Source organism: Variovorax sp. efr-133-TYG-130 (genome assembly GCF_030208835.1).
Lineage (GTDB): Bacteria > Pseudomonadota > Gammaproteobacteria > Burkholderiales > Burkholderiaceae_C > Variovorax.
Genome location: NZ_JARVTD010000027.1, coordinates 57,672 through 170,616, shown reverse-complemented (window position 1 = coordinate 170,616; position 112,945 = coordinate 57,672). Strand labels below are relative to the sequence as shown.

Annotated in this window: 101 protein-coding genes and 2 riboswitches (2 of these 103 only partly in view); of the genes, 57 read left to right on the top strand and 44 right to left on the bottom strand. The window is 66.0% G+C overall.

Annotation, left to right across the window (positions count from 1 at the left end; all coding sequences use genetic code 11):
- The 13 genes from QRN67_RS21840 to QRN67_RS21780 all read left to right on the top strand — a co-directional run.
- A protein-coding gene (locus tag QRN67_RS21840; protein ID WP_081270839.1) for an acyl-CoA dehydrogenase family protein crosses the window boundary here: on the top strand, positions 1–206 show its final stretch. The gene continues 1,003 nt to the left of window position 1, outside the view; the window shows 206 of its 1,209 coding nt (coding positions 1,004–1,209); its start codon lies beyond the left edge, outside the window; its stop codon occupies positions 204–206.
- Between the two features lie 12 nt (positions 207–218).
- Positions 219–1,373, top strand: a complete 1,155-nt coding sequence (locus tag QRN67_RS21835) for an acyl-CoA dehydrogenase family protein (protein WP_285413565.1) — start codon at positions 219–221, stop codon at positions 1,371–1,373.
- Entirely contained in the window at positions 1,370–2,197 is an 828-nt protein-coding gene (locus tag QRN67_RS21830; protein ID WP_285413564.1) for an oxepin-CoA hydrolase, alternative type, read from the top strand. Before QRN67_RS21835 ends, QRN67_RS21830 begins: the two co-directional genes overlap by 4 nt.
- A 61-nt stretch (positions 2,198–2,258) precedes the next feature.
- A complete protein-coding gene (locus tag QRN67_RS21825; protein WP_285413563.1) occupies positions 2,259–3,467 on the top strand; it encodes a CaiB/BaiF CoA transferase family protein in 1,209 nt (402 codons plus the stop codon).
- A 40-nt stretch (positions 3,468–3,507) separates the two neighbouring features.
- Positions 3,508–4,497: a Bug family tripartite tricarboxylate transporter substrate binding protein gene (locus QRN67_RS21820; protein WP_285413562.1), complete on the top strand. Its 990-nt coding sequence runs from the start codon at positions 3,508–3,510 to the stop codon at positions 4,495–4,497.
- Between the two features lie 55 nt (positions 4,498–4,552).
- On the top strand, positions 4,553–6,505 hold the full coding sequence (locus tag QRN67_RS21815) for an acyl-CoA synthetase (RefSeq protein WP_285413560.1): 1,953 nt from the start codon (positions 4,553–4,555) through the stop codon (positions 6,503–6,505).
- A 35-nt stretch (positions 6,506–6,540) separates the two neighbouring features.
- On the top strand, positions 6,541–7,542 hold the full coding sequence (locus QRN67_RS21810) for a Bug family tripartite tricarboxylate transporter substrate binding protein (RefSeq protein WP_285413559.1): 1,002 nt from the start codon (positions 6,541–6,543) through the stop codon (positions 7,540–7,542).
- A 50-nt stretch (positions 7,543–7,592) separates the two neighbouring features.
- Complete coding sequence (locus QRN67_RS21805; RefSeq protein ID WP_106935764.1) at positions 7,593–8,342, top strand: electron transfer flavoprotein subunit beta/FixA family protein; 750 nt, start codon at positions 7,593–7,595, stop codon at positions 8,340–8,342.
- 147 nt (positions 8,343–8,489) lie between these two features.
- Complete coding sequence (locus QRN67_RS21800; RefSeq protein WP_106935765.1) at positions 8,490–9,422, top strand: electron transfer flavoprotein subunit alpha/FixB family protein; 933 nt, start codon at positions 8,490–8,492, stop codon at positions 9,420–9,422.
- Positions 9,423–9,440: 18 nt separating this feature from the next.
- Complete coding sequence (locus QRN67_RS21795) at positions 9,441–10,412, top strand: NAD(P)H-dependent flavin oxidoreductase (RefSeq protein WP_081270846.1); 972 nt, start codon at positions 9,441–9,443, stop codon at positions 10,410–10,412.
- A 417-nt stretch (positions 10,413–10,829) separates the two neighbouring features.
- On the top strand, positions 10,830–11,099 hold the full coding sequence (locus QRN67_RS21790) for a hypothetical protein (RefSeq protein WP_285413547.1): 270 nt from the start codon (positions 10,830–10,832) through the stop codon (positions 11,097–11,099).
- A gap of 365 nt (positions 11,100–11,464) precedes the next feature.
- Positions 11,465–11,959, top strand: a complete 495-nt coding sequence (locus QRN67_RS21785) for a toll/interleukin-1 receptor domain-containing protein (RefSeq protein ID WP_285413546.1) — start codon at positions 11,465–11,467, stop codon at positions 11,957–11,959.
- 37 nt (positions 11,960–11,996) lie between these two features.
- Positions 11,997–12,527: a hypothetical protein gene (locus tag QRN67_RS21780; RefSeq protein WP_285413544.1), complete on the top strand. Its 531-nt coding sequence runs from the start codon at positions 11,997–11,999 to the stop codon at positions 12,525–12,527.
- 50 nt (positions 12,528–12,577) lie between these two features.
- Here the strand turns inward: QRN67_RS21780 and QRN67_RS21775 are convergent, their stop codons facing one another.
- Complete coding sequence (locus QRN67_RS21775; protein WP_285413542.1) at positions 12,578–15,535, bottom strand: KAP family NTPase; 2,958 nt, start codon at positions 15,533–15,535, stop codon at positions 12,578–12,580.
- Between the two features lie 636 nt (positions 15,536–16,171).
- On the opposite strand from QRN67_RS21775, the gene QRN67_RS21770 reads away from it, so the two are divergent.
- From QRN67_RS21770 to QRN67_RS21760, 3 genes are all read left to right on the top strand, one after another.
- Complete coding sequence (locus QRN67_RS21770; RefSeq protein ID WP_081268393.1) at positions 16,172–16,735, top strand: TRAP transporter small permease; 564 nt, start codon at positions 16,172–16,174, stop codon at positions 16,733–16,735.
- Entirely contained in the window at positions 16,732–18,030 is a 1,299-nt protein-coding gene (locus QRN67_RS21765) for a TRAP transporter large permease (protein WP_106935776.1), read from the top strand. The genes QRN67_RS21770 and QRN67_RS21765 overlap by 4 nt, the downstream gene beginning before the upstream one ends.
- Before the next feature lie 332 nt (positions 18,031–18,362).
- Positions 18,363–19,400, top strand: coding sequence for a DctP family TRAP transporter solute-binding subunit (locus QRN67_RS21760; protein WP_081268391.1), 1,038 nt, complete (start codon positions 18,363–18,365; stop codon positions 19,398–19,400).
- A gap of 32 nt (positions 19,401–19,432) precedes the next feature.
- Here the strand turns inward: QRN67_RS21760 and QRN67_RS21755 are convergent, their stop codons facing one another.
- Positions 19,433–20,398, bottom strand: coding sequence for a GlxA family transcriptional regulator (locus tag QRN67_RS21755; RefSeq protein WP_285413539.1), 966 nt, complete (start codon positions 20,396–20,398; stop codon positions 19,433–19,435).
- An 80-nt stretch (positions 20,399–20,478) separates the two neighbouring features.
- On the opposite strand from QRN67_RS21755, the gene QRN67_RS21750 reads away from it, so the two are divergent.
- The 3 genes from QRN67_RS21750 (at position 20,479) to QRN67_RS21740 (ending at position 22,823) form a co-directional block, all read left to right on the top strand.
- Positions 20,479–20,940 (top strand): tautomerase family protein, encoded by a 462-nt coding sequence (locus tag QRN67_RS21750; RefSeq protein ID WP_285413538.1) that lies wholly within the window; start codon positions 20,479–20,481, stop codon positions 20,938–20,940.
- Positions 20,941–20,957: 17 nt separating this feature from the next.
- A complete protein-coding gene (locus QRN67_RS21745; RefSeq protein WP_285413536.1) occupies positions 20,958–21,785 on the top strand; it encodes a dienelactone hydrolase family protein in 828 nt (275 codons plus the stop codon).
- A gap of 69 nt (positions 21,786–21,854) precedes the next feature.
- A complete protein-coding gene (locus QRN67_RS21740; protein ID WP_285413534.1) occupies positions 21,855–22,823 on the top strand; it encodes a nucleoside hydrolase in 969 nt (322 codons plus the stop codon).
- Between the two features lie 6 nt (positions 22,824–22,829).
- Here the strand turns inward: QRN67_RS21740 and QRN67_RS21735 are convergent, their stop codons facing one another.
- From QRN67_RS21735 to QRN67_RS21690, 10 genes are all read right to left on the bottom strand, one after another.
- The gene (locus tag QRN67_RS21735) at positions 22,830–23,804 is read right to left on the bottom strand and encodes a Bug family tripartite tricarboxylate transporter substrate binding protein (RefSeq protein WP_285413533.1); all 975 of its coding nucleotides are present in this window, start codon (positions 23,802–23,804) and stop codon (positions 22,830–22,832) included.
- Positions 23,805–23,851: 47 nt separating this feature from the next.
- Positions 23,852–25,036 carry a tricarballylate utilization 4Fe-4S protein TcuB gene (tcuB, locus tag QRN67_RS21730; RefSeq protein WP_285413532.1) on the bottom strand — a complete coding sequence of 395 codons (1,185 nt, stop codon included), beginning with the start codon at positions 25,034–25,036 and terminating at the stop codon, positions 23,852–23,854.
- Positions 25,023–26,447: an FAD-dependent tricarballylate dehydrogenase TcuA gene (gene tcuA / locus QRN67_RS21725; protein ID WP_285413531.1), complete on the bottom strand. Its 1,425-nt coding sequence runs from the start codon at positions 26,445–26,447 to the stop codon at positions 25,023–25,025. Before tcuA ends, tcuB begins: the two co-directional genes overlap by 14 nt.
- Positions 26,448–26,523: 76 nt before the next feature.
- The gene (locus QRN67_RS21720; protein WP_285413530.1) at positions 26,524–27,450 is read right to left on the bottom strand and encodes a LysR substrate-binding domain-containing protein; all 927 of its coding nucleotides are present in this window, start codon (positions 27,448–27,450) and stop codon (positions 26,524–26,526) included.
- Between the two features lie 102 nt (positions 27,451–27,552).
- Positions 27,553–28,290 (bottom strand): amino acid ABC transporter ATP-binding protein, encoded by a 738-nt coding sequence (locus QRN67_RS21715; protein WP_081268420.1) that lies wholly within the window; start codon positions 28,288–28,290, stop codon positions 27,553–27,555.
- Positions 28,291–28,438: 148 nt separating this feature from the next.
- Positions 28,439–29,107: an amino acid ABC transporter permease gene (locus QRN67_RS21710; protein WP_172839857.1), complete on the bottom strand. Its 669-nt coding sequence runs from the start codon at positions 29,105–29,107 to the stop codon at positions 28,439–28,441.
- A gap of 1 nt (position 29,108) precedes the next feature.
- Entirely contained in the window at positions 29,109–29,867 is a 759-nt protein-coding gene (locus tag QRN67_RS21705; RefSeq protein ID WP_409194846.1) for an amino acid ABC transporter permease, read from the bottom strand.
- Positions 29,868–29,966: 99 nt separating this feature from the next.
- Positions 29,967–30,863: a transporter substrate-binding domain-containing protein gene (locus QRN67_RS21700; protein WP_106935785.1), complete on the bottom strand. Its 897-nt coding sequence runs from the start codon at positions 30,861–30,863 to the stop codon at positions 29,967–29,969.
- A 153-nt stretch (positions 30,864–31,016) separates the two neighbouring features.
- Positions 31,017–32,489: an aspartate ammonia-lyase gene (locus QRN67_RS21695; protein ID WP_081268382.1), complete on the bottom strand. Its 1,473-nt coding sequence runs from the start codon at positions 32,487–32,489 to the stop codon at positions 31,017–31,019.
- 175 nt (positions 32,490–32,664) lie between these two features.
- Positions 32,665–33,651 carry a LysR substrate-binding domain-containing protein gene (locus tag QRN67_RS21690; RefSeq protein ID WP_285413529.1) on the bottom strand — a complete coding sequence of 329 codons (987 nt, stop codon included), beginning with the start codon at positions 33,649–33,651 and terminating at the stop codon, positions 32,665–32,667.
- 61 nt (positions 33,652–33,712) lie between these two features.
- Here QRN67_RS21690 and QRN67_RS21685 point away from each other — a divergent pair, with 61 nt between their 5' ends.
- Positions 33,713–35,155: an amidase gene (locus tag QRN67_RS21685; RefSeq protein ID WP_285413528.1), complete on the top strand. Its 1,443-nt coding sequence runs from the start codon at positions 33,713–33,715 to the stop codon at positions 35,153–35,155.
- Positions 35,156–35,264: 109 nt separating this feature from the next.
- Here QRN67_RS21685 and QRN67_RS21680 read toward each other — a convergent pair whose 3' ends face one another.
- Together QRN67_RS21680 and QRN67_RS21675 are read right to left on the bottom strand one after the other, a co-directional pair.
- Positions 35,265–36,203: a 2-hydroxyacid dehydrogenase gene (locus QRN67_RS21680; RefSeq protein ID WP_081268379.1), complete on the bottom strand. Its 939-nt coding sequence runs from the start codon at positions 36,201–36,203 to the stop codon at positions 35,265–35,267.
- A gap of 43 nt (positions 36,204–36,246) precedes the next feature.
- A complete protein-coding gene (locus QRN67_RS21675) occupies positions 36,247–38,079 on the bottom strand; it encodes an ABCB family ABC transporter ATP-binding protein/permease (protein WP_081268378.1) in 1,833 nt (610 codons plus the stop codon).
- A 41-nt stretch (positions 38,080–38,120) separates the two neighbouring features.
- On the opposite strand from QRN67_RS21675, the gene QRN67_RS21670 reads away from it, so the two are divergent.
- Positions 38,121–38,546 (top strand): acyl-CoA thioesterase, encoded by a 426-nt coding sequence (locus QRN67_RS21670; RefSeq protein ID WP_081268377.1) that lies wholly within the window; start codon positions 38,121–38,123, stop codon positions 38,544–38,546.
- A gap of 10 nt (positions 38,547–38,556) precedes the next feature.
- Here the strand turns inward: QRN67_RS21670 and QRN67_RS21665 are convergent, their stop codons facing one another.
- The 12 genes from QRN67_RS21665 to QRN67_RS21610 all read right to left on the bottom strand — a co-directional run bounded on the left by QRN67_RS21665 (position 38,557) and on the right by QRN67_RS21610 (position 51,083).
- A complete protein-coding gene (locus QRN67_RS21665; protein ID WP_285413527.1) occupies positions 38,557–39,714 on the bottom strand; it encodes an ABC transporter substrate-binding protein in 1,158 nt (385 codons plus the stop codon).
- Positions 39,715–39,846: 132 nt separating this feature from the next.
- The gene (locus QRN67_RS21660) at positions 39,847–40,611 is read right to left on the bottom strand and encodes an enoyl-CoA hydratase (RefSeq protein ID WP_081268376.1); all 765 of its coding nucleotides are present in this window, start codon (positions 40,609–40,611) and stop codon (positions 39,847–39,849) included.
- A gap of 34 nt (positions 40,612–40,645) precedes the next feature.
- Positions 40,646–41,242 (bottom strand): 2-hydroxychromene-2-carboxylate isomerase, encoded by a 597-nt coding sequence (locus tag QRN67_RS21655; RefSeq protein WP_285413526.1) that lies wholly within the window; start codon positions 41,240–41,242, stop codon positions 40,646–40,648.
- A 26-nt stretch (positions 41,243–41,268) separates the two neighbouring features.
- Complete coding sequence (locus QRN67_RS21650; RefSeq protein ID WP_285413524.1) at positions 41,269–42,018, bottom strand: SDR family oxidoreductase; 750 nt, start codon at positions 42,016–42,018, stop codon at positions 41,269–41,271.
- A 6-nt stretch (positions 42,019–42,024) separates the two neighbouring features.
- Positions 42,025–42,861 (bottom strand): acyl-CoA thioesterase, encoded by an 837-nt coding sequence (locus QRN67_RS21645; protein WP_106935791.1) that lies wholly within the window; start codon positions 42,859–42,861, stop codon positions 42,025–42,027.
- 88 nt (positions 42,862–42,949) lie between these two features.
- Positions 42,950–44,146 (bottom strand): acetyl-CoA C-acyltransferase, encoded by a 1,197-nt coding sequence (locus tag QRN67_RS21640; RefSeq protein WP_285413523.1) that lies wholly within the window; start codon positions 44,144–44,146, stop codon positions 42,950–42,952.
- Positions 44,143–44,559 carry an endonuclease domain-containing protein gene (locus QRN67_RS21635; protein ID WP_285413522.1) on the bottom strand — a complete coding sequence of 139 codons (417 nt, stop codon included), beginning with the start codon at positions 44,557–44,559 and terminating at the stop codon, positions 44,143–44,145. Before QRN67_RS21635 ends, QRN67_RS21640 begins: the two co-directional genes overlap by 4 nt.
- 62 nt (positions 44,560–44,621) lie before the next feature.
- Positions 44,622–47,021 (bottom strand): 3-hydroxyacyl-CoA dehydrogenase/enoyl-CoA hydratase family protein, encoded by a 2,400-nt coding sequence (locus QRN67_RS21630; RefSeq protein WP_285413521.1) that lies wholly within the window; start codon positions 47,019–47,021, stop codon positions 44,622–44,624.
- A gap of 121 nt (positions 47,022–47,142) precedes the next feature.
- The gene (locus QRN67_RS21625) at positions 47,143–47,577 is read right to left on the bottom strand and encodes a DUF2147 domain-containing protein (protein WP_285413520.1); all 435 of its coding nucleotides are present in this window, start codon (positions 47,575–47,577) and stop codon (positions 47,143–47,145) included.
- A 47-nt stretch (positions 47,578–47,624) separates the two neighbouring features.
- On the bottom strand, positions 47,625–49,421 hold the full coding sequence (locus QRN67_RS21620) for an acyl-CoA dehydrogenase C-terminal domain-containing protein (protein ID WP_285413519.1): 1,797 nt from the start codon (positions 49,419–49,421) through the stop codon (positions 47,625–47,627).
- 75 nt (positions 49,422–49,496) lie between these two features.
- Positions 49,497–50,186 (bottom strand): TetR/AcrR family transcriptional regulator, encoded by a 690-nt coding sequence (locus QRN67_RS21615; protein WP_081268369.1) that lies wholly within the window; start codon positions 50,184–50,186, stop codon positions 49,497–49,499.
- Between the two features lie 138 nt (positions 50,187–50,324).
- On the bottom strand, positions 50,325–51,083 hold the full coding sequence (locus tag QRN67_RS21610) for an SDR family oxidoreductase (RefSeq protein WP_285413518.1): 759 nt from the start codon (positions 51,081–51,083) through the stop codon (positions 50,325–50,327).
- Between the two features lie 118 nt (positions 51,084–51,201).
- Here QRN67_RS21610 and QRN67_RS21605 point away from each other — a divergent pair, with 118 nt between their 5' ends.
- Positions 51,202–52,089, top strand: coding sequence for a LysR family transcriptional regulator (locus QRN67_RS21605; RefSeq protein ID WP_285413517.1), 888 nt, complete (start codon positions 51,202–51,204; stop codon positions 52,087–52,089).
- Positions 52,090–52,093: 4 nt separating this feature from the next.
- On the opposite strand, the gene QRN67_RS21600 is transcribed toward QRN67_RS21605, so the two are convergent.
- Entirely contained in the window at positions 52,094–52,942 is an 849-nt protein-coding gene (locus QRN67_RS21600; RefSeq protein WP_081268366.1) for a fumarylacetoacetate hydrolase family protein, read from the bottom strand.
- A 26-nt stretch (positions 52,943–52,968) separates the two neighbouring features.
- On the bottom strand, positions 52,969–53,724 hold the full coding sequence (locus QRN67_RS21595) for an SDR family NAD(P)-dependent oxidoreductase (protein WP_285413516.1): 756 nt from the start codon (positions 53,722–53,724) through the stop codon (positions 52,969–52,971).
- 129 nt (positions 53,725–53,853) lie between these two features.
- Here QRN67_RS21595 and QRN67_RS21590 point away from each other — a divergent pair, with 129 nt between their 5' ends.
- From QRN67_RS21590 to QRN67_RS21575, 4 genes are read left to right on the top strand one after another with little or no spacing between them, the layout of a single operon-like run.
- Positions 53,854–54,561 (top strand): FadR/GntR family transcriptional regulator, encoded by a 708-nt coding sequence (locus tag QRN67_RS21590; protein WP_081268364.1) that lies wholly within the window; start codon positions 53,854–53,856, stop codon positions 54,559–54,561.
- A 30-nt stretch (positions 54,562–54,591) separates the two neighbouring features.
- The gene (locus QRN67_RS21585) at positions 54,592–56,118 is read left to right on the top strand and encodes a UxaA family hydrolase (protein ID WP_285413514.1); all 1,527 of its coding nucleotides are present in this window, start codon (positions 54,592–54,594) and stop codon (positions 56,116–56,118) included.
- A 24-nt stretch (positions 56,119–56,142) separates the two neighbouring features.
- Positions 56,143–57,075: an SMP-30/gluconolactonase/LRE family protein gene (locus QRN67_RS21580; protein WP_285413512.1), complete on the top strand. Its 933-nt coding sequence runs from the start codon at positions 56,143–56,145 to the stop codon at positions 57,073–57,075.
- A gap of 3 nt (positions 57,076–57,078) precedes the next feature.
- Positions 57,079–58,140 carry a malate/lactate/ureidoglycolate dehydrogenase gene (locus QRN67_RS21575; RefSeq protein ID WP_285413510.1) on the top strand — a complete coding sequence of 354 codons (1,062 nt, stop codon included), beginning with the start codon at positions 57,079–57,081 and terminating at the stop codon, positions 58,138–58,140.
- Positions 58,141–58,167: 27 nt separating this feature from the next.
- Here QRN67_RS21575 and slmA read toward each other — a convergent pair whose 3' ends face one another.
- From slmA to QRN67_RS21560, 3 genes are all read right to left on the bottom strand, one after another.
- Complete coding sequence (gene slmA / locus QRN67_RS21570) at positions 58,168–58,818, bottom strand: nucleoid occlusion factor SlmA (protein WP_081268360.1); 651 nt, start codon at positions 58,816–58,818, stop codon at positions 58,168–58,170.
- A gap of 77 nt (positions 58,819–58,895) precedes the next feature.
- Entirely contained in the window at positions 58,896–59,789 is an 894-nt protein-coding gene (argB, locus tag QRN67_RS21565) for an acetylglutamate kinase (protein ID WP_081268359.1), read from the bottom strand.
- Between the two features lie 188 nt (positions 59,790–59,977).
- Complete coding sequence (locus tag QRN67_RS21560; protein ID WP_285413509.1) at positions 59,978–61,075, bottom strand: glycosyltransferase family 4 protein; 1,098 nt, start codon at positions 61,073–61,075, stop codon at positions 59,978–59,980.
- A gap of 45 nt (positions 61,076–61,120) precedes the next feature.
- Here QRN67_RS21560 and QRN67_RS21555 point away from each other — a divergent pair, with 45 nt between their 5' ends.
- Entirely contained in the window at positions 61,121–61,894 is a 774-nt protein-coding gene (locus QRN67_RS21555; RefSeq protein WP_285413508.1) for a galactosyltransferase-related protein, read from the top strand.
- Between the two features lie 8 nt (positions 61,895–61,902).
- Here the strand turns inward: QRN67_RS21555 and QRN67_RS21550 are convergent, their stop codons facing one another.
- Positions 61,903–62,886 carry a glycosyltransferase family 2 protein gene (locus tag QRN67_RS21550; RefSeq protein ID WP_285413507.1) on the bottom strand — a complete coding sequence of 328 codons (984 nt, stop codon included), beginning with the start codon at positions 62,884–62,886 and terminating at the stop codon, positions 61,903–61,905.
- Positions 62,886–64,748, bottom strand: a complete 1,863-nt coding sequence (locus QRN67_RS21545) for a glycosyltransferase family 2 protein (RefSeq protein ID WP_285413506.1) — start codon at positions 64,746–64,748, stop codon at positions 62,886–62,888. Before QRN67_RS21545 ends, QRN67_RS21550 begins: the two co-directional genes overlap by 1 nt.
- A 210-nt stretch (positions 64,749–64,958) precedes the next feature.
- On the opposite strand from QRN67_RS21545, the gene QRN67_RS21540 reads away from it, so the two are divergent.
- Genes QRN67_RS21540 through QRN67_RS21530 form a run of 3 tightly spaced genes read left to right on the top strand, consistent with a single transcriptional unit; the run spans position 64,959 to position 67,882 of the window.
- A complete protein-coding gene (locus QRN67_RS21540) occupies positions 64,959–66,377 on the top strand; it encodes a mannose-1-phosphate guanylyltransferase/mannose-6-phosphate isomerase (protein WP_285413499.1) in 1,419 nt (472 codons plus the stop codon).
- Entirely contained in the window at positions 66,374–67,177 is an 804-nt protein-coding gene (locus QRN67_RS21535) for an ABC transporter permease (protein WP_285413498.1), read from the top strand. The genes QRN67_RS21540 and QRN67_RS21535 overlap by 4 nt, the downstream gene beginning before the upstream one ends.
- Before the next feature lie 3 nt (positions 67,178–67,180).
- Positions 67,181–67,882 carry an ABC transporter ATP-binding protein gene (locus QRN67_RS21530; RefSeq protein ID WP_093178336.1) on the top strand — a complete coding sequence of 234 codons (702 nt, stop codon included), beginning with the start codon at positions 67,181–67,183 and terminating at the stop codon, positions 67,880–67,882.
- A 3-nt stretch (positions 67,883–67,885) separates the two neighbouring features.
- Here QRN67_RS21530 and QRN67_RS21525 read toward each other — a convergent pair whose 3' ends face one another.
- Positions 67,886–70,069, bottom strand: coding sequence for a glycosyltransferase family 4 protein (locus tag QRN67_RS21525; RefSeq protein WP_285413618.1), 2,184 nt, complete (start codon positions 70,067–70,069; stop codon positions 67,886–67,888).
- A gap of 48 nt (positions 70,070–70,117) precedes the next feature.
- On the opposite strand from QRN67_RS21525, the gene QRN67_RS21520 reads away from it, so the two are divergent.
- The 9 genes from QRN67_RS21520 (at position 70,118) to QRN67_RS21480 (ending at position 83,899) form a co-directional block, all read left to right on the top strand.
- Entirely contained in the window at positions 70,118–71,506 is a 1,389-nt protein-coding gene (locus tag QRN67_RS21520) for an FkbM family methyltransferase (RefSeq protein WP_285413495.1), read from the top strand.
- 49 nt (positions 71,507–71,555) lie between these two features.
- Positions 71,556–72,530, top strand: coding sequence for an ADP-glyceromanno-heptose 6-epimerase (gene rfaD / locus QRN67_RS21515; protein WP_285413494.1), 975 nt, complete (start codon positions 71,556–71,558; stop codon positions 72,528–72,530).
- A gap of 1 nt (position 72,531) precedes the next feature.
- Entirely contained in the window at positions 72,532–73,965 is a 1,434-nt protein-coding gene (gene hldE, locus QRN67_RS21510; RefSeq protein ID WP_285413493.1) for a bifunctional D-glycero-beta-D-manno-heptose-7-phosphate kinase/D-glycero-beta-D-manno-heptose 1-phosphate adenylyltransferase HldE, read from the top strand.
- Positions 73,965–75,653, top strand: a complete 1,689-nt coding sequence (locus QRN67_RS21505; protein WP_285413617.1) for an HAD-IIIA family hydrolase — start codon at positions 73,965–73,967, stop codon at positions 75,651–75,653. The genes hldE and QRN67_RS21505 overlap by 1 nt, the downstream gene beginning before the upstream one ends.
- 44 nt (positions 75,654–75,697) lie before the next feature.
- Positions 75,698–79,357 carry a glycosyltransferase gene (locus QRN67_RS21500; protein WP_285413492.1) on the top strand — a complete coding sequence of 1,220 codons (3,660 nt, stop codon included), beginning with the start codon at positions 75,698–75,700 and terminating at the stop codon, positions 79,355–79,357.
- Positions 79,358–79,360: 3 nt separating this feature from the next.
- A complete protein-coding gene (gene gmd, locus QRN67_RS21495) occupies positions 79,361–80,398 on the top strand; it encodes a GDP-mannose 4,6-dehydratase (RefSeq protein WP_285413491.1) in 1,038 nt (345 codons plus the stop codon).
- Positions 80,395–81,246 carry a GDP-mannose 4,6-dehydratase gene (locus tag QRN67_RS21490; protein WP_285413490.1) on the top strand — a complete coding sequence of 284 codons (852 nt, stop codon included), beginning with the start codon at positions 80,395–80,397 and terminating at the stop codon, positions 81,244–81,246. Before gmd ends, QRN67_RS21490 begins: the two co-directional genes overlap by 4 nt.
- A gap of 84 nt (positions 81,247–81,330) precedes the next feature.
- Positions 81,331–82,311, top strand: a complete 981-nt coding sequence (locus QRN67_RS21485; protein WP_285413489.1) for a glycosyltransferase — start codon at positions 81,331–81,333, stop codon at positions 82,309–82,311.
- A 4-nt stretch (positions 82,312–82,315) separates the two neighbouring features.
- On the top strand, positions 82,316–83,899 hold the full coding sequence (locus QRN67_RS21480) for a hypothetical protein (RefSeq protein WP_285413488.1): 1,584 nt from the start codon (positions 82,316–82,318) through the stop codon (positions 83,897–83,899).
- Between the two features lie 14 nt (positions 83,900–83,913).
- Here QRN67_RS21480 and rfbC read toward each other — a convergent pair whose 3' ends face one another.
- Genes rfbC through rfbB form a run of 4 tightly spaced genes read right to left on the bottom strand, consistent with a single transcriptional unit; the run spans position 83,914 to position 87,339 of the window.
- The gene (gene rfbC, locus QRN67_RS21475) at positions 83,914–84,465 is read right to left on the bottom strand and encodes a dTDP-4-dehydrorhamnose 3,5-epimerase (RefSeq protein WP_285413486.1); all 552 of its coding nucleotides are present in this window, start codon (positions 84,463–84,465) and stop codon (positions 83,914–83,916) included.
- A complete protein-coding gene (gene rfbA, locus QRN67_RS21470) occupies positions 84,462–85,358 on the bottom strand; it encodes a glucose-1-phosphate thymidylyltransferase RfbA (protein ID WP_285413616.1) in 897 nt (298 codons plus the stop codon). Before rfbA ends, rfbC begins: the two co-directional genes overlap by 4 nt.
- A gap of 23 nt (positions 85,359–85,381) precedes the next feature.
- Positions 85,382–86,272 (bottom strand): dTDP-4-dehydrorhamnose reductase, encoded by an 891-nt coding sequence (gene rfbD / locus QRN67_RS21465; protein ID WP_285413485.1) that lies wholly within the window; start codon positions 86,270–86,272, stop codon positions 85,382–85,384.
- The gene (rfbB, locus tag QRN67_RS21460; protein WP_285413484.1) at positions 86,269–87,339 is read right to left on the bottom strand and encodes a dTDP-glucose 4,6-dehydratase; all 1,071 of its coding nucleotides are present in this window, start codon (positions 87,337–87,339) and stop codon (positions 86,269–86,271) included. Before rfbB ends, rfbD begins: the two co-directional genes overlap by 4 nt.
- A gap of 114 nt (positions 87,340–87,453) precedes the next feature.
- A riboswitch (glycine riboswitch) is annotated at positions 87,454–87,542 on the top strand.
- Between the two features lie 14 nt (positions 87,543–87,556).
- Positions 87,557–87,675: riboswitch (glycine riboswitch) on the top strand.
- Between the two features lie 93 nt (positions 87,676–87,768).
- Between rfbB and QRN67_RS21455 the strand changes: the two genes are divergently transcribed.
- The gene (locus tag QRN67_RS21455; protein WP_285413483.1) at positions 87,769–89,070 is read left to right on the top strand and encodes a D-amino acid dehydrogenase; all 1,302 of its coding nucleotides are present in this window, start codon (positions 87,769–87,771) and stop codon (positions 89,068–89,070) included.
- A gap of 18 nt (positions 89,071–89,088) precedes the next feature.
- Here the strand turns inward: QRN67_RS21455 and QRN67_RS21450 are convergent, their stop codons facing one another.
- The 3 genes from QRN67_RS21450 to QRN67_RS21440 all read right to left on the bottom strand — a co-directional run bounded on the left by QRN67_RS21450 (position 89,089) and on the right by QRN67_RS21440 (position 92,713).
- A complete protein-coding gene (locus QRN67_RS21450; RefSeq protein WP_285413482.1) occupies positions 89,089–90,369 on the bottom strand; it encodes an FIST signal transduction protein in 1,281 nt (426 codons plus the stop codon).
- A 45-nt stretch (positions 90,370–90,414) separates the two neighbouring features.
- The gene (locus tag QRN67_RS21445) at positions 90,415–91,167 is read right to left on the bottom strand and encodes a PhaM family polyhydroxyalkanoate granule multifunctional regulatory protein (RefSeq protein ID WP_285413480.1); all 753 of its coding nucleotides are present in this window, start codon (positions 91,165–91,167) and stop codon (positions 90,415–90,417) included.
- A gap of 91 nt (positions 91,168–91,258) precedes the next feature.
- Complete coding sequence (locus QRN67_RS21440; RefSeq protein ID WP_285413479.1) at positions 91,259–92,713, bottom strand: aminotransferase-like domain-containing protein; 1,455 nt, start codon at positions 92,711–92,713, stop codon at positions 91,259–91,261.
- Positions 92,714–92,835: 122 nt separating this feature from the next.
- On the opposite strand from QRN67_RS21440, the gene QRN67_RS21435 reads away from it, so the two are divergent.
- The 10 genes from QRN67_RS21435 to QRN67_RS21390 are packed head-to-tail and all read left to right on the top strand — an operon-like array spanning position 92,836 to position 101,120.
- On the top strand, positions 92,836–93,435 hold the full coding sequence (locus QRN67_RS21435; RefSeq protein WP_081268328.1) for a LysE family translocator: 600 nt from the start codon (positions 92,836–92,838) through the stop codon (positions 93,433–93,435).
- The gene (locus QRN67_RS21430) at positions 93,432–94,418 is read left to right on the top strand and encodes a DMT family transporter (RefSeq protein WP_285413477.1); all 987 of its coding nucleotides are present in this window, start codon (positions 93,432–93,434) and stop codon (positions 94,416–94,418) included. Before QRN67_RS21435 ends, QRN67_RS21430 begins: the two co-directional genes overlap by 4 nt.
- Before the next feature lie 53 nt (positions 94,419–94,471).
- Positions 94,472–95,674, top strand: coding sequence for an aminotransferase-like domain-containing protein (locus QRN67_RS21425; RefSeq protein WP_285413475.1), 1,203 nt, complete (start codon positions 94,472–94,474; stop codon positions 95,672–95,674).
- Between the two features lie 23 nt (positions 95,675–95,697).
- The gene (locus QRN67_RS21420; protein WP_285413474.1) at positions 95,698–96,336 is read left to right on the top strand and encodes a LysE family translocator; all 639 of its coding nucleotides are present in this window, start codon (positions 95,698–95,700) and stop codon (positions 96,334–96,336) included.
- A 12-nt stretch (positions 96,337–96,348) separates the two neighbouring features.
- Positions 96,349–97,185 (top strand): PhzF family phenazine biosynthesis protein, encoded by an 837-nt coding sequence (locus QRN67_RS21415; protein ID WP_285413472.1) that lies wholly within the window; start codon positions 96,349–96,351, stop codon positions 97,183–97,185.
- 34 nt (positions 97,186–97,219) lie between these two features.
- Positions 97,220–97,861, top strand: coding sequence for a glutathione S-transferase family protein (locus QRN67_RS21410; RefSeq protein ID WP_285413471.1), 642 nt, complete (start codon positions 97,220–97,222; stop codon positions 97,859–97,861).
- A 5-nt stretch (positions 97,862–97,866) separates the two neighbouring features.
- Positions 97,867–98,790, top strand: a complete 924-nt coding sequence (locus QRN67_RS21405) for a PhzF family phenazine biosynthesis protein (protein WP_172839856.1) — start codon at positions 97,867–97,869, stop codon at positions 98,788–98,790.
- Between the two features lie 14 nt (positions 98,791–98,804).
- Positions 98,805–99,497: a VOC family protein gene (locus QRN67_RS21400; RefSeq protein ID WP_285413615.1), complete on the top strand. Its 693-nt coding sequence runs from the start codon at positions 98,805–98,807 to the stop codon at positions 99,495–99,497.
- A 5-nt stretch (positions 99,498–99,502) separates the two neighbouring features.
- Positions 99,503–100,135: a LysE family translocator gene (locus QRN67_RS21395; RefSeq protein ID WP_081268321.1), complete on the top strand. Its 633-nt coding sequence runs from the start codon at positions 99,503–99,505 to the stop codon at positions 100,133–100,135.
- Positions 100,136–100,148: 13 nt separating this feature from the next.
- The gene (locus QRN67_RS21390) at positions 100,149–101,120 is read left to right on the top strand and encodes a threonine dehydratase (RefSeq protein ID WP_285413470.1); all 972 of its coding nucleotides are present in this window, start codon (positions 100,149–100,151) and stop codon (positions 101,118–101,120) included.
- 9 nt (positions 101,121–101,129) lie between these two features.
- On the opposite strand, the gene QRN67_RS21385 is transcribed toward QRN67_RS21390, so the two are convergent.
- On the bottom strand, positions 101,130–101,960 hold the full coding sequence (locus QRN67_RS21385; RefSeq protein WP_285413469.1) for a creatininase family protein: 831 nt from the start codon (positions 101,958–101,960) through the stop codon (positions 101,130–101,132).
- 389 nt (positions 101,961–102,349) lie between these two features.
- On the opposite strand from QRN67_RS21385, the gene pgaA reads away from it, so the two are divergent.
- The 5 genes from pgaA (at position 102,350) to QRN67_RS21360 (ending at position 109,724) form a co-directional block, all read left to right on the top strand.
- Positions 102,350–104,854 (top strand): poly-beta-1,6 N-acetyl-D-glucosamine export porin PgaA, encoded by a 2,505-nt coding sequence (pgaA, locus tag QRN67_RS21380; protein WP_285413468.1) that lies wholly within the window; start codon positions 102,350–102,352, stop codon positions 104,852–104,854.
- A 23-nt stretch (positions 104,855–104,877) separates the two neighbouring features.
- Complete coding sequence (pgaB, locus tag QRN67_RS21375; RefSeq protein ID WP_285413467.1) at positions 104,878–106,950, top strand: poly-beta-1,6-N-acetyl-D-glucosamine N-deacetylase PgaB; 2,073 nt, start codon at positions 104,878–104,880, stop codon at positions 106,948–106,950.
- Positions 106,947–108,224: a poly-beta-1,6-N-acetyl-D-glucosamine synthase gene (gene pgaC / locus QRN67_RS21370; RefSeq protein WP_081268316.1), complete on the top strand. Its 1,278-nt coding sequence runs from the start codon at positions 106,947–106,949 to the stop codon at positions 108,222–108,224. The genes pgaB and pgaC overlap by 4 nt, the downstream gene beginning before the upstream one ends.
- Positions 108,214–108,798 carry a poly-beta-1,6-N-acetyl-D-glucosamine biosynthesis protein PgaD gene (gene pgaD, locus QRN67_RS21365; RefSeq protein ID WP_081268315.1) on the top strand — a complete coding sequence of 195 codons (585 nt, stop codon included), beginning with the start codon at positions 108,214–108,216 and terminating at the stop codon, positions 108,796–108,798. The genes pgaC and pgaD overlap by 11 nt, the downstream gene beginning before the upstream one ends.
- Before the next feature lie 128 nt (positions 108,799–108,926).
- Complete coding sequence (locus QRN67_RS21360) at positions 108,927–109,724, top strand: SDR family oxidoreductase (protein ID WP_285413465.1); 798 nt, start codon at positions 108,927–108,929, stop codon at positions 109,722–109,724.
- A 30-nt stretch (positions 109,725–109,754) separates the two neighbouring features.
- Here the strand turns inward: QRN67_RS21360 and QRN67_RS21355 are convergent, their stop codons facing one another.
- The gene (locus QRN67_RS21355) at positions 109,755–110,663 is read right to left on the bottom strand and encodes a LysR family transcriptional regulator (protein ID WP_106935848.1); all 909 of its coding nucleotides are present in this window, start codon (positions 110,661–110,663) and stop codon (positions 109,755–109,757) included.
- An 85-nt stretch (positions 110,664–110,748) separates the two neighbouring features.
- On the opposite strand from QRN67_RS21355, the gene QRN67_RS21350 reads away from it, so the two are divergent.
- The gene (locus QRN67_RS21350; RefSeq protein ID WP_285413464.1) at positions 110,749–111,759 is read left to right on the top strand and encodes a zinc-binding alcohol dehydrogenase family protein; all 1,011 of its coding nucleotides are present in this window, start codon (positions 110,749–110,751) and stop codon (positions 111,757–111,759) included.
- 30 nt (positions 111,760–111,789) lie between these two features.
- Complete coding sequence (locus tag QRN67_RS21345; RefSeq protein WP_285413462.1) at positions 111,790–112,359, top strand: GNAT family N-acetyltransferase; 570 nt, start codon at positions 111,790–111,792, stop codon at positions 112,357–112,359.
- A gap of 6 nt (positions 112,360–112,365) precedes the next feature.
- Here the strand turns inward: QRN67_RS21345 and QRN67_RS21340 are convergent, their stop codons facing one another.
- A protein-coding gene (locus tag QRN67_RS21340) for a PQQ-dependent sugar dehydrogenase (protein ID WP_285413460.1) crosses the window boundary here: on the bottom strand, positions 112,366–112,945 show its 3' portion. It continues 809 nt past the right edge of the window; the window shows 580 of its 1,389 coding nt (coding positions 810–1,389); its start codon lies beyond the right edge, outside the window; it ends in the stop codon at positions 112,366–112,368.

Here is a 112,945-nt window from a genome sequence, read left to right as displayed (position 1 = left end):
CTTCGCTGGCCCGCCGCGCGATGGGCGTGTACGGCCGCCCCTTCATCGCCGAGGCGCTGAAGGACGGATTCACCGGCGAGACCTTCGGCCCCGATTACGCATCGGCCGCCGCCTCGCGCTACTTCAACAACCGCAAGCTGTCGATCTTCGGCGGCTCGAACGAAATCCAGAAGAACATCATCTCCAAGATGATCCTCGGGCTGTAAAGGAGACATGCCATGAACTTCGAACACACCGAAGACCGGCGCATGCTCGCCGACAGCCTGAACCGCTTCATCAGCGAGCAGTACGCGTTCGACGCGCGCGACCGCATCGCGAAGTCGCAGCACGGGTTCAGCAAGGAAATCTTCCAGCAGTTCGCCGAACTGGGCGTGATCGGCGCGCTGTTCAGCGAGGCCGATGGCGGCTTCGGCGGCGGCGGCTTCGACATTGCCGTGGTCTTCGAGGCACTGGGCCGCGGCCTGGTGGTCGAGCCGATGCTGGGCGCGGTGATGGTCGGCGAGGCGCTCAGCGCCGCCGGCACCGATGTGCAGAAAGAAAAGCTCGCGGACATCATCAACGGCGTGACCGTGGCGGCCTTCGCGCACGACGAGGCCGACACGCACTACGAACGCACGCGCGTGGCCGCCAGGGCCGAACGCTCCGGCGACGGCTGGGTGCTGCACGGCGCCAAGGCCGTGGTGCCGCAGGGCGAGCAGGCCGACCTGTTCCTGGTCTCGGCCCGCACCTCGGGCAACGTGGAAGACGAAGCCGGCATCTCGCTGTTCCTCGTGCCCGCGAAGACCGCTGGCCTCACGGTGCGCGGCTGCCCCGCCATCGACGGCGGCCGCGTGGCCGAGCTTGCATTCGACGGCGTGAAGCTGGGCGCCGACGCACTGCTCGGCGCCGAAGGCCAGGGCCACGCGACGCTGGAACGCGCCATCGGCCGCGGCGTGCTCGCGCTGTGCGCCGAGGCACTGGGCGCGATGGAAGCCGCCAAGACCGCCACGCTGGAATACCTGCGCACGCGCAAGCAGTTCGGCACGCTGATCGGCAGCTTCCAGGCCCTGCAGCACCGCATGGCCGACCTGCTGCTGGAGATCGAGCAGGCACGCTCGGCCGTCATCAACGCGGCAGCCGCCATCGACACCGGCGAGCGCCTGGCGCGCGAGCGCGCGCTGTCGGCCGCCAAGTTCAGCATCGGCCGCATCGGCGCGCTGGTGGCGCAGGAAAGCATCCAGATGCACGGCGGCATCGGCATGACCTGGGAACTGCCCCTGCCCCACTACGCCAAGCGCCTGGTGATGATCGACCACCAGCTGGGCGACGAAGACCACCACCTGCAGCGCTACATCGCCCTGGGCAAAGAGTGCGGCAAGGAGGTGGCGGCATGAGCGACACGACGAACAAGACAGTGCTGATCTCGCAGGAAGGCGCCGTGCGCATCCTGACCAACAGCAACCCCGCCGCGCGCAACGCGATCACGCCCACGCTGTACGCAGAGCTGAGCGCCGCGCTGGCCGACGCCGAGAAAGACCCCGAGGTGGGCGCCATCGTCTTCACCGGCGCGGGCGATTTCTTCTGCTCCGGCGGCGACCTGAACCTGCTGGCCAAGCGACGCGAGCTTCCGATGGCCGAGCGCCGCCAGATCCTCGAAGGCCTCAACAACCTGATCCGCGCGCTGCGCGATTGCGGCAAGCCGGTGATCGCGGCGGTCGAAGGCGGCGCCGCCGGCGCGGGCCTGTCGATGGCGCTGGCTTGCGACATGCTGGTGTCGGCGCGCGACGCCTTCTTCACCGTGGCCTACGTCAAGGTCGGCCTCACGCCGGACGGCGGCGCCACGGCCTTCCTGGCGGAGTTCGTCTCGCGCCAGGTGCTGACCGAGATGTGCCTCACCGGCGACCGCATGCCGGCAGAGCGCCTGCACGCGCTGGGCGCCGTCAACCGCCTGACCGACAAGGGCGCCGCGCTGGCCGAAGCCATCGCGCTCGCGGCCAAGGTGGCCAGCGGCCCGCAGCGCGCCAGCGCGCGCATCAAGACGCTGTGCCGCCAGGCGCACCACGCCACGCTGGAAGAGCAGCTCGACGCCGAGGCCGTGTTCATGGTCGAGTCGCAGGGCGACGCCGAAGCGGCCGAAGGCATCGGCGCGTTCCTCGGCAAGCGCAAGGCCGACTTCGTGGCGCTGCGCCGCGCCGGCGGCAAGGCGGACGCGTCCTGACACCCGCCCTGCCCGCCCCCTGCGCATGCGCACGGGGCTTTTCGTTTTTCCTGGAGTAGCCATGTCCTCGCTGAATTCCTCGCTGCCGCTTGCCGGCGTGCGCGTCCTCGATCTGTCCCGCATCCTGGCGGGCCCCTGGTGCGGCATGGTGCTGGCCGACATGGGCGCCGAGGTCATCAAGGTGGAGCACCCGGGCCGCGGCGACGACACCCGCGACTGGGGCCTGCGCGTGGGCAAGACCGAGACCGCCTACTTCAACAGCGTGAACCGCAACAAGCGCTCGGTCACGCTCGACCTGCAGACGCCCGAAGGCCAGCAGCTCGCGCGCGACCTGGCGAAGCAGTGCGACGTGGTGATCCAGAACTTCAAGTTCGGCGGCATCGACAAGCTGGGCCTGGGCTACGAGCAGCTGAGCAAGGAGAACCCGGGCCTCATCTACTGCTCGATCTCGGGCTACGACCGCACCGGCCCCGAAGCCGCGCGCCCCGGCTACGACCTCGTCGTTCAAGGCGAAGCCGGCCTGATGGCGCTGAACGGCGAGGCCGACCAGCCGCCGCTGAAGTTCGGCGTGGCGGCTGTGGACCTGTTCACCGGCATGTACTCGGCGCAGGCCATCCTGGCCGCGCTCTACCAGCGCGAGAAGACCGGCAAGGGCCGGCACGTGGAGATGGCGCTGTTCGACTGCGGCCTGATGATCACCGCCTACTACGGCCTCGAGGCGCTGCTCATGGGCGAAGACCCGCCGCGCTACGGCAACTCGCATCCGTCGATCGTGCCGTACGGCGTGTTCGACGCGGCCGACGGCCCGCTGGTCATCACCGTGGGCAACAACGCGCAGTTCGCGCGCTTCTGCACCGAGGTGATCGGCCGGCCCGACCTCGCGGCCGACGAGCGCTTCAAGACCAACATCCTGCGCTCGGCCAACCGCGCGGTGCTGCTGCCCGAGCTGCACGCCGAACTGGCGAAACGCCAGCGCGCCGACCTGCTCGAGAAGCTCACCGCCGCCGGCATTCCGTGCGGCGAGGTGCTGGGCCTGCTGGAGGCGCTGCAGTCGAAGCGCGCCACCGACGCCGGCCTGGTCACCACGCAGCCGCACCCGGTGGCCGGCACGGTCAACGTGCTGGCGCCGCCCTACCGTTTCGATGGCGAGCGCCTGCCGGTGCGCAGCGCGCCGCCCACCCTGGGCGAAGGCACGCACGACGTGCTGAAGTCCCTGCTCGGCCTGTCGGATGAAAAGCTGGCGGCGCTGAAAACGAGTGGCGTCGTCTGAAGAAGACAGGCGTCCGAATTCCCCAAGTAGACAAGACCCAATGGCATCCCTTTCCCTTCGCAGTCCCGTTCGCCGCGCCCTTCTCTCCCTCGCCCTGCCCCTGGTGGCCGGCACCGCCTTCGCACAGGCGTGGCCCGCCAAGCCGATCACGCTGATCGTGCCCTTCCCGCCGGGCGGCCCGACCGACGTGGCCTCGCGCATCGTGGCGCAGAAGATGTCGGTCGCGCTCAAGCAGAACATCGTGATCGACAACCGCAGCGGCGCATCGGGCACCGTGGGCGCCGCCACGGCCGCGCGGGCCGCGCCCGACGGCTACACCTTCGTGATGCTGGCCACGCCCACGCTGCTGGCCTCGCACCTGTACGGCCCCACCGGCTACGACATCTTCAAGAACTTCACGCCCGTGGGCTCGGTGTACGACCTGCCGATCGTGCTGGTGGTGAACCCCAAGTCGCTGCCCGACGTGAACGGCGTGCAGGACCTCATCGCCAAGGCCAAGGCCGAGGGCGGCAAGCTCAACTACACCACCGCCGGCGCAGGCAGCTTCGGCCACCTGACGACCGAACAGCTCAAGACCATCGGCAAGTTCGACATGCAGCACGTGCCCTACCGCGGCAGCGCACCGGCCGTGACCGACCTGATCGGCGGCCAGGTGCCCGCGATGTTCTCCGACCTGGTGGGCGTGCTGCCGCACATCAAGGCCGGCAAGCTGCGCGCCATTGCCGTGGGCTCGGGCAAGCGCGTGAGCCTGCTGCCCGACGTGAAGACGGTGGCCGAGCAAGGCTTCCCCGGCTTCGACGCCACCTCGTGGGGCGGCCTGCTGGCCCCGGCCGGCACGCCCAAGGAAGTGATCGACCGCATGAGCGCCGAGCTGAAGACCGCGCTGGCAGACAAGCAGGTGCAGGAGAAGCTCGAGAGCGTGGGCTCCTTCGCGGCCTACCGCACGCCGGCGCAGACGGGCGCGCGCATGCACGAGGACTTCGAGCGCTGGGGCAAGGTCATTCGAGACAACCACATCACGAACCAGTAAAACGAACCGGGCCGGCAGGGCCCGGCACCGCGGCGGCACCAAGGAGACAAAAGACATGACAGGCAAGCACGAAAACAACTACGGCACCCCGGTCGGCGCACCGTTTCGCCCGGCCCTTCCCGTGCGCAGCCTCGCGGACATCCGCAAGCTCGAAGAAACGCCGCTCGCGCAGGCGCTCACGGTGCGCAGCACCTACGAGATCTTCCGCAACGCCGGCCATGCCTTCGGCGGCAAGACGGCGCTGACCTTCCTGCGCACCGGCAACCCGGCCGACGAACCCATCCGCTGGTCGTATGCCGAACTGCTCGCGCGCATCCACCAGACCGCGAACATGCTGCACACGCTGGGCGTGGGCCCGCAGGACGCCGTGGCCGTGCTGCTGCCCGGCTGCCTGGAGTACCACCTGGCGCTGTGGGGCGGCGAGGCGGCCGGCATCGTGCAGCCGCTGAACCCGCTGCTCACCGACGAGAAGCTGGTGGCGCTGATGACCGCCGCGCGTGCCAAGGTGCTGATCGCCTACGGCTCGGACAGCGAATCGGGCATGTGGTCGAAGGCCATGCGCCTGCGCGGCCAGGTGCCCACGCTGACCACGGTGCTGCGCGTGGCGCCGCATGACGAAGCCCCCGGCACCGCCGGAGCAATGCCCGAGGGCGTGGCCGAGTTCGACGTGCTGCGCGCCGCGCAACCCGACGACCACCTGGTGAGCGGCCGCGACATCGCGCCGACCGACATCGCCGCGTACTTCCACACCGGCGGCACCACCGGCGCGCCGAAGCTCGCGCGCCACAGCCACGGCGCGCAGGTGTTCACCGCCTGGGCCAGCGTGCAGGTCGCGGGCATGAACGAGCAGGGCATCTCCATCAACGGCTACCCGCTGTTCCATGTGGCGGGCGTGCTGCCGGCTTCGCTGTCGTCGCTGTCGGCGGGCGTGGAAGTGATCATTCCCACCACCTCGCTGCTGCGCAACAAGGAGGTGCTGGCCAACTACTGGAAGCTGGTGGCGCGCTACCGCCCTACCTCGCTGTCGGCCGTGCCCACGGTGCTCGCGGCGCTGGCCAACGTGCCGCTGGACGGCGCGGACATTTCCTCCATCACTTACTGCCGCACCGGCGCCGCCGTGCTCGCGCCCGAACTGGCCGCGCGCTTCGAGCGGTTGTTCGGCCTGCACGTGCATGAAAGCCTGGGCATGACCGAGATGGCCGGCATCTCGACCATCACGCCGCCGGGCGTGAACGGGCCCGCGGGCTGCGTGGGTTTTCGGCTGCCGTACATGCAGATGCGCGTGGTGGCGCTCGACGAGAACGGCAACGCCACCGACCGCGAGATGCCGCCCGGCGAACAGGGCATGGTGCTGTTCAAGTCGCCCAACGTGTTCTCGGGCTTCGTGGACCCGGCCGACAACGCCAAGGCCTTCACCGCCGACGGCTGGCTCGCCACCGGCGACCTGGGCTGGATCGACAGCGAAGAGCGGCTCAACCTCACGGGCCGCTCGAAGGACCTGATCATCCGCAGCGGCCACAACATCGACCCCAAGACCATCGAGGACGCGCTGGGCGCGCACCCCGCCGTGCAACTGTGCGCCGCCGTGGGCGCGCCTGATGCCTACGCTGGCGAGCTGCCGGTGATCTTCGCGACGCTGGTGCCCGGCGCATCGGCCACCGAAGAAGAGCTGCTGGCCTTCACCGCCGCGCGCGTGGACGAGGCGCCCGCGCGGCCCAAGTGGGTGTCGGTGATCGAGACCATGCCGATGACCAACGTCGGAAAAATCTACAAGCCCGAGCTGCGCGCAATGGCCGCGCGGCACGTGGTGGCCGCGACGGTGGCCGAGGCCTGCGCCGCACTCGGCGTGCCGGAGGCGGCGCGCCCGGTGGTGAAGACCGAAGGCGAGAGCCTGGTGCGCGTGCTGATCGACGAGGCAGCGGCCGGCGCGCTCGCCGCGCCGCTGCGCGAGCGGCTGCAGGCGGCGCTGGAGCCGCTGCCCTTCAAGACGCGCATCTCGCCGCAATGACCCCTTTCAAAACCAAGACCGAGAGACAGAGACAAGTGACGACCTTCCGCCTTCCGACCCGCCGCGCCCTGCTGTGCGCCGCCGCTTCCGCCGCCACGCTGTGCGCGCTGCCCCATGCGCAGGCACAGGGCACGTACCCGAACAAGCCGATCCGCATGGTCGTGCCCTTCGCCGCGGGCGGCGCCACCGACGTGCTGGCGCGCGTGATCGGCCAGAAGATGTCGGCCGGCATGGGCCAGCCCGTCGTCATCGACAATAAGCCGGGCGCGGCCGGCATCATCGGCACCGACGCGGTCGCCAAGTCGCCGGCCGACGGCTACACCATCGTGCTGGGCCTGAGCAACTCGCTCATGACCAACGAGTTCCTCTACGACAAGCTGCCCTACGACACGCAGCGCGACCTCACGCTGGTCTACCAGATCGCGATGGCGCCGCTGGTGCTGGTGGTGCACCCCAGCGTGCCGGTGAAGACCGGGCCCGAGCTGCTGAAGTACGTCACCGCCAACAAGGGCAAGGTGGCCTACGGTTCTTACGGCGTGGGCGCCTACCCGCACCTGGCCGGCGCGCACATGAGCCTTGCCACGCACGCCGACATGAACCACGTCGCCTACAAGGGCGAGGCGCCGATGATGCAGGACCTGATCGGCGGCCAGATCCAGATGGCCTACGCCAGCGCGCTGGTGGCCAAGCCGCACATCGACTCCGGAAAAATCCGCGCCATCGGCGTGAGCGGCGAGCGCCGCATGAGCACCCTGCCCGACGTGCCCACGCTGGCCGAGCAAGGCCTGAAGGACGAGGCCTACCGCGTGACGGGCTGGCTCGCCATTGCGGTGCCCGCCAGGACGCCCAAGCCCATCGTGGACCGCATCGCCGAAGAAGTGCGCAAGGCCACGCAGCAGCCCGACGTGCGCGAGCGCGTGGCGGCCATGGGCTTCGAGATCAAGGACAGCTCGCCCGAGCTCTTCGCCACCGCCTGGAAGGCGGAGCGCCCGGTGTGGGAGCGGCTCATCAAGCAGTCGGGCGCCAAGCTCGAGTAACCCATTCATTCAGTCATTCGTTCATTTCTTCGTCATTCAAAGGAACAGCCATGAAGGTTCTGGTACCTGTCAAACGGGTCGTCGATTACAACGTGAAGGTGCGCGTGAAGAGCGACGGCACCGGGGTGGACATTGCCAACGTCAAGATGAGCATGAACCCCTTCGACGAGATCGCTGTCGAAGAGGCCGTGCGCCTGAAGGAAAAGGGCGTGGTCACCGAAGTGATCGCCGTGTCTTGCGGTGACGCCAAGTGCCAGGAAACCCTGCGCACCGCGATGGCCATCGGCGCCGACCGAGGCATCCTGGTCGAGACCACCGAAGAGCTGCAGCCCCTGGCCGTGGCCAAGCTGCTGAAGGCGCTGGTCGACAAGGAACAGCCCCAGCTGATCATCCTGGGCAAGCAGGCCATCGACGACGACGCCAACCAGACCGGCCAGATGCTGGCTGCGCTGGCCGACCTGCCACAAGCCACCTTCGCCTCGAAGGTCGAAGTCGCTGGCGACAAGGCCACCGTGACGCGCGAAGTCGACGGCGGCCTGGAAACCATCTCCCTGAGCCTGCCCGCAGTCATCACCACCGACCTGCGCCTGAACGAGCCGCGCTACGTGACGCTGCCCAACATCATGAAGGCCAAGAAGAAGCAGCTGGACACGGTCAAGCCCGAAGACCTGGGTGTGGATGTGAAGCCGCGCCTGAAGACGCTTAAGGTTGCTGAACCGCCGAAGCGCGGTGCCGGCATCAAGGTGCCCGACGTTGCAACGCTGGTGGACAAACTGAAGAACGAAGCGAAGGTCATTTGACTCGCCCCCAGGCTTCGCGCACTTCGTGTCGCTACGCCACCCCCCTACCGGGGGCAACACCAGCGGCCCGGCAAAGCCGGTTCCGCGGTGTTCCCTGAAAAGTCTCGTTGAATCGCGTGCCGCAAATTGCCGCACAGGAGAAATGAAATGACCGCACTTGTTATTGCCGAACACGACCACGCCAGCATCAAGCCGGCTACCTTGAACACCGTGACCGCTGCCCTGGCTTGCGGCGGTGAAGTGCACGTGCTGGTGGCAGGCGCCAATGCCGCCGAAGCCGCCAAGGCAGCCGCCCAGATCGCAGGCGTGACCAAGGTCATCGCCGCCGACAGCCCCAGCCTGGCAGAGAACCTGGCCGAGAACGTCGCAGCCCAGGTGCTGGCGATCGCATCCAACTACAGCCACATCCTGTTCCCCTCGACCGCCAACGGCAAGAACGTCGCTCCGCGCGTGGCCGCCAAGCTGGACGTGGCCCAGATCAGCGACATCACCAAGGTCGACAGCCCCGACACCTTCGAGCGCCCGATCTACGCCGGCAATGCGATTGCCACCGTGCAGAGCAGCGACGCCACCAAGGTGATCACCGTGCGCACGACCGGCTTTGACGCAGCAGCCGCCACCGGTGGCAGCGCAACCGTTGAAACCGCTGAAGGCGTCGCAGACAGCGGCAAGAGCAGCTTCGTTGGCCGTGAAGTGACCAAGAGCGACCGTCCCGAACTGACGGCCGCCAAGATCATCGTCTCCGGTGGCCGTGCGCTGGGCAGCGCCGAGAAGTTCACCGAAGTGATGACGCCGCTGGCCGACAAGCTGAACGCGGGCCTGGGCGCCAGCCGCGCGGCGGTGGATGCGGGCTACGCCCCCAACGACTGGCAAGTGGGCCAGACGGGCAAGATCGTCGCGCCGCAGTTGTACATCGCGGCGGGCATCTCGGGCGCCATCCAGCACTTGGCCGGCATGAAGGACTCGAAGGTCATCGTCGCGATCAACAAGGACGAAGAGGCACCGATCTTCTCGGTGGCCGACTACGGCCTGGTGGCCGACCTGTTCGTGGCAGTGCCCGAACTGGTGAAGGCGCTGTAAGAAAGAGGCCGCCGCAAGATGAAGACCCGCATCACCGAACTGCTCGGCATTCGCTACCCCATCATCCAGGGCGGCATGCAATGGGTGGGCCGTGCCGAGCTGGCCGCGGCCGTGTCGAACGCCGGCGGCCTGGGCATCGTGACCGCGCTCACGCAGCCCACGCCCGACGACCTGCGCAACGAGATCGCGCGCACGCGCACGCTCACCGACAAGCCCTTTGGCGTGAACCTCACGATCCTGCCGGCGGTGAAGCCGCCGCCGTATGCGGAGTATGTGCAGGCCATCATCGACAGCGGCGTGAAGATCGTGGAGACAGCGGGCAACAGCCCGAAGGATTTCATAGAGGCGCTGAAGCGGCATGACGTGAAGATCGTGCACAAGTGCACGTCGGTGCGCCATGCGCTGTCGGCGGAGCGCAATGGCGTGGACGCGGTGTCGGTGGACGGCTTCGAATGCGCGGGCCATCCCGGCGAAGACGACGTGCCCGGCCTGGTGCTGCTGCCGATTGCGGCGCGCAAGCTGCGCATTCCGATCATCGCGTCGGGCGGCATCGCCGATGGTCGCGGCATGGCGGCTGCGCTGGCGCTGGGCGCCGAGGGCGTCAACATGGGCACGCGCTTCTGCGTGACGAAGGAAGCGCCCATTCACGACAACATCAAGCAGGCGCTGGTGGACGCGACCGAGCGCGACACGAAGCTGATGTTCCGCACGATGCGCAACACCGCGCGCGTGTTCCGCAACGCGATTTCCGAAGAGGTGGTGGCCACGGAGAACCGGCCCGGCGGTTGCGAGTTCGAAGAAGTGCGGCCGCTGGTGGCCGGTGCGCGCGGCCGTGCGGCGCTGGAGTCTGGCGAGGTGCAGAACGGAGTGGTGTCGGCGGGGCAGTGCATCGGGCTGATCGACGACATTCCTACCTGCGCTGAACTGCTGGAGCGCATGGTACGTGAGTGCCGGGAGCATCTGGAGCGGGCGCGGTCCTTGATGGGCTGATGCCTTTTGGGTTGCATCGGGGTGCGCTCACGCCGACGGGGTACCTTGCTCCGCGAATGTCCCCCGGCCCTCGGCCTCCTCCTTTATTTCGCTGCGCAAGGCACCCCGCCGGCGTGAGCGTTCAGTGCTGCTGTGGAAGCTGCATTTGTTGGCAGTTGCCGGGACTTCGTGCCGCATCAACCGGCTACTTCTCCGGGTTCTTCTCTAGAGTGAATGCCCCTGTCACTCCACACCCCAACAAGGGAAGCAACACACCCAAGCCACCTACATGTTTGAAGGCTGCTTGCCTCGCGGCAGGTCGTCGGTGCGAAAGCACTGATGCACATGCGAGGTATCAAAAGGCGACGGCCGAGGTGTTACTAGCACCCCGACCGTCTAACCAAGTTCGTGCAATCACCTTGGAAGGAACGCACAAAAATGGCTACCAAGACTATAGCCCGGCCAACTACGCCGGTAGCTTTCGAAGACAACGCCCAATGTGCGGCGGATCTTCTTGAAAACACCCTCTCGCAACTCGAAGCCCTGCTGTGGGTCTGCCACGGCGAAGGCATCGACTGGCACAACGGTGAAGGGCCTCGGCAACTGGACAACCTGCTCTGGCTTGCGGCTGATATGGCTCGCAAGGCGGGGGAGTTGTTTCAGATGAGTGAGAAGGCGCGGCGTGGGGCGCTTGCGACTGGCGGTTAGTGGCTGGGCTGCGACCGCGGGGTTTGGGTATAGATAACTGAACTTATCAATACCCTGTTTTCGGGTTTACAAAACCGACAAATCTCCGGACCATACATTTTCTTCAGCAAAAGCTCTTAGCGACACTTACTTAGAAGGAGTGAGGCTTGGTACGTTGCACAGCACCTTCGCGCGGACACCGCACCGCATCTGCGGCCGCAAACTGCCCGGCATGCAGTTCTCGCAGCCGGTACAACTACGGAGGCGGCTATAGCAGCGGCTACGGCTCCAGTCCGTCGTACGGCTCCGGCAGCAGCTCAAGTGCCCGCAGCGGAGGGAGCGGCGGTAGCGCCCGACCGAGATGGTCGCGCGTCGGATCGACTGTCTTGTACACGCCTACCCAAGTGCAGTCCCTCGCGCCGGTCCGAGAGGCCGTCGAACAGCGGGCCGCTACCCAGCCGGACTTGCGGGACGTGTTCTTGTGCCACGCATGGGGCGACCGTCAAGGAGTTGCCAGAGAGCTGCGCGAGCTGCTTGTGGCCGCCGGTGTCAAAGTCTGGTTCAGCGAGGACGACCTTCCGCTGGGAGTGCCGATGATGCGCGCCATCGACAAGGGCCTCGCTGCATCGCGCATCGGTCTCGTGCTGGTCACGCCTGCGTTGCTGGAGCGTCTGCCAAACGAGAGCGTCGCCGACAAGGAATTGTCGACACTACTCTCGAAGAATTTGCTCTTACCCATCATTCACAACACTACGTTTGAAGCACTGCTTGAAGTCAGCCCGATGCTGGCCTCCCGAAGTGGTTTGAGCACAAAGGAAGACACCATGGCGGTAATCGCCGCCAAGATTGCCGAGTTGGTCCAAGTAATCAAAGCCGCTTAGTCCTGGTCACTTGTATAGCAACGTTTAGGAGCCACAGGTGCCACGATTTTTGGTTTACAAGCGCACGCATCCTCACGATCCGAGCATTGAGGGAGTGTTCGGCAATCAAGATTGCATGGGCCAAGTCCGTGGATTCAACTACGACGTTGTGGTTGGCATTGGCGGCATTGGTGCTGAGGCGCGCAGCCACGGCATCGATAGACGCCTGAACTGGATCGGCATCGGACCGATCCTAGGGCCAGACCACGATAACCGTGGCCACCCGACCTTCACCTTCAAGCATTTCGTGTTGTTGGAGCGCACTGGCGCTTACTTCGACACGCACTGCCCGCGGCTGGCCGAAGCGATGTACGACAGCGGCTGCCGTTTCCGCCTAAACCACACTAACGAGCACATCCAAGAGTTGAACCGGCTGGTGACGTGGGCGAAACGAAAAGCAGGCCCAAGCAGTTTTTACGTCGCGCCTGAACTGCTCGCTGAAGCAAATAACGACGATTGCCTGCGGCCAGATTGCACGCCAACGGGCTGCCCACCGAAACCGCGCCGCCGGCGCGGTGCTGTTTGCTAAAAACTGTTATGGCTGCTGCTGCAACTTGCAGGGCTAGCCCGTTTTGATCCTCAGATTGCGGCTTCCGCCGTATGCGGGGGAACCGGCTCATCGGCTAGCTCATCGAGCACCGCAAACACTCCATCAAGGTCGTCGCGATAAAACGCGGTGTAGCTCGATGTGAAGACGCATCGACCGCTGGCGTGCAGCCCTCTTCCCTTTATATGTTCGCGATGCTGTCGCCAGTAGCGCCCCATCTCCTTGGCATCTAAACCTCCGGGAAGTTCAGCCTTGGTCGCGATGTAGCCCTCCTCATCACTACCCGAAAGGAATGAGTCACTTAGATTCCTAAGACAGTGGTCGAGGAATAGAAGTATGTTGTCCTCGTGGATTTCGGGATTAAAGCAGGTGCCAAATACATAGTCATTCATCGCTCTTGCTATCCCAGCGCCGTCTTCAGCCCCTTCTTCGTCATAGTGCCCACAGCCGACACCGGAACCATTCGGGGGACGCAAATTGCTAAGTTGGTAGATCACGAACAATTTGACGGTTGACCGCGCCGACGCAATGCGCCGGGCTATCGCATTCCCATCTTTCTCAGACCGAGGGTTGAGCGATGCTTCTGTGCTAAACCTTTTAAAGGCTACGCCGAGGAACGCTTCAGCTGGCTCGCCATCTACTTCCGCAAAGAAGTTTCGCCGTGGCCCGATGTAGGTTTGCTTGAACAGCGAGAACACCGCTTGCGACAGCTTCCTCATCCCCGTTAAGGCGAGTGCGCTGACCAGTCCAGACGTTGCGGCCTTCGAATCTTGATTGACGATGAGTGCGGTGTGTAGGTTGTGCAGTTGCCCCTGACGATCAGCAGAGCATTGAAGTCTGAACAGCATGAGGTCATGCCAGCCAAGAACACCACGATCAGGATTTGCAAGTCGCTGAAGCAAACTCTTCCCTCGATAAGCCTGTTCGCCGAAGATCCGCCACGCGATTTCTATGACGTTTTCAGCACTGTTCGGGAAACGTCGCCCAGATGTCCTACTCCAATCCGCCCGATCCAACAGTCGCACCAAAGAATAGATCGATCGCTGACGTAGTCCTCTGTCGTCATTCTCGAACGCGGAGTAACGCGGCAAATACTCAATCAGCGTGTTCAAAGCGTCTTCAGCCAAAACGCCGGTGAAGTCGTGAGACACATTGACTAGTACTCGCCAGAACTGGTCGTGAGCATGCTCTCCTCGCACTAACTCAAAGTCTGGTGACTCTAGTACTGAAGCGATGGGTTCGCCTTTTCGCACTCGTTCTACCGCGTCTTGGTACAGAACAAACGTATCTTGCGGCTCAGGGGTTACGAACCGAACGATGAGTTTAAGGTATGCCTCCAAGTTTCTCAAATCGGTTCTGTTGAAACATGCGCGAGACCTAAGAACTGACTCCTCCATGTTGTCTCCGCTGCCGATTCCCAAGGTTTCGGCGTCAAACAACTGTGTCAGCAAGAACCACGCGGTCGCTTGCAGTTCGTCCTTCAACTGCGCGAATGCCGCAGCATTCTTGAATTCTCGAGCCCCGTACGCGCGCTGCAGTGAGAAAGTTCCGCTTCGACCCTCGGTTTCCTCTGCATAGATACGCCGGAACAACCCCGGATAGTTCAGATGCAGCAACATGAGGTTGATGAGATCGCGCTTGCTGAAGTCGGTTCTGCCCAAGTTGGACTTCTCGATCTGCATCAAGAGCATTGCATTGACGAAGCGCTTCACTTTGCGCAGGTCCCCAACAAGAGGTAGATAGTTCGCGGCCAGGTTGCTATCCAGTATGTCTGCAAGTCCGTTAAGCACCGCTCCGAGCTTAATCATCGTGTCAGACGGCACCGAGCCAAGCTGACTTTCATCGCGCTCCCAATCGCGACGCAAGAAGTCACGAAGACTAGAGCTATCGACGAACAGACTCAGCTTGACTGTCACAAATTTCTCGAGAAACTCGCGTGCCCTAGGACCATCCTCCTTGCTTCCCGCAAGCACTTCAGTGTCATAGCAGAGCACATATGTGGCCTGAGACAGCTTGAACGTCCTCCTCGTTGCGAACAGGACATTGTTTGTGGTCTTCGCGTCCAGACGATCTAAGTCGTCAATGACGATGATCACGCGGCGATCAATGCGGCGGAGAACTTCGTCAATGTCATCAAGCAGTTCATCGACCGTTTCCTGAGAAGGCTCCATCGAGAGCTTGAATCCCAGGAAAGAAAAATCGGCCTTTCCCTTTATGAGTCGTGAATATCGAGATGCCGCAGGTCTGAACTCGGGGACGAAGACTTCACTTTGAATAGCGGCTGACAGATCTCGAATCAAACGTTCCGCGAGATCGGGCTCCGATGCGTAACGAAGCGGCTCAAATCGGCAAACAATGACTTTGTCTGCGGCTTTTTTCCAATAGCGCTCCGCCAGATTAATGAAGCTTGTTTTCCCCACACCCCATGGACCGTCAACTCCAAAAACCAGTCCTGGATGCGCACCGCTTGCAAGAACAGTTTCGGCGAACGACTTGGCCTGCGCTTCGCTTGCAAGCAAATCGTCCTTCTTTTCATCAATCTCCTCGTCTGCGATAAAGCGCAGCTGCGGAGCCCGGACCTTCTTTCTTGGCCAATAGTTCTGCAGGATAGGTGACAGAAGCACGAAGCAGAGAAGGATGAAAATTGCCGGAGCCCAATTTGGATCTGCAGACCTGAATGCCGCGTGCATCTTGACAAGCCAGGGCGAAGCTAGCTCATTTGACCAAACTCCGATTCCCATCGCCACGAACAAATCGATCCGATAGCTCTGCCCAATACGCCTGGCAGTCAAGTGTCCATGTCGTTTGAATGCATAAGCTAGGCAGAGAGCAATCCCGGCCAAGATTCCAGCGACCTTCATCCAGAGCGCAACGTTGAGCAGTCGTGGGGCGAAGTTGGCGCCAAGGTAGAAAGCCAAACGAAAGATCTCCGTTCCCACAAAGCCAACAACGAACATCTTGGCGAAGACCAAGAGTTCAGGCATTTTCATGGTTGGCTTCTTAGCTGCCATCAGTTCATCCTCTGTATATGCTTGGACCGGCCGCCTGCATGGCGGGAATCGCGATGTACCGCGATTCCGTGTAAGCCTAGATCGAGGCATGGATCAAACATGGAAGGATAGCTGCCGCTCGCAAATGTTGGCTTCAGCATTAAAAGTGGATCTCCAAGAAGCACGTCACGAAGAATCTCATTCGATCTGAAGCGAACATTGAGCGCAGTCGTTCAAAGCTGACCCCGGCCAACACCAGGCCTTTGAACTACTACTTCTCCACTGCCCGTGTCTCATGAAAGCACAGCAGTAGGCCCCACATTCATCTGAAATCCGTCGCAGCGGTCGCCGCTTGACTCCCCAGCCGCCCTCCCCGTGCGCAGGGCGCCGGGTGCTCCCCGCAGCGAAATAAAGGAGGAGCCCGAAGGGCGGGGGACATTCGCGGAGGGGAGTACCCGGCGCCCTGCGCACACGCCCTGAACAGCGCCCGCCAAAGCCAGACAGCTAAGGAAACCCCCGATACATGAGTGGTCATCGACCACCTAGCATCGACGGCTGTTTCCCTGTCGAGGTGTACGGAACGCGTCCCGGCGTCCGCCCGGTGACATGGCTTTTGGCCTCACTGACCTTCCTGCGATGACAACTCCACCCGAGTCCGGCCCCACGCTGGACGCCGCCAGCCCCATCCCCCCCGACATCGAAGCCGCCGACGAACCCACCAAGGTGCCACTGGCCATCGAAGACTGGCTCACCGTCATCATCATGGGCGCGCTGGCGCTCATCACCTTTGCCAACGTGCTGGTGCGCTACTTCACCGATTCGTCCTTCGCATGGACCGAAGAGTTCTCGGTGTTCCTCATGATCATGCTGGCGCTGGTGGCCGGCTCGGCCGCCGTGGCGCGCGACCGGCATATTCGCATCGAGTACTTCTCCGAAAGCGGCTCGATGGCGCGGCGCAAGCGGCTAGCGCAGTTTGGCGCACTGATGATCGCCATCCTGTTCACCCTCATCGGCGCGCTCAGCATCCGCATGGTGTGGGACGACTACCGCTTTGAAGAAACGACGCCGGGCATCGGCCTGCCCGCCTGGTGGTATTCGATCTGGCTGCCTATCGTGTCCTTCGCCATCGCGCTGCGCGCCATCGGCCTCATGGTCCGCCGCGGCCGCAAGAAAAACTACAAGTCAGAAGACACCAAGTGATCGCTACCCTGCTCTTTGTCGCCTTCGTCGTGATGATGCTGGTGGGCGTGCCCATCGGCGCCGCACTGGGCCTGGCGGGCGCCGCCTGCATCGCGCTGGCCAACAGCGACGCCCAGTGGTTCGGCCTGCTCGCCGTGCCGCAGAACTTCTATGCCGGCCTGGGCAAGTATCCGCTGCTGGCCATTCCGATGTTCGTGCTGGTCGGCTCCATCTTCGACCGCTCCGGCGTGGCGCTGCGCCTCGTCAACTTTGCCATTGCCATCGTGGGCCGCGGCCCCGGCATGCTGCCGCTGGTGGCCATTGCCGTGGCGATGTTCCTCGGCGGCATCTCCGGCTCCGGCCCGGCCAACGCGGCGGCCGTGGGCGCCGTGATGATCGCGGCCATGTCGCGCGCCGGCTACCCGGCGGCGTTCTCCGCCAGCGTGGTGGGCGCGGCGGCGGCCACCGACATCCTGATTCCGCCTTCGGTCGCCTTCATCGTGTATTCGGTGCTGGTGCCGGGCGCCTCGGTACCGGCGCTGTTTGCGGCCGGCATGATCCCGGGGGTGATGGCCGGCCTGGCGTTGATGATTCCGGCCGTGCTGCTGGCCCGCAAGCACAAGATGGGCGCGCTCGAATCGACGCTGCCGCGCCCGCCTTTCTGGAAGAGCTTTCGCGAAGCGACCTGGGGGCTGGCGGCGCCGGTGCTCATTCTGGGTGGCATGCGCGCCGGCTGGTTCACGCCGACCGAAGCGGCGGTGGTGGCGGTGTTCTACGGCCTGTTCGTGGGCATGTGCATTCACCGGACCATCAAGGTGCGCGACCTGTTCGTGATCTTGCGCGAGTCGGGCGAACTCTCTGCGGTGATTCTGCTGGTGGTGTCGCTGGCGGGCATCTTCGCGTATTCGCTGTCGACGCTGGGCGTGATCGACCCGGTGACGCGCGCCATCGTGAACTCGGGCCTGGGCGAGTACGGCATCCTGGCGCTGCTGATATTGCTGCTGATTACCGTCGGCATGTTCCTGGACGGCGTGTCGATTTTCCTGATCTTCGTGCCGCTGCTGCTGCCGATCGTGCAGTACTACAAGTGGGACCCGGTGTGGTTCGGCGTGATCCTCACGCTGAAGGTGGCGCTGGGCCAGTTCACGCCGCCGCTCGCGGTCAACCTGATGGTGTCGTGCCGCATCGCGAATGTGCGCATGGAAGAGACGGTGCGATGGGTGGGGTGGATGCTGTTCTCGATGTTCGTGGTGATGGTGCTGGTCATCGTCTTCCCGGAGCTGGCTTTGTGGTTGCCTCGCAAGTTGGGGTACTGATGCTTGTCTTGCGTGGCGGTCGCTGTTCGGGGTGCGCTCACGCCGACGGGGTACCTTGCTCCGCGAATGTCCCCCGCCCTTCGGGCTCCTCCTTTATTTCGCTGCGCAAGGCACCCCGCCGTCGTGAGCGTTGGACAAGGCGTCGGTATATCGGCCGTACACCAGCGGCGTGCCCTGTGCACAGGGCGTCGGGTGCTCCCCGCAGCGAAATAAAGGAGGAGGCCGCAGGCCGGGGGACATTCGCGGAGGGGAGTACCCGATGGCCTGTGCACGCGCCCTGAACAAATAGTTTTCGGTCCCAGTAAGTGTTTCGAACAATAAGGAGAGCTCTCATGAAATTCCGCCGCACCCTGCTCGGGCTCGCCGCAGCAGCCACCGCCCTCGGCATGTTCTCGACCGGCGCAATGGCGCAAGCCGCCTACAAGCCCGAATACAAGATGTCCCTCGTGCTCGGCCCGCCCACCCCCTGGGGGCAGGCCGGAAAAATCTGGGCCGACATGGTCAAGGAGCGCACCCAGGGCCGCATCAATATCAAGCTCTACCCCGGCGTCTCGCTCATCCAGGGCGACCAGACCCGCGAGTTCAGCGCGCTGCGCCAGGGCGTCATCGACATGGCCGTGGGCTCCACCATCAACTGGTCGCCGCAGGTCAAGCAGCTCAACCTGTTCTCCATGCCCTTCCTGATGCCCGACTACGCGGCCATCGATGCGCTCACGCAGGGCGAGGTCGGCAAGGAAATGTTCAAGACGCTCGACAAGGCCGGCGTGGTGCCGCTCGCGTGGGGCGAAAACGGGTTCCGCGAAATCACCAACTCCAAGAAGCCCATCAGGTCGCCCGCCGACATCAAGGGCATGAAGATCCGCGTGGTCGGCTCGCCCATCTACTCCGACATGTTCACCGCGCTCGGCGCCAACCCCACGCAGATGAGCTGGGCCGACGCACAGCCGGCGCTCGCGAGCGGCGCGGTCGACGGCCAGGAGAACCCGCTGTTCCTGTTCACCGTGCTCAAGATGCAGACCGTGGGCCAGAAGTTCGTCACCACCTGGGGCTACGTGGCCGACCCGCTGGTGTTCGTGGTCAACAAGGAAATCTGGGCCTCGTGGACCCCGGCCGACCAGGCCATCGTGCGGCAGGCCGCCATCGACGCGGGCAAGGAAGAGATCGCCATCGCGCGCAAGGGCCTGGTGGAGGCCGACAAGCCGGTGCTCAAAGACATCGCGGGCATGGGCGTGACGGTGACGAGCCTCACGCCGGCGGAGCGCGAAGCCTTCGTGAAGGCGACGCGGCCGGTGTACGACAAGTGGAAGTCGACCGTGGGCACGGACCTGGTGGCGAAGGCCGAGCAGGCGATTGCCGCGCGCAAGAAGTAAGCGATTAAAAAGAGGGGGCCGCGGCAGCCGCATCAACTGCGATAGCGGCTCGGGTTGGCCCCCGCCATCTTCTTCATCAGGCGCCGCAACGCCGTGGCGTCCTGGTAGCCCACCGCGCCGGCCACCTGCTCGACCGTCATGCGGCTGGTTTCGAGCAGCGCGCGGGCACGCCGCAGCCGCACGCTCTGCACCAGCGCCTGCGTGCTCTTGCCAGTGGCCTTGCGGATGTGGCGTGACAGCGTGCGCTCCGACATGCAGAACTCGCGCGCCAGCGCACTGACGGCCGGTGCGTCTGGCAGCGCCGACTCGACGCGCGCGGCCAGCCGCGCCACCAGGTCGTTGCCGTTGGCCAGCACCTCCGGCACCACGAACGGCGCCTGTGCCTGGCGCCCATCGATCAGTAGCATGCGCGAGACCAGGTCGGTGAGCGCACTGCCGCAGCGCTCGCGCAGCAGGTGCAGCATCAGGTCGGTCTGCGCGAACGCGGCGCCGGCCGTGACCACCGGGCCGTCGGCGCACACCATGCGGTCGGCATCGACGGTGCAGCCGGGCGCCATGCGCGCGAGCAGCGGCGCATACCACCACGAGGTGGTCGCGCGCCGGCCCTGAAGCAGCCCGGCCGCGTTCAGCAGGAACACGGCAGAACAGGAGGCCGCGACCTGCCCGCCGGCCTTTGCGTGCCGCACCAGGCCCGCGACCGCCTTGGCTGCGTCGTCGCTCTCGAGGCAGCGGCGGATGTCGCCCGGCGTGTTAAGGCCGAGCCCCGGCACCACCCAGGCCGAGCGGTCGTCGCGCGGCCGTACGGGCAGGCGCGCGGTGTCGATGGCCATGCCGGCCTGCAGCGGCACCGGGCCGCCCTGCACCGAACACAGCCGCCAGCGCGGCGGCGCCACGCCGGCCCGCGGAGCCAAGGCCTGCGCGGCGCCGAGGATGTCGAGCGTGACCGCGACGCTCGAATTGAAGGCGCCGGGCAGCACCAGGATCGTGAAGTCGTGCATTCTTGGGGCTGTCTGATTCAGCCTCTAAACAGTCAAATTGGACACTGCCATTCTGGCGGCGCGAAGGGCCCAATACAACCATGCCCAACATCCTCGTGAAGATTCCCCAAGGCGCCTTTCCCGGCGAGAACCGCGCCACGCTGGTTCGCAAGATCAATGAAGCGGCCGCAGCCGTAGAGCAGATGCCGGACGAGCCCCGTGCGCGTTTCATGTGCTGGGTGCTGATCGACGAGGTCGCTGCCGGTGGCTGGACCTGCGGCGGCGCCGACGCCACCGCGCAGTACCTGCCGTGCATGGCGCGGGTGCTGCTGCCGGCCGGCGTGCTCGACGATGCATCGCGCAGCCTCTATGCCGCGCGCATGCATGCCGCCTTCGCAGAAGCCATGCCGGCGGACGACCGGCGGCGCCTCATGACCTCCGTGGTGCTCGACGAAGTGCCCGACGGCGCCTGGGGCGTGGGCGGCCAGATATGGACGCTGCCCGACTTCGCTCGCAACGCGGGCTATGCCCATCTGCAGCACCTGGCGCGCAGCCCTGCATGAGCAGCAAGGACAAACGCATGACGGCGACGACCCGCCCCCTGACCGAAGACGACCCGCTCGACGATTTCACCGCGCGCCGGATCACGCTCGACGGCGTCGAGAAGAAGGTCTACGTGCTCGGCGAGGGCCCGGCCGTGATCGTGATGACCGAGATGCCCGGCATCAGTCCGCATGTGGCGCGCTTTGCACGCTGGGTGCGCGAGTCGGGCTTCACCGTCTACATGCCGTCGCTGTTCGGCCGCGACGGCGCCGTGCCAGGCGCGGAAGAAGGCGTGGCCGTGTTCAGGCGCGCCTGCGTGAGCGCGGAATTCCGTGCCTTCGCCGCCAATGAATCGAGCCCGGTCACGCAATGGCTGCGCGCGCTTGCGCGGCTGGCGCATGCCGAGTGCGGCGGCCCCGGCGTGGGCGCCATCGGCATGTGCTTCACCGGCAACTTCGCGCTGTCGATGATGCTGGAGCCGGCGATGCTCGCGCCGGTGATGTGCCAGCCTTCGCTGCCGATGGACAACCCCGCCGCCACGAACATGGCGCCGGAGGAACTGGCCGCCGTGCGCGAGCGGCTGGAGCGCGAAGACCTGACGGTCATGGCCTACCGTTTCGAGGGCGACAAGCATTGCAGGGCGCAGCGCTTCGCCGCTTTTTCAGAGGCGCTGGGCGAGCGCTTCGTGGCCCGTGTGCTGCCGGACAGCGCGGCCAACACCGACACCCCGCCCTTCTTCGCGCAGGTGGTGGCGAGCCCGCACAGCGTGGTGACGGCGCACCTGATCGACGAGGCGGGCCAGCCGACGCTCGCTGCGCGCGACGAGATCCTGGCGTTCTTCGCCAGGCGGCTGCGGCAGCGCTGAGCGGCGCCCGCGCTCTGGCAGACTGGCGCCGCAGGGGTGCGCCGTTCGCGCCCGCCAGGAGCCCTTTTCATGCCGCCGCCGAATTCCATAAACACTGCACTTCACACGCTCATCATCGACACGGACCCCGGCGCCGACGACGTGATCGCGCTGCTCTTCGCGATGGCCGCGCCCGAGCGGCTGGACATCCGGGCGCTGACCACCGTGGCCGGCAACGTGCCGCTGGCCAAGACATCCCGCAATGCGCGCCTGGCGTGCGAGTGGGCCGGGCGGCCGGACATTGCGGTCTACGCAGGCGCGCAGCGGCCGCTGAAGCGCACGCCGATCTACGCAGCCAACATCCACGGGCGCGAAGGCCTCACTGGCGTCGACGTGTACGAGCCCGCGGCACCGCTCGCGGAAGGCAACGCGGTCGACTACCTCATCCGCACCTTGCGCGCCGCGCCGGAGAAAAGCGTGACGCTCGCAATGCTCGGCCCGCAGACCAACCTTGCGCTGGCGCTGGAACAGGCACCCGACATCGTGCGCGGCCTGCGCGAACTGGTGCTGATGGCGGGCGCGCATTTCAACGGCGGCAACATCACGCCCGTGGCCGAGTTCAATGTGTTCGCCGACCCGCACGCGGCCGAGGCGGTGCTCGCGAGCGGCGTGCCCATCACCATGCTGCCGCTGGACGTGACGCACAAGATCCTCACGAGCGACGAGCGCATCGCGCGGTTGCGCAAGCTGGGCAACCGCGCCGGCGCGATCGTCGCGGACATCCTCGACGCCTACGCGCCGCAGGAAATGAAGCACTACGACATGCCCGGCGGACCGGTGCACGATGCCACGGTCACGGCCTACCTGCTGCAGCCTTCGCTGTTCAAGGGCCGGCGCATCCACGTGGAGATCGACAGCCGCGAGGGCATGGGCTTCGGGCAGACGGTGGCCGACTGGCATGGCAGCCTGCGCCGGCCGGCCAACGTGAACTGGATCATCGACGGCGATGCGCAGGGCTTCTTCGACCTGCTGACGGAACACATCGCGCGGCTGCCTTGAGTCCGGTCAGTTCGCGGTGATCTTGCGGTCGCGCACGATCGCGCTCCATTTGGAATCCTCTTTCCTCATGAAGTCGGTGAGCTCGGCGCGGGTGGTCGGCTGCGGGGTCAGGCCGTGCTTGTTCAGCGCTTCCTTCACGCCAGGATCGGCCAGCACCTTGACGATGGCATGGTTCCAGCGATCCAGCAGGGCCGCGGGTGTCTTGCCGGGTGCCATGAAGGCATACCAGTTGAGGGCTTCGAAGCCGGGGTAGCCCGACTCCGCCACCGTGGGGATGTTGGGCATGTAGGCCGGGCGGCTCAGGCCCGTGCTGGCCAGCGGAACCAGATTGCCGGCCTCGATCTGCGGCAATGCAGTCGGCGGCGCCGAAAAATACGAGGCGATGCGCTGGCCCAGCAAGTCTTGCAGGGCCGGGGCGCCGCCTTTGTAAGGCACATGCACCATGTCGATGCCGGCTCGCTGGTTGAACAGTTCTCCGGCCAGATGGGACGCGGAGCCGGCACCGGTCGAGGCGAAGTCGACGCTGCCGGGTTTCTTCTTCGACAGGGCCACGAACTCGGCCAGGGTCTTCACGCCCAGGCCCTTGTGCACCACCAGCACGTTGGGAAAGCTGACGCCGCCGGAAACCGCGGCCAGGTCCTTGAACGGGTCGTAGCTCACCTTCATGACATGCGGGGCGATGGTCAGCGGCCCGACGGAGCCGAGCAGCAGCATCGACCCGTCGGCCGGCCCCGTGGCCACGTACTGGTGGGCGATGTTGCCGCCGGCGCCCGCCTTGTTGTCGACGATCACCGTCTGGCCGATGTCTTCGCCGAGCTTCCTGGCGATCAGGCGTGCGGCGGCGTCCGCCGCGCCGCCCGGTGCGAAGCCGACCACCAGGGTGACGGGCTTCTTCGGCGGGAAGTCTTGTGCCTGCGCATGCCCTGCCAGGAAAAGGGTGGCGGCCAGGGCCGCGAGGTGCAGAAGTTGTCGCTTTTTCATCGGAGTCTCCTTGAGGTTGTCGTGTTGTCGTTTTGTCGTGTTGCCGGTCAGTCCGATCCGAGGCCGACGGGGTTTGGCAGGCGCTTCTCGACGGCATGGCGCAGCAAGGCGGCGCTGCGGAAGATGCCGTGGCCGAACTTGCCGTAGGGCATGGTGGCGAACAGCGCCATCACGGCACCCAGGTGCACGCACAGCAGCAGGGCCAGGGCGGGGGTGCCGCGGCCGAGCCACAGGGCCAGGCCGCTGGAGCTGGTGAGGAACAGCAGCGCAATGAAGCCCAGGTCCATGGGCTTTTGAGCCGGGTCGCCGTGCAGCGGATGCCGCTTGCGGTTCAGGTGCCACAAGCCGACGGTGCCGAGCATCAGGCTGATGCCGCCGGCCACGCCAAGCAGTTTCGGCAGGCTGGGCAAGGCGTAGGGCGCGGCCCAGCCGAAGGCGTAGTGATACAGCGTGGCCACGCCGGTGGCCGCGAAGCACAGCATGAAGCCGTAGAAGGTGAGATGGTGAAAGCGCCTGCGTGCCAGCGTGTAGGCGTCGTCTTCGTTGTGGCAACCGTCGCCGTGGCCGCCGTCCAGATACCTGAGGCGCAATGCCGCGTCGGCGGCTTCCGCCGCGGCGGGTCCGTTCAGCGGCGCGCCGCTGGTGGCGGGCGTGATGTCGCGCCAGAAGCGCCGCACGCCCATGGCCAGCGCCAGGGTTGCGAACAGGAACACCGGGGCGAACAGGGCGACCAGCAGGTTGTGCGGAAACACGCTGTAGAAGTTTTCGCCCGGCGCCGTTCCCCACAGCCCGCCCTTCATTGCCACGGCGAGCGCCAGGAACAGCGCCAGCGCGCCGGCCAGGGCCAGCGAAAGCGTGAGCCCGTTGCGTCGGTAGAGCGCGCCGAGCGCGGGCGGCCAGGCGTAGTCCATGTAGGTCTGGCCGCGAACTTCGGCCATGGCCCTTGGCACGTTGACGGCAAACTCGTGCGGCGGCGCGTACTGGCAGGCATGCAGGCAGGCGCCGCAGTTGTGGCAGAGGTTGGCCAGGAAGTGGATGTCGGCCTTGCCGAATTCGAGCCGGCGCGTCATGGCCGGGAACACGGCACAGAAGCCCTCGCAGTAGCGGCAGGCATTGCAGATCTGCATCTGCCGGCCGACCTCGCTCTCGGCGGCCGAAAGAATGGGAATGACGCGGCGCGGACCGTCCGCGAGCGACCCCGCCTCGCGTGCCAGGGCTTCAAGCGTTTGCATGGTGGATTTCTTTCTGCTTCAGGACCGCGGCCGCGGCCTGCGTGCCGGCAATGCGGCCGAAGGCGGTGCCGATGCTCATGCCGACGCCGGCGGTGTAGCCCTTGCCGAGCACGTTGCCGGCCATCATTTCGCCGGCCACGAAGAGGTTGGGGCTGGGCCGGTCGCCAAAGCGCACGGCGGCGGTGTCGTCCACCTTCAGGCCGAGGTAGGTGAAGGTGATGCCGGGGCGCAGCGGGTAGGCGTGGAAGGGCGCGGTGTCGATGGGCCGCGCCCAGTGGGTCTTGGCGGGGGACAGCCCTTCGGTGTGGCAGTCATCGAGGGCCGTGTGGTCGAAGCGGCCGACACGGCAGGCGGCGTTGTAGTCGGCAATGGTGCTCAGGAAGGTCGCCTCGTCCAGGCCGAGCAGGCGTGCCAGCTCGGGCAGCGTGTCGGCGACAGCGCCCGGAAACACGGGAGGCATGAAGCGGCCCACCGCTTTCTGGTCGATGATGGAATAGCCCATCTGTCCCGGCTGCTGGGCTACCAGCCGCCCCCAGATGGCGTAGCGTTTGGGCCAGAAGTCTTCGCCTTCGTCGTAGAAGCGGCGGGCCTCGCGGTTGACGACCACGCCCAGCGACACGCAATCGATGCGCGTGCAGATGCCGCCGTCGTAGAGGGGCGCGCGGGCATCGATGGCCACCATGTGGCCCTGCGATGGATCACCGACGGAGTCCGCGCCGGCATCGATCAATTGCCTGAGCAGCACGCCCTGGTTGAAGCGGGTTCCGCGGATCAGGAAGTTGTCCGCCGGCCATTCGCCGCGGTCGTTGCGGCCCCAGGCCTCGCGCAGCCATTCACGGTTCGACTCGAACCCGCCGGCCGCGAGCACGCAGCTTCTCGCGGTGATCCGTTCACCGCCCTCGGTGCGCACCGCGGTGAAGCGCAGGCCGTCGAGCTCCACCGAAGCCACGGGCGTCTCGTAGCGGATCCGCACCCCGAGGCGCTCGGCGCTGCGGTAATAGGCGTTCACCAGCGCCTTGCCGCCACCCATGAAGAAGGCGTTGGTGCGCGCCACGTGCAGTGCGCCGGAGAGAGGCGGCTGGAAGTGCACGCCGTGGCTGCGCATCCAGTCGCGGCAATTCGACGAAGCACGGATGACCAGCCGGGCCAGGTGTTCGTCGGTCAGGCCCCCGGTCACCTTGAGCAGGTCCTGCCAGTATTCTTCCTCGGGGTAGGCCTCCACGAGTACGTCCTGGGGACCGTCGTGCATGCAGCGCAGGTTGCGCGTGTGCTGCGAATTGCCGCCGCGCCATGCCTTGGGCGCGGCTTCGAGCAGCAGGACGCTGGCGCCCGCCTCGCGTGCCATCAGCGCGGCGCAAAGCGCGGCGTTGCCGCCGCCTACGACCAGCACATCGACCTGTTCATCGCTCACTTCTCGTCTCCTTGTGGGTCGGGAGACTGTAGGCAGGCCACCCTTCAGGCGACAGGCCGGATCGGGCAACAGGTGTTCAGTTTTCGAGAAGACTCGCGCCAGCCCAGCGGCCTTCGCGCACCAGCATGCGCGCGGTGTCGGCCATCACCACCCGGGTGGCCAGCGCGGCCGGCGACAGTTCGTCGTCCGACAGGCTGACCAGCAGGCTGCGCCGGCCCACGTGGTTGTCGGTGATCTGGCTGCTGAGCACATCGTCCGCCGGCTGCCGCGCGAGGGCGGCACCGGGCTGGATGGTGGCGCCCAGGCCGGCGCGCACGGCATCCATCAGCAGCGCCAGGCCGTCGATCTCGGCCACCACCAAGGGCTCGATGCGGGCACGGGCGAAAGCGGAAGTGAGGCTGGCGCGCAGGCCGTGGCCGGCGCTGGGCATGATGAGCGGGACGCCGGCAAGCTGGGCCAGCCGCACCTTCGGACCCGGCGGGCGCTGCGCCAGGCCGACGGCCGCGAGGACGAAGAGCTTTTCATCGAGCAGCGGCTCGATGCTCCAGCGGCGCGGCGTGGCGGTCTCGAACAGCACCGCCAGGTCGAGCTGGCGAGACTGCAGCATGCTGGCCAGGTTGCCCGACAGCGACTCCACCAGATGCAGCCGCACGTCGGGGTAGCGCGCACGCATTTCCCGGATCAGCGGCAACCCGAGCACGGAGGCGGTGGTTGGCGCCAGGCCCACGCTCACATGGCCGGAAAGGCGTGCCTGCTGCGCCGCGCGCACGGCCTCGTCGGCATGGCGGAGCGTGAGCTGGGCCTGCTGCAGGAAGGCCACGCCGGCGTCGGTGGGAATGACACCGGTGCTGCTGCGTTGAAGCAGCCGGGTGCTGAGCTCGCCCTCCAGGCGGCTGATCTGCTGACTCAGCGCCGATGTCACCACGCCGAGCTCGATGGCCGCGCGGCCCATGCTGCGCAGTTCGCAGACTTTCACGAAATAGCGGAGTTGGCGGAGTTCCATCGCAAGGGGCCGGCGGTCGAGGGCCGGGCATCGAAGAAGTCATCGCGCAATGAAAAAAGCCACGCTGCGGAACAACGTGGCTTGTCTTTCCTGCGCGGCGGATCAGTGCTGCAGGATCTTGTTGAGGAAGTCCTTGGTGCGCGGCTGGCGGTTCTCCGGGTGTCCGAAGAACTCGTCCTTCGGGCAGTCTTCCAGGATGCGGCCGCCCACGTCGATGAAGATCACGCGGCTGGCCACCTTGCGGGCGAAGGCCATTTCGTGCGTGACCACCATCATGGTCATGCCTTCCTTGGCCAGGGCCACCATCACGTCGAGCACTTCGCCGACCATCTCGGGGTCGAGCGCCGAGGTGGGTTCGTCGAACAGCATCACGATCGGGTCCATCGACAGCGCGCGGGCAATGGCCACGCGCTGCTGCTGGCCGCCCGAGAGCTGGCCCGGGAACTTGTCCTTGTGCGCCATCAGGCCCACGCGGTCGAGCATCTTCAGGCCGCGGGTCTTGGCTTCGTCGGGCGAGCGGCCCAGCACCTTGATCTGCGCGATCGTGAGGTTCTCGGTCACCGACAGGTGCGGGAACAGCTCGAAGTGCTGGAACACCATGCCGACCTTGGAGCGCAGCTTGGGCAGGTTGGTCTTGGGGTCGTGCAACGGGATGCCGTTGACGGTGATCTCACCCTTCTGGAAGGGCTCCAGCGCGTTCACGGTCTTGATGAGCGTGGACTTGCCGGACCCCGAGGGGCCGCAGACGACGACCACGTCGCCCTTGGAGATGTTGACGGAGCAGTCGTTGAGCACCTGCACCGGGCCGTACCACTTGGATACGTTCTTGATTTCGATCATTTTTTCGGACATTTTCAAACTCCTGTGAGCAGGTTCATCGCACCGAATGCAGTCGGGGAAACGCCGTGGAACCGGCTTTCCCGGGCCACCGGCGTTGCCCCCTGGAAGGGGGTTGGCGAAGCGACACGAAGTGCGCGAAGACTGGGGGTCATCTGATGATGGCGATTTTCTTGTGCAGGCGCTTCACCAGCCAGGAAAGGGCATAGCACATGACGAAATAGACGACGGCCGCCAGCAGGTAGGCCTCTTCCGGCCGCCCGAAGTTCTTGCCGGCGGTCTCGAAGCCCTTGAGCATGTCGTACGCGCCGATGGCGTAGACCAGCGACGTATCCTGGAAAAGGATGATGGTCTGCGTGAGCAGCACCGGCAGCATGTTCCGGAACGCCTGGGGCAGGATCACCAGCTTCATGTTCTGGCCGTAGGTCATGCCCACAGCCATGCCGGCGGAGACCTGCCCGCGCGGGATCGACTGGATGCCGGCACGCATGATCTCGGAAAAATAGGCGGCCTCGAAGCAGACGAAGGTGATGACCGCCGAGGTCTCCGCCCCGATGGGCCGCCCGATGATGAACGGCACCAGCAGGAAGAAGCCCAGGATCACCATCACCAGCGGCACGGAGCGCATGCCGTTGACGTAGGCGGCCGCGGGAAAGTCCAGCCACTTCTTGCCCGACAGGCGCATGAGCGCAAGCAGGGTGCCGAAGAAGATGCCGCCCAGCGTGGCCACCACCGTCAGGATCACGCTGAAGTAGAAGCCCTTCAGCACATAGGTGCTGATCAGGCTCCAGTTGTAGAAGGAAAAGTCGAGATTCATCATGTCAGTGGCCTCCCGTGCCGCCGGCGGCAACGAAGCCCGGCACGCGCACCTTGCGCTCGATGAAAGTCAGGATGCGGTTCACCAGCATGGCGCTGATGACGTAGAGAGCGATCACGCCGATGTAGATCGGGATCTGCGCCGAGGTCTCTTCACCGGCCTGCAGGTAGAACTGCGTGAGCTCGGGAATGGACACCGCGAAGGCCACCGACGAGTTCTTGAAGATGTTCATCGACTCGCTGGTCAGCGGCGGCATGATGATCCGGTACGCCATCGGCAGCAGCACGAAGCGGTAGTACTGCGGCGTCGTGAAGCCCACCGCCATGCCCGCGTAGCGCTGGCCGCGCGGAAGCGCCTGGATGCCCGAGCGCAACTGCTCGGCGATACGCGCGGACGTGAAGAAGCCCAGCGCGCAGACCACCAGCACGAACGGCGGCAGGTCGCGCATGGGCGGAATGATCTTCGGCAGCACGAAGTACCAGATGAACACCTGGACCAGCAACGGGATGTTGCGGAACAGCTCCACCCATGCGTTGCCGAGCCGAACCAGCCAGGGACTGTCGGGGAGCGTGCGCAGCGTGCCGATGATCGAACCCACGACGAGCGCCACGAGCAGGGCCGAGAGCGACACGCCCACGGTCCAGCCCCAGGCATTCAACATCCATTGCAGATAGGTCTGGTCCGCTCCTCGCGCAAAGCAGCTTGCGACCACTTCATTGGTGAGCGTGTCCTGGCAAAAGACCGACATGTCCAGGTTCAGCATCCATCCTCCTTCGCGGGTAAGGGCCCGCGCCCATTGCATCGAAAAGCCCGCGTCGGCAGGGTGCCGCGCGGGCTTGGCTTTTTCAGGTCTGGCGCCGCCTTACTTGGGGGCGTAGGCTTCCATGGGCTTGTCGTTCGGGCTGGCCCAGGCGGCCTTGGTACCTTCAGACACCGGCATGTTCAGGTTGACGTTGTTCGGCGGGATCGGCTGGGTGAACCACTTGTCGTACAGCTTGGCGAGCGAACCGTCCTTGATCTGGCGCACGATGCTGTCGTCGACGGCCTTCTTCAGCTTGGCGTCGCCCTTGGGCAGCATGCAGGCGATGGGCTCGACCGACAGCACTTCGCCGACGATCTTGAAGTCCTTGGGGTTCTTCGACTTGGCGGCGTTGGCGGCCAGGATGGAACCGTCCATCACGAACGCATCGGCGCGGCCCGACTCGAGCAGCAGGAAGCTGTCAGCGTGGTCCTTGCCCATGACTTCCTTGAAGTCGACGCCTTCGGCGCGCTTGTTCTTGCGCAGCGTCTGGACGGAAGTGGTGCCGGTGGTGGTGGCCACGACCTTGCCCTTCAGGTCGGCGATGCCGTTGATGCCCGAATTGGCCTTGGTGAGGATGCGCACTTCTTCCACGTAGGTGGTGTAGGCGAAGTCGACGTCCTTCTGGCGGGCCGTGTTGTTGGTGGTGGAGCCGCACTCGAAGTCGATGGTGCCGTTCTGCACCAGCGGCACGCGGTTCTGCGAGGTGATGACCTGGTAGTTGACGGTCAGCGGCTTGCCGAGGTCCTTGCTCAGGTCCTTGATGATGTTCTCGGCCATTTCAGTGTGGAAGCCGACGTACTTGCCGCCACCCAGCGTGTAGGCCAGGCCGGACGAATCGCGAACACCCAGGTTCACTGCACCGCGCTCCTTGATCTTGGCGAGGGTATCGGTGGCCTGCGCAAAGGCGCCGGATGCCACGAATGCCGTCACGGCCAGCGCGAGCAATTGCTTTTTCATCAGAAAACTCCTTGGGAAATTGAACAGAAAGAAATACATCGAAATTCTAGACACACACTGTTGTTGGGCGCATTGGTAACCACCCCGGTGCACGGTGCACTGAACCCAGTGCTTTCGCGCAGGAGCGGGCGCCCGTCTGGTGCATGAGACCCGTCATGGCGCCGGAGGCAATTGATTAGCAGCCTCCGTGCCCGTCGGCATGGCCGCGGCGGAAACAGATGCTGACAATCTTACAGGTTGCGTCAGGTTTTCCGGCACGAGCAGCGCTTCCATCTCGGCGCGGGTCATGATGCCCAGCGACTCGGCCACCAGGTCGATCGGCCCGCCGGTGGCCAGCGCGGTCTTGGCGATGAGCGCGGCCTTCTCGTAGCCGATGAGCGGATTGAGCGCCGTGACCAGCGTGACCGACGCGCGCACCTGCCTGGCAAGGAACTCCCGGTTGGCCTCGATGCCCTCGACGCAGTTCTTCTGCAGGGTGTTGCAGGCCCGGCTCAGGTGCTGGATGCTCTTGAACAGGCTCCAGCCCATGATCGGCTCGAAGGCATTGAGCTGCAGCTGGCCGGCCTCCGAGGCCATGGTGACCGTGATGTCGTTGCCGATGACCTCGAAGGCCACCTGGTTCATCACCTCCGGGATCACCGGGTTGACCTTGCCCGGCATGATCGACGAGCCCGCCTGCCGCGCCGGCAGCCGGATCTCGCCGAAGCCGGCCTGCGGGCCGCTGGAGAGCAGGCGCAGGTCGTTGCAGGTCTTGCTGAGCTTGGTGGCCACGCGCTTGAGCACGCCCGACAGCTGCACGAAGGCGCCCGTGTCCTGCGTGGCCTCGATGAGGTTGGCGGCCTGCTTGAGCGGCACGCCGGTCTGCTCGGCCAGGTACTGGCATGCGAGGTTGGCGTAGCCGTGCGGTGCGTTGATGCCGGTGCCGATGGCGGTGGCACCGAGGTTGATTTCCTCGATGAGCGCGCGCGCCTCGCCGAGCCGCTCCTCGTCCTCGCCGATCATGATGGCGTAGGTCAGGAACTCCTGGCCCAGCGTCATGGGCACGGCGTCCTGCAGCTGGGTGCGGCCGATCTTGAGGATGTCCTTGAACTCGAGCGCCTTGGCCTCGAACGCGCGGCGCAGCGAGGCCATCGACTCCAGCAGCCTGCCGATGGCGAACCACAGCGCCAGCCGCACGGCGGTGGGGTACACGTCGTTGGTGCTCTGCGAGGCGTTGACGTGGTCGTTCGGGTGCAGCACGTCGTAGCGCGCCTTCTCGTGGCCCAGCTTTTCCAGCGCGAGGTTGCAGATGACCTCGTTGGCGTTCATGTTGGTGGAGGTGCCGGCGCCGCCCTGGATGACGTCGACCACGAACTCGTCGAGCAGCTTGCCGTCGATGACGTCCTCGCACGCCAGGATGATGGCGGCGGCGCGGTCGCGGTCGATGGCGCCGAGGTCGGCATTGGCGCGGGTGGCGGCCTTCTTCACGTAGGCCAGCGCGCGCACCAGGTCGGGCATGGCCGAGATGCGGGTGCCGGAGATGGCGAAGTTCTCGACGGCCCGCGCCGTGTGCACGCCCCAGTAGGCGGCGGCTGGAATCTGCTTCTCGCCGAGGAAGTCGTGTTCGGTCCTGAAATTGGTGCTCATACAGGTTCCTCGGCTAAAAAAAAGCACGCGGGTGGCGCGTGCCGTAAAGCTTGCTTGTGACAGCGGCGTTAAAAAACTGCCGCGACTGTAGTGGCCCGGGCCCCGCCGTGCCAATGCCGTTTGCGGGGACGGTCATGCGCGTCATTTATAGATTGTGCGGTGCACAAAAACGCAGTCAGCGCGGCGGCTGGGTGCCGACCAGATAGGACCACAGCGCGTCCGCCGTGCCCTTGGGCTGCATGCTGTCGAGCGACGACGACTTGGCGGCGCGGCCGGACGCGCCCTTGACCGGCGCCGGCGCTGTCGGCCGCTCGCGGTAGGCGCGGATTTCCATCGTCGCCTCCAGGCTGTCGATCTCGGGCGGCAGCGCACTCACCAGCTTGCGCGCCTTGATCTCCTTGCGCACCGCGCTCTGCGGCAGGAAGGCGATGCCGTGGCCCTCCAGCGCCATCACCTTCAGGCCCTCGGCCATGTCGGTTTCATAGACGCGGTCGAGGTGGATGGCCGTGCCCGACTCCTTCAGCAGCTGGTCGACGACGCGCCCCAGGTAGGCGCCCGGCGCATAGCCCAGGTAAGGCAGCGGCTGGCCGGGGCGGCCCGGCAGCCGGTAGCGCGGCGCGCCGTCGGCGTCGGCCTTGACCCAGGGAGCGACGGTTTCCTCGCCCAAGCTGACCATCTCGTACTTGTTGGCGTCCAGCTGCAGCGGCTGCGAGGGGTGGTGGTAGGCGATCAGCAGGTCGCAGCTGCCCTCCACCAGCCGCAGCACCGCGTCATGCACGTTGAGCGCGATGAGCCGGCTCTTCATGGGGCCGAAGTGCTCGCGCAGCGACGTGACCCAGGCCGGGAAGAAGGTGAAGGCCAGCGTGTGCGGCACCGCGAACTCGATCACGTCCTGCCCGGCGGCCGAATGGCCGCGCAGCATGGCGCGCGTGCTCTGCAGCGACTGCAGCATCTCGATGGCCTGGCTGTAGAGCGTCTGCCCCGCGGGCGTGAGGCGCGTCGGGTACGAGCTGCGGTCGACCAGGTCGGTGCCGGCCCAGCCTTCGAGCGCCTGGATGCGGCGCGAGAACGCCGGCTGGGTTACATGCCTCAACTGGGCCGAGCGGCTGAAGCTGCGCGTTTCCGCAAGGCTGATGAAGTCTTCGAGCCACTTTGTTTCCATACGCGGCGATTATGCGAGCGCCGCGCCATACTGGGCGCCCCCTCCTTTTCCCGCACTCGCCATGCCTTCAGCCGACCTGCTCGACCTCAGCGCCACCGAACTCTCCCGCCGCATCGCCGCGCGCGACGTGTCCTGCCGCGAGCTGATGGCCGCCTCGCTGGCGCGCATCGAGGCGCTGAATCCGCGCTTCAACGCCATCGTGTCGCTGCGCGATCCGGCGCTGTCGCTGGCGGAGGCCGACGAGCGCGATGCCGAGCTGGCGCGCGGCGAACGGCGCGGCTGGATGCACGGCTTTCCGCTCGCGGTGAAGGACCTGAGCCACGCCGCCGGGCTGCCGACCTCGATGGGCTCGCCGCTGTCGCCGCGCTCGCCGGCGCGCACCGACAGCCTGCACGTGGCCCGCGCAAGGGCCGCCGGCGCCATCGTCATCGGCAAGACCAACACGCCCGAGTTCGGGCTCGGCTCGCACACCTACAACCCGGTGTTCGGCATCACGCGCAACGCCTATGCGCCCGAGCGCAGCGCGGGCGGCAGCAGCGGCGGCGCGGCCGTGGCGCTGGCCCTGGGCATGGTGCCCGTGGCCGACGGCAGCGACATGATGGGCTCGCTGCGCAACCCGTCCGCGTTCAACAACGTGATCGGCATTCGGCCTTCGCGCGGACGCGTGCCCGGCGACCCCGAGCAGGAGCTGTTCTTCCAGCAACTGGGCATCGAAGGCCCGATGGCGCGCACCGTGGAAGACGCGGCGCGCCTGCTGGCGGTGCAGTCGGGCTTCGACGGCCGGGTGCCGCTGTCGTCGCCGCACGCCCTGCCCTCGCCCGACGCGCTGCAGCTCGACGGCGACGGCAAGGGCCTGCGCATCGGCTGGCTGGGCAGCATCTGGCCCGACCTGCCGCTGGCGCCCGGCGTGCGCGAGCTCGGCGAAAAAGCGCTCGGCACCTTCCGCGACATCGGCTGCGAGGTCGAGCCCTGCACGCTCGACGTGCCGCGCGAGCACAACTGGAGCGCCTGGCTGCGCCTGAGGCAACTGCTGGTGGGCGGCAAGCTGGGCGCCTACCTGAGCGACCCGAAGCTGTTCGCGCAGCTCAAGCCCGAGGCGCAATGGGAAATAGAGCAGAGCCGGCACCTCGACGCGGCCTCGCTCTATCAGGCCTCGAACTACCGCTCGAACGTGTACCGCGCGTTTCTCAAGCTGTTCGAGCGCTTCGACTTCGTGCTGGCGCCGACGGCGCAGGTGTTTCCGTTCGACGCCGAGCTGCACTGGCCGGCCGAGGTGGCCGGCGTGAAGAGCGACACGTACCACCGGTGGATGGAGATCGTCACGCCGTTCACGCTGGCGGGGCTGCCGACGCTGAATGTGCGCGCGGGGTTCGGGGAAGGCGGGTTGCCGATGGGGCTGCAGCTTGCCGGGCCGATCCATGCGGATCTGGATGTGCTGCGGCTCGGGCATGCGTATGACCTGGCCTGCGGCTGGGCCGCCAAACGCCCCCCGGTATTGGCTTGACTCCCTCCCCTTCCGGGGGAGGGCCGGGGTGGGGGCAAGCGGCGCTCACCGCAGGCGCCCTGCCCGCCCCCATCCCAACCTTCCCCCAGAGGGGAAAGGCGCAAAGACATCAGACCGGGGTCAGCACGCCGCGCCCCGCGAAGTGCCCTTCGGCATTCGCAAGGAAATGGTCCACCGACTTCTGCGTCGCCTCGGGCGACCATCCGGCCATGTGCGGCGTGAGCAGCACGTTGTCCAGGCCGACCAGCTGCTCCGGCCGCTTCGGCTCGCTCTCGTACACATCGAGGCCGGCTCCGGCGATGCGGTTCTCGCGCAGCGCCGCGGCCAGCGCGTCGGTGTCGACCACGCTGCCGCGGCCGATGTTCACCAGATAGCCCTGCGGCCCCAGCGCGTCGAGCACTTCGGCATTGACCAGGTGCTTCGTTGCCGGCCCGCCCGGCGCGGCCAGCACCAGGAAGTCTGCCCATGCCGCCAGCGACTTCAGGTCGTCGAAGTAGCGCTGCGCCACGCCTTCCTTCGGCTTGCGGTTGTGATAGCCGACCTCCATGTCGAAGGCCGCGGCGCGCTTGGCGATCTGCTGGCCGATGGTGCCCATCCCCAGGATGCCCAGCTTCTTGCCCGACACTTTCGGCGGCTGCGGGATGGCTTCGCGCCACACGCCTTCGCGGCACAGCCGGTCGAGCTTGCGGAACTCGCGCACGATGCTGATCAGCAGGCCGAAGGCGTGGTCGGCCACGCAGTCGTCGTTGGTGCCGGCGCCGTTGGCCGTCACGATGCCGCGCGCGCGCGTCACCTCGAGCGGCAAGCCTTCGTAGCCCGCGCCCATGCAGCAGATCAGCTCCACCGCCGGCATGGCCGCAATCTCCTCGGGCGTGATGCCGATGACGCCGATCGTCAGCACCGCGCGGAATTTCTTGCCGTGCTCTGCGATGGCGGCTGCGCGCTCCGCCGCGCCGAAGGCGTAGGTCATGTCGTAGACCTCGCCGATCTGGGCCTGGTGGGCGCTCGAGAGGCTGCTGAGCACCAGCAGGGGAATCTTGGTCGACACGTATGAACTCCTGGAATCGATGGAAAAGTGACGAATGATCGCGCTAGAGCATCGGAACCGCTTCGCTCTTCTGCAAAGCCCACATCTGCGCGTAGCGGCCCTGCCTGGCGAGCAGCTCGGCATGCGTGCCGCGCTCGACGATCACGCCCGACTCCAGCACCAGGATCTCGTGCGCGTCGACCACCGTCGACAGGCGGTGCGCGATGACCAGCGTGGTCTTGTCCTGCGCGGCGCTCTTCAGTTCCGACTGGATGGCGCGTTCGTTGGCCGAGTCGAGCGCCGAGGTGGCCTCGTCGAAGATCACGATCGGCGGGTTCTTCAGCAGCGTGCGCGCAATGGCCACGCGCTGCTTCTCGCCGCCGGAGAGCTTGAGGCCGCGCTCGCCCACGGTGGTGTCATAGCCCTTGGGCGTGGCCACGATGAAGTCGTGGATGCGCGCGGCGCGCGCGGCGGCTTCCACTTCTTCGCGGCTCGCGCCCGGGCGGCCGTAGGCGATGTTGTATTCGACCGTGTCGTTGAAGAGCACCGTGTCCTGCGGCACGATGCCGATGGCGCGGCGCACGCTGGACTGCGTCACTTCGCGGATGTCTTCCCCGCCGATGGTGATGCGCCCCTGTTGCACGTCGTAGAAGCGGTACAGCAGCCGCGCCAGCGTCGACTTGCCCGAGCCCGAAGGCCCGACCACCGCCACCGTCTTGCCGGCCGGGATCTCGAAGCTCACGTGCTTGAGGATGGGCCGGGCGGGCTCGTAGGCAAAGCTCACGTCCTCGAAGCGCACGGTGGCGTCGGCGCCGGCCAGCGGCTGCGCACCGGACGCGTCGCGCACCTCGCGCTCCTTTTCCATCAGCACGAACATCTTGTCGAGGTCGGTCAGGCTCTGCTTGATCTCGCGGTAGATCACGCCCAGGAAGTTCAGCGGAATGTAGAGCTGGATCATGAAGGCGTTGACCATCACCAGGTCGCCCAGCGTCATGCGCCCCTCCACCACGCCCGAGGTGGCGCGCCACAGCATCAGCACCAGGCTCACCGCAATCAGCAGCTGCTGCCCGGTGTTGAGCATGCTCAGCGTGCGCTGGCTCTTGATGGCGGCCTTGCGGTAGCGGTCGAGGCTGGCGTCGTAGCGGCCGGCCTCGAAGTCTTCGTTGTTGAAGTACTTGACGGTTTCGTAGTTCAGCAGCGAATCGACCGCGCGGCTCTGGGCCACGGAGTCGAGCTCGTTCATGGTCTTGCGGAACTTGGTGCGCCATTCGGTCACCGTCACGGTGAAGGCGATGTACAGCACCAGCGCGGCGGCCGTGATCCAGACGAACAGCGAATCGAACTTCACGCCCAGGATGGTGAGCACCAGCACCAGCTCGATGATGGTCGGCACGATGCTGTAGAGCGACATCGAGATGAGCGAATGCACGCCGCGCGTGCCGCGCTCGATGTCGCGCGTCATGCCGCCGGTCTGGCGCTCCAGGTGAAAGCGCAGGCTCAGCGCGTGCAGGTGGCGGAACACCTCCAGCGCGATCTGCCGGGCCGTGCCCTCGGTGGCCTTGGCGAAGATCAGCTCGCGCAGCTCGCCGAACAGCGAGGTCGAGAAGCGCAGCAGGCCGTAGGCCAGCAGCAGGCCGATGGGCACGATGAGCAGCGCCTGGGCCATGTCGGGCTTGGGCGTCATGGTGTCGACCAGGTTCTTCAGCAGCACCGGCACGCCGACGTTGGCCACCTTGGCGCCCACCATGAAGGCCAGCGCGGCGGCCACCCGCCACTTGTACTGCCAGAGGTAGGGAAACAGGCGGCGCAGCGTCGCCCAGTCGGAACGGTCGCTGCGCTCCGGCGGGTGGCCGGAGACGGGGTGGGAGGGGGGAAGGGCTTCGCCGCTGCGGCGCATGGGAGACAATCGTGGTTGCTTGTTTGTTCCAGATTGTGCCCATGTCAGATACTTCCAGCGCCGCCGCTGCCGCCACCCTCAAGAGCCTGCCCACCGACATGGAGCTGGTGCTCAAGGTCATTCCGATGCCGGCCGACTGCAATGCCAACGGCGACATCTTCGGCGGCTGGGTCATGGCGCAGTGCGACCTGGCCGGCTCGGTGATCCCCGCGCGCTACGCCAAGGGCCGCCAGGCCACGGTGGCGGTGAACGAGTTCATCTTCAAGCAGCCGGTGCGGCTGGGCGACATCCTCTCGTTCTATTCGAAGCTGGTGCGCATCGGGCGCACCTCGGTCACGGTGACGGTCGAGGTGTTCGCAGAGCGCTTCCGGGCGCAGGGCGAGTACATCAAGGTGACGCAGGCGACCTTCACCTACGTGGCCATCGACGACAACGGCCGCCCGCGCCCCATCGAACAACAGCCCTGATCGGGCAGGCTCACAGGCCCGGGTCGCGCACCCGCTCGAAGCGCTCGAACTCGCGGTTGATCCAGCGCCCGTCGCGGCGCTCCACCCGGCGGATGTACACGGTCTGCACGATGTCCCGCGTATGGGCGTCGATCTCGACCGGCCCGCGCGGGCTGTCCAGCCTGAGGCCGCGAAACGCATCCACCAGCCGCTCCCCGCCCGCATTGCCGCGCGCGGCGGGCGAACTCATGGCCGCATCCACGGCCGCGAGCGCGTCGTGGGCCGCCACGGCGAAATAGCCCGGCCGCAGGTGGCTGCCGTACTCGGTTTCGAACACGCCCGTGAAGCGGCGGTTGGCCGGCGAGTCGTGCGCGAACGAATAGTGGTGGCTGGTGACCAGGCCATCGGCCAGCTCGCCGACGCCTTCGAGATAGTGGTCGTCGGTGGCATCGCCCGTGGCAAGCAGGCGGATGCCGGTGTCGGCCATGCCGCGGTCGCGCCAGAACTTGAGGAAGGTGGCCGGCATCTGCCCCGAGGGCAGGAAGAAGAACACCGCCTGCGGCTTGAGCTCGCGCAGCCGCAGCATGTAGGCCGAGTAGTCGAGCGTGGCCAGCGGCACCCGCAGCATCGCGCCGACCCGCCCGCCGCCCGCGGTGATGCCCGAGACGAAGGCGCTCTCGGCATCGACACCCGAGGCGTAGTCGGCCACCACCGTGCACACGTCGCGCAGCCCCTGCTGCAGCGCCCATCGCGCCAGCGGCAGCGTGACCTGGGCGATGGTGAAGGACACCCGCACCGCGAACGGGCAGCGCGACGTGATGCCGGAGGACGCGGCGTTCATCACGATGAGGGGCATCCTGGCCTGCGTGGCGACGGCGCCCACGGCGTAGGCGTTGGAGCTGAAGTCGAGCCCGCCCAGCAGGTCGACCTGTTCGCTCTCCACGAGGTCCTGCGCATGGCGCCGCGCCTGGTCGGGTGCGCTGCCGGGCACGTCGCGCCGCAGCAGCTCGACCGGCCGGCCTGCGATGTGATGGTTGTGCGCGGCCAGCCAGACCGCCATGCCCGCATCGAACTGGCGCCCGCCGCCCGCATAGGGCCCGGACCACGAGCCGATGACGCCGATGCGCAGCGGACGCACCCGCGCCAGAACCAGCGCGGGCGCCGCCAGTGCGCCCGCAAGCAAACCCAAAGTACGCCGGCGCACCGGCTGGAATGCTACTTTTCCAGTAGCATCACTCGCCCGCTGGCCGGGCGCTAGGAGAGTTCTGACCCCTTGGATTTGCACGCCGGACAGTTTAAGCGCGCAAGTCCGGAAAGCACGTCAGACCTTGGAGAAATCAGGCTTGCGCTTCTCCATGAAGGCACCGAAGGCCTCCCGCGCCGCCGGCTCGCGCAGCATGCGACCGAAGCTCGCGCCCTCTTCGCCCATGCGCTCGAGCACGGCGGGCATCTGGCCCTTCTTCAGCAGGCGCTTGGTCTCGATCAGCGCGCTCAGCGGCTTGGCCGCGAGCTTGCGGGCCTGCATCTGCGCGATGCCGTTGGCTTCGGTCGGCGGCACCACGCGGTTGACCAGGCCCACTTCGAGCGCGGCCTCGGCCATGAAAGGCTCGCCCAGCAGCAGCGCCTCGGCGGCGCGGTGGTAGCCCAGCATCTGCGGCACCAGCAGGCTCGACGCAGCCTCGGGGCACAGGCCCAGGTTCACGAAGGGCATCGAGAAAGCCGCGTTGTCCCCCGCGTAGACCAGGTCGCAGTGGAACAGCATGGTGGTGCCGATGCCCACGGCCGGGCCGCACACCGAGGCGACGATGGGCTTGGGGAAGGTGGCGATGCCGCGCAGGAAGCGGAACACCGGCGACTCCTGCGTCGACGGCGGGCCGTTGAGGAAGTCACCGATGTCGTTGCCCGCGCTGAAGATGGTCGGGTCGCCCTGGATCAGCACGCAGCGCACGGCGGCTTCGCTCTCCGCGGTGGCCAGCGCGTCGGCCAATTCGGCGTACATGCTGCTGGTGATCGAGTTCTTCTTGTCGACGCGGTTGAAGGTGATGGTCATCACGCCGGCTTCGGTGTGGACGAGGATGTCGCTCATAAAAAATCCTTGAATGGAACGGGTGGTGCCGCCCTCAGGCGGCGGCAAGTGCTTCGCGTACGAAATCGAGCCGGTCCTGGCCCCAGAACATCTCGTCGCCGACGAACATGGTGGGTGCGCCGAAGACGCCGCGCTCCACCGCTTCCTGCGTGACGGCCTTCAGGCGGTCCTTGGTTTCCTGCGCACCGGCCAGCGCGAGCAGGCTCGCGGCGTCGAAGCCCGCATTTTGCAAGACGGCGCCGACGGTCGCCGGGTCGTTGAGGTTCTTCGGCTCGACCCACATGGCGTGGAAGACCGCATCGACGTAGGCGCCGAAGCGCGCCGGCTCCTTCATCTGGATGCCGGTGGCGCCGCGCATCAGCAGCAGCGTGTTGATGGGGAAGTGCGGGTTGTGCGCGAAGGGCACGTCGTAGCGCCTGGCGAAGCGCTTCAGGTCGGTCGTCATGTACGGACCCTTGGGCTTGATCTCGGCCGGCGAATGGTTGCCCGTGGCCTGGAACACGCCGCCGAGCAGCATGGGCTTCCACACCAGTTCGGCACCGGTGTCGGCGCAGATGTGCGGCAGCTGCGTCGCGGCCAGGTAGGCGGCGGGGCTGCCGAAGTCGAAATAGAAGTCGACGGATTTGGTCATTGGCGTTGTCTCCTTCGCGGAATTCTTCAGAACTTCTCGGACCAGGGCCGCAGGTCGAGCTCGTGCGTCCACGCATCGCGCGGCTGCGAATGGAGCATCCAGTAGCTGTCGGCAATGTGGTCGGGGTTCAGGATGCCGTCGCTTTCCTTCAGCGCATAGCGCTCGGGGAAGTTGCTGCGGATGAATTCGGTGTCGATGGCGCCGTCGACCACCACGTGCGCCACGTGAATGCCCTGCGGACCCAGTTCGCGCGCCATCGACTGGGCCAGCGCGCGCAGCGCCATCTTGGCGCCCGAGAACGCGCCGAAGTTCGCCGCGCCGCGCAGCGACGCCGTCGCGCCGGTGAAGATGATCGTGCCGCGGTGCCCACCCTTGGGCATCTCGCGCGCCACCATCCGCTTGGCCACCTCGCGCCCGTTGAGGAAGCCAGAGAAGCACGCCATCTCCCAGACCTTGAAGTACTTGCGCGCGGTCTCGCTGAGGATGCTCTCGGGCACGTTGGCGCCGATGTTGAACACCATCACCTCGATCGGCCCGACGGTCGATTCGATCTGCTCGACGAGCGCGACCACTTCTTCCTCCTTGCGCGCATCGCAGGCAAAGGCATGGGCGCGGCCGCCGTCGGCCTCGATCTGCGCGACCAGCGGCTGCAGCTTGTCGAGGCTGCGCCGGGTGACGCAGGTGGCGAAACCCTCGCGTGCGAAGCGGCGTGCGATGGCACCGCCGGTGGCGTCTCCGGCGCCGACGATGAGCGCGGCTTTCTGCAATGCGGCCATGTTTCTCTATTCCTTGTAGTAGACGATCTGGTTGGAGGTGGCCAGCAGCACGCCCTTCTCGCTCCACAGATGCGCCGTCTGGTCGAAGAAACCGTTGAAGAACTGCTGCCCCGCCGCGCGGCCCAGCAGGTAGCCCGTGCCGACCTCTGCCAGTTGCGCCGGGCCGGCGTGGAAGTAGGTGGTGATCGACACCGTGCCCGCCGGCACGTGCCTGGCGCGGCGCAGCCACACGCGCGGATAGAACACGTCGCTCATCGCGGCGAGCGAGGCGAAGTCGAGCGGGCGCGCTTGGGCGTCGCGCAGCCAGATGCGGGTTTCGCTGTGTTGCAGGCTGCCGTCCCACTTCGCGGGAATGCCGCCGCTGAAGGGGCGCATCTCGTACTGGTCGATCCACGCCACGCCCGATGGGCCGATGCTCATGCGGTCGACGGTCTCGGGCCGCGGCGCCTCGGGCATCGGCATGTCGCCCTCGCCCCAGGTGTCGCGGCGCGCGGCCGTGACCACGGTGGCGGTGGTCGTCATGTTGGGCGCGCCGCCGGGGCCGGGCTGCGTGACCTGCACGGTCCAGTGCTGTGTCGAGCGGTTGGTGCGCACGGCCGTGGCCTGGATGTCGAAAGCGCCCGCCTCGAGCGCGGCGGCGTAGTTGACGGTGAGCGCGATGGGCGTGCCGAGCACGTCGGGGTGCTGCATCACCGACTGCAGCACCAGCGCCGCCGTGGTGCCGCCGAACGGCCCGACCATGTTCCAGTAGTCGGGGCTGGTGGTGCCGGTGAAGTGCCCCACGCGGATGTCGCTGTGGTGGATCCTCAGGGCTTTGTCGAAGGGGTGCGTGCTCGTCGTCATGATCGGCAGTGTGCCTCCGGTGGGTGCGCTCGCGCAGTCGTGTGCGGGACGCCCCTGGCTGCGGCGCGGCACAGCCAGGGGGCCATGCTCAGACCCGCTCGAAGATCCCGGCGGCGCCCTGCCCCATGCCCACGCACATCGTGACCATGCCGTACTTCAGGTTCTCGCGGCGCAGCGCGTGCACCACCGTGGCCGAGCGGATGGCGCCCGTCGCACCCAGCGGATGGCCCAGCGCGATGGCGCCGCCCATCGGGTTCACCTTCGATGGATCGAGCCCCAGCGTGTTGATGACGGCCAGCGACTGCGCGGCGAAGGCTTCGTTCAGCTCGAACCAGTCGATGTCCTCGTGCTTCAGGCCCGCATAGCGCAGCGCGGCAGGAATCGCTTCGATGGGGCCGATGCCCATGATGTGCGGCGGCACGCCCTTGCTGGCAAAGCTCACGAAGCGTGCGAGCGGCGTGAGGCCGTACTGCTTCACGGCCTTCTCGCTGGCCAGGATCAGCGCGCCGGCGCCGTCCGAGGTCTGCGAGCTGTTGCCGGCCGTGACCGTGCCGCGCGCGGCGAACACGGTGCGCAGCCTGGCCAGGCCTTCGATGCTGGTGTCGGGGCGCGCGCCTTCGTCGAGGCTGACGGTGCGCGTCTTCGCGATCGACTCGCCGGTCTCCAGGTCGGGCGTGCGGTCGGTCACTTCGATGGGCGTGATCTCGTCGGCGAACTTGCCGGCCTTCTGCGCGGCCAGTGCCTTCTGGTGCGAGGCGAGCGCGAACTCGTCCTGCGCCTGGCGGCTCACCTTCCACTGCTGCGCGACCTTCTCGGCGGTGAGGCCCATGCCGTAGGCGATGCCCACGTCGCCTTCGCGTTCGAAGATGGAAGGCGACAGCGAGGGCGAGTTGCCCATCATCGGCACCATGCTCATGCTCTCGACGCCGGCGGCGATCATCACGTCGGCCTCGCCCACGCGGATGCGGTCGGCGGCCATCTGCACGGCCGACAGGCCCGATGCGCAGAAGCGGTTGACGGTGATGCCGCCGACGCTGGTCGGCAGCCCGGCGAGCACCGCGCCGATGCGCGCGACGTTCAGGCCCTGCTGCGATTCGGGAATCGCGCAGCCGCAGATGATGTCTTCGATGGCCTTGGGGTCGAGGCTGGGCACGGCGGCCAACGCGGCACGCAGCGTGGTGGCCAGCAGGTCGTCGGGGCGGTAGTTGCGGAAATAGCCGCGGTGCGACTTGCCGATGGGGGTGCGGGTGGCGGAGACGATGTAGGCGTCTTGGACTTGTTTCATGGATGGCTCCTGGATTGGGCTCCTTCCCCCTCTGGGGGAAGGTTGGGATGGGGGCAAGCGGCCGTCAATTCATCCAGTCGATTGACGATGACCTGCAGCACCCCTTCAAGATTGACGAACGGCTCGTTCGAGCCGAAGCGAAGCACTTCGAATCCCTGCGCACGCAGGAAAGCGTCTCGCCGGGCGTCGTAGCCTGCCTGTGCCTGGTGTTGCGATCCGTCGAGTTCGACGATCAGCTTCGGCTCGAGGCACGCGAAATCAGCGATGTAGTTGCCAAGCGGATGCTGTCTGCGGAACTTCACTCCCAGCTGTTCGCTGCGCAGCCCACTCCAGAGCTTGCGCTCGGAGTCAGTCATCTCGCGCCGCAGGGTGCGGGCGTTCTGCTGGGCGTTGGGAGTGGATTGGTTTTGCATAGGCTGCTTGCCCCCATCCCGGCCTTCCCCCAGAGGGGGAAGGAGGAAGAGGAAGACGAGCGTCAGTTGCGCACCGGTTTGCCCGTGCTCAGCATCCCCATGATCCGCTCCTGCGTCTTCGGATGCACGATCAGCGAGCAGAACGCCTTGCGTTCCAGCGCCATCAGGTATTCCTCGGTCACGAGCGAGCCCGCGTCCACGTCGCCGCCGGTGACCACGTTGGCGATCAGGCTGGCGATGTGGAAGTCGTGGGCGCTGATGAAGCCGCCGTCGCGCATGTTCACGAGCTGCCCCTTGATGGTCGCGGCGCCGCTGCGGCCCGCCACGCGGAAGCTGCGGCGCAGCGGCGGGCGGTAGCCGGCGTCGGCCATGGCCTTGGCCTGCTGCAGCGCCACGTACAGAAGCTCGTCCTTGTTCGGCACGATCACGTCGCTGTCGAGCAGGTAGCCGAGCTTCTTCGAGTCGAGCGCGCCGGTGCCGACCTTCGCCATCGCGGCGGCGGTGAAGCCTTCGGTGAGGAACGGCAGCAGGTCGGTGCCCGTCGAGGCCGCGGCGTTCTCGGCTGCGCGGCGAGCGATGTAGGTCAGGCCGCCGGCGCCGGGAATCAGGCCCACGCCCACTTCGACCAGCCCGATGTAGCTTTCCATCGCGGCCACGCGCTTCGCCGAATGCACGGCCAGCTCGCAGCCGCCGCCCAGCGCCATGCCGCGCACGGCGGAGATCACCGGCACGTTGGCATAGCGGATCTTGAGCATCACGTTCTGCAGCTCTTCTTCGGCGCCCTCGACCGCGCCGATGCCGGCGACCACGAAGGCCGGCAGCATCGCCTGCAGGTCGGCGCCGACCGAGAACACCTCGTCGGGCGACCAGATCACGAGGCCCTTGTATTCGGCCTCGGCCAGCTCGACCGCGGCGCCCAGCGCTTCGGCCACGTCGGGGCTGATGGCGTGCATCTTCGAATGGATGCTGGCGATGAGCACTTCGCCATCGAGCGTCCACACGCGCACGTCGCCTTCGTCGCTGATGGTGGTGCCGGCCGTGTTGGCATCGGCCGCGTTCGCGCCGAGCACGCTCTCGGGGAACAGCTGGCGGTCATGCACCGGCAGCCTGCGCTGCGGCACGAACTTGTTCTGCGATGCGCTCCACGAGCCTTCGGGCGTGTGCACGCCACCGGCCTCGGCCACCGGGCCTTCGAACACCCACTTGGGCAGCGGTGCGCTGCTCAGCGCCTTGCCGGCGTCGATGTCTTCCTGCACCCACTTGGCGACCTGCGCCCAGCCGGCTTCCTGCCACAGCTCGAACGGGCCCTGCTTCATGCCGAAGCCCCAGCGCATGGCGAAGTCGATGTCGCGCGCGCTCTCGGCGATGTCGGCCAGGTGCACGGCGGCGTAGTGGAAGCCGTCGCGCAGGATGGCCCAGAGAAACTGCCCCTGCGGTCCTTCGCTCTCGCGCAGCAGCTTCAGCCGCTCGCCCGCGGGCTTCTTCAGCATGCGGCCGTATACCTCGTCGGCCTTGGCGCCGGCAGGCAAGTATTCGCCGCTCTTCAGGTCGAAGCGCAGGATGTCGCGGCCCACCTTCTTGAAGAAGCCGGCCTTGGTCTTCTGGCCCAGGTTGCCCAGCTCCAGCAGCTTGGCGAGCACCGGCGGCGTCGCGAAGTTGGCGTAGAACGGGTCGGTCTCGGCGTTCAGGTTGTCCTGCAGCGTCTTCACGACATGGGCCATCGTGTCGAGGCCCACCACGTCGGCGGTGCGGAAGGTGCCGGAGCTGGCACGGCCCAGCTTCTTACCGGTGAGGTCGTCCACCACGTCGGGCGTCAGGCCGAACTTCTCGACCTCCTTCAGCGTGGCCAGCATGCCGGCGATGCCGACGCGGTTGGCGATGAAGTTGGGCGTGTCGTGCGCGCGCACCACGCCCTTGCCCAGCGTGCTGGTGACGAAGGCTTCGAGGTCGTCGAGCACCTGCGGCTGCGTGGTGGGTGTGTTGATCAGCTCCACCAGGAACATGTAGCGCGGCGGGTTGAAGAAGTGGATGCCGCAGAAGCGCGGCTTCAGCGCTTCGGGCAGCGCTTCGCTGAGCTTGGTGATCGACAGGCCCGAGGTGTTCGAGGCCAGGATCGAATGCTTGGCGACGTGCGGCGCGATCTTCTTGTAGAGGTCGAGCTTCCAGTCCATGCGCTCTGCAATGGCCTCGATGACGAGGTCGCACTCGCCGAGCCTGGCCAGGTCGTCTTCGTAGTTGGCCTGCTCGATCAGCACGGCGTCGGCCACGTCGCCGAGCGGCGCGGGCTTGAGCTTCTTGAGGTTGTCGATGGCGCGCGTGACGATGCCGTTCTTCGGGCCTTCTTTTGCGGCCAGATCGAACAGGACAACAGGCACGCGCACGTTGACGAGGTGGGCCGCAATCTGCGCGCCCATCACGCCGGCGCCGAGCACGGCGACCTTCTTCACTTGAAATCGGGACATAACTGGGCTTCGATGTTTTGATTCGGTTCGGGGAACACCGCGGAACCGGCTTTGCCGGGCCGCTGGTGTTGCCCCCTTGAGGGGGAGGCTGCTACACGAAGTGAGCAGCTACGGGGGTGGGTCAAGGAACACGGTTCCAGGTTTGGGTGCGCCAGAAGGGGCCGAGATATCCGCGTACTTGGAGCTTCTTGCCGCCTTCGATGGGCGTGAAGCTCGCGCGGTACTCCTTGCCGTTCTCGGGGTCGAGGATCTTTCCGCCTTCCCAGACGTCCTTGCCCTCGGCCTTCTTGCCGCCGCGGATGATGTCGAGGCCGACCATGGGCTTGTCCTTACGGTCGTCGCTGCATTCGCTGCAGACGGCGCCGGGCTTGGCGTCCTTGCCCAGCGCTTTCTCGATGCGCCCCGACAGGCCGCCGCCGGTCTCGGCGATGCTGATCTCCGCCTTGACCTCGCCCGTCTTGTCGTCCACGTTGCGCCACAGCCCCACCGGCGTGCTCTGGGCCATGGCCGAAGCGGCGGTGGCGGCGAACAGGAGGGCTGCGAGTGTTGTCTTCATGATCGGCGAGTCCTGGAAGTTGAGGAAAGACGAGACGGTACTACCGCTCAGGCCAGTGCCGCGTCGGTGTCCATCAGCACCTTGCTGCCGGCACGCGCGGTGCGCATCAGCGTCGCGGTCTCGGGGAACAGCTTGGCGAAGTAGAAGCGCGCGGTCTGCAGCTTGGCGACGTAGAACGGGTCGGTGTTGCCGGCCGCGATCTCGCGCAGCGCAACCTGTGCCATGCGGGCGAACAGGTAGCCGAACACGAAATGGCCGGCCACGCGCAGGTAGTCCACCGCGGCGGCGCCCACTTCGTCGGGGTTCTGGAAGCCCTTGAAGCCGATCTCGGTGGTGAACTTGGTGAGCTGGTCGCCCAGGCCCGCGATCGGGTTGATGAACTCGGCCATCTTCTCGTTCACGCCTTCTTCTTCCACCAGCCTGGCCACGAGCTTGCCGAACTTCTTGAGCGAAGCGCCGTTGTTGCCCAGCACCTTGCGGCCCAGCAGGTCCAGCGCCTGGATGGTGTTGGTGCCTTCGTAGATCATGTTGATGCGGTTGTCCCGCACGAACTGCTCCATGCCCCATTCCTTGATGAAGCCGTGGCCGCCGAACACCTGCATGCAGGCGTTGGTCGAGATGTGGCCGTTGTCGGTGATGAAGGCCTTGACGATGGGCGTAAGCAGCGCGACCAGCTCGCCAGAGTCCTTGCGCACCTTCTCGTCGGGATGGTTGTGCTCCTTGTCGAGCAGCAGCGTGCAGAAGATCTGCAGCGCGCGGCCGCCTTCGGCGTAAGCCTTGGCCGTGAGCAGCATCTTGCGCACGTCGGGGTGCACGATGATGGGGTCGGCTTCCTTGTCCTTGGCCTTCACGCCCGACAGCGAGCGCATCTGGAGGCGGTCCTTGGCGTAGGCCAGTGCGTTCTGGTAGGCCACCTCGGTCAGGCCGAGCGACTGGTTGCCCACGCCCAGGCGGGCCGCGTTCATCATCACGAACATCGCGGCCAGGCCCTTGTTGGGCTCGCCCACCAGCGTGCCGGTGGCGCCTTCGATCACGATCTGCGCGGTGGCGTTGCCGTGGATGCCCATCTTGTGCTCCAGGCCGGCGCAGAAGATCGGGTTGCGCTCGCCGAGCGAGCCGTCGGCCTTGACCTTGAACTTCGGCACCACGAACAGGCTGATGCCCTTGCTGCCCTTGGGCGCGTCGGGGAGGCGGGCCAGCACCAGGTGGATGATGTTGTCCGTCATGTCGTGCTCGCCGGCCGAGATGAAGATCTTGCTGCCGGTGATGCGGTAGGTGCCGTCGGCCTGCGGTTCGGCCTTGGTGCGCAGCAGGCCGAGGTCGGTGCCGCAATGGGGTTCGGTCAGGCACATGGTGCCGGTCCACTCGCCGCTCGTGAGCTTGGGCAGGTAGGTCTTCTTCTGCTCTTCGGTGCCGTGCGCGACCAGCGCCTCGTACGCGCCGTGCGAAAGGCCGGGGTACATGGTCCAGGCCTGGTTGGCGCTGTTGAGCATCTCGAACAGGCACTGGTTCACCACGAACGGCAGGCCCTGGCCGCCGAACGCCGGGTCGCACGACAGCGCGGGCCAGCCGCCTTCGACGTACTTGGCGTAGGCGTCCTTGAAGCCCTTGGGCGTCTTGACTTCGTGCGTGGCCTTGTCGAGCGTGCAGCCCTCTTCGTCGCCGCTGATGTTGAGCGGGAAGGTCACTTCGGCGGCGAACTTGCCGGCCTCTTCGATCACCGCGTTGATGGTGGCGGCATCGGTCTCGGCGTGGGCCGGAAGCGCCTTGAGCTCCTCGGCGACGTTGAGCACTTCGTGCAGCACGAACTGCATGTCACGCACGGGCGGGTTGTAGGTAGGCATCCGGGACTCTCCTGGTCGAAGCTAGATAGAAAAAAGAAAAGGGAAAACGAAAAGGGAACGAGCCGCGCGCCCGGGTCAGCGCACGGTCTTGAGGCGGCGGCCCGCCGGCGCGGCGGCCGCATCGGGCTTGGGCGCGTCGGGCGTGGCGGCGCGCGCGAGGATGTTGTCGAAACCGACATTGGCGCGGCCGATGGAGCCGGGCACCTGCAGGAAGCGGGCTTCGTAGTGCAGCGCGAGGATCAGGCCGTGGATCTCGAACGCCAGCTGGCGCTCGTCGGCGTCGGCGCGCAGATGGCCTTCGCTCTGCGACTGCACGATGGCGCGCAGCACGGCCGCCTGCCAGATGCTGACCGACTCGACCAGCGCGTCGCGCACCGGGCCCGGGCGGTCGTCGAATTCGGAAGCGCCGCTGATGTAGATGCAGCCCGAGTCGATCTCGGTCGAGGTGCGCTTCATCCAGTTGGCGAACATGGCGCGCAGGCGGGGCAGGCCGCGCGGCGCCTGCAGCGCGGGGAAGAACACTTCCTGCTCGAAGCGCGCGTGGTATTCGCGCACCACCGAGATCTGCAGTTCCTCGCGCGAGCCGAAGTGGGCGAAGACGCCCGACTTGCTCATCTTGGTGATTTCAGCCACCGCGCCGATCGACAGGCCCTCCAGGCCGATCTGCGCGGCCAGCGCCAGCGCTGCGTCGACGATGACGGCCTTGGTCTGCTGGCCCTTCTGGGCAGCACGGGCGGGCTTGGCGGGGGCGGCTGAAGCGGACATCGTGGAATTCCCGAATAAAACGAACGGTCGTTCTATTTTGCAGGGACTTCGCACTTTGGTCCGCCAAAGACCTTCAGCGAGAGAAGGTTAATTGATGCGCGAGAGGGCCGCAATCGGGCCCTCCCCGCATACCGCCTTTCAGAACTCCTGCGACACCGGCCGCAGCACCACTTCATTGATGTCCACGTTCGCAGGCTGCTCCACCGCATAGACGACCGCGCGCGCCACCGAATCCGCCGGGATCTGGTTGGCGTCGTAGAACGCCTTCACGCCGGCGGCGCTCTCGGCGTCGCTGCTGCCGAACTTCAGCTCCGAGTCCACCGCGCCGGGCGACACGACGGTCACGCGCACGCCGCTGTTGCCCATTTCCACGCGCAGCCCTTCCGAGATGGCGCGCACCGCATGCTTGGTTGCGCTGTAGACGGTGCCGATGGGCGTGAACACCTTGAGCCCCGCGATCGACGCGATGTTGACGATATGCCCGCTGCCCTGCGCCTGCATGCGCGGCAGCACGGCGGCAATGCCGTACAGCACGCCCTTGATGTTGACGTCGATGGTGCGGTCCCACTCGTCGACCTTGAGCTTCTCCATGGGCGACAGCGGCATCACACCCGCGTTGTTCACCAGCACGTCGATGCGGCCGAAGGCCTCCACCGTCGCGGCGGCGAGCCTGTCGAGGTCGGCGCGCCTGGCCACGTCGGTGGCCACCGCGATGGCCTCGCCGCCGGCTTCGCGGATTTCGGCGACGACCTTCTCGAGCCGGTCGGTGCGGCGGGCGGCGAGCACCACCTTGGCGCCGCGCGCGGCCAGGTGGCGCGCGGTCGATTCGCCGAGCCCGCTGCTCGCGCCGGTGACGATGGCGACCTTGCCCTTGATGTTGTCTTGAACGGATGTCATGGCTGCTTTCCTTTGCTGGGGTGTTGAAGAGATGTCCTCAGTGTGGAAAATCCGCCTGTTCCCGTAAATGAAACTCTGGCGACTTCAAAATTCTTGAAAAAGGAACACTCCAGCTCCCATGTCCAACCGCCTCGAAGCCCTGCGCGTTTTCTGCGCCGCCGCCGACGCCGCCAACTTCCGCGACGCGGCCGTGCGCCTGTCGGTGTCGCCGCAGGTGGTGACGCGCGCCGTTCGCGAACTCGAAGACCAGCTCGGCGAGCCCCTCTTCCACCGCAGCACGCGCGGCGTGCAGCTCACCGACTTCGGCCGGCAGCTCGCCGAGCGTGCGCGGGTGGCGGTGGGCGGCGTGGACGAGCTGTTCCACCGCACCGACCGGCGCGCGCTCTCTCAGCACGAGGGCACGGTGCGGGTCACGGCGCCGGGCATCTTCGGCCGGCGGCTGATTCCGCAGGCGCTGGCGCCGATGCTCGCCGCGCACCCCGGCCTGGTGCTGGACCTGCGCGTGTCGGAAGAGCATGCCGACGTGGTCGACCAGCAGATCGACATCGGCGTGCGCGTCGGGCCGTTGCGCGACGCGCGCTTCGTGGCGCGGCCGGTGGGCAAGATGGCGCTGCACGTGGTGGCCGCGCCATCGCTCATCGCACGCACCGGCGTGCCGAAGAAGATAGACGCGCTCGCGGGCCTGCCGCTCACCGCGCTGATCGACCGCATGTCGGGCAGGCCTTGGCCGATGCTCTTCAGCAAGGGCCGGCAACTGGCGGTGACATCGCCCGCCTTCGTCACCGACGACTTCGATGCCGAGGGCGCGGCAGTGCTCGCCGGCCTGGGCTTCGCGCAGCTGATCGGCTCGCTGGCGGAGCCCTGGCTGAAATCGGGCGCGCTGGTGCCGGTGCTGGAAGCCGACGCGCCGGAGCCGTGGCCTGTCTACGTGTACCGCCCGCAGCGCGCACCGGTGCCGGCGCGCGTGCGGCTGGTCTACGACGAACTGGTCCGCGTGCTGCGCTGAACGCTCAAAGCTTGAACGGGACCACTTCCTGGCGCTGCTCGCCCAGGCCTTCGATGCCCAGCGTCATCACGTCGCCCTTCTTCAGGAACAGCGGCGGCTTCATGCCCATGCCCACGCCGGGCGGCGTGCCGGTGGTGATGACGTCGCCGGGCATCAGCGTCATGAACTGGCTCACGTAGCTCACGATCTTGGCCACGCTGAAGATCATGGTCCTGGTGCTGCCGGTCTGCACGCGCTGGCCGTTCAGGTCGAGCCACATCGAGAGCTTCTGGGGGTTCTCGATTTCGTCGCGCGTCACCAGCCAGGGGCCGATGGGGCCGAAGGTGTCGCAGCCCTTGCCCTTGTCCCAGGTGCCGCCGCGCTCGATCTGGTATTCGCGTTCGCTGATGTCGTTGATGGTGCAGTAGCCGGCCACGTAGTCGAGCGCGCTCTTCTGCGACACGTAGCGCGCGCGCGTGCCGATGACCACGCCGAGCTCGACTTCCCAGTCGGACTTGACCGAGCCCTTGGGCAGCATCACCGGGTCGTTCGGGCCCTGGATGCAGCTGTTGGCCTTGGTGAACACCACGGGCTCCTTGGGCACCGGCAGGCCGGATTCGGCCGCGTGGTCCGCATAGTTCAGGCCGATGGCGATGAACTTGCCGACGTTGGCCACCGGTGCGCCGAAGCGCGGCTTGCCCTTGACCAGCGGCAGCTTGTCGACCTTCTGCTTGCGCAGCCTGGCAATGGCGGCATCGCCCAGTTGCTCGGGGCCGATGTCCTTGACGACGGCGCTCAGGTCGCGCAGCTTGCCGTCGCTGTCGATGAGGCCGGGCTTTTCCTTGCCGGGGTTGCCATAGCGGACGAGTTTCATGCTTTCCTTTCAGTGCATTGAATTGATCAGTACGTGGAGCGGCCACCGGAGAGGTCGAAGACCGCGCCGGTGGAGAACGAGCAATCTTCGGTGCAGAGCCAGCCGACCATCGCGGCCACCTCTTCCACCGTGCCGAAGCGGCCCATGGGAATCTTCGAGAGCATGAAGGCGATGTGCTCGGGCGTCATCTGCTCGAAGATGGCCGTCTTCACCGCCGCGGGCGTCACGCAGTTCACGCGGATGCCGGTGTCGGCCAGCTCCTTGCCGAGCGACTTGGTCAGGCCGATGACGGCCGCCTTGCTCGCGCTGTAGGCGCTGGCGTTGGGGTTGCCGTCCTTGCCGGCCACCGAGGCGATGTTGACGATGCGGCCGTAGCCCCGGTCGCCCTGCTTGCGCATCTGCGCGACCACCTCGCGGCAGCACAGGAACACGCCGGTGATGTTGACGTCCATCACCTGTCGCCAGTCGTCCACCGGGTAGTCCCACAGCTTGGCGTTGGGCCCGGTGATGCCGGCGCTGTTGACCAGCGCATCGATGTGCGGCACCTGCGCCAGCGTGGCCGCCACGGCCTTGGCGACCGACGGCTGCTGAGACACGTCGACCTTCAGCGCGAAGGCCTTGCCGCCGAGCGACTCGGCCGCCCTTTGCACCGCCTCTTCGTCGCGGTCCCACAGCGTGACGCTGCCGCCCGAGGCCAGCAGCCGCTGCGCGATGCCGAAGCCCAGGCCCGTGGCGCCGCCGGTGACGACCGCATGGCGGCCCGAGAAATCGAGCTGGTTCATGTCGTGATGCCGATGGCTCCTCGTGTCTTCGGGTTAGGCCCGATGATGGCCCGGGCGGTGTATCGTATTCTGAATTGGCCTTACCACTTGGCCAATTCAGGACAACCCTTAACCCACATCGCCGACCTCGTGCCCCTCCAGACCCTCGAACCCCAGCGCCTCTACCGCCAGATTGCAGACCAGCTCCGCGGCCTGATCGCCGAGGGCGAGTTCGACGTCGGCGCGCGCATTCCCGCCGAACGCGACCTCGCCAAGCAGCTGGGCGTGAGCCGCCCATCGGTGCGCGAGGCGCTGATCGCGCTGGAGGTGGAAGGCTGGGTCGAGATAAGAACCGGCTCGGGCGTGTACGTGCTGGACCGCTCGCACCGCACCGGCGCCCCCACGGCCGGCACCGAGTGGGGGCCGCTAGAGATCATCCGCGCGCGCCGCATGGTCGAGGGCGAGACCGCCGCCACCGCCGCGCAGCACGGCAAGCGCAAGGACGTGGACGCCATGCGCCGCGCGATCCGCATGATGCGCGAGACGGCCGCGCGCAACGAGGTGCCGCACGAAGGCGACCGCGCCTTCCACCTGGCCATCGTCAACGCCTGCGACAACGTGGTGCTGACCGAGACGGTGCAAGGCTTCTGGGAATCGCGGCACGGGCCGATCTTCGCGCGCATGATCGATTACTTCGAGACCATGGAATCGTGGCAGGCCGCCATCGGCGAGCACGAGGCCATCGTCGATGCCATCGCGGCGCGCGACGCGGCAGCCGCGCGCGACGCGATGCACCAGCACATGGACAAGTTCCACCAGAGATTCAGCGCGAGCTGGCGCCGCGCGAAGGCCTCCTGACAACAAACAAGCGCCGGCAGACACCCCACCATGACTCCCTACATCCGACTCCACCCCGCCGACGACGTCGTCATCGCGCGCTCCCAACTGCTCGGCGGCACCACGGTCGAGAACGTGGCCGTGCGCGGCCTGATTCCGCCGGGCCACAAGATCGCGATGCGCGACATCGCGCAGGGCGAACCGGTGCGCCGCTACAACCAGATCATCGGCTTCGCGAGCCGCCCCATCGGCGCGGGCGAGCATGTGCACACGCAGAATCTGGACATGGGCCCGGACAAGGGCGACTTCGAACGCGACTACGCCTTCGGTGCCGACGTGAAGCCCGCCACCGCGAAGCGCGAGGCCACCTTCATGGGCATCAAGCGCGCCGACGGCCGCGTGGCCACGCGCAACTACATCGGCGTGCTGACCAGCGTGAACTGCTCGGCCACGGCCGCGCGCGCCATTGCCGACCACTTCTCGCGCAAGACCAATCCGCAGGCGCTGGCCGCGTTCCCGAACGTGGACGGCGTGGTCGCGCTCACGCACGGCACCGGCTGCGGCATGGACACGCAGGGCATGGGCATGCAGATACTGGAGCGCACGCTCACGGGCTATGCCACGCACCCGAACTTCGCGGGCGTGCTGGTGGTCGGCCTCGGCTGCGAGGCCAACCAGATCAACGCCTGGCTCGCGACCGGCCACCTGGCCGAGGGCGAGAACTTCCGCACCTTCAACATCCAGGACACGGGCGGCACGCGCAAGACGGTCGAGAAAGGCGTGGCGCTCATCGAGGAGATGCTGCCGCGCGCCAACGCGGTGAAGCGCGAGCCCTGCAGCGCGGCGCACATCACCATCGGGCTGCAGTGCGGCGGCTCCGACGGCTATTCGGGCATCAGCGCCAACCCGGCGCTGGGCGCGGCGGTCGACCTGCTGGTGGCGCATGGCGGCACGGCCATCCTGAGCGAGACGCCCGAGGTGTACGGCGCGGAGCACCTGCTCACGCGCCGCGCGGTGAAGCGCGAGGTCGGCCAGAAGCTGGTGGACCGCATCAAGTGGTGGGAGCACTACACCGAGATCAACCAGGGCGAGATGAACAACAACCCCTCGCCCGGCAACAAGGCGGGCGGGCTCACCACCATCCTCGAGAAGTCGCTGGGCGCCGTCGCCAAGGGCGGCACCAGCAACCTCGAGGCGGTGTACGAATACGCGGAGCCCGTCACCGCGCACGGCTTCGTCTACATGGACACGCCGGGCTACGACCCGGTGAGCGCCACGGGCCAGGTGGCCGGCGGCGCCAACCTCATCTGCTTCACCACGGGGCGCGGCTCGGCCTATGGCTGCGCGCCCTCGCCCTCGCTCAAGCTGGCCACCAACTCGGCGCTGTGGCAGCGGCAGGAAGAAGACATGGACATCAACTGCGGCGAGATCGTCGACGGCACCGCGTCCATCCAGGAGATGGGCCAGCGCATCTTCGAGCTGGTACTGGCCACCGCATCGGGCGCGCACTCCAAGAGCGAGCAGCACGGCTACGGGCAGAACGAGTTTGTTCCGTGGCAGGTCGGTGCGGTGATGTAGGCCCCCACGAGCACAAGGAGCAGCATGGCCACCCTTCCCTTCGGCTTTCTCGAGGGCACCGGCTTCGAGCACCTGGACCCGCGCTTCAAGCCGCGCATTCCCGGCCCCGAGCGCCTGCAGCGCCTGTGGACCGGCGCGCGCTGGTGCGAAGGCCCCGCGTGGTTCGCCGCGCACCGCACGCTGGTGTGGTCGGACATTCCGAACAACCGCATGCTGCGCTACGACGAGGTCAACGGCACGGTCGGCGTGTTCCGCGAGCCGGCCAACAACACCAACGGCCACACGGTCGACCGCAAAGGCCGGCTCGTGAGCTGCGAGCACCTCACGCGGCGCGTGACGCGCACCGAGCACGACGGCTCCATCACCGTGCTGGCGTCTCACTGGCAGGGCAAGCGCCTCAATTCACCCAACGACGTGGTGGTGCATTCGGACGGGGGCGTGTGGTTCACCGACCCGAGCTACGGCATCCTCTCCGACTACGAAGGGCTGAAGGCCGACAGCGAGATCGGCGCCTGCCACGTCTACCGCATCGACCCCGCCAGCGGCGAAGTGCGGCGCATGGCCGACGACTTCGTGAAGCCCAACGGGCTGGCGTTCTCGCCAGACGAATCGCTGCTGTACATCGCCGACACCGGCGCGAGCCATGCGGCGGACGGGCCGCGCCACATCCGCCGCTTCAGGGTGGGCGCCGACGGCCGCAGCCTGAGCGGCGGCGAGGTGTTCGCCGAATGCACCAACGGCCTGTTCGACGGTTTTAGGCTCGACACCGAAGGCCGCATCTGGACCAGCGCCGCCGACGGCGTGCACGCCTACGACCCCGACGGCACGCTGCTGGGCAAGATCCTCGTGCCCGAGCGCGTGGCCAACGTGTGCTTCGGCGGCCCCAAGCGCAACCGGCTGTTCGTCTGCGCCACCACCTCCCTCTATGCCATCACGCTGAACGCGAAAGGAATCTGATCCATGTCCAGAACATTGCCGGCCGACCACCTGCAGGCCACCGTCGCCAGCATCCTGCAGGCGGCGGGCAGCGCGCCCGCGGAGGCGCAGCAGGTGGCCGCGAACCTCGTGCTCGCCAACCTGAGCGGCCACGACTCGCACGGCGTGGGCATGCTGCCGCGCTACATCGACGCAGTGGCCGAGGGCGGCCTGAAGCCGAACACGGCCGTGAAGATCAATCTCGACATCGGCACGCTGATGGGCCTGGACGGCCAGCACGGCTACGGGCAGGTCGTGGGCGTGCAGGCAATGGAGCTGGGCATCGCGCGGGCCAAGCAGCACGGCAGCTGCATCTTCACGCTCTCGCAGGCACACCACCTGGGGCGCATCGGGCACTTCGCGGAAATGGCGACGGCGCAGGGGCTGGTGTCGATGCACTTTGTCAACGTGCTGTCGCGCCCGGTGGTCGCGCCCTGGGGCGGCGGCGACGGGCGCTTCGGCACCAACCCGTGCTGCATCGGCGTGCCGCTGGCGGGCGCCGAGCCCTTCGTGCTCGACTACGCCACCAGCCGGGTGGCGCAGGGCAAGATGCGCGTGGCCCACAACAAGGGCGAGCGCGTGCCCGACGGCTACCTGATCGACGAGAACGGCGCGCCCACCAACGACCCCGGCGTGGTCGTGGTGCCGCAGGGCAACGGCCTGTTCGGCGCGCTCATGACCTTCGGTGAGCACAAGGGCTACGGCATGGCCGTGGCCTGCGAACTGCTGGGCGGCGCGCTCACGGGCGGCGGCACCTGGCACCGGCAGGCGGACACGGCGCGCACCGTGCTCAACGGCATGCTCACGGTGCTGATCGACCCAGAGAAGCTGGGCACGCAGAAGTCCTTCGACGAAGAAGCGCGCGAGTTTGTCGAGTGGCTGCGACGCAGCCCGCCGGGGCAGGGCTTCGACGGAGTGCAACTGGCCGGCGAGCCGGAGCGCAAGGCGCGCGCGGCACGGCGCAAGGACGGGATCTGGGTGGACGACGCGACGTGGGGGGAAATCGTCGCGGCGGGAGCGAAGGTGGGCGTGGCCGTGGCGGCCTGATTCGCCGCACGCCGCACAGGAAGCCCGTCAGACGATCAGTGCGATCGTGGCTTCCAGGTGCTCCGACGGTGCGCGACGGAAGCCCGAACGCGCAAAGCGCTGCAGCTGGCCCACCACGAAGGCGGTGAGCGCGGCGGCGCGCACCTGGGCATCGACGCTCGGCGTGGCCGAACCGTCGGCGCTGGCGGCGCCGCGCAGCACCTGACGCAGCGTGGCCTCGATCTTGTCGAAGAACTGGTTCATGCGCTGCTGCAGGCGTTCGTTTTCGAACACCAGCGCGTCGCCCACCATCACGCGCGTCATGCCGGGATTGCGCTCGGCGAACTGCACGAGCAGCGTGAGAATGCGGCCGGCCTGCTGGGCGCCGGTGGCGCCCTCGCGCTCGAGGATCTGGTTGACGAGCGTGAAGACGCTCTGCTCGATGAAATCGATCAGGCCCTCGAACATCTGGGCCTTGCTCGCGAAGTGGCGGTACAGCGCGGCCTCGCTCACCTCGAGGCGCGCGGCCAGCGCGGCAGTGGTGACCCGCTCGGCCCCCGGCTGCTCCAGCATGGAAGCAAGCGCCTGCAGGATCTGCACGCGCCGCTCGCCCGGCTTCGGGCGCTTGCGCGCCGGCGGGGTGAGCGTTTCAGCAGGGGTCTCTACGCCGGAAGCACTGGTCGTCTCTTCGTTCTGCATGGGAGCGCGTGCAAAGATGTAAACAATTGATTCTCGCACAGCGCAGTGAGCACGCGCCCACCCGGCGCATTCGGGGCTCAGCGGGCGCGGATCATCGTCCCGTAGGCCTGGTCGGTCAGGATCTCGAGCAGCATCGCGTGCGGCACGCGGCCGTCGATGATGTGCACCGCGTTCACGCCGCTCTTGGCCGCGTCGAGCGCGCCTTCGATCTTCGGCAGCATGCCGCCGGAGATGGTGCCGTCGGCGAACAGGTCGTCGATTTCGCGCGCGCTCAGGTTGGTGAGCAGCTTGCCGTCCTTGTCGAGCACGCCGGGCGTGTTGGTCAGCAGCATGAGCTTCTCGGCCTTGAGCACGGTGGCCAGCTTGCCGGCGACGACGTCGGCGTTGATGTTGTAGCTCTCGTTGTCCTCGCCGAAGCCGATCGGGCTGACCACGGGAATGAAGGCGTCGTCCTGCAGCGCCTTGACCACGCTGGGGTCGATGGAGACGATGTCGCCCACCTGGCCCACGTCGTGCTGCAGGTTGGGGTCGGCGCGGTCGGCCAGCTTGAGCTTCTGCGCGCGGATCAGGCCGCCGTCGCGCCCGGTCAGGCCCACGGCCTTGCCGCCAGCCTGGTTGATGAGGCCCACGATGTCCTGCTGCACCTCGCCCGCGAGCACCCACTCGACGACTTCCATGGTCTCGGCGTCGGTCACGCGCATGCCCTGGATGAAGCTGCCCTTCTTGCCGAGCTTGTTGAGCGCCGCCTCGATCTGCGGGCCGCCGCCGTGCACCACCACCGGGTTCATGCCGACCAGCTTGAGCAGCACCACGTCTTCCGCGAAGTCGGCCTGCAGGGCCGGGTCGGTCATGGCGTTGCCGCCGTACTTGATGACGATGGTCTTGCCGTGGAACTTGCGGATGTACGGCAGCGCCTGGGCCAGGATCTCGGCCTTGTCGCGCGGGGGGATGTTGAGGACGGGGTCGGTCATGGGCGGTCAGGCTCCAAAGCGGTGGACGATAAGGTGAAGCTCAAATTCTCGCGCAATCCTGGCGACAGCCAACTGACTGGCCGCACGGGAAACACCGTGGAACCGGCTTTGCCGGGCCACCGGTGTTGCCCCCTGCAAGGGGGTTGGCGCAGCGACACGAAGTGCGCGGAGACTGGGGGTGTTCCCATTCACGGCCGCAGCCAGCGCGGCACCTTGAAGCGCACGATCATCAGGTACGAGCCCACGTAGGTGGTGATGAACACCAGGCAGAAGAACATCAGCACGTAGGTGTTGTTCCAGAACAGCACCGCCGGCACCACCGACATGGCGGCAAACATCCACAGGTAGGGCGAAGTGCGGTTGTTGCGCGCCAGCAGCTGCCGGGCTTCGTCGTCCGCGAAGGCCACGCGCACGATGCGCCGGAAGATCAGCTGGTGGAAGTGCAGCGCGTCGGCCGTGCCTGGCGACTGGCCGCGCGCCAGCTTGCGGTAGATGGAGAACAGCGTCTCCCACACCGGGTAGATCAGCAGCAGCATGGGAAACCACGGCGACACCACGCGGTGACGCTGCACCAGCGTCACGCAGGCCACGGCGATGACCATGCCCCAGACGTACGCGCCGCCGTCGCCCGCGAAGATCTTGCCGCGCGGGTAGTTCCACACCAGGAAACCGAAGGTGGCGCCGACCAGGCACACCACCATGGCCGCCAGCTGGCGGTCGCCGACCTGCAGCGCCACGTGCGAGATGGCCAGGCAGACCAGCACCGCCACGGTGCCCGCGAGCCCGTTGTAGCCGTCGATGATGTTGAAGGCGTGCGGCAGGCCGCCGATGGCGAGCGCCGCGAACAGCACCGTGGCAAAGGGAATCATCGCCAGCCAGCCGTCGACCGTCTCGAAACCCGTGCGCGCCACGCCCAGCCCCAGCAGCCAGCACACCAGCAGCGCCGAGCCGATGGTCAACCCGAGCCGGTAGCGCACCTTCACGCGCTGGGTGACGTCCTCCACGATGCCGCCGAGCACGGCCGGCGCAATGCACAGCAGCGTCAGCATCGAGGTGGTGACCGGCCAGGACACGTTGAACGGGTCGGTGCCGGTGATGCCGGCCGCCAGCCAGGCCACGCCCATGCCCAGCAGGATGCCCGCACCGCCCAGGCGCGGCACATGGCCCTTGTGGAAGCGTTGGGGCATGTCGGCGCCGTAGATCCGGGCATGCCTGCGCGCGCGGCGCATGAACACCTGGACCAAGAAGGCGGCGACGAAGAAACTGATGACGATCAGAGCAATCATGTGTGGGGGTTGGGGAACCCTAGAATTCCCGAGCGAAATTAGACCATGCCGACACCCCCCTCCCCCTTCCCCGCTTCGTTTGCCCCGATCACCATTTCAATCGTGAGCCACGGCCAGCTCGCGCTGGTGCTGCCGCTGCTCGACCAGCTGGACCGCCACAGCCGCGAATCGACCGCCAAGGTGGTGCTCACGCTGAACATTCCCGAGGCGGACTTGCTCGCGGGCCGGAACTGGGGCTTCGAGGTGGAAAGGATCGAGAACGCGAGCCCCAAGGGCTTCGGCGCCAATCACAACCAGGCGTTCGAGCACTGCGCCACGCCCTGGTTCCTGGTGCTGAACCCGGACATCCGCTTCGACCGCGACGTGCTGGCGCCGCTGCTCGCCCAGGCCGCCCCCGATGCCGGCCTGCTGACGCCGCGCATCCTGGAGCCGGGCAAGAGCATGCCCGAGCCGCACCGGGCGCTGCTCACGCCCTTCGAGATCGTCGGGCGCAAGAAGCCCGGCTACGTGCGCCCGAAGGTGCCGGCGTGGATTCCCGGCCTGTTCATGCTGTTTCGCAGCGAGGCCTACCACCAGGTGCGCGGCTTCGACGAGAAGTTCTTCATGTACGGGGAAGACTTCGACATCTGCGCGCGCACACGGCTGGCAGGCTGGAAGCTGCAGGTGGGCGAAGACCTGACGGCCCGGCACGACGCCCAGCGCGACAGCCACCGGAGCAAGAAATACCTGTACTGGCACGTGACCAGCCTGCTGAAGGTGTGGCTGTCGGGGGCGTTCTGGCGCTACCGGCGGCTCGCGGCGAAGGCGCCGGCGCGCTGACCAGCTAGTCAGCCGCGCTCTAGCAGGTCCTGCGCGATGGCATGGCCGCCCCGGCCGAAGCGGGCATAGCGCCCGCGAGCGGCCTCGGCCAGGATCGGAACCACCCGCAGCGGGCGCGCCTTCGGCAACCCGGCCCTGAAGCGCTGGTGCGCCACCTTGGCGCGCTGCGCCTCCAGCCAGGCGGCCGGCACCCGGTCGCCGAGCTGAAGCAGGCGCTGCAGCAGCGCATCGGCGCGATGCAGCCGCGCCACGTGCTTGTCGCCGCGCTCGGCAAAGGCCTTGGCGATCTTCTCGGACAGCGTGAGCCGCCGCGCGCCGATCTGGTTGCTGGCGTGCTGGCGGTAGTCGATGGTCGGCTCGGGCAGCACGTCCATGCGGCCCGTGGCCGCGGCGATGGCGGCCAGCCACTCGTCATGCACCCACTCGGGCGCGAACGGAAGCGCCGCGTCGAGCAAAGTCCTGCGGAACATGGTGGTCGCGCCCGTCACCAGGTTGCGCCGCAGCAGCACGCTGAAGGCGTCTCCGCGCGAAATGGCCTCCAGCTCGGCGGGCTGCACTTCGAGCGCATGGAAGAGCGTGGAGCCCAGCGGCTGCAGCTCGGCATCGACGAGACGCGCGTCGGTATGCAACAGCAGCAGGTCTGGACGGGCCTCGAATTGCGCCGCCATGCGGGCGAGGCGGCCGGGGTGCCAGACATCGTCCTGGTCGCACAGCACGATGAGTTCGTGGCTGCAGGCGCGCACGGCCTGCTCGAAATTGCGCGTCACGCCCAGCGGCGGCGTGTTGCTGAACACCCGCAGCGCGATCCGGTCCGCCACGCCGCACAGGGCGATCGTGTCGCGAACGACGGCCAGCGTGTCGTCGGATGAGCCGTCGTCGGACACGATGATCTCGCGCGGCAAGGGCTCCTGCGTGCAGATGCTGCGGATCTGCGCAGGCAGGTAGCGCGCGCCGTTGCGGGTGCAGAGGGCGACGGAAATGTCTGGCGTCATCAGGCCGGAGGCACGCGAGGGGGCCAGGCGTAGCTGAAGTCTTCGCGGGCGAGCATGAGGTTGGGGCTGTAGGCGGGGTCGTTCTGGATGAGGGCGCCCCAGCGCTGCTGCATGTAGGCCGCTTCTTCCTGGAACTGCGCCTGCTTCTGCGGCGTGACATTCTTGGCGCGCGTCGCGGACTCGTAGTGGAATAGTTCGGCGTAGGGTGTCCAGACATTGCGCAGACCGGCCTCGCGCAGGCGCAGGCAGAAATCGATGTCGTTGAAGGACTCTTTCAGGTTCACCTCGTCGAGCCCGCCAACCTGCAGGTAATGGCGTTTCTGGATCACGAGGCAAGCCGCGGTGACGGCAGAGAACGACTGGATCAGGGCAGCGCGCCCCGCATAGCCTTCACGACCGGCGGGCATGCGGCGATGCGAATGCGCGGCGATGCCGCCCACGCCCAGGATCACGCCGGCATGCTGGAGGGTCTTGTTCGGGAACCACAGCCGCGCGCCCACGGCACCCACGCCCGGCTGCAAGGCCAGGCTCACCATTTCGCTCAGCCAGTCCGGCGCAATGACTTCGATGTCATTGTTGACGAGCGCGACGAGCTCGCCGCTGGCGACCGCGACGGCGCCGTTGTTCAATGCCGCATAGTTGAAATCGCGGTCGTCGCGCAGCACGCGGACATTCGGCTTTTCAGAAGCGACGCGCTTGAACCACGCCAGCGTTTCCGCATCGTCGGAGCCGTTGTCGACGATGATGATTTCGTAGTTCGAATAGCTGGTCTTCTGCAGGATGGATTCGACGCACTGGCGGGTCAGTTGCAGAGCATTTCGCGTGGGGATGATCACGGAAACCAGCGGTAAGACTTCGGGCAAGGCGTAATGCACGCGGTAGCCGAAATCCAGGTGTTCCGCAGTGGCGCGCACGCCAGTGCGCACAAAGTGTTCGTTCAGCGCGCGCTCCCCGGCTATCGCCGCATACGGCTTGGCGCTCATCGAACGGGCCGTACTTTCCATGTGCACACGCCAGTGGTACAGCACCCGAGGGATATGTCGAATCTGCCCGGGCTCGACGCGCTCCATGCAGCGCAGCACCAAGTCCCAGTCCTGCGAACCTTCCATGCCAACGCGAAAGCCCCCGACCGACCTCATGAGGTCGGTCGAAAGCACACCCAAGTGGCTGAACATGTTTTGCGAACGGAAGAGATCGACGTTCCAGTCCGACTTGAAATAGGGTCCGAAGCGATGGCCTCCCTCGTCGATCTTGTCCTCGTCCGAGTAGATCAGCTTCACGTCAGGATGGGCCGCGATGCAGTCGGCAACCCAGAAAAGCGCATGCGCGGGCAGCAGGTCGTCGTGATCCATGAGCGCCACCCAGGGACCGGAAACCAAGGTCAGCGCGCTGTTGGACGCGGCCGAGATGTGTCCGTTCTCGGGACGGAAGAACACCTTGATTCGGGGGTCTGTTTCGCTGTACGACTTGAGAATCTCTCGCACCTCGGCCGAGGGAGAAGCGTCGTCGGCGATGCAGAGTTCCCAATCCGGGTAGATCTGGCTGCGAACCGACTCGATGGCCTCGCGCAGCCAGGCCGGGTTGGGGTTGTAGGTCGGCATCACGACCGAGATCAGCGGCCGGTTCTTCATGGCGGCAACGCGCTGGACGATCCGCTCGCGCACTTCCGGCGTGAGGGTGTCGTAGCGCTGCACCCATTTCGAATAGTCGTTGTAGCCACCGAAGCGCCGGCCCAGTTCCCAGCGAATGCCGGCCCAACCCGACTTCTTGAACATTCGCCACGCCCGCTGGATGCGCCCCATCATTCCGGGGCCTTGCCAGAGTCCGGCCAGGCCGAGGAAGAATCGATAGACAGATTTCATAGAGATTGCAAAGCCGCGAGGCGGATCAGGCGTGGCTGGAGGGGGAAATACCGGGAAAACGGGGCGACACCGAAACACCGCGTCGCCGGGCGCGCGGGAGGGGATTATCTTCGCAACCCTCCAGCGGCCGGCGACGGCCGTTGCACCAGCGAACTGGAACCCGGAGAGGCTGCCCGTAAAATTGGACGGTTACAAAGCAAAAGGAAAAGAATGAGGCTGCTTTCAGTGGTGCTTTCGGGAGGCGCCGGTTCCAGGCTCTGGCCTGCTTCGCGTCAAGCCTTTCCCAAGCCATTCATGAAGATCGGCGACTCCACGCTGCTCCAACAAGCCATCGAGCGGGGCCAGGCCTGCGGCACCGGTGACCTGATGGTGGTCACCAACAGGGACCACCTGTTCCTGACGAAGGACGTGCTCGGGCAGATGAGCGATCCGCCGACCACGACGTTCCTGCTCGAACCCAAGGGGCGCAATACCGGACCGGCCATTGCCTTGGCGGCTTTGCAGTGTGCCCGCCAATTCAGCGGCGACACGGTGATGCTCGTGCTGTCGGCCGACCACCTCGTGCCCGACGTGCACGCCTTCGTGGCGAGCGCGACCGAGGCTTTCCGCCTGGCACAGGAAGGCAACCTCGTGGTGTTCGGCGTGAGCCCGACCAGCCCCGACACCGGCTTCGGCTACATCGAGGTCGAGCATGTGTCCCGTGAAAGCCAGAACGTCAAGCGCTTCGTCGAGAAGCCCGACCTCGAAACAGCCCAGAAGTACCTGGCCACCGGCCGCTATTACTGGAACAGCGGCATGTTCGCCTTCACGGCCGACACCATCATCGCGGCGCTTGAGGCGCACGCCCCCGAAGTGATAAGGGCTGCAAGGCAGGCACTCGAAACTGCCAGCACCTCCGGCGCCTCGGTGAACTTCGACCTGCATGCGTTCGGCCTCCAGCCCGACATCAGCATCGACTACGCGGTACTGGAGCATGCCTCCAACGTTCATGTGGTGCCCGCCAAATTCAGTTGGAGCGACGTCGGCTCCTGGCCCGCGGTGTCGAACGCGCTGATTCCCGACGCCAGCGGCAACACGCTGCCCGACGACGTGGTGGCGCTCGACACAACGGGCACCCATGTCCAGGTCGAGAGCTACGGCCCCAAGGTCGTCGCCACGGTGGGCGTTCATGACCTGGTGATCGTCGACACACCCGACGCCCTGCTCGTGCTCCACAAGGACAGCGCGCAAAAGGTCAAGAAGGTGGTGGACGCGCTGAAGGCCCGTAAGCATGAAACCGTACACCTGCCACCCGTGGTTCATCGCCCGTGGGGCACCTACGCTTCGCTGAAGGAAGGCGACGGCTACAAGGTCAAGCGCATCACCGTTCGCCCGGGCGAAGCGCTATCTCTGCAATACCACCACCAGCGTGCCGAGCACTGGGTGGTGGTACAAGGCCAGGGCATCGTGCAGATCGGAGAGGTCGAGCACGAGACGTTTCCCGGTCAATACCGCTACATCCCCCTGAAAGAAAAGCACCGCCTCACGAACACTGGCGACGAAGAGCTTGTGCTCATCGAAGTCCAGTGCGGAGGCTACCTCGGCGAAGACGACATCGTCCGCCTTGCAGACACCTACGGCCGTACATGAGCCAAGTCCACTCCAATCTCCATCGAAGCGCCTTTTCCGACTGGTGGCAAGGCACCCGCCGCACCGACATCTGGTGGACCCTTGCCTGGTTCGACATCGTGCTGCGCTATCGGCGCTCCATGCTCGGGCCAATGTGGCTGACGCTCAGCATGGGCGTGATGATCGGCGGCATGGGTCCGCTCTACAGTTCACTGTTCGGCACGGAACTATCCCGGTTCTTTCCCCACCTTGCGCTGGGCATAATCTTTTGGGGCTTTTTCTCCAGCATCGTGACGGACGCATGCAATGCATTCGTGGGATCGTCCAACTATCTCAAACAGGGCTACTTTCCCATCAGCCTGTTCGTCTGGCGCAGCCTGGCCCGCAACCTGATCCAGTTCGCGCACCAGATCGTGCTCTACATCCCGGTGGCAATCTGGGCGGGCATTTCGCTGTCCTGGTCGGTGCTGCTGGTGCTGCCAGCATTCGCCATCCTGATCGTCAACGCGCATGCCCTGGGGCTGCTGCTGGGACTGATCTGCACGCGCTACCGCGACGTCACGCAGATCGTCACCAGCGTGATGCAGATGCTGATGTTCCTGACGCCGGTGTTCTGGCTGCCCGAGAGCCTGCCCGGGCGCGCCAAGTACGTTCTTTGGAATCCGTTCGCCCAGATGCTGGACCTGCTTCGCACACCGCTGATGGGCGGTGTCGCGCACATCCACAGCTGGATCGGCATCCTCGTGTGGACAGCGCTCTGCCTCACGCTGGCCATTGCGCTGTTCTCCAAATACCGCCGCCGCGTCGTCTACTGGCTCTGATTCATGGCATTCATTTCACTCAAGAACGTCGCTGTCAACTTCCCGATCTATGGTGCCGGCGCTAATTCACTCAAGAAGACGCTTGCGGCCTCCGTGACCGGCGGGCGCTTCGGCAAGGAGACCGGCGTAACGGTCGTGCAGGCGCTCAGCGGTATCAACCTCGAGCTCAAGAGCGGCGATCGGCTCGGCCTGGTCGGCCACAACGGAGCGGGCAAGTCGACCTTGCTTCGCACCTTGGCCGGCGTCTACGAGCCGTCGTCCGGCGAGTTCGCACGGCAGGGCTCGGTGGCCAGCCTGATCGATCCGTCGCTCGGCATCGAGATGGATGCGACGGGCGTCGAAAACATCATGCTGCGTGGGCTCGTGATGGGCATGAGCAAAAAGGAGATCGACCGCCTGACGCCCGACATCTGCGAGTTCAGCGGGCTGGGCGAATACGTCAACATGCCGGTGCGCACCTACTCCACCGGCATGATGATGCGCCTCGCTTTTTCGATCTCGACCAGTGTCGAGGCCGACATACTGCTCATGGACGAGTGGCTGTCGGTCGGCGACGCCGAGTTCACCGAAAAGGCGGAGAAGCGGATGCGCGACGTGGTCTCGAAGTCAGGCATCCTGGTGCTTGCCTCGCATTCGCCCGAACTGATCGCCAAGGAGTGCAACCGCGTGATCCACCTCGAACACGGGCGGATCGTCGAGCAGTAGCTTTCAGCGCTTTGCGCGCAGCAACGCCTCGATCTCCTCAAGGCGTGCCTTGATCCTCTGGCCTGCGGCTTCCAGCGAAAGATTGGCCTCGGCGCTCGCCTTGGCGCGGGCACCGAGGTCACGCCCCCATGCCTGGTCGTCGTAAAGACGTCGCATGAGCCGGGCCGCGTGCTCTACCGACGGGTCGGCCCATTCGAGATCGGCATCGTAGGGGGGTATAGGCTTGCCGAGCTTCACGAGTTCGTAAGGCACCAGCAGGCTGTTGCTGTCGTCCATGAAATCGACATTGCCCGAGAAATTGGTGGCAATCACCGGCTTTCCCATGAGCATGGCTTCGGCCATCGTGAGGCCAAGCCCCTCGCTGCGGTGGAGGGACACATAGGCGTCGCAGGCGTGCATGAGCGAGAGCACTTCATCAGGGCTGAACACCTGATCGATGATCTTGATGTCCGCGCCGACGGCGGCATCACGCAGCTTCTGCAACTCCACCGGATGCCGATCGCCGAATGAAGTCTTGAGGACAAGTGAGACCTTGTCGTCCTTTCCGAAAGCAGCCTTGAAAGCGCGGATCAAACCCAGCGGGTTTTTGCGCTCCATGACGCTCACCATGTGGAAGGTAAAGAGAAAGGTATATCGCTCCTCGTCCAGCCCGAAATCACTGCGTCCGCGGACCTCGAACGGAGTCATACGCACGCCAGGAAACAACGTGCGAACCGGCAGGGTCAGGCGTTCGCGCAACCCGCGCGCGATGAATTCCGTGGCCGTCCAGACCTCGTCGACCTGCTTCGCGCTCTCGACCCAGGCGTCGGGGATCGAGTCGAACTCCCAATACCAATACGCAATTCGGTAGGTCCGGGGCGAACGACCGGCCAGGTCGGCCCTGACGTAGGCCTCCGGAAAAAAGGGCTCGGGCTGCACATGAAGCAGGGTGATGTCATGCACTTCGAGGCCGCCAAAATCGGCGTGGTGAGGGTCGTCCCTGGCGTCCGTTCGTACGTCGCGCAGCGAAGCGCCCACACCGACCAGCCCAAGCGCCTTGGAGATCGACTCCACAGAGACACGCAGACCAGACGGATAGCAAAAGTGGCCGATTATGTTCACGCCGGGCTTGAGCAGCTCCGACACAACCGCCCGTCCGTCCTGCGCTTGGCACCATCGACGGGCGACGGAGTTCACGCCGGCATTGCCTGCGGAGCCAAGCCATTCGAACAGTTCAGCCGCTTGACCGGCATCCGAAAGAGCCTGCGGGTAGCGATGACGCCAATCTGATCGGGCGCCATAGCCGAGACGGATCTGCAGCGCCGGCTCGTAGCACTCGGGAACAGCCTCAACGCCGACCCACTTGGCGACGGCCCCATATTGACGCACGAACCAGGAGGTGAATCCAGCCCAGCCGAAAACGGTCAGTGCATCCGGAAACCGCCGCTGCCACTCGGGCGTAAACAAGTAGGCTCGAACCAGCTCCGCCTGGGGAACCTCGGCCGCCCGCAAAAAGAGCCAGAGGATCTCTTCACGTCGCAGGTCGGTCTCGGCCTCATTCCAGACGTACTTCATGAACCATCCAAACAGGCCATGCCGCCCAGCCGGGGTCAAGCCATGAGGCAGTATTTCCCGAATCCGCTGGTCGACCATGAAGGCCTGTCGCGCTCGCGCGGCAAAATCCTCGGAGAAAAGATCTGATATGTGCGCCCGCGAAACGGGCGTCAGGCCAGTGCCCTGAAGCCCCTCGTCGCTTTGGAGCCACATCAGAAAGGTGTTTTTTTCGGGTGCCTCGGACAACGCATAGGGAAACCTCGCATACAAGTCCTTACGGGCGCGCAACAACGTAAGGCAAAACCGCGCTGCCGTCCACTTGTCGGTCACCTCGGCGGCGCTGACCGGCGTTCCAACGATCACCCCAAGGGGCAGACCCGCCGCCTCGGTCAGAGCTGCGTCGTTGCACAAGTCCAGCAGCGGCATGGGCACCGCGGCGGGGTCTCCTGCCGCCAGCATTTCCAGGCGCAAGCGCTCTTTCTCGACGAAATCATCCAGCAAACGCATCCGTTTCTGGTTCGCCGCTCGCTCCCGCAGGAAACGAAGCCGCTCAGGCATCCGCCATGGCGTCATCAGCCAAAACGCGGCCTTAGGAACCTTTCGCGCGTTTCGGCATAGCGAATTTAACCCTGTCATCTTGTTATTTACTTTCACTAGCAAGCGTAAGTTCTTCCGGATAGTGGGGTCTCCGGTGAGCAGATCATGCCCAAGAATCCTCGCTTTCACCTCGTAAAATGCGAAACAGCTGCCGATATGAGCGCATGTTTCCCCGAAACGGCCACGGCTTGTACCGATTGCTTTCGCATCTCTCTTTGCAACTCAATGACGTTTATCTCATACGCGCAGAACTTCGAAGACGTCATGCTCTGGCGAGCCCTCAAGCACGTGCCGGCGGGAATGTATATCGATGTGGGCGCCCAAGACCCCGTCGTCGACTCGGTCAGCAAGGCGTTCTACGAACAGGGCTGGCGCGGCATCCATGTCGAACCTGTGCCCCGATATGCTGACATGCTGCGCCGGGATCGCCCGGATGAAACAGTGCTGCAACTGGCCTTGTCGGACCAGGCGGGCATTCTCGAACTCGCCGTTTTCGACGATACAGGTCTGAGCACGGGCATCAAGGAGTTTGCGGAAAGTCATCGCACGCAGCATGGCCTGGCGCACCGAATTGTCCCAACGCCGATGCTGACGATGCGGACCGCTTTTGCATCACTTGCCGGCCGACCTGTGCATTGGCTCAAGATCGATGTCGAGGGACTGGAAGAAGCCGTGTTGCGTGGCTGGGACAGCGAGGCGCTGCGGCCATGGATCATCGTCATCGAGGCGACTGTGCCGATGTCGACCGAAGTCCGCTACCAAGGCGCGGAAGACATTCTGTTGGCGGCTCGCTACGAGTTCGTCTACTTCGACGGTCTGAATCGCTTCTATCTGGCGGCCGAACACCTGGAATTGAGAGCAGCTTTCTCTTCTCCCCCCAACGTTTTCGACGGCGTGCGTCTCAGCGGCTTGGCCAATTCCGAGTTGTGCCGGGGTGTGCTCGACACACACCGCGCCGAGACAAAAGCCCTTGACGACACCATCCGCGCGCTGCGTGCCGAGGTGGTCGAAATGCAGGCCAAGGCGCAACGCCGGCAGCGCGAGATTGAAGCTCAGGCCGAACGCGATTCAATGACCGCGTCGACGGCATTGCAGTTGGTGGAATTGCAGCGCAGCGAAACCCAACATCGACTCGATGCCGTGCTGCACAGTAGCTCTTGGCAAGTCACCGCGCCTCTGCGCTCTGCCAGCACGCAGTGCCGCCGGGTTCTTTCCGCGTTTCGTGACGGCCGATTGATCAGCGGAGTCAAGCGTCGCATCAAAGCGGTTCTGCGCGTCTGCGCTCTTGGTGTGGCGCGGCACCCCAAGCTCAAGCGCGGCCTGTTGACCGCCCTCAAGCTCGTCCCGCCCTTGAACAGGCGCTTGCGCGCCATGCTAGCGCCCCCTTCCGTCACACCACAGGTCAATACCGCGCCAAACGAGGCCGCCTCGGCCATGTCGCCTGCCACGCGCGCGGTATACCGGGCCCTGATGGCAGCCAACGGCCGCAAGTAAGGCGCCACGCACCCTATCTACAGAGTTCACGCTCGGAGTACTGCAAAAAATGATCATCGTCACCGGAGCCACCGGCTTCATCGGATCCAATCTAGTCGCCCATTTGAATCAACTGGGCCATACCGGCATCGTCATCGTCGACTGGCTCGGTACGGGAGAGAAGTGGAAGAACGTCGCCAAACACTGCTTCGTGGAATTTGTCTTTCCTCAGGATTTCCCGGCTTTTCTCGAGGAAAGTAACGGTACGGTGGACGCAGTATTTCACTTGGGCGCGATCTCGTCGACAACCGCAACCGATGGCGATGAGGTCGTGAGAAACAATATCCAGTTCTCGATGAACCTCTGGAACTGGTGCGTCGCCAAGCAAGTGCCGTTCTTCTATGCATCGTCGGCCGCTACGTATGGAGATGGTGACCAGGGATTCGACGATACGCAGGACATCGCCCCGCTTAGGCCCCTGAATCTTTACGGTTGGTCCAAGCAGGCATTCGATCGGTGGGCGATTGGCCAGGCGCAAAAGGGAGCTGCGCCACCCAGGTGGGCAGGCTTCAAGTTCTTCAACGTATACGGCCCGAATGAATACCACAAGGCCGACATGATGAGCATCGTCGCGAAAAATCACTCCCGCGTGATGGCCCGTGAACCGATCCATCTCTTCAAATCGCATCGTCCTGATTTCAAGGACGGCGAGCAGTTGCGCGACTTCGTCTACGTGAAAGACTGCTGCAAAGTCATGTCGTGGTTCATGGCAGGTACGCGCCATAGCGGAATCTACAACCTCGGAACCGGTTCGGCCCGGTCGTTCCGCGACCTCATCGAGGCAGTTGGTGTGGCAAGCGGCATAAAGCCGGACATCCAGTATGTGCCCATGCCCGAGAACCTTCGTGGCAAGTACCAGTATTTCACGCAGGCCGCAATGCAAAAGCTGCGCGCCGCAGGATATGAAGCCGACTTCTATTCGCTGGAGGAAGGCGTGGCCGACTATGTCCAAGGCTATCTCAACACACCCGACAAGTTCGCCTGACATGCAGCAGCCAACGTCGTCCTCTGTCAAGCCGCGCATCCTGGTCGTCGGCGACATCATGCTTGATCGTTACGTGATCGGCGAGGTGTCGCGCATTTCGCCGGAAGCGCCGGTTCCGGTGCTCGCCGCCAAGCACGAAGAAAACCGCCCCGGTGGGGCCGCCAACGTGGCCGCCAATATTTCCGCGATGGGCGGCGATGCAACGCTGCTGGCAGTAGTCGGCGAAGACAGCGCCTCGGCAGAGCTGGAAGCCTGCTTGCAGCGCTATGACGTCAACACACTGTTCGTGAAAGACCCGCAGGGCGGAACGACCGAGAAGACTCGCCTGGTCGTTGGTTCGCAGCAAATCGCCCGCGTCGACCGGGACGTTCGACCTACAGGGCAGACACAGCAACGATTGCTCGACGAGTTCGAACGCCAAGTGAAGAACTACGACCTAGTGGTTTTTTCAGACTACGCCAAGGGCTCACTGGACCAACTGCCCGAATTTCTCAAGGCCGCAGCCAAGGCGGGCGTGCCTACGCTGGTTGACCCCAAGCGGGTCACGCCAGCGTTCTATCGCGGCGCCTTTCTGCTGAAGCCGAACAACAGCGAGTTCATTGGCCTCTTTGGCCCCTACGGTTCGGATCAGGAATTGGTCGCCAAGGCCAGCGCCGCGATCGACGCGCTGCAACTCCAGTACCTGGTCATCACGCGCGGCGCCAAAGGCATGGTAATCGTCAGCGCGGGCGGCCACACGGATTTCGTTCCCACGCGTGCGCGCGATGTCTTCGATGTATCTGGTGCGGGTGACACAGTGCTGGCGGCACTGGCCACGGAGCTTTCGGCCGAGCGCTCCATCTCGGATGCCGTTCACCGGGCGAACGTGGCGGCCGGGATTGCCGTGTCACACCCCGGCACCTACGTCGTCAGCGAGCAGGAGATCGATGCGGAAGCCAATGACTTCAGCCACGAGCACCCGAAGGTGCTGACGGAAGATCAGCTCAAGATTGCACTGGTCAATCCCAGGCTTCACGGCAAGAAGATAGTCTTCACGAACGGCTGCTTCGACATTCTTCATCCAGGCCATGTCCGCCTGTTGAAGGCTGCTCGTGCACTGGGCGACGTCCTCGTGCTCGGGCTGAACTCCGACGATTCGGTCCGCAAATTGAAGGGCCCAAGCCGCCCCATCAACAATTTTCTTCATCGTGCAGAAGTACTCGCTGGCTTAGCCTCCGTGGACTACGTCGTCGAATTCGACGCGCCGACGCCACTGGAAACCATCCAATATGTCCTACCGGACATTCTTGTGAAGGGAGGCGACTATCCCGTGGCCGACATCGTTGGCTATAGCGAAGTTACCGCACGCGGCGGCCAAGTCATTGCGCTCGATTTTCACGACGGATATTCGACGACGCGAATCGTCGACGAGATCAGCAAGACTCGAAAGTCGTGATGCCGGTGGAAAACTTCGAAGAACTGCGCGCGCGTGCCGGCAAATGGTTGAGCATTGACGCACTCCCGCTTTGGCTCGATCGTGGGTATGACGAAAAGCTCGGCCTCTTCCACGAGAAGCTCGATTTTTCAGGACGTCCGCTGGAGGCACTGCCGCGGCGCCTGATGGTCCAATGCCGCCAGTTGTATGTGCTGGCGCATCTGAGCCTGCGCGGCATGCGAGACAGCCGTGCCTTGATCGACCGGACCTGGGAGCAGGTGCTGCAACGCTTCTACCGAAAAGATCTGCCCCATCGCTGGGCATTCTCCATCGGTGCCGATGGGGAAGTCCATGACAGCAAGTGTGATTCGTACACCCTGGCCTTCCTTCTTTTCGCCCTCGCCTGGCTTTATCGACTGAAGCCTGACCCGTCATACCTTGCACTCGCCGACGAGATATTCGCAGTTCTGGAGGGCCCGCTGGCTGCCAGCAAAGGCGGCGTCATCGATGCTCTGCCGCGCCCAGATGAATTCTTGCGCCAGAACCCAACGATGCACCTTCTGGAGGCCTGCTTGGCACTCTATGAATCCGCAGGGCGTCCACAGGATCTGTCGCGAGCCCGCGTACTTCATGCAAATTTTTCTGCGCACATGCTCTGGCGAGCCCATGCAGCGCTGCCAGAACAGCATGACGACACTTGGAACGCAGAAAGCATCACAGACAGCTGGTATGAGCCTGGCCACCATTTCGAATGGGTGTGGCTTCTGCGCCGCTTCTCGATGCTGAGCGGCGTGAAGGTCGACGACGATGTTCGAATCCTGCTTTCGCGCGCGGAACGAGAAGGCATCGATACCGATGGCTTTGCCATCGAGCGCGTCGACATTCTCAATGGCGCTCGGATGGACAGTCGCCGCTCCTGGGGCACCTGTGAATACCTCAAGGCTTGCGCCGCCGAAGCGGAAGCAACTCCTGCGAATGCAAAAGTATGGCAAGACAAAGCTGCGGGTGCGCTGTCGGCCCTGCACGGCGGTTTTCTCTCGGTCGAGCTGCCCGGTCTTTGGCGAGACCGCATCGACGAAGGCGGGCAAACTCTTTCGATCGACGTACCCGCTAGCAGCCTTTACCACTTCGTCTTCGCGCTTATGGAGTGCGAACGGGTGTTCGGCCGCATTTTGCGGAGCTCCACGAACTCGGGCTTGGACAAGACGCCCGCGCTCTTCCTGGATAGGGATGGCGTCATCAACATCGACACCCACTACCCAAGCAAACCCGAGGACATTACGTTTGTCGACGGGGCAGGCGATGTCATCCAGCTCGCACAGTCCCTCGGCTACAAGGTCGTGGTTGTATCGAATCAATCAGGCATTGCGCGCGGCTATGCGAGCGAAGCGCAGGTACTGTCCTTGCATCGATGGATGGCGGCACGTCTTCAGGAGCGGGGAGCGCATGTAGATGCCTGGTACCACTGCCCCTTTCACGATGAGGCGAAGAGCGTGTCTTATCAATACAAGGACCACTTCGACCGCAAGCCCAATCCCGGAATGATTCTTCGCGCTGCACTTGACTTGAACATCGACCTCGGCCGCTCGCTTTTGATCGGCGACAACGAATCAGATGTTCTTGCCGCCTCCAACGCGGGCGTTCGAGGCCATCTTTTCAAGGGGGCAAATCTTCATGAATTCGCACAACCACTTGTAGAAAAAGTCTAGATCCCAGACCTCTACATCTGTCACGTCAAATACCAATAGATCCGATGCGAATCATTATTGACATGCAAGGGGCTCAGACCGAAAGCCGATTTCGCGGCATCGGACGGTACAGCCTTTCGCTGGCTCTGGCCATCGCACGAGCAGCAAAGAACCACGATGTCATACTGGCATTGAACGGACTACTGCCCGATTCGATTGCCCCCATCAGGGAAGCATTTGCGGGGATTCTTCCGCGCAAGAGCATCCGCGTCTGGAATTCGCTCGGCCCTGCGCGCGAACTCGATCCGGCCAATGGCACGCGTCGCGAGATTGCGGAGCATGTACGTGAAGCGTTCCTTTTATCACTCAGGCCGGATGTGGTGCTGGTGACGAGCCTCTTTGAAGGGCTCGGCGACGATGCGGTTGTCAGCATCGGTCATTTCGACTCCGAGACGCCCACGGCAGTCATTCTGTACGACCTGATTCCGCTGCTGAATCCCGATATTCACTTTCGCTCCAGTCCGCTTCGGCAGGAATACTACGCACGCAAGATCGAGTCGCTCAAGCGCAGCAAGCTCTTGTTGGCAATTTCGGAGAGCGCCCGCAGTGAGGCACTGAGGGGACTTTCATTTGCTCCCGAAGACGTTACGAACATCTCGGGTGCTTGTGATGTTTCCTTCAAGAAGATCGCCCTTACCGAAGCCGAACAGCAGTCTATTCGTACCAAGTTCTCGATTGACCGGGAGTTCGTGCTTTACACGGGCGGCGCGGACGAGCGCAAGAATCTCACCCGCCTGGTCACAGCCTATTCGCAGCTCCCCCATGACGTTCGCCAAACCCACCGACTTGTCATGGCTGGCCGCATGCCCAGCGGCGAAGTCACGGCCTTGCAGGCTCACGCCAGACAAGCCGGAATGGGTGCCGAAGAGCTTAGCTTTACCGGGTACATCTCCGATCACGAACTGCTTGCGCTATACAACATGTGCAAGCTTTTCGTCTTTCCGTCCACCCACGAGGGTTTTGGGATACCGCCGCTGGAGGCCATGTCATGCGGTGCCGCGGTCATTGCCGCGAACAGCACCAGCCTGCCCGAAGTCATCGGTTCCAGCGAGGCGATGTTCGACCCGGAGTCGATCGTCGCAATCAAGGACAAGATGCTTCGAGCCCTGACGGACGAGGCATTTCGTGCACTTCTGTTGCGCAATGCCGTGATGCAGGCGGCCGCGTTTTCTTGGGACAAGAGCGCACTCAAAGCCATCGAGGCTCTTGAACGATTTGATGCGCGGAAAGCGACGCAAGGCACTTTGCGTCTCTCGCGCATCGAGAAGACGACCATCTTCCAGCCCAATCCAAAGCATATCCTGCTGCTGAAGCTCGACCACTTGGGCGATCTGATCCTTGCAGTGCCCGCCATCGCCAAGCTGAAGGCGCGCTACCCCGATGCAACGCTGGAGATCGTGGTTGGCAGTTGGAACCTCGATCTAGCGAAGATGTTTCCCTTCTTCGACAAGATCCACACGCTGGACTACTTCAAGAAGCAATCCGCGAATCAGGCGTCGGTGGCTCGTGAGGAACTGCAATCTTTCTTCGCCCAACTCGGCACCTACGATATCGCTATCGACCTGCGCAGGCAGAGCGACACACGTTTCGTGCTGACGGGCATCAAGGCCGAGCTGAAGGCCGGCTACCAAACCTTCGACCCGACGATCGATGCCGCGTTAGATATTGCGTTGGACGCGGTCCAGGACGTGCCGTTCTTCGAAACCTCGATGAATCGCACCTCCATCAGCAACCAGATGCTTGCGTTGATCGACGCGCTCCCCGCAGATCCGAGCGACTTCATTTCCTTGCCTCGGCTTTTCGCTTCTACGGAACGGCAGAAGGGCGCCATCGCGTTGTTCCCTTACGCAGGCAACGATGTCAAGGAATGGGAGATTGCAAAGTTTCAGGCGCTGGTGTCAAGGCTCTGCACCGCAGAGAGCGTGGCGGAAGTCAACATCTTCTTTGCGTCAGAGACTGAAGCACGCAGGCACACGTTCGATCCTTCTCCCAAGGTGGTCGCACACGCAGGACTGAGCATTCCCGCATTGATGGAGTCGGTTGCGCGCAATTCTGTCTGTGTTGCCAACAACTCGGGAGGTACTCATCTTGCCTCATATCTAGGCTTGACGGTGATCGGTGTCTACGGCGGCCACGAAACAGCAGCCGAATGGGCGCCGGTGTTCAAGAACAGCTTCGTCATTCACCGGGAGGCCGTTTGCTCTCCTTGCCACATTGCGACGCGAGCCGAATGCCAGTATGAATTTCACTGTCTATCCGATATTTCGGTCGACGAAGTCTACGACCTCGTCATGGAAGCGGTAACTGAGACTGCCGTCTCGTCCTCTGGCTCGGCTTTGACCGCCAAGGCCATCACAAGTCGTCTGACCGCTGCACTCGGCCCCCTCCTTAGGGACCAGACCGATGATCAGGTCGCCATAATTGCCCGTTGCATCACATCGAGCATTCAGCCTGCCACATCTGGCACCCGCCTCTTTGTCGATATCTCGGAACTCGCGCGCCACGACTCCAAGACCGGCATTCAGCGCGTAACCCGAAGCATCCTCAAAGAACTGCTAGAGAATCCTCCTGCCGACTTTGAGATCGTCCCCGTTTACGCCACGATGGAGACAACAGGCTATTTCGCAGCACGCAGTTTTCTGAGCAAATTCCGGGGGGAACACACTCGGCAGAACGTTTCCGACGAAGTTGTCGACTTCTATCCTGGGGACATTTTCCTTGGCCTGGACTTTCACCCACATATGGTGTCCGCCAAGAGAAACACCCTTGATGCAATGCACAACGCGGGCGTCAAGATACTCTTCGTCGTGTACGACCTGCTGTGCGTTCAGATGCCGCAGCACTTCGTCGACGGTTCCGCTCATTGGTTCAGCCAGTGGCTCGACGTCATTTCAGCCTACGACGGAGGTCTCTGTATTTCGAAGGCCGTCGCAGATGACCTCACTGCTTACATGCGGCAGGCCCACCCCGCCCGATTGAAGCACTTCCAGATTGACTGGTTCCATATCGGCGCGGATATTGAAAGCTCGGCCCCAAGTAGAGGCTTGCCGGCGAATGCTGCGCAGACCCTTGATTCACTGAAGGCGCGCCCAAGCTTCCTGGCTGTAGGAACAATCGAACCACGCAAGGGATACGCCCAGACTCTGGACGCTTTCGACCTGCTCTGGAAGCGCGGCGTGGACAAGAATCTGGTCATCGTCGGCAAGAAGGGCTGGCTTGTCGACGAACTGGCCGAGCGGTTACGAAAACATCCCGAGGCCGGCAAGCGGCTCTTTTGGCTGGAGAGCATCAGCGACGAGTATCTCGAACGGATCTACAGTGCCTCGACCTGCCTGATCGCGGCCTCGGAGGGCGAGGGCTTCGGACTCCCCTTGATTGAAGCTGCACGCCACAGGATCCCGATCATCGCGAGGGACCTGCCCGTATTCCAGGAGGTTGCAGGGCAAAATGCATACTACTTCCACGGAATCACGGGAAATGCACTGGCAGACGCGATCCAGTCTTGGTCCACCTTGTTCACGGCACAGTCCCACCCGAAGTCGGACACGATGCCATACCTGACTTGGCGCCAAACCACGCAAGAACTGCTGAAGCTGGTTCGGTGTGCTGATATGGACGCACCCAACACACCCCGCAACCCCAACCCCAAACCCTCTAAGAGTTGAGTCATGAATAAAATAGCTGTCATCACTGGAATCACCGGCCAAGACGGGGCGTACCTGGCGGAACTACTGCTGGCCAAAGGTTACGTTGTCTACGGAACCTACCGCCGCACGAGCTCGGTGAATTTCTGGCGCATAGAAGAACTCGGCATTCAGAACAACCCCAACCTGCGCCTCGTCGAATACGACCTGACCGACCTGGGCAGTTCCCTGGCGCTGATCCGCGACACCGCGCCCGACGAGGTGTACAACCTTGCCGCTCAGAGTTTTGTGGGCGTCAGCTTCAACCAGCCGGCGGCCACGGCGCAGATCACCGGTGTAGGTGCATTGAACCTGCTTGAGGCCATCCGGCTGACGAACACAAAGATTCGCTTCTATCAGGCCTCGACTTCCGAGATGTTCGGGAAAGTCCAGGCAGTGCCACAAATCGAAGATACGCCCTTCTATCCGCGTAGCCCCTACGGCGTTGCCAAGCTCTACGCGCACTGGATGACGATCAACTACCGCGAGAGTTACGACATCTTTGGGTGCAGCGGCATTCTGTTCAATCACGAGAGCCCGCTGCGCGGCCGCGAGTTTGTGACGCGCAAGATCACGGACAGCGTTGCCAAGATCAAGCTCGGCAAGCTCGATGTGCTGGAGCTCGGAAATCTGGATGCCAAGCGTGACTGGGGTTTCGCCAAGGAATATGTCGAAGGCATGTGGCGCATGCTGCAGGTCGACGAGCCAGATACCTATGTGCTTGCAACCAACCGCACTGAAACGGTTCGTGATTTCGTGAGCATGGCCTTCAAAGGTGCCGGCATCGTGGTCGAGTTCAAGGGTAGCGGAGAAAACGAGTCGGCCGTAGATACGGCTACCGGCAAGACGGTGATGCGCGTGAATCCCAAGTTCTACCGTCCGGCCGAGGTCGAACTGCTCATCGGCAATCCGGCCAAGGCCAAGCAGAAGCTCGGCTGGGAGCCCAGCACGACCCTTGAGGAACTCTGCCAGATGATGGTCGAAGCTGACCTTGAGCGAAACAGGAAAGGCTTTTCGTTTTGAAGATCTTCCTGACCGGCGCAGACGGCTTCACCGGTCGCTACTTTTCCGATCGGGCGATGGCTGCCGGGCATGAGGTGGTCCCGATGCAAGCAGACCTGACGAATCGGGAGACGCTCGAGCGGGAAGTACTTTCAGTGCAACCGGAAGTCGTCGTCCACCTGGCGGCAATCAGCTTCGTCGGGCACGCTGACAACAGTGCCTTCTACGCGGTAAACGTAGTCGGCACGACGAACCTGCTCGAAGCGCTGACCCGATTGCCCTCAGCGCCGCATCGTGTGCTGCTCGCCAGCAGCGCGAACATCTATGGCAACAGCGAGCAGTCGCCGCTGGCGGAGACCCAGCCGCCAGCGCCGGTCAACCATTACGCGATGAGCAAGCTGGCAATGGAATACATGGCCGGGACTTTCGCTGACCGCTTGAACCTTGTCATCGCACGCCCGTTCAACTATACGGGCCGCGGTCAAGACGTCAACTTCGTCATTCCAAAGCTCGCCAAGCATTTTGCCGAGAAGGCTGACTCCATATCGCTGGGCAATTTGGACGTAGAACGCGAGTTCAACGATGTGCAGATGGTGTGCGATGCATATCTTTGCCTCATGAAGCACGGCAGCCCTGGCGAAGCCTACAACGTATGCTCGGGCCAACCTTATACACTCCGCGAGGTGATCGCATGCTTCAACAAGATCACTGACCATTGTATGGATGTCGAGATCAATCCTGCCTTCGTACGCAGGAACGAGGTACATCGCCTCTGCGGCGATCCCGGCAAGCTGAACGCCTTGCTCCGTGATTGCGGTGTCAACCTTGCTCCGCCCACGCTTTCGGAAACCCTCTCGAGAATGCTCTGACACTCGTTTGCCAGGACAGCATGTAGAGAGCATGCCCGAACCGAGAATCCCCGGCCTCCCGCTTCAATCAACCACAACAACATCATGAGCCAGTCCATGTCGACGACTCTTTACCGGGGGCAGCGCGTTGCGCTGATCGTTCCCTGCTACAACGAAGATCCTACCATTGCGGGTGTGATCAGATGCTTTCGGGCTGCAATGCCATGCATCGACATCTACGTCTTTGACAACATGTCGAGCGACAACACGGCCGAAGTCGCTAGAGCCGAAGGCGCCCAAGTGAGGACAGTCACCTTGCGCGGCAAGGGTAACGTCGTGCGGCGCATGTTCGCGGACACCGAAGCGGATGTCTACGTGATGGTGGACGGCGACGGGACATACGATGCATCCTCGGTCTGCCGGATGGTAGACAAACTCCTCGACGAAGGGCTCGATATGGTCGTCGGGTGTCGGGAAACAAGCGCGCAAGAAGCCCACGCCGCCTATCGACGCGGCCATCAATGGGGCAACAAGATGCTTACCGGAAGCGTCAAGGGCATCTTCGGCGGCGATTTCAACGACATGCTCTCGGGATACCGGGTCTTCTCGCGTCGATACGCCAAGTCCTTCCCGGCACTGTCGCGGGGGTTCGAGACCGAAACCGAGTTGACGGTCCACGCGCTTGAGCTGCGCATGCCCTATGGAGAACTGATGACGCCGTATGGATCCCGCCCCGAGGGATCGGCGAGCAAGCTGTCTACCTACCGTGACGGCTGGCGCATCCTCAAAACGATCATCCGGCTTCACGCGAGTGAGCGCCCCATTGCATTCTTCGGTGCATGGGCCGCTGCGTTCTGCATTGCCGCGCTTGTACTCGCTTTCCCGCTTCTTATCCAGTATCTAGAAGCAGGGAACGTTCCCCGGCTCCCCACGGCAGTGCTGTCCGCATCGCTCATGCTAATGGCCATGCTCGCCCTGACGTGCGGGTTGATCCTGCAGAACATCACCCAGGGCCGGCACGAGATGAAGTGCTTGGCCTTCTTAGGTATTCCGGCCACTCGTTCCGACACTGCGGCCGGGCACTGAACAGATGAAATTTCTGAGAGAGACGAGAGTTCCGATCTGGCTGGTCTTGGGTCTGGGCGCGCTGGTCTATTGCTACTTCTATTTGAACCACCCGGCGCTGCCAGGTAACAACCTCGAGTACCCCAGAGGGTGGTGGGGCTGGTTCGATCAAGGGGAATACATCAAGGCAGCAGCCGCCATCAGGGCAGGAGACTTTTCTCCCGGCAAGCATGCGTATCCGCCGCTATACCCGGCGATCGGTTCGATCTTCCTGCCGGTCCTGCCTGTACATCCCTTCTTCTTTTTCAACCTGCTAGGCGTCCTGGCGTTTTCATACGTTTTCGTTGCATTCGCAACGCGTTACGTATCGCAGCTCGAAGCATTCTTGTTGCTTGCGATTTCGCTGTACTTCAACGAAATCATCATTCTCAACTTCGCGATCCCGTGGACAACAACTGGCACCGCGGTTATTTATGCAGCAACCATCTATCAGCTTCTCCGAAAGTCGAAGCAGGAAAAGCTGAACAGCGGCATAGCGCTGGAAAGCATCAAGGCGTTTTGCTTTTCAGGCATATTCAGCCTGCTAGTCATTCTTCGTCCGGTAGATACAGGAGCCGCTGCGGTCTTCTATCCGGCATACCTCTATTTCTCGTACAAAAGCCTGTGCATGAGCGGGGCAGCAGCGCCAAAACGCAACGCACTCCTGTTCGCTCAAGTCATCGCGCTCGGTGCAGGCCTGCTCATCGGGATCGGCTTGTTCTTCTTGTTCAACCTAAAGGTCTACGGCCAGATACTGGGCGGCTATTTCAAGTCGACAGCTGTGGGCTCCGGATACTTCCCTCTAGAGTTGCCGCGGAAGATCTTCTCGCTGGTCTTTGATTCGAACACGTTTTTTCTGGAGCCGAACGGATCGCTGGTCACGCATTTTCCATGGCTGATATTGGGTATTGTGGGCACGCTTGCCGCTTTGGCGCGTGGCCCAGCGCTGCTTCGCATGATGGCGGCAGCGATCTGCCTCCAGTTCTGTCTGTATGCGCCTTATGGCGACTTGCTGCCCAATGGGGTCTATCGTTACTACAACATCCACTACTTCAAATGGATGTTTCCGTACCTTGCATTCTTCGGTTGGCTCGTGGTCCGATGGATATTTGAAGCTTCCAAAACTGCACGCGCCAAGAGACTCGCTATTCGTTTGCTGGTTGTCCTGATCACGGTCTCCGCGATGCTGGCCGTGCAATACAAGGTAAAGCCGGCGTCGCCAATTGCGATCAAAAAAGTCGGCCCAGGCAACAGCATTTCCTTCTCGGCCAATGGGGACGGGATCGATTTCATCGACTTCTACGGCTTGGCCGGCGGCTTCAACGAAATCTACCTCGGCGACCATCATATGCTCGCCGATGGTAAGCCGTTGATCCGCGTCAGGGAATTCAGACTGGTGCCAGCGCCCTGGGGAGTGCGCGTTTTCTTTAACCAACGGATAAGAGCCAAGGAGTTTCTGCTCACGCCGGACAAAGGCGTCATTCCACCTTCGGATGAGTTGAAGATAAAAGCCTCAACCTATCGGTTCAGCCTAGGCTGGCCTAGCTTGGTTCATGACAGTCCCCGGTGACCGCCCCCCGATGGTCAACGCTGGAACACCTCAGCCGCATCGAACTGGGCCCCTGCCGCATCCTTGACGGACAAAACAGGAGCACAACCGACATCAGGCCACTCGATGCCGATCGATGCATCATCCCAACGAATGCATCGCTCGTAGGCCGGCGCATAGTAGTCCGTCGTCTTGTAGAGAAAGTCGGCCGTCTCACTCAACACGAGGAATCCGTGGGCAAATCCTGCTGGCACCCATAGCTGCCTGTGGTTAATTTCTGAAAGCTCGACGCCGACCCATCGTCCGAAGGTGGGTGACGATCGGCGGATGTCCACAGCAACGTCGAAGACAGCGCCGCTGACCACGCGCACGAGCTTGCCCTGAGCATGCTCGATCTGATAATGAAGTCCGCGCAGAACGCCCTTGGTCGAGCGCGAATGGTTGTCCTGCACGAAATCGACATGCTGGCCAACGGCCTCGTCGAACGATTTCTGGTTGAAGCTTTCGAAAAAGAAACCGCGCGCATCACCGAACACCCTGGGCTCGATCACGAGCACTTCAGGAATTGCAGTCGGCGTTGCCTTCATGACCGCACCTCGTCGCTCAGCAACCGCTTCAGGTATTTGCCGTAGCCGCTCTTCTCCAGCGGCGCGGCGAGCCTCTCAAGCTGCGCGTTGTCGATGAACCCGTTGCGCCAGGCAATTTCTTCCGGGCACGCAATCTTCAATCCCTGCCGATGTTCCAGCGTCGCAATGAACTGCCCGGCTTCAAGCAGGCTATCGTGGGTACCGGTGTCGAGCCAAGCGTAGCCGCGCTGCATGATCTGGACATTGAGCTGGTCGCGATCCAGATACGCCTGATTGACGGCCGTGATCTCCAATTCGCCCCGTGCGCTCGGCTTCACAGCCTTTGCAATATCCACCACCTGGTTGTCATAGAAGTACAGCCCCGTGACCGCATAGCTGCTCTTCGGCTTCAGGGGTTTTTCTTCGATGCTGCTGGCCTTGCCCTTGGCGTCGAAGGCCACCACGCCGTAACGCTCGGGGTCTTGCACGTGATAAGCGAATACCGTGGCGCCGGAAGTCTTGGCATCGGCGTCCGCGACCAGGTTCACGAAATCGTGGCCGTAAAAGATGTTGTCCCCCAGCACCAGCGCGCTGGGCGAGTTGCCGACGAACTTGTCCCCGATGATGAAAGCCTGCGCAAGCCCGTCCGGGCTGGGCTGCACTTCATACTGCAGATTGATGCCCCACTGGCTGCCATCGCCCAACAGTTGCTGGAACCGCGGCGTGTCCTGCGGCGTGCTGATGATCAAAATGTCGCGCATGCCGCCGAGCATCAGCGTGCTCAGCGGGTAGTAGATCATCGGCTTGTCGTACACCGGCAGCAGTTGCTTGCTCATGGCAAGCGTTGCCGGGTGCAGGCGAGTGCCCGAGCCACCGGCCAGGATGATGCCTTTGCGTTGCGTCGTCTTGGTCATGCTTTTCTTTTCGTGGATGTTCTTCACAGCGTCTCGCGCAGCATGCGCGCAACGCCTTCCTGCCAAGGCGGCAGGCGCAGGCCGAAAGTGGTCTGCAGCTTGGTGGTGTCAAGACGCGAGTTGTGCGGGCGCTTCGCAGGGGTCGGGAAGGCGCTGGTCGGCACGGCCTCGACAGCCTGCGGGCCGGCCTTGAGCTCGACGCCGGCCTGCTGCGCCATTTCGAGCACGAAGCGCGCATAGCCGTGCCATGTCGTTTCACCGCCCGCAATCGCGTGATAGAGCCCGGCCTTGGCCGGATCCTGCAGCGTGGCGCGGATGGCATGGGCCGTCACGTCGGCCAGCAACTCGGCACCAGTGGGCGCACCGAACTGGTCGTCGATGACGGTCAGCTTGTCGCGCTCCTTGGCCAGGCGCAGCATGGTCTTGGCAAAGTTGCCGCCGCGTGCCGCGTACACCCAGCTTGTGCGGAAGATCAGGTGGCGCGGGCAGTGCTGCGCCACCAGCTGCTCGCCTTCGAGCTTGGTCTGGCCGTACACGCTGAGCGGGCCGGTCGCGTCGCCTTCCTTCCAGGGCTTGCTGCCGCTGCCATCGAAGACGTAGTCGGTCGAGTAGTGCACCATCAGCGCGCCGATCTGCTGGGCGGCCTGGGCCACCGCGCCGGGCGACGTGGCGTTGAGCTTGCGCGCGAATTCGGGTTCGCTCTCGGCCTTGTCAACGGCCGTGTGTGCTGCGGCATTCACGATCACGTCGGGGCGGACCTTCAGCACCGTCTCGGCCAATTGCTCCGGCCTGCTGAAGTCGGCGTGGAAATCGGTGCTGTCGAAATCGAGCGCCACCAGTTCGCCCAGCGGCGCAAGGCTGCGCTGCAGCTCCCAGCCGACCTGTCCGCCCTTGCCCAGCAGCAGCAGCTTCATGCCGCGGCCTTTGCGTCGTATTGCTTCTCGACCCACTCGCGGTAGGCGCCGCTTTGCACGTTGCGCACCCACTCGCTGTTCGCGAGGTACCACTCGACGGTCTTGCGGATGCCGGTGTCGAAGGTCTCGGCGGGCTTCCAGCCAAGTTCGGCTTCGAGCTTGCGTGCGTCGATGGCGTAGCGGCGGTCGTGGCCGGGGCGGTCGGTGACGTAGGTGATCTGTTCCTTGTAGGGCTTGCCGTCGGCCTTGGGGCGCAGCTCATCCAGCAGCGCGCACACGGTATTGACGATCTCGATGTTCGGCTTCTCGTTCCAGCCGCCCACGTTGTAGGTCTCGCCCAGTTGGCCGGCTTCGAGCACGCGGCGGATGGCGCTGCAGTGGTCCTTCACGTACAGCCAGTCGCGCACCTGCATGCCGTCGCCGTACACGGGCAGCGGCTTGCCGGCCAGCGCGTTGACGATCATCAGCGGGATGAGCTTCTCGGGGAAGTGGAACGGGCCGTAGTTGTTGGAGCAGTTGGTGGTGAGGACCGGCAGGCCGTAGGTGTGGTGCCAGGCGCGCACGAGGTGGTCGCTGGCGGCCTTGCTGGCCGAGTACGGGCTGTTGGGCTCGTACTTGTTCTCTTCGGTGAAGGCCGGGTCGGTCTTCGAAAGCGAGCCGTAGACCTCGTCTGTCGACACATGCAGGAAACGGAAGGCCGTTTTCTGGTCGGCCGGCAGCGCGCTCCAGTAGCCGCGCACCGATTCGAGCAGGCGGAAGGTGCCGAGCACGTTGGTCTGCACGAAGTCTTCGGGGCCGTGGATCGACCGGTCGACATGCGACTCGGCGGCAAAGTTGACCACGGCGCGCGGCTTGTGCTCGGCCAGCAGGCGGTCGACCAGGGCGCTGTCGCCGATGTCGCCCTGCACGAAGATGTGCTGCGGGTTGTTCTTGAGCGATGCGAGCGTCTCGAGGTTGCCGGCGTAGGTCAGCTTGTCGAGGTTCACGACAGGCTCGTCGCTGTTTGCGATCCAGTCGAGTACGAAATTGGCGCCAATGAAACCGGCGCCGCCGGTAACCAGGATCATGAGGTCCCCTGTTGTTGTGGAACGATCGCCCTGCGGCAAATCAACAGGCGATTATCCCATTGGCACGCTGGCCTTAATTCCGCAGTTGGCACCTGCGCAAGCCCCGCCTACAATCGCCCCACTGCAGGAGAGCGGGCCATCAAATGGCCCTACCGAAGGCGCAAACTCCCATAAACGCTCAGGTCGGCCCGAACAGGGGGTCAGTACTGCATCAACTGAAACGCCGTCTGGAGAGCCATCGCACCCTTTCAACATGGTCGCGATGCACCGAAGGAGCAAACCCTCTGCGAGCGCAGCGGGGTGAATCTCTCAGGTACCGAGGACAGGGGGAGCGGCAACTTGGACAGCGGTCGTCCGGTTGCTTGCTATTAATTCAATAGTATTCACCCTCGCCCGCCGTTCAAGCGCAGCACCTCAAAGGTACTTGAAATGCGCGTGATCGTTCTTGGCGCCGGCCTGCTCGGCGTGACCTCGGCTTACTACCTCCAGCAACTCGGCCACGAAGTGACCGTGATCGACCGGCAGGCCACCCCGGCCGCCGAAACCAGCTTCGCCAATGGCGGGCAGATTTCCGTCAGCCATGCCGAACCCTGGGCCAACCCCAGCGCGCCGCTCAAGGTGCTGCAGTGGCTGGGCAAGGAAGACGCCCCGCTGCTGTTCCGCATCCGCGCCGACATGCGCCAGTGGCTGTGGGGCCTGCAGTTCCTGCGCGAATGCACGCAGGCGCGCACCCGCCACAACATCGAGCAGATCGTGCGTCTTGGCACATACAGCCGCTCGATGTTGCAACAGTTGCGCCGCGACACCGGCATCGCCTACGACCAGCGCACCCAGGGCATCCTGCACTTCTATACGACGCAGAAGGAATTCGACGGCGCCCTCGCGCCCGCCGAGCAGATGCGCGCCCTGGGCTGCGAGCGCCAGGTCATCTCGGCCGATGAGGCCGTGAGGATCGAGCCCGCCCTCGCCCACATCCGCCCCAAGCTGGCCGGTGCCACCTACACGGCCGAGGACGAATCCGGCGATGCCAACCGCTTCGCGCGCGAACTCTCCCGGCTCGCAGCCGAAGCCGGCGTGAAATTCCTGATGAGCCACACCGTCACCGCCCTGCGCGAGGCCGGCGGCAGCATCGACCACGTGGAGGTCACCGATGCCGAAGGCCGCTTCCAGCGCATTCGCGGCGACGCCTTCGTGATGGCGATGGGCTCGCTGAGCCCGCTGCTCGCGGCGCCGCTGGGCATCCGCCTGCCGATCTATCCGGCCAAGGGCTATTCGGTCACGCTGCCCGTCAAAGACGCCTCCAAAGCGCATCAGGTCTCGCTGACCGACGACGAATTCAAGCTCGTGTTCTCGCGCTACACCTCGGAATCCGGCGACCGCCTGCGCATCGCCGGCACGGCCGAGCTCAACGGCTACGACCGCGACCTGAACCGCGTGCGCTGCGAAGCCATCGTGCGCCGCGTCGAAGAGCTGTTCCCCGGCGCCGGCGACACCACGCAGGCGCAGTTCTGGACCGGCCTGCGCCCCGCCACGCCAAGCAACGTGCCGCTGATCGGCAAGACGAAGCTTGCGAACCTGTTCCTCAACACCGGCCACGGCACGCTCGGCTGGACGCATGCCTGCGGCTCCGGCAAGTCGATCGCGCGCATCGTGAGCGGGCTGGCGCCGGAGGTGGATTTCGCGTTCACGGGGATGCCGGCGCCGCAGCCACGCATGCTGCAGCCGGCGTGATCCGCGACTGAAAGGTGTTCAGTCGTTGGACGTGAACACCGTCAACACCCCGGTATAGCCATACAGGTGGTGCCGCGCGATCTCCCCGGCGGCGAAGAAGCCGACCAGGGGCACGTCGCCCAGCGCGTGCCGCACGATCTGCAACTCGGCGCCCGGCGCGCCGAAATGCGGGCCGCCACGCCCGGAACAGCTCACGTACACCGCACCCGCGATGCGCCGCGCCGGATGCGGCGCCGCCTCGGCCTCGCCGGCAGCCACGGCGCGCGCGGTGGCCAGCGTCTGCTCTTCGGGCTCCAGCTCTTCGCGGATCTCGGCGCAGATGCGCATCAGGTCGGCCCGCGCCGCCTGCGCATTGCGGCGGCAGAAGGTCAGCCGCATGCCGGCTTCGGCCGTGTCGGCAATCGCGATGCCGCGCCGCGTCGGGTCGAGCCCGATGATGTGGCGCACCAGCACGTCGGCGCCCAGGTCGCCGGTGCGGCGGATGCCGTCGCTGCCCGCGTCGGCCAGCCCGACCAGCGTGTTGCGCACGGCGTCGATGGCTTCCTGCGGCCTCTCCAGCGACACCTGCAGGTCGGCCAGCAGCACGTCCAGGGCGGGTTCGCCGTCGAGCCTGAGCAGCAGGTTGCCGTCGGCTTCGGTGATCTCGCGCTCGCGCACCGCGCCCGAGCGCAGCGGCTGGCAGCCCTGCGTGACGCGCGACACCAGCCGCACGCCGTCGCCGAACACCACGCCCGACAGGCCGCCCGAGAACACACCGCCCGCCGCCCCATGGCCGCGGATGTTGCCGTTGCCGCCGACCGCGAACTGAAGCGCGCCGCCACGGCCCGACGAGAGCCCGCCGAACAGGTAGCCGGTGTCGGTGCGGCCCGCCATCTCGGCGATCAGCTCGGTCAGGTCGGGCGTGGCCGGGTCGGCGTGCACCAGCGCGGTGTGGGCCTCGAAGCCGCTCATTTCGGAGTTGCCCAGCGGCGCGACGCCGGAGAACACGCGGTACTGGTCGCTCGGCAGCGCGCAGAGCATCAGCGTCATGCCGGGCTCGTCGAAGTATTCGGCGTTGTTGGCCGCCACGCCGATGCCGACGGTGCCCGACCAGTCGGTCACCTCGGGCAGTTCGGCGCTCAGGTGGTCGAGGATGTCCTGCGCCTCGGCGGCGTAGTGGTCGGTGATGTAGAGCAGCCCGAGCGTCGGCGACGGCGCGTAGTCGGGCAATGCCATCTGTGCGCGCAACTGGGCCAGCACGAGGCCGGCCGCCATGCGCCATTGCGGGTGGGTGGCATGACCGGAGGGAAACAGTTTCATGATGCGTGCCAACCCGTTCTTTCCAAAAAATGTATGGGTATGACGTCAGCGCCGGCTGGAGGTTCGCTTGCGCGCGGCGGTCGACGTCTTTTTCCTGGCGGCCGGAGCCGCCGCCTTCTTTGCCGCGGCAACGGGCTTGCGGGCCTTGGTTGCCGCCGGCTTGCCGCCCATCGCCTTGCCGACCGCGTCGGCCAGCGGCTGGGCCATGGCCGGCACCTTCAGCTGCGCGGCGTCCTGCAGCGCCGAGCTGGCGATCTGCTGGAACTGCTCGGTGAGCGAGCCCCACCACTGCATGGGATCGACCACGCCGGCGCCCTCGCCGGCCGGACGTGCGCGCGTCTTCGTCTTCTGCGGCGCCGGCGCTTCCTCTTCCTCGGGCAGCTCGTCTTCTTCCTCGACCTCCTCGGGCTCCGGCTCCGCTGGGGCTGCCGGGGCTGCAGCCGCGGGCGCCGGGGCCATGGCCGCGGCCTGCTTGGTGAACGCGCTGGCGATGTCTTCCATGCGCACGTTCATGCCGCGCAGCGTCGACAGCGTCATCTTCTGCACCTCGAGCGCCTGGATGGTGGCCTTGAGCGCATGGCCGTTCTGCTCGAGCCAGTACTGGACCGTCTTGAGTTCCTGGATGCGCTTGTCGACTTCTTCCACGCTCAGGGTGGGCGCGACCCAGCTCGCGAGGCTCGGAATCCCAGGCACCGAACCGGCACCGGCACCCGCCGCGGCACCGCCGGCGAGGTTCTTCAGGAAGTCGAATCCGGGGACGAACTGGCTGAAGTCGAAGGGCTTGCTGGCGTTGCTCATGCGGAAGGTCTCCTGGGAGGGTTTTCTTGTGTTCCCAGCTTACTCCAAGCCCTTGCCGTCCGGCCCGGCCGGCGCGGGGATTTACCTGCTGTCAGAGTTCGTCGCGGACCTTGCTGAAAACCTTCCAGAAAGTGGCGTCCTGCGAGGTCGCGAAGTTGATGCGCATCATGGTGCTCGGCGGCCGGCGCGCATGGAACAGCGAGCCCGGCGCCAGCAGGTAGCCCTGGTCGAGCATGCGCTGCGTGAGCGCGTCGGTGTCCACGCCGGTGTCGACCCAGCCGAACAGCCCCGCCGGCTCCGACGCGAAGGTGCAGCCGTGCGACATGGCGAGCTTCACCGCCCGCCCCCGCGCCCCGTCGAGGCGGATGCGCACCCGCTCCGAATGCCGGCGCAGCTGGCCCTGGTCGATGCACCACGACAGCGCCCGCTCGAACAGCGTGGGCGAGGTCAGCGTGGCCAGCAGCTTGGTCTCGAGCAGCCGCTCCTTCAGCGCGGGCGGCGCGGCCAGGAAACCGATGCGCCAGTTGGGCGCCAGGATCTTGGCGAAGCCGCTCACGTAGATGGTGCGCTGCAGCCCGTCGAGCGCGCTGAGCCGGGTGGCGTGCTCGGGCGCGAGGTGGCTGTAGGTGTCGTCCTCGACGATGTGGAAGTCGTGCTCGTTGGCCAGCTTGAGCACGCGGTGCGCGCTGCCCGGCGTGAGGCTGTAGCCGGTCGGGTTGTGCAGCACGCTCACGCTCACGAACAGCTTGGGGCTGTGCAGCTTGCAGTACTGCGCCATCACCTCCAGATCGGGCCCGTCGGCGCGGCGCGGCACCGGCAGGATGCGCATGCCCAGCGCCTCGAGCCGCGCGAATTCGAGCGCCCACCCCGGCTCCTCGACCATCACCGGGTCGCCCGCGCGAAGCAGCGTGCGGCTCACGATGTCCAGCGCGTGGGTGGCGCCGATGGTGGTCACGATCTGGTCGGGCGTGGCCGGCACGTTGATGCCCACCAGCTTCTGCGACAGGCTGCGCCGCAGGCTCATGTCGCCGGCGGGCTCGCCGTACTGGAGCGACAGCTCCTGCAGGGCGGCCGTGCTGGTCATGCGCCGCACGGCCGTGGGCATGAAGGTCGACGACATCCAGTCGGGCGGGAACACGCCCATGCCCGGCTGCGGCTTGTCGCTGGGCCGGTGGAACATGCTGCGGATCAGCGAGCTGGCGTCGGCCGGCACGCGCGAGGCCATCATCTGCACGGCGATGGCCGCCGGCATGCCGATGGCATCCGTGCCATTGGTCCCATGGGTGCGATTGGCCAGGCGGCCTTCCTGTACCGGCGCGGCGTCGCGCACGTAGAAGCCGCGCTGCCGGCGGGCTTCGACCAGCCCCTGCGCCAGCAGCTGGTCGTACGCGGCGACGACCGTGTAGGGGCTCACCCCCTGCTGCCGCGCGCATTCGCGCACGGAGGGCAGCCGCGCGCCGGGCGGCAGCAGCCGGGTACGGATGCGTTCGGCCAGCCGGTCTGCCAGCTGCCCCGTGAGCGACTGGGTGGAGGTTCTTGTCAGCATGCGTGCCCGTGTTCCAGAAGAGCCTTGTGGGCTCTGTGCCGAAGGAATGACCAATACAGTTTCAGTGTTTGTTCGATCATCTGTACTGGAACTGTAATGGTCTCAAGTTTAGAGTGTGTGTCATGAACTGGCAAGAATTCACCGCGCTGCTGGTGCTGGCCACGGCGATGAGTTTCTCGCCCGGTCCCAACACCACGCTCTCGACCGCCCTGGCGGCCAACGGCGGCCTGCCGCGCGCGATGCGCTTCGTGGTCGCGGTGCCGGTCGGCTGGACGCTGCTTCTGGTGCTGTGCGCCGCAGGCATCGGCGCGCTGGTGGTGGCGGTGCCGCCGCTGCGGGTGGCCATCAAGGCCCTGGGCATCGGCTACCTGCTGTGGCTGGCCTGGAAGCTCAGCGGCAGCGCGACGCTCGGCAACGCCGACAGCGCCAGGCTGTCGGTCGGCTTCGGCCAGGGCGTGATGCTGCAGTTCGTCAACATCAAGGCCTGGCTGCTGGCGCTCACGCTGGTGGCCGGCTGGATCGCCGGGCAGCCCGATGCGCTGCGCCGCTTCGCCATCGTGGCGCCGGTGATGCTGTTCTTCGCCTTCGCCAGCAACTTCGCCTATGCGCTGGTCGGTGCCCTGCTGCGCGACTGGTTGTCCAAAGGCGCGCGGCTGCTGTGGTTCAACCGCGCGATGGGCCTGGTGCTGGTGCTCACCGCCTGGTGGATGGTGAGCGTATGAGGCCGGGCATCAAGGACGAGACGCTGGGCATGTGGCTCGGCGTCGTCGGCGTGGCCATGTTCGCCATCACGCTGCCGATGACGCGGCTGGCCACCGGCTCTCAAGACGCGCCGCAGTTGTCGCCCTGGTTCGTCACGCTCGGGCGCGCGGCGCTGGCCGGCGTGCTGTCGGCCGTCTTCCTGCTGGTGACGCGCTCGCCGCGCCCGGCCCCGCACCAGTGGCGGCCGCTGGGCATCGCGGTGCTGGGCAATGCCGTCGGCTTTCCGCTGCTGCTGGCCTACGCGCTGCGCGTGGTCACGGCCAGCCATGCGGCGGTGGTGACGGCGCTGCTGCCGCTGGTCACCGCGGCCGTGGCGGCCCGGGTGCTGCACCAGCGCGCACGGCTGGGTTTCTGGCTCTGCGCCATCGCAGGCAGCCTGCTGGTGGTGGTGTTCTCGGTACTGCGCGCCAGCCAGGCGGGGCACGGCTTCGGCTTCGAGTGGGCCGACCTGCTGCTGGTCGGCGCGGTCGTCGCGGCATCGTTCGGCTACATCTACGGCGCGCAGGTCACGCCGTCGCTGGGCGCCGAGCGCGTGATCTGCTGGGTCTGCGTGATGGCGCTGCCCGTCACGCTGCCGGCCACGCTGGCGCTCTGGCCGCGGCAGCCCGTTGCCACCTCGGCCTGGCTCGCCTTCGTGTACGTGGGCATGTTCTCGATGTGGATCGGCTTCTTCGCCTGGTATCGCGGCCTGGCGCTGGGCGGGGCGCTGCGTGTGAGCCAGACGCAACTGCTGCAACCATTCCTGTCGATCCTGGCGTCGATCCCGCTGCTGGGCGAGCCGCTCGACGTGGTGACGCTGGGCTTCGCGATCGCGGTGGTGTCCACCGTGGTCGTGGGCAAGCGGCTGTCGCAGCCGGCCAGCCCCGCCACCAACCCGGCACAGGCCGCAGCGCCGAAAATGACGCCTGCCGCCGCCCGCAAGGCCAGCCCGCACGGACGCTGATCCGCCGTACCCTCTCCTTCGAATCTCACCTCACCGCCTGAAAGAAGAAAGCCATGAACTGGAAACTCGCCGCCCGCGCCGCAAAGATGAACCCCTCGGTGCTGCGTGAAATCCTGAAGGTCACCGAGCGCCCCGGCATCATCAGCCTGGCCGGCGGCCTGCCCTCGCCCAAGACCTTCCCGATCCAGGCGTTCGCCGACGCCTGCGCCGAAGTGCTGCACAACGACGGCCAGGCCGCGCTGCAGTACGCCGCCAGCGAAGGCTACGCGCCGCTGCGCCAGGCCGTGGCCGACATGCTGCCCTGGGACGTCGACGCCTCGCAGGTGCTCATCACCACCGGCTCGCAGCAGGGGCTGGACCTGGTCGCCAAGGTGCTGATCGATCCGGGCAGCAAGGTGCTGGTCGAGACGCCCACCTACCTCGGCGCGCTGCAGGCCTTCGGCCCGATGGAGCCGAACCCGGTGGGCGTGGCCAGCGACGACGAAGGCGTGATCGTCGACGACCTCGTGGCCAAGGCCAAGGACGCGCGCTTCGTCTACCTGCTGCCCAATTTCCAGAACCCCACCGGCCGCACCATGACCGAGGAGCGCCGCGCCGCCGTGTCCGCCGCCGCCGCGCAAGCCAACCTGCCGATCGTCGAGGACAACCCCTACGGCGAGCTCTGGTTCGACGAAGCCCCGCCGCTGCCGCTGGCCGCGCGCAACCTCGAAGGCGTGATCTACCTGGGCTCGTTCTCGAAGGTGCTGGCTCCCGGCCTGCGCCTGGGCTTCCTGGTGGCGCCCAAGTCGATCTACCCGAAGCTGCTGCAGGCCAAGCAGGCGGTCGACCTGCACACGCCGATCTTCACGCAGCGCATGGTTTCAGCCGTCATGAAGGACGGCTTCCTGGACCGCCACGTGCCCACCATCCGCGCCCTCTACAAGCGCCAGCGCGACGCGATGATCGCAGCGCTCAAGCGCGAGATGGCCGGCCTGGACGTGAAGTTCAACGCGCCCAAGGGCGGCATGTTCCTGTGGGCGCGCCTGCCCGAGGGCGTCGACACCGTGACGCTGCTGCCCAAGGCGGTGGAGCGCAACGTGGCCTTCGTGCCGGGCGCGCCGTTCTACGCGGGCGAAGGCGATCCGCGCACGCTGCGCCTGTCGTTCGTGACCGCGAGCGTGGAAGAGATCGACACCGCCATCGCCGCGCTGGCACAGACGCTGCGCGAAGAACTGGTGCTGCTCGGCGACAAACAGCTCGCAGCCGCGCAGATCTGAAAGCACAACCCAGGAGCCCTCCCTTGATCGGCCTCGCGACGCTCTCGCTCTTCCTGCTCGCGGTACTGGCGCTGTTCCTGTCGCCGGGCCCGAACATGGCGTTCGTGCTCTCGCACGGCGTGGCCCATGGTCCGCGCGGCGGGTTCGCTGCGGCCGTCGGCATCTCGGCGGCCGACCTGGTGCACACGCTGTTCGCGGCCACCGGCGTCACCGCGCTGGTGGCGGCGTGGCCGCCGTCGTTCAACGTGCTGCGTTATGCGGGCGCGCTGTACCTGGTGTGGCTGGCGGTGCAGGCGCTGCGAAGCGGCGGCGGCCTTCGCGTCGGCGCGCGGGCGCAGCCTGCCGGCTTCGGCCGCATCGTGCGCATGGCGCTGCTGAACAACCTCGTCAATCCGAAGGCGCTGCTGTTCTTCATGGTGTTTTTGCCGCAGTTCGTCGACCCCTCGCGCGGCAGCGTGCCGCTGCAGCTGGTGCAGCTCGGCGTGGTGCTGTCGATGGCCGCGCTGGCCTTCAACACGCTGCTGGGCGCGTGCAGCGGGCAGATCGGCCGCTGGCTGCACGACCGGCCCGGCGCGGCGCGGTTCCAGAGCGGCCTGCTGGCCGCCGTGATGCTGGGGCTGGCCGTGCGCCTGCTCTTCCTCGATCGTCCTTCACCTCGCTGAAGAGGGCTTGCCATGAACGTTCTGAAGATCGCGGCCTTCTCCGATGGCGAGACGGGCGGCAACCCCGCCGGCGTCGTCATCGCCGATGCGCTGCCGCCCGCGGCGCAGATGCAGCGCATTGCCGCGGAAGTCGGCTTTTCGGAAACCGCGTTCGCCGCCCGCGCCGATGACGGCGGCTGGCGCGTGCGCTACTTCGCGCCTCGGTCCGAAGTGCCCTTCTGCGGCCACGCGACGATCGCGCTGGGTGCCGCGCTGGCAATGCGGCAAGGCGACGGCGTGTTTCCGCTCGCGCTCAACAATGCGCGGATCACGGTGGAAGGCCGGCGCAGCGGCAGCCTGGTCGAGGCCGCGCTGCAGTCGCCGCCCACGCGCAGCGCCGCGGCGTCGCCCGAGCTTGTGGCCGAGGCCCTGACCCTGTTCGGCCATGCCCGGCAAGACCTGGATCCGCGCATCCCGCCGGCCGTCACCCACGCGGGTGCCGACCATCTGGTGCTGGCCCTGAAAAGCCGCGCGGCGCTTTCGGCGATGCACTACGAGCTGGAGGCCGGCCGCGCGCTGATGGCCCGCGCCGGGCTCACGACCATCGTGCTGGTCTTTGCCGAGACCGCGCAGCGGCTGCACACGCGCAACCCTTTCGCGTCCGGCGGCGTCTACGAAGACCCCGCCACCGGCGCCGCCACGGCCGCGCTGGCCGGCTACCTGCGCGACATCGGCTGGCCGCACGGCGGCGCCATCGACGTGGTGCAGGGCGAAGACATGGGCATGCTGTCGCGCCTGCACGCCGACATTTCGCCCGTGCCGGGCAGCTCCATCCGCGTCTCGGGCACCGCGCGCATCATGCGGCCCTGAGCGCCGAAGAACCTGCAAAAGAAAGAACCCGACCATGCTCAATATCTGGGGCCGCATCAGCTCGATCAACGTCCGCAAGGTGGTGTGGTGCGCGCAGGAACTCGGGCTCGACTTCCAGCGCACCGAGGCCGGCGGCAAGTTCGGCATCGTGCAGACGCCCGAATACCTGGCGATCAACCCGAATGCCATGGTGCCCGCCATCGACGACGGCGAAGGCGCCGAGCGCGTGACGCTGTGGGAGTCGAACGTGATCGTGCGCTACCTCTGCGCCAGGCATTCGCACGGCAATTTCTACCCGAGCGAGCTGCCCGCGCGCTTCGACGCCGAACGCTGGATGGACTGGCAGCAGACCACGCTCAACCGCGCGAGCCGCGACGCCTTCATCCAGTGGGTGCGCACGCCGCCGTCGGAACGCCAGAGCGCGCTCATCGACGCCTCGGTGCGCGAGAGCGAGGCGCTGTTCGCGATTCTCGACGCGCACCTGGCCAAGCGCGCCTATCTCGGCGGCGACAGCTTCACCATGGCCGACATCCCCGTCGGCTGCGAGGCGCACCGCTGGTTCGGCCTGCCCGCGGCCGAATACCGCCGGCCAAGCTGGCCGAACGTGGAGCGCTGGTACGCCGATCTCCTTTCCCGCCCCGGCACGCGCGGCGTGCTCGATCTAAGCCTCGAATGAAACTGATGAAATCCCGCCCCTTCAAGCAAGTCGACGTCTTCACGGCCACGGCCTACCGCGGCAACCCGCTGGCCGTGGTGATCGACGGCGACGGCCTCGACGACGCCGCGATGCAGCGCTTCGCGCAGTGGACCAACCTGTCCGAGACCACCTTCCTGCTGCCGCCCACCGAACCGACGGCCGACTACCGCGTGCGCATCTTCACGCCCGGTGGCGAGCTGCCCTTTGCCGGCCACCCGACCATCGGCAGCTGCCATGCATGGCTGCAGGCCGGCGGCAAGCCCAAGGCGCCCGGCATGGTGGTGCAGCAATGCGGCGCGGGCCTGGTGCCGCTGCGCCGCGAGGGCGAACGCCTGGCCTTTGCCGCGCCTCCGCTCAAGCGCAGCGCGCCCAGCCCCGCGCTGCTGGCCAAGGTAGCCGGCGCGCTGGGCCTGAAGGCGCAGCAGATCATTGCGGCGCAGGTGCTCGACAACGGCCCGGTCTGGTTCGGCCTGCTGGTGAATGACGCCGACGCCGTGCTGGCGCTCACGCCCGACCACCGCACGCTCAGGGAACTCGGCGTGAAGGCCGGCGTGGCGGGCGTTCCCGCGGCCATCGACACCTCGCCGCTGATCGGCCGCTCCAACCGCGAGGCCCGCGCCTTCGGCAACCGCCCGGCCGCCGAGTACGACGACGGCGCGAAGATCGACCTCGAGGTGCGCGCCTTCGCCGAGCCCGTCGGCGTGCAGGAAGACCCGGTCACCGGCAGCCTGAACGCGAGCCTGGCCGAGTGGCTGATCGCCGACGGCCACATGCCCGAGCGCTATCTCGCGGCGCAAGGCCAGTGCCTCGGCCGCGCCGGGCGCGTGTACATCGAGCGCGACGCCGAAGGCCGGATCTGGGTCGGCGGCGACGCCGTGACCTGCATCGACGGCCAGGTCACGCTGTAGGCATGACGACCGCCATGCGTGCGCGACTCGACCACCTCGTGATCGCCGCGGCCTCGCTCGACGAGGGCGTGGCGTGGTGCGAAGCCACGCTCGGCGTCGTGCCGGGCCCGGGCGGCACCCATCCGCTGATGGGCACGCACAACCGGCTGCTGAATATCGCGAGCGATGCATTCCCGGCCGCCTACCTGGAAATCATCGCGATCGAGCCCGGGCGGCAGCCCTCGCGGCCGGGCACGCGCCGCTGGTTCGACCTTGACGACCACGAACTGCGGGCCGGCTTGGCCCGGCAGGGGCCGCGGCTGATCCATTTCGTCGCGCGCGTGCCCGACGCGCATGCGGCCATGCGCGCCCTGGCACACGAAGAGCATGCGCACATCGACCGCGGCCAGTTGCTCGAAGCCTCGCGCGACACGCCGGCCGGCCGGCTTGAATGGCAGATCACCGTGCGCGACGACGGCCAGCGGCTGTTCTACGGCGCGCTGCCCACGCTGATCCAGTGGGGACCGGTGCACCCCACCGACGCGATGCCGGCGTCCGGCCTTGCGATGCGCGCGTTGCGGGCCACGCACCCGCGCGCACCCGCCCTCGCGGCGGCCCTGTCGGCCATCGGCATGCAGGACATGCGCGTCGATGCCGGCCCGCCCAATCTCGTCGCGCTGCTCGACACGCCGCGCGGCCCCGTCACGCTCGAATCCAAAGGACTCTGACGATCATGCTGACACTCACGGAAATCGCGTGGTTCGCCCTCGCCTCCCTGCTGCTGGCGCTCACGCCGGGGCCGAACATGATCTATTGCGTCTCGCGCACGCTGATCCAGGGGCGCCGGGCCGGACTCATCTCGCTGGGCGGCGTGCTGGCGGCTTTTCTGGTGCACCTGTTCGCGGCGGCGCTGGGCCTCACCGCGTTGCTGCTGGCCGTGCCGCTCGCATTCGACGCGATCCGCATCGCCGGCGCGGCCTACCTGATGTGGCTCGCATGGCAGGCCGTCAAGCCAGGCGGCAACGCGCCCTTCGAGGCCCGCGCGCTGCCGGCCGATCCGCCGGCCAGGCTGTTCCGCATGGGGTTTCTCACGAACCTGCTGAACCCGAAGGTGGCGATGTTCTATCTCTCGTTCTTTCCGCAGTTCATCCATCCCGAGCGCGGCTCGGTGCTGCTGCAGAGCATGCAGTTGGGCGCCGCCCAGATCGCGACCAGCGCGGCGGTCAACACCGTGATGATCGTCGGCGCCGCCAGCATCACCGCGGTGTTGTCGCAAAGCGCGGGCTGGCTGCGCGCGCAGCGCTATGTGATGGGCAGCGTGCTGGCCGCGCTGGCGGTGCGCGTGGCGCTGACCGAACGCAAATAGCCAAGGACCTCCGATGAGATTCACCCGAGAAGAGATCGAGGCCGCGCAGCGCACCGTGCGCTCGGCCATGCCGCCCACGCCGCAGTACGCATGGCCGCTGCTCGCCCGGCGCCTGGGTGCCACCGTGTGGGCCAAGCACGAGAACCACACGCCGGCCGGGGCATTCAAGATCCGCGGCGGGCTGACCTACTTCGAGACGCTGGCGCGCGAGCAGCCCGGCGTGCGCCACGCCATCAGCGCCACGCGCGGCAACCACGGCCAGTCGGTCGGCTTCGCCGCGCGCCGCCATGGGCTGGCCGCGACCATCGTGGTGCCGCATGGCAACTCGCTCGAGAAGAACGCGGCCATGCGCGCACTCGGCGTCACGCTGGTGGAGCATGGCGATGACTTCCAGGCCGCCGCCGAACACGCGGCGCTGCTGGCCGAACGCGACGCGCTGCACCGCGTGCCTTCGTTCCACCGCGAACTGGTGCGCGGCGTGTCCACGGCCTATGTGGAGTTCTTCGACGCACTGGCGCACACGCCACCGGACGTGATGTTCGTGCCCATCGGCCTGGGTTCCGGCTTTGCCGCCGCGGCCGCGGCGCGCGCGCATTGCGGGGCGAAGACCAAGCTCATCGGCGTGGTGTCCGCGCACGCCACGGCCTACCGCGATTCCTTCCGCGCCGGCAAGCCGGTCGAGTCGCCTGTGACCACGCGGCTGGCCGACGGCATGGCCTGCCGCACGCCGGTGCCCGAGTCGGTGGAAGTGATCCTGCGCGAAGCCGACGACGTGATCGCCGTCACCGACGACGAAGTGGCCGAGGCCATGCGCATCCTTTTCAGCGACACGCACAACGTGGCCGAAGGCGCGGGCGCGGCGGCGCTGGCGGGTGCGCTGCAGCAGCAGGAGCGCTGGCGCGGCAGGACGGTGGGTATCAGCGTGAGCGGCGGCAATGTCGATACGGACATGTTCGCCGGGGTGCTGGCGCGCGCCGCTTCCTGAGCCGCGGGGCTACGGCAGCGGCCCCGTGTTGGCGGTGCTCAACGGCAGCCGCGACACCTCGGCCAGCAGCAGCGCCAGTTGCCGCGCGGCCGCATCGATCACGGCCTGGCCGCTCTCGGGCGTGGCCGCGGCCGCGTTGCCGGCGGCGCCGTGCGCGTTGTAGTCCTCCATCGCCCAGCCCAGCTTGGCGCTCTTGCCGTTGCCCAGCAGCGCGTAGTCGGCTGAGCGCTGCTGCGACGTCGAGCTGAAGTCGCGCGCCTCGCCCATGCGCACCAGCTGGGGCGTCAGCGCCAGCATCATCGAAGTCTCGATTTCGCCCGCATGCACGCCGAATCGATGCTCGTGCGCGCTGAAGCGCTCGCCGGCCTCGCCCAGCGGCAGGTTGAACCAGCTCACGCTGTAGACGATGAGCCCGTGCGCCGCGCGCAGCTCGCGCGCCACGATGTCCATCGCGCCCACGTGGCCGCCGTGCGCATTGAACAGCACCAGCTTCTTCACGCCCGCGCGCGCCACGCCGGCGCCGATCTCGTTCCACATGCGGATGAGCGTCTCCGCCGACAGCGTGAGCGTGCCCGCGAAACGCGCGTGCTCCGGGCTCAGGCCGATCTGCTGCGTGGGCAGGAACAGCACCGGCAACCCTGCCGGCAGCAGCGGCAAGGACGCGGCGACGATGCCGTCGGCCAGCACCGTGTCCACGCCCAGCGGCAGGTGCGGCCCGTGTTGCTCGGTCGCGCCCAGCGGCAGCACCGCGACGGTGGAAGCCGCGTCGAGCCCCGCGAAATCGCGCGTCGTGAGCTGGGACCAGTAACGGGGCAACGAGGAGGCCGTGGATGCGTTCATCACGCGATCTTAGGCCGTGCGTGCCGCCGTTTCCGAGCGCGCTTGTCTGACAGAACCTGTCAACGCTGAACCCAAAAACGCCAATCTATTCACATTTAGAACCGTTTCTTGGCACTTAAGTTTGCTTTTGTTAACAGTTCTATCTAGAGTCGATTGCAGATTCAATTTTTCATGGAGCTTTCGGTCCTGACGCATTCGGGGCCGGGAGTTCGGCTTTTGCGACGGCCCCAGGCCGCGCAAAAGGCGCAATTTAAGGGAGCAGAGTGTTCATCCAGAAAAAAGCTGGAGGCACGGTCTTGGGTGGGCGTCCGTCGGCGCTTGCCTGCGCCTTGTCTCGTCACCTCGAACAAGCAGCACGAGGATTTCCCCCGATCGTTTGCGCGCTGGCCATGGGTGCTTCAACCGCGGCCTTCGCGAATCCGCCCATCGCAGCCACCGCAACCGCGGCCAACCCATCGGCCGCCTATGGCGCGCAGCAGCACGACGCCTTGATCGCAGCGCGCCGCGCCGACCGCATCGGCGCCGCGCAGGCTTTGCAGCAGTTGAAGGACTGGCTTGCCGCGCCGCTCACTGACGCCGAACGCCGGCGCGTGGTGTCCGACGCGGTGGCCATCGCGGCGGCCGACAGCCAGTTCGCCGAAGCCATTGCGTTCGCCCGCCAGGTTCCGCTCGCCTCGCTGAACGACTATGCATTGGGCCCGCTCGCGCTGGCCGCGCGCCGCACGCATGACCTGTCGCTGCAGGGCGAAGTCATTGCCCGGTGGCGCGCACGGCAGCCGCAAGCGCGCGAGCCGCGCATCCACGAAGCCTTCTGGAAGCTCGACAGCGGCGACGTCGCCGGCGCCAAGGCGATCTACGACGCCCTCGCGCGGCAACCGGTCCCGCAGGTCGAAGACCGCGTCGCCCTGCTCGAACTGCGCGGTGCCGTGGCGCGCGCCGAAAAGCAACCACTGCAGGCGCTCGCCGCCTACACCGAGGCCGGCGCGCTGCGGCCCGAGCGCCGCGACCTGCGCCGCGAAACCGACTTCCTGCTCGCGGACAGCGGCGCCGCATCGACCGCGTTCGACGACGCCGATGCCGCCGAGCGCGCGCATCCCGGCAGCTTCTCGCCGCTGGCGTTGTCGACGCTGCAGCAGCAGGCGCTGGCACAGCGGCTGCGCTGGGCCATCGAGGAACGCGACCAGCGCCTGGGCACGGCACGCCTGACGGCACTCGACCGCGTGCTGGCCGACGAGGAAACCGCGCTGGCCCGGCTAGACGCATCGGCCGCACAGGCCGCGCCGGAAGATGCCGACGCATGGCGCCAGTTGCGCGTGCGGCTGCTGGCCGACCGGCTGCTGGCGCTGGTGGAGCGTGGCCGCCCCGCGGATGCCATCGCGCTCTACGAATCGCTGCGCGCAGCCGGTACCGACCTGCCCTTCTGGGGCCTCGGTGCCGCAGCCCGCGCCTTCGCGCAGGAGCGCCGCTCGATCGACGCCGTGCCGCTCTACGAAGCGGCCGTGGCCAAGGGCGGCGCCGACCTGCCGATGCCCGACGACCTGTATTTCGGCCTGATCTACGCCTACCAGGACACCGGCCGCTTCGAGGACGCCGAGGCGCTGCTCAAGCGGCTCGAAGAAGCCACGCCGGCGCTGATGCGCCTCTCCCCCGAAGCCGGCCGGCCCAACGGCCAGTACACCGACGTGAGCGGCATGCGCGGCCTGCTGCAGCTCTACACCGACCGCGCGGCACTCGCGCAGCAGAGCTTCTCGACGCTGACCGGCGAAGCGCCGCTGAACGCCGGCTACGCCTACGGCGCGGGCCAGACCGAGCGGCTGCGCGAGCACCCCGAGGCCGCCGTCGCGCGCTTCGAGGCACAGGCCGCCGACCAGCCCTACGACATCAGCGCGCGCGCCGGCCATGTCGAGGCACTGCTCGACGCCGGTGAATTCCGCCAGGCCCGCGAACGCGCAGAGTCGCTCGCGGCCGACGTGCCCGAGGCCGCCGAGGTGCGCGACGTGGGGCGCAAGCGCCGCGCCGCCACCGGTCCGCGTCTCGATGTCGACGCCGAGGCCTCGTCGGGCGGCGCGGCCATCGCCAACCGCGAGTGGCGCATCGACAGCCGGCTCAGCTCCGGCCTCATCGACGACCAGTGGCGCGTGTTCTACGACCAGACGCTGGGCCGCGGCACCACCGACATCGGCAACGCCAACTGGGCGCGCGGCGGCCTGGGCCTGGGCTGGCAGCAGGGCCGCTGGCTGGCCGAAGGCGTGCTGCAGCATGCGAACAGCGGCCCCTACCGCAACAGCGTGGCGGGCCGCGTCGACTATCGCGCGGGCGACGCATGGCGCCTCTCGGCCACCTACGACGGCGACAGCAAGGAGCTGCCGTGGAAGGCCCGCGTCGCCGGCATCGGCGCGCACGAGACCGGCGCGAGCGTGGGCTACGTGGTGAACGAATCGCGCCGCTTCGACCTGCAATGGCAGCGCCTGGACTTCAGCGACGGCAACCTGCGCAACGGCCTGGAGCTGGGCTGGCGCGAACGCTGGGTGAGCACGCCGCGCTTCCAGCTCGAGACCCGCCTGGGCGCCGGCACCAGCCGCGGCCGCGACATCGACACGCCCTACTTCAACCCGTCGAGCGACAGCACCGTGCAACTGGCGGTGCGCGCGCAGTGGCTCAACTGGAAGCGCGACGACCGCCAGTTCTTCCAGGCCGTGGAGCTCACGGGCGGCAACTACCGCCAGGCCGGCTTCGGCAGCGGGCCGCTGTGGAGCCTGCGCTACGAGCACCGCTGGGACCTCGGCCCCAAGTTCACGCTGCGCTACGGCCTGAGCATTTCCAGCCATCCCTACGACGGCGTGCGCGATCGACAGCGCGGCGTCTTCCTGAACCTCTCGATGCCCCTGCAGTGATGCGAACGACCGACAACAACCCCATGACCTTCCTGCGCGCGGCCATGCTGTGGCTGGTGATCGCGGCGGCATCCGCGCTGGCGCTCCCCGCCTTCGCGCAGCCATTGCCGCCCGCCGACCCCGACGACGGCCTGAGCTTTCGCGTGCTGTCCTTCCACGACGTGCGCACCGGCGTGCGCGCCAGCTTCGAGCAGTCGCCCGACGAGACCGCCGTGGACGACAGCACCCTGGCCGAGGTGTTCGCCTGGCTGCAGTACAACGGCTACCACCCGGTGAGCCTGCAGCAGATCGTCGACGCGCGCGCCGGCGGCAAGCCGCTGCCTTCGCAGCCCGTGCTGCTGACCTTCGACGACGGCTACCGCAGCGCCTACACCAAGGTGTTTCCGCTGCTCAAGCGCTTCAACTACCCCGCGCTGTTCGCGCTGGTGACGAGCTGGCTCGACGTGCCCGAAGGCCAGCTGGTGCACTGGGGCGACAAGCCCGCGCCGCGCGAGAACTTCCTGCTGTGGCCCGAGGCGGCCGAGATGGCGCGCTCCGGCCTGGTCGAGTTCGCGAGCCACACCGACGCGATGCACACCGGCGTTCTCGCGAATCCGCAGGGCAACATGCTGCCGTCCGCGGCCACGCACCGCTACGACCCGAAGACCGGCCGCTACGAGGACGACGACACCTACGTGCGCCGCATCGAGGCCGACCTGCGCCGCAGCCGCGAGATCATCGAGGCGCGCACCGGCGCCGGGGTGCGCGCCACCGTGTGGCCCTACGGCGCCTACAACACGGCCGCGCTGGAAGCCTCGAAGCGCGCCGGCATGCCCATCACCTTCACGCTCGACGACGGCGCCAACACGCAGGCCGTGCCGCTCACGCGCATCCGCCGCGCGCTGGCCGCGTACGACAACAAGGCGCCCGACTACGCGCAGCTGCTGCGCAGCCCGGTGGGCGGCGAGGTGCGGCCGGTGAACCGCGTGATGCATGTCGACCTCGACTATGTGTACGACCCCGACCCCGCCCAGCAGGAGCGCAACCTGTCGGCGCTGATCGACCGCGTGGCCGCCGTGCGTCCGCGCTCGGTGTTCCTGCAGGCCTACGCCGACCCAGACGGCGACGGCGTGGCCGACGCGCTGTATTTCCCGAACCGCCACCTGCCGATGCGCGCCGACCTCTTCAGCCGCGCCGCCTGGCAGCTGCGCACCCGCACCGGCGTGAAGGTGTACGCATGGATGCCGGTCACAGCCTTCCGGCTGCCGGCGTCGAACCCGCTGGCCACGCACACGGTGATGGCGCAGGGCGGCACGATGCCGCCCGGGCGCTACCACCGCCTCACGCCCTTCGACCCCGCGGTGCGCACGCTGGTGGGCGACATCTACGAAGACCTGGGCCGCCACGCATTCTTCGAGGGCGTGCTGTTCCACGACGACGCGACGCTCTCCGACGACGAGGACGCAAGCCCCGCCGCGCTCGCGGCCTATGCGAAGTGGGGCCTGCCGCCCGACGTGGCCGCGATCCGCGCCGACCCGGCGCTGGCGGCGCGCTGGAGCGCCGCCAAGACGCGCTACCTGATCGACTTCACGCACGAGCTGGCCGCGCGACTGGGCGCCTGGCGGCCCGCGCTGGAAACGGCGCGCAACCTCTACGCGCGCCCGGTGCTCGAGCCCCAGGCCGAGCAGTGGTTCGCGCAGAACTACGAAGCCTCGCTCGCGGCCTACGACTACGTCGCGCTGATGGCCATGCCGCGCATGGAACAGGAAGCCGACGCCAACGCCTGGCTCGCCCGCCTGGCGCGCCGCGCGGCCGACACGCCAAGAGGCCTGGACGGCACCGTGTTCGAACTGCAGGCGCGCGACTGGCGCACCGGCAAGCCCGTGGCCGATGCCGAACTGGCCCGGCAATGGACGCTGCTGCAGCGCGCCGGCGTGCGCCACCTGGGCTACTACCCCGACGACTTCCTCAACAACCAGCCCTCGCTCGACGTGGTGCGCCGCGCCATCTCGGTCCGCACGCTGCTGCCGCGGGCCCTGCGCGCGTCGGCCGCCGAGACCACGCCACCCCAGGCACCACAAGCATCACCACCGGCGCACGGAGAGCGGACCCCATGACCACCAGCCACTTCCTTGCGCAGACGCTGCCGTCGCTGCTGTTCGGCTTCGTCTTCTATTACCCGTTCTTCATGGCCTACGTGTGGATGGCGGGCGGCCTCTCGCATGCCTGGGTGTTCGAGCGCAAGCGCGACGTCGATGTCAATCCGCTCGACCTGCTGCCCTCGCGCCCGCTGGTGACGGTGGTGGTGCCATGCTTCAACGAGGCGCCGCACCTGCGCGAAGTGATCGAGCAGCTCATGCGCACCCGCTACCCGAACTACGAGGTGATTGCCGTGAACGACGGCAGCACCGACGGAACCGGCGAGCTGCTCGACGAGATGACGAAGGAATACAGCCGGCTTCGCGTGATCCACAACGCCAGCAACCAGGGCAAGGCCGTCGGGCTCAACACCGCCTGCCAGCTCGCGCGCGGCGAATACATCCTGGGCATCGACGGCGACGCGCTGGTCGACGAGGACGCCATCGCCTGGATGCTGCGGCCCATGCTGGCGTCGGAGCGCATCGGCGCCGTGACGGGCAACCCGCGCATCCGCACCCGCACCACGCTGCTCGGGCGCATGCAGGTGGGCGAGTTCTCTTCGATCATCGGCCTCATCAAGCGCTCGCAGCAACTGGTGGGCACGCTGTTCACCGTGTCGGGCGTGATCGCGATGTTCCGCCGCCGCGCGGTGATCGACGTGGGCTTCTGGAGCCCCGACGTGCTCACCGAGGACATCGACATGAGCTGGAAGCTGCAGCTCGGCGGCTGGAAGCTGCGCTTCGAGCCGCGCGCGCTGTGCTGGATCCTGATGCCCGAGACCTTGCGCGGTCTCTGGAAGCAGCGCCAGCGCTGGGCCATCGGCGGCATCCAGACCATGCTGCGCAACACCACGAGCATCCTGAAGCCGCGCAACTGGCGCATGTGGCTGGTGTATGCCGAGTACATGACCAGCGTCGTCTGGGCCTATGCGATGGCGGCGGTGCTCGTGGTCAGCCTGGCGCGGCCGTTCCTGCCGATCGAGTCGGCCTGGCACTCCGCGCTGCTGCCGCACTGGCAGGGCACGCTGCTGGCCATGACCTGCATCCTGCAGATGCTGCTGAGCCTGTGGATCGACCGCCGCTACGACCGCGACCTGATGCGCTATTTCGCAGGAACGATCTGGTACCCGATCGCTTTCTGGACTATCACGATGGCGACCACCGTCATCGCCCTGCCCAAAGCCCTGATACGCCGCCGCGGCAAGCGCGCGGTGTGGACGAGCCCTGACCGAGGAGTTTCCGATGCCCCATGAAGACACAATGACCCACAGCCGCTTTCCCGATACCGACCACGACACGCCGCCGCCGAGCCGCCGCCCCTCCTGGGGCCAGCCTGCGGTGGAGGAGCCCATCATCGATGCCGCGCGCATCTCGCTGAGCGCCTTCGGCAACGGCCGCTCGCGGCAGCGCACGATGGCCATGTACCTGTGGCTGCGCGTGCTGCGCCCGGCCGTGACCATCGCCATCTGGTTCTGCGCCATCTGGTACGCATGGCCCTATGTGCTGGGCGCGCGCTCGCAGCCGGAGGTGCTGCACCTGCTGGGGCTGTACGCGTTGGTGATCGGCGCGATCCTGGTGTCGATGCTGGCGATGGCGCCGTGGCGCCGCCGCCAGCAGAAGCGCGAGTCGCCGCCCGACCAGGAACAGTCGTCGCTGTTCGCGCTGGCCTCGTACATCGAAGTGCCGCCCGCACGCCTGTCGACCTGGCAGCGCACGCGCCAACTGCTGGTGCACCACGACCGCGACGGCCAGCTGCGCGACGCCACCGACACCGCGCCCGGCGCGCTGGAGCCCGAGCCGCTGCGCCACGCGGCGGCACGCCGCTGACCGAGGCGGCGGCTCGCCGCTGAGCAAGGCGGCCGGAGGTCCGCAAGGCGCGGCATAGGGCCGCGCGCGTGCAGGGGTTTAGTGGCGGTGCTTCAATCGCGCCACCCCCCTCCACCAAGGACCTCTTCATGGATCTCCAGCTCCAGGACCAGCACGTACTCATCACCGGCGGCAGCAAGGGCATCGGCCTGGCTTGCGCGCTGGGCTTCCTGCGCGAAGGCGCCCGCGTGAGCCTCGTCTCGCGCGAACTCGGCAACCTGGAGCGGGGCAAGAAGACACTGATCGACTCGTTCGCCCAGGCCGACGGCCGCGTGTCGGTGCATGCCGCCGACCTCAAGGACCCGGCCGGCGCCGAGGCCGCGCTCGACGCGGCCGAGCAAGTGTTCGGCCCCGTCGACGTGCTCGTCAACTCGGCAGGCGCCGCCCGCCGCACCCCGCCCGACGAGCTGACCGCCGCCTCATGGCACGACGCCATGGACGCCAAGTACTTCACCTACGTCCACATGATCCACCCCGTGGTCAAGCGAATGGGCCAGCGCGGCCGCGGCGCCATCGTCAACGTCATCGGCCAGGGCGGCAAAGTCGCGAGCCCCGTGCACATGGCCGGCGGCGCCGCCAACGCCGCACTGATGCTCGTGAGCGCGGGCATGGCCGCCGCCTATGCCGGCAAAGGCGTGCGCGTGAACGCCGTGAACCCCGGCCTCACCCTGACCGAACGGCTGCAGGAAGGCATGAAAGCCGATGCCAGGCTGCAGGGCATCGACACCGAAGAAGCGCTCCAACGCGCAAAGGCCAGGCTGCCGCTGGGCCGCATCGCGACACCGGAAGAAGTCGCCAACACGGTGGTGTTCCTCGCGTCGCCGAAGGCGAGCTACGTGACCGGCGCGATCGTCGCGATGGACGGCGCAGTCACTCCGATGATCTGAAGAAACAAGAATGAGGACGCCGGGCAAACCTCAGGCAACCGCCAGCAAAGCCTCGAACTTCAACCCCAGGAAGTCGACGAACGCCCGAACCCGGGCCGGCACGAACCGCCCGCTCGGCAACAGCGCATGCAGCGGATAGGGCTCCGTCTCCCAATCAGGCAGGAGCCGCACGAGACGCCCTTCGCGAATGTCCTCCCGCACGTCCAGCGCGGACTTCAGCGAAACGCCGTAGCCCGCCACGGTCCACTCCCGCGCCAGCGAAGCATCGTCCACGCTGCGGTTCCCATTCACCCGCACCTCCGTCCACTGCCCGTTCTGCGCAAACCGCCAGACCCGATGCCGCCGCCCTGAACGGTTGAAGATCAGGCAGTTGTGATGCGCCAGGTCCTGCGGCACCTTCGGCGCGTCGTGGCGGCGCAAGTAGCCGGGCGAAGCGGTCAACACGGGGTTGGTCAGCGCAAACGGCCGCGCCACCAGCCGCGAATCGGCCAGCGCGCCATAGCGCAGCGCCACGTCGACCTCGTCGCGCATCACGTCCAGTGGCCGGTCCCCCACGGACAGCGACAGCTGCACGCCAGGGTGCAAGGCAAGGAATTCGTCGAACCACGGCAGCAGCGTGCTGCGCGTGAGGTCCGACGGCGACGCCACGCGCAGCGTGCCGACCAGCTCGCCGCGGTCGGCGGTGACCAGCGACTCCCCTTCGTCCAGCAATTCGAAGGCGCGCACCGCGTAGTCGAGCAGCGTCTGGCCCTGCGGCGTGAGGCGCATCGCGCGGGTCGAGCGCTCGAACAGCCGCGCGCCGAGCTGGGCCTCCAGCCGCTTGAGCGTGGCGCTGGCCGCCGCCGGCGTGATGCCCAGCGCATGCGCCGCAGCGGTGAGCGTGCCGCCGCGCGCGGTGTGCACCAGCACCTGCAGGTCGGAGATATTTTCAATCTTCATTTGAAAGTGTTGCTGTTACAGGCCGTCTTATCAAACCGGCCTTGCGATCCTACATTCGAGGCATCGTCACTGAAAGGCCATTGCCATGAAAGCCGTCGGCTACTACCAGCCCCTCCCCATCGACAACCCCGAATCGCTGCAGGACATCGAGCTGCCCGCGCCCCAGGCCGGCCCGCGCGACCTGCTGGTGCGCGTGAAGGCGGTGTCGGTCAACCCGGTGGACACCAAGGTCCGCAAGAATGCCGCGCCGGAAGCCGGCCAGGCCAAGGTGCTGGGCTGGGACGCCGTGGGCACGGTCGAGGCGGTCGGCAGCGGCGTGAAGAACTTCAAGGTGGGCGACCGCGTGTACTACGCCGGCTCGATCATCCGCCCGGGTGCCAATGCCGAGCTGCATGCGGTCGACGAGCGCATCGCCGCCCTCGCGCCCCGGAGCCTCGACGACGCGCAGGCCGCCGCGCTGCCGCTGACCACGATCACCGCCTACGAACTGCTGTTCGACCGCCTGCAGGTGCCCAAGGGCGGCGGCGAAGGCCAGACGCTGCTCATCACCGGCGGCGCGGGCGGTGTCGGTTCCATCCTGATCCAGCTGGCGCGCCAGCTCACCAGGCTGCGCGTCGTCGCCACCGCCTCGCGCGCCGAGACGCGCGAATGGTGCCTGGCGCTGGGCGCGCACACCGTCATCGACCACTCCAAGCCGCTGGCGGCAGAGCTCAAGGCGGCGGGCATCGGCGCGGTCGACATGGTCGCCAGCCTCACCCAGACCGAGCAGCACTACGCGCAGATCATCGAAAGCCTCAAGCCCCAGGGCCAGCTCGCGGTGATCGACGACATGAAGATGCTCGACGCCATGCCGCTGAAGACCAAGTGCATTTCGCTGCACTGGGAAATGATGTTCGCGCGCTCGCGCTTCGAGACGCCGGACATCGCCGAGCAAGGCGTGCTGCTGGCCGAGGTGGCGGGGCTGGTCGACGCGGGCCGCGTGCGCACCACGGCGAACGCGAGCTTCGGCACCATCAACGCGGCGAACCTCCGGCGTGCGCATGCGCTCATCGAGAGCGGCAAGGCACAGGGCAAGGTGGTGCTGGCGGGCTTCTGAGCCCACGACAGAGCCAGCACAATCGGGCGCATGAACGACATTGCAGCCCGTGCCCACCCCATCGAGTTCGAAACCGCGCGGCTGCGCCTGCGCCAATGGCGCGAGAGCGATCTCGCGCCGTTTTTCGAGCTGGCGCGCGACCCGCAGGTGATGGAGTTCCTGCTGCCTTTGCCCACGCGCGCCGACAGCGATGCGATGGTCGAGCGCATCAAGGCGCGCATCGCCGCGAACGGCTGGGGCTTCTGGGCCGTGGAGCACCGCGAATCGGGCGCGTTCATGGGCTTCACCGGACTGAACTCGCCGCTGGCGGACCTGCCGTTCTCGCCGTGCGTGGAAATCGGCTGGCGCTTCGCCCGGCAGTGGTGGGGGCAGGGCTTCGCGAGCGAGGCGGCGCGCGGAGCGCTCCAGGTGGGGTTCGAGCGGCTGGCGCTGGACGAGATCGTCGCCTTCACCGCTTGGAACAACACCCGCTCGGCGGCGGTGATGGAGCGCATCGGCATGCATGAAGACGTGGGCGGCGCATTCGACCACCCGCTGGTGCCCGAGGGCCACACGCTGCGCCGGCACCGGCTCTACCGCATCGCCCGGCCGCGGCGCTGAAGAAAGCTACTTCGCCTTCGACACCCGCCACACGGCGTTGCCCACGTCGTCCGCAACGATCAGCGCGCCGCTCTTGTCCAGCGCCACGCCCACCGGGCGGCCCTGCGCCTTCTCGTCGGGCGACAGGAAGCCGGTGAGCACGTCGACCGGCGGGCCGCTCGGCTTGCCGCCGATGAAGGGCACGAACACCACCTTGTAGCCCGACTTGGGCTTGCGGTTCCACGAGCCGTGCTCGCCGATGAAGGCGCCGCTGGCGAACTGCTCGGGCATGCCGCCCGGGCGCGAGAACACCATGCCGAGCGGCGCGACGTGCGAGCCCAGCGCGTAGTCGGGCGCGATGGCCTTGGCCGTCATGGCGGGGTTCTGCGGCGTGACGCGCGCGTCGACGATGCCGCCGTAGTAGCTCCAGGGCCAGCCGTAGAAGGCGCCGTCCTTCACCGAGGTGAGGTAGTCGGGCACGAGGTCGCTGCCGATCTCGTCGCGCTCGTTCACCACGGTCCACAGCACCTTGGTTTCCGGCTCCCAGCCCATGCCGTTGGGGTTGCGCAGGCCGCTGGCGAACATGCGCTTCTTGCCGGTCTTCGTG

What these genes read in the sequence shown, in the direction of transcription:
- QRN67_RS21630 (WP_285413521.1), bottom strand. Translation starts at nt 47,021, where the DNA reads ATGTCCCGATTTCAAGTGAAGAAGGTCGCCGTGCTCGGCGCCGGCGTG.
- QRN67_RS21635 (WP_285413522.1), bottom strand. Translation starts at nt 44,559, where the DNA reads ATGCAAAACCAATCCACTCCCAACGCCCAGCAGAACGCCCGCACCCTG.
- QRN67_RS21360 (WP_285413465.1), top strand. Translation starts at nt 108,927, where the DNA reads ATGGATCTCCAGCTCCAGGACCAGCACGTACTCATCACCGGCGGCAGC.
- QRN67_RS21595 (WP_285413516.1), bottom strand. Translation starts at nt 53,724, where the DNA reads ATGAACCAGCTCGATTTCTCGGGCCGCCATGCGGTCGTCACCGGCGGC.
- QRN67_RS21600 (WP_081268366.1), bottom strand. Translation starts at nt 52,942, where the DNA reads ATGAAACTCGTCCGCTATGGCAACCCCGGCAAGGAAAAGCCCGGCCTC.
- QRN67_RS21690 (WP_285413529.1), bottom strand. Translation starts at nt 33,651, where the DNA reads ATGGAAACAAAGTGGCTCGAAGACTTCATCAGCCTTGCGGAAACGCGC.
- QRN67_RS21835 (WP_285413565.1), top strand. Translation starts at nt 219, where the DNA reads ATGAACTTCGAACACACCGAAGACCGGCGCATGCTCGCCGACAGCCTG.
- QRN67_RS21410 (WP_285413471.1), top strand. Translation starts at nt 97,220, where the DNA reads ATGCTCAATATCTGGGGCCGCATCAGCTCGATCAACGTCCGCAAGGTG.
- QRN67_RS21390 (WP_285413470.1), top strand. Translation starts at nt 100,149, where the DNA reads ATGAGATTCACCCGAGAAGAGATCGAGGCCGCGCAGCGCACCGTGCGC.
- QRN67_RS21830 (WP_285413564.1), top strand. Translation starts at nt 1,370, where the DNA reads ATGAGCGACACGACGAACAAGACAGTGCTGATCTCGCAGGAAGGCGCC.
- argB (WP_081268359.1), bottom strand. Translation starts at nt 59,789, where the DNA reads ATGACCGACCCCGTCCTCAACATCCCCCCGCGCGACAAGGCCGAGATC.
- QRN67_RS21755 (WP_285413539.1), bottom strand. Translation starts at nt 20,398, where the DNA reads ATGCACGACTTCACGATCCTGGTGCTGCCCGGCGCCTTCAATTCGAGC.
- QRN67_RS21555 (WP_285413508.1), top strand. Translation starts at nt 61,121, where the DNA reads ATGCCGACACCCCCCTCCCCCTTCCCCGCTTCGTTTGCCCCGATCACC.
- QRN67_RS21540 (WP_285413499.1), top strand. Translation starts at nt 64,959, where the DNA reads ATGAGGCTGCTTTCAGTGGTGCTTTCGGGAGGCGCCGGTTCCAGGCTC.
- QRN67_RS21715 (WP_081268420.1), bottom strand. Translation starts at nt 28,290, where the DNA reads ATGATCGAAATCAAGAACGTATCCAAGTGGTACGGCCCGGTGCAGGTG.
- QRN67_RS21790 (WP_285413547.1), top strand. Translation starts at nt 10,830, where the DNA reads ATGGCTACCAAGACTATAGCCCGGCCAACTACGCCGGTAGCTTTCGAA.
- QRN67_RS21615 (WP_081268369.1), bottom strand. Translation starts at nt 50,186, where the DNA reads ATGTCCGCTTCAGCCGCCCCCGCCAAGCCCGCCCGTGCTGCCCAGAAG.
- QRN67_RS21585 (WP_285413514.1), top strand. Translation starts at nt 54,592, where the DNA reads ATGACTCCCTACATCCGACTCCACCCCGCCGACGACGTCGTCATCGCG.
- QRN67_RS21530 (WP_093178336.1), top strand. Translation starts at nt 67,181, where the DNA reads ATGGCATTCATTTCACTCAAGAACGTCGCTGTCAACTTCCCGATCTAT.
- QRN67_RS21795 (WP_081270846.1), top strand. Translation starts at nt 9,441, where the DNA reads ATGAAGACCCGCATCACCGAACTGCTCGGCATTCGCTACCCCATCATC.
- QRN67_RS21345 (WP_285413462.1), top strand. Translation starts at nt 111,790, where the DNA reads ATGAACGACATTGCAGCCCGTGCCCACCCCATCGAGTTCGAAACCGCG.
- QRN67_RS21485 (WP_285413489.1), top strand. Translation starts at nt 81,331, where the DNA reads ATGAGCCAGTCCATGTCGACGACTCTTTACCGGGGGCAGCGCGTTGCG.
- QRN67_RS21400 (WP_285413615.1), top strand. Translation starts at nt 98,805, where the DNA reads ATGCGTGCGCGACTCGACCACCTCGTGATCGCCGCGGCCTCGCTCGAC.
- pgaA (WP_285413468.1), top strand. Translation starts at nt 102,350, where the DNA reads ATGGGTGCTTCAACCGCGGCCTTCGCGAATCCGCCCATCGCAGCCACC.
- rfbB (WP_285413484.1), bottom strand. Translation starts at nt 87,339, where the DNA reads ATGATCCTGGTTACCGGCGGCGCCGGTTTCATTGGCGCCAATTTCGTA.
- QRN67_RS21820 (WP_285413562.1), top strand. Translation starts at nt 3,508, where the DNA reads ATGGCATCCCTTTCCCTTCGCAGTCCCGTTCGCCGCGCCCTTCTCTCC.
- QRN67_RS21440 (WP_285413479.1), bottom strand. Translation starts at nt 92,713, where the DNA reads ATGCTGACAAGAACCTCCACCCAGTCGCTCACGGGGCAGCTGGCAGAC.
- QRN67_RS21685 (WP_285413528.1), top strand. Translation starts at nt 33,713, where the DNA reads ATGCCTTCAGCCGACCTGCTCGACCTCAGCGCCACCGAACTCTCCCGC.
- QRN67_RS21505 (WP_285413617.1), top strand. Translation starts at nt 73,965, where the DNA reads ATGCCGGTGGAAAACTTCGAAGAACTGCGCGCGCGTGCCGGCAAATGG.
- QRN67_RS21455 (WP_285413483.1), top strand. Translation starts at nt 87,769, where the DNA reads ATGCGCGTGATCGTTCTTGGCGCCGGCCTGCTCGGCGTGACCTCGGCT.
- rfbC (WP_285413486.1), bottom strand. Translation starts at nt 84,465, where the DNA reads ATGAAGGCAACGCCGACTGCAATTCCTGAAGTGCTCGTGATCGAGCCC.
- QRN67_RS21705 (WP_409194846.1), bottom strand. Translation starts at nt 29,867, where the DNA reads ATGCTGAACCTGGACATGTCGGTCTTTTGCCAGGACACGCTCACCAAT.
- QRN67_RS21695 (WP_081268382.1), bottom strand. Translation starts at nt 32,489, where the DNA reads ATGAGCACCAATTTCAGGACCGAACACGACTTCCTCGGCGAGAAGCAG.
- QRN67_RS21405 (WP_172839856.1), top strand. Translation starts at nt 97,867, where the DNA reads ATGAAATCCCGCCCCTTCAAGCAAGTCGACGTCTTCACGGCCACGGCC.
- QRN67_RS21415 (WP_285413472.1), top strand. Translation starts at nt 96,349, where the DNA reads ATGAACGTTCTGAAGATCGCGGCCTTCTCCGATGGCGAGACGGGCGGC.
- QRN67_RS21660 (WP_081268376.1), bottom strand. Translation starts at nt 40,611, where the DNA reads ATGAGCGACATCCTCGTCCACACCGAAGCCGGCGTGATGACCATCACC.
- QRN67_RS21355 (WP_106935848.1), bottom strand. Translation starts at nt 110,663, where the DNA reads ATGAAGATTGAAAATATCTCCGACCTGCAGGTGCTGGTGCACACCGCG.
- QRN67_RS21750 (WP_285413538.1), top strand. Translation starts at nt 20,479, where the DNA reads ATGCCCAACATCCTCGTGAAGATTCCCCAAGGCGCCTTTCCCGGCGAG.
- pgaD (WP_081268315.1), top strand. Translation starts at nt 108,214, where the DNA reads ATGCCCCATGAAGACACAATGACCCACAGCCGCTTTCCCGATACCGAC.
- tcuB (WP_285413532.1), bottom strand. Translation starts at nt 25,036, where the DNA reads ATGCAAACGCTTGAAGCCCTGGCACGCGAGGCGGGGTCGCTCGCGGAC.
- hldE (WP_285413493.1), top strand. Translation starts at nt 72,532, where the DNA reads ATGCAGCAGCCAACGTCGTCCTCTGTCAAGCCGCGCATCCTGGTCGTC.
- QRN67_RS21640 (WP_285413523.1), bottom strand. Translation starts at nt 44,146, where the DNA reads ATGAAACAAGTCCAAGACGCCTACATCGTCTCCGCCACCCGCACCCCC.
- slmA (WP_081268360.1), bottom strand. Translation starts at nt 58,818, where the DNA reads ATGCAGAACGAAGAGACGACCAGTGCTTCCGGCGTAGAGACCCCTGCT.
- QRN67_RS21605 (WP_285413517.1), top strand. Translation starts at nt 51,202, where the DNA reads ATGTCCAACCGCCTCGAAGCCCTGCGCGTTTTCTGCGCCGCCGCCGAC.
- QRN67_RS21500 (WP_285413492.1), top strand. Translation starts at nt 75,698, where the DNA reads ATGCGAATCATTATTGACATGCAAGGGGCTCAGACCGAAAGCCGATTT.
- QRN67_RS21560 (WP_285413509.1), bottom strand. Translation starts at nt 61,075, where the DNA reads ATGATTGCTCTGATCGTCATCAGTTTCTTCGTCGCCGCCTTCTTGGTC.
- QRN67_RS21700 (WP_106935785.1), bottom strand. Translation starts at nt 30,863, where the DNA reads ATGAAAAAGCAATTGCTCGCGCTGGCCGTGACGGCATTCGTGGCATCC.
- QRN67_RS21655 (WP_285413526.1), bottom strand. Translation starts at nt 41,242, where the DNA reads ATGACCAAATCCGTCGACTTCTATTTCGACTTCGGCAGCCCCGCCGCC.
- QRN67_RS21735 (WP_285413533.1), bottom strand. Translation starts at nt 23,804, where the DNA reads ATGAAAAAGCGACAACTTCTGCACCTCGCGGCCCTGGCCGCCACCCTT.
- QRN67_RS21425 (WP_285413475.1), top strand. Translation starts at nt 94,472, where the DNA reads ATGAACTGGAAACTCGCCGCCCGCGCCGCAAAGATGAACCCCTCGGTG.
- QRN67_RS21710 (WP_172839857.1), bottom strand. Translation starts at nt 29,107, where the DNA reads ATGATGAATCTCGACTTTTCCTTCTACAACTGGAGCCTGATCAGCACC.
- QRN67_RS21645 (WP_106935791.1), bottom strand. Translation starts at nt 42,861, where the DNA reads ATGACGACGAGCACGCACCCCTTCGACAAAGCCCTGAGGATCCACCAC.
- QRN67_RS21450 (WP_285413482.1), bottom strand. Translation starts at nt 90,369, where the DNA reads ATGAAACTGTTTCCCTCCGGTCATGCCACCCACCCGCAATGGCGCATG.
- QRN67_RS21575 (WP_285413510.1), top strand. Translation starts at nt 57,079, where the DNA reads ATGTCCAGAACATTGCCGGCCGACCACCTGCAGGCCACCGTCGCCAGC.
- QRN67_RS21760 (WP_081268391.1), top strand. Translation starts at nt 18,363, where the DNA reads ATGAAATTCCGCCGCACCCTGCTCGGGCTCGCCGCAGCAGCCACCGCC.
- pgaB (WP_285413467.1), top strand. Translation starts at nt 104,878, where the DNA reads ATGACCTTCCTGCGCGCGGCCATGCTGTGGCTGGTGATCGCGGCGGCA.
- QRN67_RS21545 (WP_285413506.1), bottom strand. Translation starts at nt 64,748, where the DNA reads ATGAAATCTGTCTATCGATTCTTCCTCGGCCTGGCCGGACTCTGGCAA.
- QRN67_RS21395 (WP_081268321.1), top strand. Translation starts at nt 99,503, where the DNA reads ATGCTGACACTCACGGAAATCGCGTGGTTCGCCCTCGCCTCCCTGCTG.
- QRN67_RS21775 (WP_285413542.1), bottom strand. Translation starts at nt 15,535, where the DNA reads ATGAAAATGCCTGAACTCTTGGTCTTCGCCAAGATGTTCGTTGTTGGC.
- QRN67_RS21825 (WP_285413563.1), top strand. Translation starts at nt 2,259, where the DNA reads ATGTCCTCGCTGAATTCCTCGCTGCCGCTTGCCGGCGTGCGCGTCCTC.
- QRN67_RS21675 (WP_081268378.1), bottom strand. Translation starts at nt 38,079, where the DNA reads ATGCGCCGCAGCGGCGAAGCCCTTCCCCCCTCCCACCCCGTCTCCGGC.
- QRN67_RS21520 (WP_285413495.1), top strand. Translation starts at nt 70,118, where the DNA reads ATGCCCAAGAATCCTCGCTTTCACCTCGTAAAATGCGAAACAGCTGCC.
- QRN67_RS21745 (WP_285413536.1), top strand. Translation starts at nt 20,958, where the DNA reads ATGACGGCGACGACCCGCCCCCTGACCGAAGACGACCCGCTCGACGAT.
- rfbD (WP_285413485.1), bottom strand. Translation starts at nt 86,272, where the DNA reads ATGAAGCTGCTGCTGCTGGGCAAGGGCGGACAGGTCGGCTGGGAGCTG.
- QRN67_RS21620 (WP_285413519.1), bottom strand. Translation starts at nt 49,421, where the DNA reads ATGCCTACCTACAACCCGCCCGTGCGTGACATGCAGTTCGTGCTGCAC.
- QRN67_RS21350 (WP_285413464.1), top strand. Translation starts at nt 110,749, where the DNA reads ATGAAAGCCGTCGGCTACTACCAGCCCCTCCCCATCGACAACCCCGAA.
- QRN67_RS21770 (WP_081268393.1), top strand. Translation starts at nt 16,172, where the DNA reads ATGACAACTCCACCCGAGTCCGGCCCCACGCTGGACGCCGCCAGCCCC.
- pgaC (WP_081268316.1), top strand. Translation starts at nt 106,947, where the DNA reads ATGACCACCAGCCACTTCCTTGCGCAGACGCTGCCGTCGCTGCTGTTC.
- QRN67_RS21385 (WP_285413469.1), bottom strand. Translation starts at nt 101,960, where the DNA reads ATGAACGCATCCACGGCCTCCTCGTTGCCCCGTTACTGGTCCCAGCTC.
- rfbA (WP_285413616.1), bottom strand. Translation starts at nt 85,358, where the DNA reads ATGACCAAGACGACGCAACGCAAAGGCATCATCCTGGCCGGTGGCTCG.
- QRN67_RS21610 (WP_285413518.1), bottom strand. Translation starts at nt 51,083, where the DNA reads ATGACATCCGTTCAAGACAACATCAAGGGCAAGGTCGCCATCGTCACC.
- QRN67_RS21805 (WP_106935764.1), top strand. Translation starts at nt 7,593, where the DNA reads ATGAAGGTTCTGGTACCTGTCAAACGGGTCGTCGATTACAACGTGAAG.
- QRN67_RS21650 (WP_285413524.1), bottom strand. Translation starts at nt 42,018, where the DNA reads ATGGCCGCATTGCAGAAAGCCGCGCTCATCGTCGGCGCCGGAGACGCC.
- rfaD (WP_285413494.1), top strand. Translation starts at nt 71,556, where the DNA reads ATGATCATCGTCACCGGAGCCACCGGCTTCATCGGATCCAATCTAGTC.
- QRN67_RS21535 (WP_285413498.1), top strand. Translation starts at nt 66,374, where the DNA reads ATGAGCCAAGTCCACTCCAATCTCCATCGAAGCGCCTTTTCCGACTGG.
- QRN67_RS21740 (WP_285413534.1), top strand. Translation starts at nt 21,855, where the DNA reads ATGCCGCCGCCGAATTCCATAAACACTGCACTTCACACGCTCATCATC.
- gmd (WP_285413491.1), top strand. Translation starts at nt 79,361, where the DNA reads ATGAATAAAATAGCTGTCATCACTGGAATCACCGGCCAAGACGGGGCG.
- QRN67_RS21720 (WP_285413530.1), bottom strand. Translation starts at nt 27,450, where the DNA reads ATGGAACTCCGCCAACTCCGCTATTTCGTGAAAGTCTGCGAACTGCGC.
- QRN67_RS21670 (WP_081268377.1), top strand. Translation starts at nt 38,121, where the DNA reads ATGTCAGATACTTCCAGCGCCGCCGCTGCCGCCACCCTCAAGAGCCTG.
- QRN67_RS21815 (WP_285413560.1), top strand. Translation starts at nt 4,553, where the DNA reads ATGACAGGCAAGCACGAAAACAACTACGGCACCCCGGTCGGCGCACCG.
- QRN67_RS21445 (WP_285413480.1), bottom strand. Translation starts at nt 91,167, where the DNA reads ATGAGCAACGCCAGCAAGCCCTTCGACTTCAGCCAGTTCGTCCCCGGA.
- QRN67_RS21580 (WP_285413512.1), top strand. Translation starts at nt 56,143, where the DNA reads ATGGCCACCCTTCCCTTCGGCTTTCTCGAGGGCACCGGCTTCGAGCAC.
- QRN67_RS21800 (WP_106935765.1), top strand. Translation starts at nt 8,490, where the DNA reads ATGACCGCACTTGTTATTGCCGAACACGACCACGCCAGCATCAAGCCG.
- QRN67_RS21480 (WP_285413488.1), top strand. Translation starts at nt 82,316, where the DNA reads ATGAAATTTCTGAGAGAGACGAGAGTTCCGATCTGGCTGGTCTTGGGT.
- QRN67_RS21430 (WP_285413477.1), top strand. Translation starts at nt 93,432, where the DNA reads ATGAGGCCGGGCATCAAGGACGAGACGCTGGGCATGTGGCTCGGCGTC.
- QRN67_RS21625 (WP_285413520.1), bottom strand. Translation starts at nt 47,577, where the DNA reads ATGAAGACAACACTCGCAGCCCTCCTGTTCGCCGCCACCGCCGCTTCG.
- QRN67_RS21550 (WP_285413507.1), bottom strand. Translation starts at nt 62,886, where the DNA reads ATGACGCCAGACATTTCCGTCGCCCTCTGCACCCGCAACGGCGCGCGC.
- QRN67_RS21435 (WP_081268328.1), top strand. Translation starts at nt 92,836, where the DNA reads ATGAACTGGCAAGAATTCACCGCGCTGCTGGTGCTGGCCACGGCGATG.